Origin of the sequence: Vogesella mureinivorans (genome assembly GCF_007644035.1) — a bacterium.
Classification (GTDB): domain Bacteria; phylum Pseudomonadota; class Gammaproteobacteria; order Burkholderiales; family Chromobacteriaceae; genus Vogesella; species Vogesella mureinivorans.
On record NZ_VMTV02000512.1, the window covers coordinates 1 to 110,296 of the forward strand.

115 protein-coding genes and 1 tRNA gene are annotated in these 110,296 nt (G+C 61.7%); 61 read left to right on the forward strand and 55 right to left on the reverse strand.

From position 1 onward, the window contains the following. Positions 1-175: 175 nt before the first annotated feature. Both FLQ44_RS13655 and metE read right to left on the reverse strand, forming a co-directional pair. On the reverse strand, positions 176-1,030 hold the full coding sequence (locus tag FLQ44_RS13655) for a substrate-binding periplasmic protein (protein WP_147694822.1): 855 nt from the start codon (positions 1,028-1,030) through the stop codon (positions 176-178). Positions 1,031-1,470: 440 nt separating this feature from the next. After that, positions 1,471-3,750: a 5-methyltetrahydropteroyltriglutamate--homocysteine S-methyltransferase gene (metE, locus tag FLQ44_RS13660; protein WP_147694823.1), complete on the reverse strand. Its 2,280-nt coding sequence runs from the start codon at positions 3,748-3,750 to the stop codon at positions 1,471-1,473. A 98-nt stretch (positions 3,751-3,848) separates the two neighbouring features. Between metE and FLQ44_RS13665 the strand changes: the two genes are divergently transcribed. After that, positions 3,849-4,775 carry a LysR family transcriptional regulator gene (locus FLQ44_RS13665; protein ID WP_147694824.1) on the forward strand — a complete coding sequence of 309 codons (927 nt, stop codon included), beginning with the start codon at positions 3,849-3,851 and terminating at the stop codon, positions 4,773-4,775. Positions 4,776-4,878: 103 nt separating this feature from the next. Here the strand turns inward: FLQ44_RS13665 and FLQ44_RS13670 are convergent, their stop codons facing one another. From FLQ44_RS13670 to glnA, 5 genes are all read right to left on the reverse strand, one after another. Then, positions 4,879-5,391 (reverse strand): GNAT family N-acetyltransferase, encoded by a 513-nt coding sequence (locus FLQ44_RS13670; RefSeq protein ID WP_170252977.1) that lies wholly within the window; start codon positions 5,389-5,391, stop codon positions 4,879-4,881. Next, positions 5,391-6,857 (reverse strand): nitrogen regulation protein NR(I), encoded by a 1,467-nt coding sequence (ntrC, locus tag FLQ44_RS13675; protein WP_147694826.1) that lies wholly within the window; start codon positions 6,855-6,857, stop codon positions 5,391-5,393. The genes FLQ44_RS13670 and ntrC overlap by 1 nt, the downstream gene beginning before the upstream one ends. A gap of 19 nt (positions 6,858-6,876) precedes the next feature. Beyond that, positions 6,877-7,929: a nitrogen regulation protein NR(II) gene (gene glnL, locus FLQ44_RS13680; RefSeq protein ID WP_147694827.1), complete on the reverse strand. Its 1,053-nt coding sequence runs from the start codon at positions 7,927-7,929 to the stop codon at positions 6,877-6,879. A 186-nt stretch (positions 7,930-8,115) separates the two neighbouring features. Beyond that, positions 8,116-8,607, reverse strand: a complete 492-nt coding sequence (locus FLQ44_RS13685) for a DUF4124 domain-containing protein (RefSeq protein ID WP_240801289.1) — start codon at positions 8,605-8,607, stop codon at positions 8,116-8,118. A gap of 154 nt (positions 8,608-8,761) precedes the next feature. Then, positions 8,762-10,180 carry a type I glutamate--ammonia ligase gene (gene glnA, locus FLQ44_RS13690; protein WP_147694828.1) on the reverse strand — a complete coding sequence of 473 codons (1,419 nt, stop codon included), beginning with the start codon at positions 10,178-10,180 and terminating at the stop codon, positions 8,762-8,764. Positions 10,181-10,508: 328 nt separating this feature from the next. On the opposite strand from glnA, the gene FLQ44_RS13695 reads away from it, so the two are divergent. The 3 genes from FLQ44_RS13695 to mtgA all read left to right on the forward strand — a co-directional run bounded on the left by FLQ44_RS13695 (position 10,509) and on the right by mtgA (position 12,576). Beyond that, a complete protein-coding gene (locus FLQ44_RS13695) occupies positions 10,509-10,958 on the forward strand; it encodes a rhodanese-like domain-containing protein (RefSeq protein WP_147694829.1) in 450 nt (149 codons plus the stop codon). Positions 10,959-11,067: 109 nt separating this feature from the next. Then, positions 11,068-11,889, forward strand: coding sequence for a shikimate dehydrogenase (gene aroE, locus FLQ44_RS13700; RefSeq protein ID WP_147694830.1), 822 nt, complete (start codon positions 11,068-11,070; stop codon positions 11,887-11,889). Positions 11,890-11,892: 3 nt separating this feature from the next. After that, the gene (gene mtgA, locus FLQ44_RS13705; protein WP_147694959.1) at positions 11,893-12,576 is read left to right on the forward strand and encodes a monofunctional biosynthetic peptidoglycan transglycosylase; all 684 of its coding nucleotides are present in this window, start codon (positions 11,893-11,895) and stop codon (positions 12,574-12,576) included. Positions 12,577-12,588: 12 nt separating this feature from the next. Here the strand turns inward: mtgA and FLQ44_RS13710 are convergent, their stop codons facing one another. Both FLQ44_RS13710 and FLQ44_RS13715 read right to left on the reverse strand, forming a co-directional pair. Further along, positions 12,589-14,085: a chemotaxis protein CheW gene (locus tag FLQ44_RS13710; RefSeq protein ID WP_147694831.1), complete on the reverse strand. Its 1,497-nt coding sequence runs from the start codon at positions 14,083-14,085 to the stop codon at positions 12,589-12,591. Further along, the gene (locus tag FLQ44_RS13715; RefSeq protein ID WP_147694832.1) at positions 14,082-16,943 is read right to left on the reverse strand and encodes a methyl-accepting chemotaxis protein; all 2,862 of its coding nucleotides are present in this window, start codon (positions 16,941-16,943) and stop codon (positions 14,082-14,084) included. The genes FLQ44_RS13710 and FLQ44_RS13715 overlap by 4 nt, the downstream gene beginning before the upstream one ends. A 279-nt stretch (positions 16,944-17,222) precedes the next feature. On the opposite strand from FLQ44_RS13715, the gene mgtE reads away from it, so the two are divergent. From mgtE to FLQ44_RS13730, 3 genes are read left to right on the forward strand one after another with little or no spacing between them, the layout of a single operon-like run. Next, on the forward strand, positions 17,223-18,665 hold the full coding sequence (mgtE, locus tag FLQ44_RS13720) for a magnesium transporter (protein WP_147694833.1): 1,443 nt from the start codon (positions 17,223-17,225) through the stop codon (positions 18,663-18,665). 3 nt (positions 18,666-18,668) lie between these two features. Next, the gene (gene prmC / locus FLQ44_RS13725; protein WP_147694834.1) at positions 18,669-19,484 is read left to right on the forward strand and encodes a peptide chain release factor N(5)-glutamine methyltransferase; all 816 of its coding nucleotides are present in this window, start codon (positions 18,669-18,671) and stop codon (positions 19,482-19,484) included. Then, positions 19,481-20,209, forward strand: coding sequence for a phosphatase PAP2 family protein (locus FLQ44_RS13730; RefSeq protein ID WP_147694835.1), 729 nt, complete (start codon positions 19,481-19,483; stop codon positions 20,207-20,209). The genes prmC and FLQ44_RS13730 overlap by 4 nt, the downstream gene beginning before the upstream one ends. Before the next feature lie 60 nt (positions 20,210-20,269). On the opposite strand, the gene FLQ44_RS13735 is transcribed toward FLQ44_RS13730, so the two are convergent. Then, the gene (locus FLQ44_RS13735) at positions 20,270-20,749 is read right to left on the reverse strand and encodes an FKBP-type peptidyl-prolyl cis-trans isomerase (RefSeq protein ID WP_147694836.1); all 480 of its coding nucleotides are present in this window, start codon (positions 20,747-20,749) and stop codon (positions 20,270-20,272) included. A gap of 140 nt (positions 20,750-20,889) precedes the next feature. Here FLQ44_RS13735 and FLQ44_RS13740 point away from each other — a divergent pair, with 140 nt between their 5' ends. Further along, positions 20,890-22,011, forward strand: a complete 1,122-nt coding sequence (locus FLQ44_RS13740) for a ribosomal protein uL16 3-hydroxylase (RefSeq protein ID WP_147694837.1) — start codon at positions 20,890-20,892, stop codon at positions 22,009-22,011. A 232-nt stretch (positions 22,012-22,243) separates the two neighbouring features. Next, positions 22,244-22,489 carry a hypothetical protein gene (locus tag FLQ44_RS13745; RefSeq protein WP_227302640.1) on the forward strand — a complete coding sequence of 82 codons (246 nt, stop codon included), beginning with the start codon at positions 22,244-22,246 and terminating at the stop codon, positions 22,487-22,489. On the opposite strand, the gene FLQ44_RS13750 is transcribed toward FLQ44_RS13745, so the two are convergent. Next, positions 22,483-22,734 carry a hypothetical protein gene (locus FLQ44_RS13750; protein ID WP_147694838.1) on the reverse strand — a complete coding sequence of 84 codons (252 nt, stop codon included), beginning with the start codon at positions 22,732-22,734 and terminating at the stop codon, positions 22,483-22,485. The two genes, FLQ44_RS13745 and FLQ44_RS13750, sit on opposite strands and share 7 nt — an antisense overlap. Positions 22,735-22,837: 103 nt before the next feature. On the opposite strand from FLQ44_RS13750, the gene FLQ44_RS13755 reads away from it, so the two are divergent. Next, the gene (locus FLQ44_RS13755) at positions 22,838-23,458 is read left to right on the forward strand and encodes a DedA family protein (protein ID WP_147694839.1); all 621 of its coding nucleotides are present in this window, start codon (positions 22,838-22,840) and stop codon (positions 23,456-23,458) included. 66 nt (positions 23,459-23,524) lie between these two features. On the opposite strand, the gene FLQ44_RS13760 is transcribed toward FLQ44_RS13755, so the two are convergent. Further along, on the reverse strand, positions 23,525-23,851 hold the full coding sequence (locus tag FLQ44_RS13760; protein WP_147694840.1) for an FKBP-type peptidyl-prolyl cis-trans isomerase: 327 nt from the start codon (positions 23,849-23,851) through the stop codon (positions 23,525-23,527). Positions 23,852-23,997: 146 nt separating this feature from the next. On the opposite strand from FLQ44_RS13760, the gene FLQ44_RS13765 reads away from it, so the two are divergent. The 11 genes from FLQ44_RS13765 to FLQ44_RS13815 all read left to right on the forward strand — a co-directional run bounded on the left by FLQ44_RS13765 (position 23,998) and on the right by FLQ44_RS13815 (position 33,588). Beyond that, positions 23,998-24,777 (forward strand): DUF2189 domain-containing protein, encoded by a 780-nt coding sequence (locus FLQ44_RS13765; RefSeq protein WP_147694841.1) that lies wholly within the window; start codon positions 23,998-24,000, stop codon positions 24,775-24,777. A 7-nt stretch (positions 24,778-24,784) separates the two neighbouring features. Continuing rightward, positions 24,785-25,738, forward strand: coding sequence for a D-2-hydroxyacid dehydrogenase (locus tag FLQ44_RS13770; protein ID WP_147694842.1), 954 nt, complete (start codon positions 24,785-24,787; stop codon positions 25,736-25,738). A gap of 150 nt (positions 25,739-25,888) precedes the next feature. Then, positions 25,889-27,199 (forward strand): NAD(P)/FAD-dependent oxidoreductase, encoded by a 1,311-nt coding sequence (locus FLQ44_RS13775; RefSeq protein ID WP_147694843.1) that lies wholly within the window; start codon positions 25,889-25,891, stop codon positions 27,197-27,199. After that, positions 27,196-27,954: a DUF1365 domain-containing protein gene (locus FLQ44_RS13780; protein WP_147682956.1), complete on the forward strand. Its 759-nt coding sequence runs from the start codon at positions 27,196-27,198 to the stop codon at positions 27,952-27,954. Before FLQ44_RS13775 ends, FLQ44_RS13780 begins: the two co-directional genes overlap by 4 nt. Beyond that, complete coding sequence (locus FLQ44_RS13785; RefSeq protein WP_147694844.1) at positions 27,954-29,174, forward strand: SAM-dependent methyltransferase; 1,221 nt, start codon at positions 27,954-27,956, stop codon at positions 29,172-29,174. The genes FLQ44_RS13780 and FLQ44_RS13785 overlap by 1 nt, the downstream gene beginning before the upstream one ends. Further along, positions 29,167-29,679 carry a chalcone isomerase family protein gene (locus FLQ44_RS13790; RefSeq protein WP_147694845.1) on the forward strand — a complete coding sequence of 171 codons (513 nt, stop codon included), beginning with the start codon at positions 29,167-29,169 and terminating at the stop codon, positions 29,677-29,679. The genes FLQ44_RS13785 and FLQ44_RS13790 overlap by 8 nt, the downstream gene beginning before the upstream one ends. Next, positions 29,676-30,908 carry an MFS transporter gene (locus FLQ44_RS13795; RefSeq protein ID WP_147694846.1) on the forward strand — a complete coding sequence of 411 codons (1,233 nt, stop codon included), beginning with the start codon at positions 29,676-29,678 and terminating at the stop codon, positions 30,906-30,908. Before FLQ44_RS13790 ends, FLQ44_RS13795 begins: the two co-directional genes overlap by 4 nt. Beyond that, positions 30,905-31,450: a DUF3833 domain-containing protein gene (locus tag FLQ44_RS13800; protein ID WP_240801290.1), complete on the forward strand. Its 546-nt coding sequence runs from the start codon at positions 30,905-30,907 to the stop codon at positions 31,448-31,450. The genes FLQ44_RS13795 and FLQ44_RS13800 overlap by 4 nt, the downstream gene beginning before the upstream one ends. Further along, positions 31,447-32,220: an SDR family NAD(P)-dependent oxidoreductase gene (locus FLQ44_RS13805; protein WP_147694847.1), complete on the forward strand. Its 774-nt coding sequence runs from the start codon at positions 31,447-31,449 to the stop codon at positions 32,218-32,220. The genes FLQ44_RS13800 and FLQ44_RS13805 overlap by 4 nt, the downstream gene beginning before the upstream one ends. Next, the gene (locus FLQ44_RS13810; RefSeq protein ID WP_147694848.1) at positions 32,217-32,630 is read left to right on the forward strand and encodes a nuclear transport factor 2 family protein; all 414 of its coding nucleotides are present in this window, start codon (positions 32,217-32,219) and stop codon (positions 32,628-32,630) included. The genes FLQ44_RS13805 and FLQ44_RS13810 overlap by 4 nt, the downstream gene beginning before the upstream one ends. 46 nt (positions 32,631-32,676) lie before the next feature. Then, entirely contained in the window at positions 32,677-33,588 is a 912-nt protein-coding gene (locus FLQ44_RS13815) for a MerR family transcriptional regulator (protein ID WP_147694849.1), read from the forward strand. Positions 33,589-33,667: 79 nt separating this feature from the next. Here FLQ44_RS13815 and FLQ44_RS13820 read toward each other — a convergent pair whose 3' ends face one another. After that, entirely contained in the window at positions 33,668-34,144 is a 477-nt protein-coding gene (locus tag FLQ44_RS13820; protein WP_147694850.1) for a DUF1841 family protein, read from the reverse strand. Between the two features lie 53 nt (positions 34,145-34,197). Here FLQ44_RS13820 and FLQ44_RS13825 point away from each other — a divergent pair, with 53 nt between their 5' ends. Next, the gene (locus tag FLQ44_RS13825; RefSeq protein ID WP_147694851.1) at positions 34,198-34,677 is read left to right on the forward strand and encodes a glutathione peroxidase; all 480 of its coding nucleotides are present in this window, start codon (positions 34,198-34,200) and stop codon (positions 34,675-34,677) included. 321 nt (positions 34,678-34,998) lie between these two features. Here FLQ44_RS13825 and FLQ44_RS13830 read toward each other — a convergent pair whose 3' ends face one another. Both FLQ44_RS13830 and trmB read right to left on the reverse strand, forming a co-directional pair. Next, entirely contained in the window at positions 34,999-35,550 is a 552-nt protein-coding gene (locus FLQ44_RS13830; RefSeq protein ID WP_147694852.1) for a pyridoxamine 5'-phosphate oxidase family protein, read from the reverse strand. Positions 35,551-35,917: 367 nt separating this feature from the next. Beyond that, complete coding sequence (gene trmB / locus FLQ44_RS13835; protein WP_147694853.1) at positions 35,918-36,598, reverse strand: tRNA (guanosine(46)-N7)-methyltransferase TrmB; 681 nt, start codon at positions 36,596-36,598, stop codon at positions 35,918-35,920. A gap of 134 nt (positions 36,599-36,732) precedes the next feature. On the opposite strand from trmB, the gene FLQ44_RS13840 reads away from it, so the two are divergent. Beyond that, complete coding sequence (locus FLQ44_RS13840; RefSeq protein WP_147694854.1) at positions 36,733-37,356, forward strand: LysE family translocator; 624 nt, start codon at positions 36,733-36,735, stop codon at positions 37,354-37,356. Here the strand turns inward: FLQ44_RS13840 and FLQ44_RS13845 are convergent. Continuing rightward, the gene (locus FLQ44_RS13845; RefSeq protein ID WP_147694855.1) at positions 37,353-38,225 is read right to left on the reverse strand and encodes an SDR family oxidoreductase; all 873 of its coding nucleotides are present in this window, start codon (positions 38,223-38,225) and stop codon (positions 37,353-37,355) included. The two genes, FLQ44_RS13840 and FLQ44_RS13845, sit on opposite strands and share 4 nt — an antisense overlap. 33 nt (positions 38,226-38,258) lie before the next feature. Between FLQ44_RS13845 and FLQ44_RS13850 the strand changes: the two genes are divergently transcribed. Together FLQ44_RS13850 and FLQ44_RS13855 are read left to right on the forward strand one after the other, a co-directional pair. Then, positions 38,259-39,287 carry a CDP-6-deoxy-delta-3,4-glucoseen reductase gene (locus tag FLQ44_RS13850; RefSeq protein ID WP_147694856.1) on the forward strand — a complete coding sequence of 343 codons (1,029 nt, stop codon included), beginning with the start codon at positions 38,259-38,261 and terminating at the stop codon, positions 39,285-39,287. A gap of 158 nt (positions 39,288-39,445) precedes the next feature. Next, the gene (locus FLQ44_RS13855) at positions 39,446-40,714 is read left to right on the forward strand and encodes an HD-GYP domain-containing protein (protein ID WP_147694857.1); all 1,269 of its coding nucleotides are present in this window, start codon (positions 39,446-39,448) and stop codon (positions 40,712-40,714) included. On the opposite strand, the gene FLQ44_RS13860 is transcribed toward FLQ44_RS13855, so the two are convergent. Together FLQ44_RS13860 and FLQ44_RS13865 are read right to left on the reverse strand one after the other, a co-directional pair. After that, complete coding sequence (locus FLQ44_RS13860) at positions 40,709-40,927, reverse strand: TIGR02450 family Trp-rich protein (protein ID WP_147694858.1); 219 nt, start codon at positions 40,925-40,927, stop codon at positions 40,709-40,711. The genes FLQ44_RS13855 and FLQ44_RS13860 overlap by 6 nt on opposite strands. A gap of 113 nt (positions 40,928-41,040) precedes the next feature. Continuing rightward, the gene (locus FLQ44_RS13865; protein ID WP_147694859.1) at positions 41,041-41,835 is read right to left on the reverse strand and encodes an inositol monophosphatase family protein; all 795 of its coding nucleotides are present in this window, start codon (positions 41,833-41,835) and stop codon (positions 41,041-41,043) included. 144 nt (positions 41,836-41,979) lie between these two features. Between FLQ44_RS13865 and FLQ44_RS13870 the strand changes: the two genes are divergently transcribed. Genes FLQ44_RS13870 through FLQ44_RS13880 form a run of 3 tightly spaced genes read left to right on the forward strand, consistent with a single transcriptional unit; the run spans position 41,980 to position 44,111 of the window. Beyond that, positions 41,980-42,753, forward strand: a complete 774-nt coding sequence (locus FLQ44_RS13870; RefSeq protein ID WP_147694860.1) for an RNA methyltransferase — start codon at positions 41,980-41,982, stop codon at positions 42,751-42,753. A gap of 3 nt (positions 42,754-42,756) precedes the next feature. Then, entirely contained in the window at positions 42,757-43,659 is a 903-nt protein-coding gene (locus tag FLQ44_RS13875; RefSeq protein WP_147694861.1) for a DUF1853 family protein, read from the forward strand. Continuing rightward, positions 43,656-44,111 (forward strand): flavodoxin family protein, encoded by a 456-nt coding sequence (locus FLQ44_RS13880; protein ID WP_147694862.1) that lies wholly within the window; start codon positions 43,656-43,658, stop codon positions 44,109-44,111. Before FLQ44_RS13875 ends, FLQ44_RS13880 begins: the two co-directional genes overlap by 4 nt. Before the next feature lie 51 nt (positions 44,112-44,162). Here the strand turns inward: FLQ44_RS13880 and fnr are convergent, their stop codons facing one another. Continuing rightward, positions 44,163-44,903: a fumarate/nitrate reduction transcriptional regulator Fnr gene (gene fnr / locus FLQ44_RS13885; RefSeq protein WP_147694863.1), complete on the reverse strand. Its 741-nt coding sequence runs from the start codon at positions 44,901-44,903 to the stop codon at positions 44,163-44,165. 110 nt (positions 44,904-45,013) lie between these two features. Here fnr and hemN point away from each other — a divergent pair, with 110 nt between their 5' ends. Next, positions 45,014-46,420: an oxygen-independent coproporphyrinogen III oxidase gene (hemN, locus tag FLQ44_RS13890; RefSeq protein WP_147694864.1), complete on the forward strand. Its 1,407-nt coding sequence runs from the start codon at positions 45,014-45,016 to the stop codon at positions 46,418-46,420. 113 nt (positions 46,421-46,533) lie between these two features. Here the strand turns inward: hemN and bamC are convergent, their stop codons facing one another. Then, positions 46,534-47,643: an NlpB/DapX family lipoprotein gene (gene bamC, locus FLQ44_RS13895; RefSeq protein WP_147694865.1), complete on the reverse strand. Its 1,110-nt coding sequence runs from the start codon at positions 47,641-47,643 to the stop codon at positions 46,534-46,536. Positions 47,644-47,658: 15 nt separating this feature from the next. Then, on the reverse strand, positions 47,659-48,534 hold the full coding sequence (dapA, locus tag FLQ44_RS13900; protein ID WP_147694866.1) for a 4-hydroxy-tetrahydrodipicolinate synthase: 876 nt from the start codon (positions 48,532-48,534) through the stop codon (positions 47,659-47,661). A 170-nt stretch (positions 48,535-48,704) separates the two neighbouring features. Here dapA and FLQ44_RS13905 point away from each other — a divergent pair, with 170 nt between their 5' ends. Together FLQ44_RS13905 and fabG are read left to right on the forward strand one after the other, a co-directional pair. Then, positions 48,705-50,336: an ABC-F family ATPase gene (locus FLQ44_RS13905; RefSeq protein WP_147694867.1), complete on the forward strand. Its 1,632-nt coding sequence runs from the start codon at positions 48,705-48,707 to the stop codon at positions 50,334-50,336. 399 nt (positions 50,337-50,735) lie between these two features. Further along, positions 50,736-51,476 (forward strand): 3-oxoacyl-ACP reductase FabG, encoded by a 741-nt coding sequence (fabG, locus tag FLQ44_RS13910; protein ID WP_017510080.1) that lies wholly within the window; start codon positions 50,736-50,738, stop codon positions 51,474-51,476. A 93-nt stretch (positions 51,477-51,569) separates the two neighbouring features. Here the strand turns inward: fabG and cysB are convergent, their stop codons facing one another. Continuing rightward, entirely contained in the window at positions 51,570-52,508 is a 939-nt protein-coding gene (gene cysB, locus FLQ44_RS13915; RefSeq protein WP_147694868.1) for an HTH-type transcriptional regulator CysB, read from the reverse strand. A 111-nt stretch (positions 52,509-52,619) separates the two neighbouring features. Between cysB and FLQ44_RS13920 the strand changes: the two genes are divergently transcribed. From FLQ44_RS13920 to ispH, 8 genes are all read left to right on the forward strand, one after another. Further along, a complete protein-coding gene (locus tag FLQ44_RS13920; RefSeq protein ID WP_147694869.1) occupies positions 52,620-53,324 on the forward strand; it encodes a phosphoadenylyl-sulfate reductase in 705 nt (234 codons plus the stop codon). 52 nt (positions 53,325-53,376) lie between these two features. Then, positions 53,377-55,032: a nitrite/sulfite reductase gene (locus FLQ44_RS13925; protein ID WP_147694870.1), complete on the forward strand. Its 1,656-nt coding sequence runs from the start codon at positions 53,377-53,379 to the stop codon at positions 55,030-55,032. Beyond that, positions 55,016-55,519, forward strand: coding sequence for a DUF934 domain-containing protein (locus FLQ44_RS13930; protein WP_147694871.1), 504 nt, complete (start codon positions 55,016-55,018; stop codon positions 55,517-55,519). Before FLQ44_RS13925 ends, FLQ44_RS13930 begins: the two co-directional genes overlap by 17 nt. 234 nt (positions 55,520-55,753) lie before the next feature. Continuing rightward, a complete protein-coding gene (locus FLQ44_RS13935) occupies positions 55,754-56,419 on the forward strand; it encodes an OmpA family protein (RefSeq protein ID WP_147694872.1) in 666 nt (221 codons plus the stop codon). 120 nt (positions 56,420-56,539) lie between these two features. Further along, positions 56,540-57,475, forward strand: coding sequence for a bifunctional riboflavin kinase/FAD synthetase (locus FLQ44_RS13940; protein ID WP_147694873.1), 936 nt, complete (start codon positions 56,540-56,542; stop codon positions 57,473-57,475). After that, positions 57,472-60,252, forward strand: coding sequence for an isoleucine--tRNA ligase (gene ileS / locus FLQ44_RS13945; RefSeq protein ID WP_147694874.1), 2,781 nt, complete (start codon positions 57,472-57,474; stop codon positions 60,250-60,252). The genes FLQ44_RS13940 and ileS overlap by 4 nt, the downstream gene beginning before the upstream one ends. Continuing rightward, entirely contained in the window at positions 60,245-60,766 is a 522-nt protein-coding gene (gene lspA, locus FLQ44_RS13950) for a signal peptidase II (protein ID WP_206208888.1), read from the forward strand. The genes ileS and lspA overlap by 8 nt, the downstream gene beginning before the upstream one ends. 75 nt (positions 60,767-60,841) lie before the next feature. Beyond that, entirely contained in the window at positions 60,842-61,786 is a 945-nt protein-coding gene (gene ispH / locus FLQ44_RS13955) for a 4-hydroxy-3-methylbut-2-enyl diphosphate reductase (protein WP_147694875.1), read from the forward strand. An 82-nt stretch (positions 61,787-61,868) separates the two neighbouring features. Here ispH and FLQ44_RS13960 read toward each other — a convergent pair whose 3' ends face one another. From FLQ44_RS13960 to FLQ44_RS14030, 15 genes are all read right to left on the reverse strand, one after another. Further along, positions 61,869-62,768 (reverse strand): DMT family transporter, encoded by a 900-nt coding sequence (locus FLQ44_RS13960; RefSeq protein ID WP_147694876.1) that lies wholly within the window; start codon positions 62,766-62,768, stop codon positions 61,869-61,871. Further along, positions 62,765-64,243: an NAD(P)H-hydrate dehydratase gene (locus tag FLQ44_RS13965; RefSeq protein WP_147694877.1), complete on the reverse strand. Its 1,479-nt coding sequence runs from the start codon at positions 64,241-64,243 to the stop codon at positions 62,765-62,767. The genes FLQ44_RS13960 and FLQ44_RS13965 overlap by 4 nt, the downstream gene beginning before the upstream one ends. Then, positions 64,240-64,854: a flavin prenyltransferase UbiX gene (locus FLQ44_RS13970; protein ID WP_147694878.1), complete on the reverse strand. Its 615-nt coding sequence runs from the start codon at positions 64,852-64,854 to the stop codon at positions 64,240-64,242. Before FLQ44_RS13970 ends, FLQ44_RS13965 begins: the two co-directional genes overlap by 4 nt. Further along, positions 64,830-65,375, reverse strand: coding sequence for a Gx transporter family protein (locus FLQ44_RS13975; RefSeq protein ID WP_147694879.1), 546 nt, complete (start codon positions 65,373-65,375; stop codon positions 64,830-64,832). Before FLQ44_RS13975 ends, FLQ44_RS13970 begins: the two co-directional genes overlap by 25 nt. Continuing rightward, on the reverse strand, positions 65,356-65,727 hold the full coding sequence (locus FLQ44_RS13980; RefSeq protein WP_147694880.1) for a NusG domain II-containing protein: 372 nt from the start codon (positions 65,725-65,727) through the stop codon (positions 65,356-65,358). The genes FLQ44_RS13975 and FLQ44_RS13980 overlap by 20 nt, the downstream gene beginning before the upstream one ends. Before the next feature lie 2 nt (positions 65,728-65,729). After that, positions 65,730-66,581 (reverse strand): RNase adapter RapZ, encoded by an 852-nt coding sequence (rapZ, locus tag FLQ44_RS13985; protein WP_147694881.1) that lies wholly within the window; start codon positions 66,579-66,581, stop codon positions 65,730-65,732. Continuing rightward, complete coding sequence (gene hprK, locus FLQ44_RS13990) at positions 66,562-67,518, reverse strand: HPr(Ser) kinase/phosphatase (protein ID WP_147694882.1); 957 nt, start codon at positions 67,516-67,518, stop codon at positions 66,562-66,564. The genes rapZ and hprK overlap by 20 nt, the downstream gene beginning before the upstream one ends. Then, the gene (gene ptsN / locus FLQ44_RS13995; protein WP_147694883.1) at positions 67,511-67,969 is read right to left on the reverse strand and encodes a PTS IIA-like nitrogen regulatory protein PtsN; all 459 of its coding nucleotides are present in this window, start codon (positions 67,967-67,969) and stop codon (positions 67,511-67,513) included. The genes hprK and ptsN overlap by 8 nt, the downstream gene beginning before the upstream one ends. Before the next feature lie 338 nt (positions 67,970-68,307). Continuing rightward, positions 68,308-68,628: a ribosome hibernation-promoting factor, HPF/YfiA family gene (hpf, locus tag FLQ44_RS14000; RefSeq protein WP_017510098.1), complete on the reverse strand. Its 321-nt coding sequence runs from the start codon at positions 68,626-68,628 to the stop codon at positions 68,308-68,310. A 58-nt stretch (positions 68,629-68,686) separates the two neighbouring features. Next, the gene (locus FLQ44_RS14005; protein ID WP_147694885.1) at positions 68,687-70,090 is read right to left on the reverse strand and encodes an RNA polymerase factor sigma-54; all 1,404 of its coding nucleotides are present in this window, start codon (positions 70,088-70,090) and stop codon (positions 68,687-68,689) included. Positions 70,091-70,095: 5 nt separating this feature from the next. Further along, positions 70,096-70,824, reverse strand: coding sequence for an LPS export ABC transporter ATP-binding protein (gene lptB, locus FLQ44_RS14010; protein ID WP_147694887.1), 729 nt, complete (start codon positions 70,822-70,824; stop codon positions 70,096-70,098). After that, positions 70,821-71,321: a lipopolysaccharide transport periplasmic protein LptA gene (lptA, locus tag FLQ44_RS14015; RefSeq protein ID WP_147694889.1), complete on the reverse strand. Its 501-nt coding sequence runs from the start codon at positions 71,319-71,321 to the stop codon at positions 70,821-70,823. Before lptA ends, lptB begins: the two co-directional genes overlap by 4 nt. Continuing rightward, a complete protein-coding gene (gene lptC, locus FLQ44_RS14020; RefSeq protein WP_147694891.1) occupies positions 71,311-71,874 on the reverse strand; it encodes an LPS export ABC transporter periplasmic protein LptC in 564 nt (187 codons plus the stop codon). Before lptC ends, lptA begins: the two co-directional genes overlap by 11 nt. Then, a complete protein-coding gene (gene kdsC, locus FLQ44_RS14025) occupies positions 71,871-72,395 on the reverse strand; it encodes a 3-deoxy-manno-octulosonate-8-phosphatase KdsC (RefSeq protein WP_147683046.1) in 525 nt (174 codons plus the stop codon). The genes lptC and kdsC overlap by 4 nt, the downstream gene beginning before the upstream one ends. Positions 72,396-72,403: 8 nt before the next feature. Beyond that, entirely contained in the window at positions 72,404-73,378 is a 975-nt protein-coding gene (locus FLQ44_RS14030; protein ID WP_439144930.1) for a KpsF/GutQ family sugar-phosphate isomerase, read from the reverse strand. A 102-nt stretch (positions 73,379-73,480) separates the two neighbouring features. On the opposite strand from FLQ44_RS14030, the gene FLQ44_RS14035 reads away from it, so the two are divergent. Both FLQ44_RS14035 and FLQ44_RS24610 read left to right on the forward strand, forming a co-directional pair. Beyond that, complete coding sequence (locus FLQ44_RS14035; RefSeq protein WP_147694893.1) at positions 73,481-75,448, forward strand: cation:proton antiporter domain-containing protein; 1,968 nt, start codon at positions 73,481-73,483, stop codon at positions 75,446-75,448. 12 nt (positions 75,449-75,460) lie between these two features. Further along, a complete protein-coding gene (locus FLQ44_RS24610) occupies positions 75,461-75,586 on the forward strand; it encodes a hypothetical protein (protein WP_276607862.1) in 126 nt (41 codons plus the stop codon). Between the two features lie 119 nt (positions 75,587-75,705). Here FLQ44_RS24610 and FLQ44_RS14040 read toward each other — a convergent pair whose 3' ends face one another. Continuing rightward, a complete protein-coding gene (locus tag FLQ44_RS14040; protein WP_170252978.1) occupies positions 75,706-77,880 on the reverse strand; it encodes an AsmA family protein in 2,175 nt (724 codons plus the stop codon). A gap of 36 nt (positions 77,881-77,916) precedes the next feature. Next, positions 77,917-77,990: transfer RNA gene (locus FLQ44_RS14045), tRNA-Gly, on the reverse strand. 375 nt (positions 77,991-78,365) lie between these two features. Here FLQ44_RS14045 and FLQ44_RS14050 point away from each other — a divergent pair. The 9 genes from FLQ44_RS14050 to FLQ44_RS14090 all read left to right on the forward strand — a co-directional run bounded on the left by FLQ44_RS14050 (position 78,366) and on the right by FLQ44_RS14090 (position 85,818). Next, positions 78,366-79,688, forward strand: a complete 1,323-nt coding sequence (locus tag FLQ44_RS14050; RefSeq protein WP_147694896.1) for a sodium-dependent transporter — start codon at positions 78,366-78,368, stop codon at positions 79,686-79,688. Between the two features lie 60 nt (positions 79,689-79,748). Then, entirely contained in the window at positions 79,749-80,747 is a 999-nt protein-coding gene (locus FLQ44_RS14055; RefSeq protein WP_147694898.1) for an asparaginase, read from the forward strand. A 477-nt stretch (positions 80,748-81,224) separates the two neighbouring features. Next, on the forward strand, positions 81,225-81,785 hold the full coding sequence (locus FLQ44_RS14060; protein ID WP_147694900.1) for an AAA family ATPase: 561 nt from the start codon (positions 81,225-81,227) through the stop codon (positions 81,783-81,785). Between the two features lie 217 nt (positions 81,786-82,002). Continuing rightward, the gene (locus FLQ44_RS14065) at positions 82,003-82,221 is read left to right on the forward strand and encodes an RNA-binding S4 domain-containing protein (RefSeq protein ID WP_017510111.1); all 219 of its coding nucleotides are present in this window, start codon (positions 82,003-82,005) and stop codon (positions 82,219-82,221) included. Continuing rightward, positions 82,218-82,454, forward strand: coding sequence for an oxidoreductase-like domain-containing protein (locus FLQ44_RS14070; RefSeq protein ID WP_147694901.1), 237 nt, complete (start codon positions 82,218-82,220; stop codon positions 82,452-82,454). The genes FLQ44_RS14065 and FLQ44_RS14070 overlap by 4 nt, the downstream gene beginning before the upstream one ends. Further along, positions 82,441-83,313 (forward strand): 3',5'-nucleoside bisphosphate phosphatase, encoded by an 873-nt coding sequence (locus tag FLQ44_RS14075; protein WP_147694903.1) that lies wholly within the window; start codon positions 82,441-82,443, stop codon positions 83,311-83,313. The genes FLQ44_RS14070 and FLQ44_RS14075 overlap by 14 nt, the downstream gene beginning before the upstream one ends. Positions 83,314-83,317: 4 nt before the next feature. Then, positions 83,318-83,938, forward strand: a complete 621-nt coding sequence (locus tag FLQ44_RS14080) for an L-threonylcarbamoyladenylate synthase (RefSeq protein ID WP_147694905.1) — start codon at positions 83,318-83,320, stop codon at positions 83,936-83,938. 18 nt (positions 83,939-83,956) lie between these two features. After that, entirely contained in the window at positions 83,957-84,601 is a 645-nt protein-coding gene (locus tag FLQ44_RS14085; RefSeq protein WP_147694907.1) for a site-2 protease family protein, read from the forward strand. Between the two features lie 20 nt (positions 84,602-84,621). Continuing rightward, a complete protein-coding gene (locus tag FLQ44_RS14090; protein WP_147694909.1) occupies positions 84,622-85,818 on the forward strand; it encodes a tryptophan--tRNA ligase in 1,197 nt (398 codons plus the stop codon). Positions 85,819-85,941: 123 nt separating this feature from the next. Here the strand turns inward: FLQ44_RS14090 and FLQ44_RS14095 are convergent, their stop codons facing one another. Next, positions 85,942-86,790 carry a DUF4344 domain-containing metallopeptidase gene (locus FLQ44_RS14095; protein ID WP_147694911.1) on the reverse strand — a complete coding sequence of 283 codons (849 nt, stop codon included), beginning with the start codon at positions 86,788-86,790 and terminating at the stop codon, positions 85,942-85,944. 119 nt (positions 86,791-86,909) lie between these two features. Between FLQ44_RS14095 and FLQ44_RS14100 the strand changes: the two genes are divergently transcribed. Next, positions 86,910-87,728 carry a segregation and condensation protein A gene (locus tag FLQ44_RS14100; RefSeq protein ID WP_147694913.1) on the forward strand — a complete coding sequence of 273 codons (819 nt, stop codon included), beginning with the start codon at positions 86,910-86,912 and terminating at the stop codon, positions 87,726-87,728. A 93-nt stretch (positions 87,729-87,821) separates the two neighbouring features. Here the strand turns inward: FLQ44_RS14100 and FLQ44_RS14105 are convergent, their stop codons facing one another. The 3 genes from FLQ44_RS14105 to FLQ44_RS14115 form a co-directional block, all read right to left on the reverse strand. Further along, on the reverse strand, positions 87,822-88,526 hold the full coding sequence (locus FLQ44_RS14105) for an AraC family transcriptional regulator (RefSeq protein WP_147694915.1): 705 nt from the start codon (positions 88,524-88,526) through the stop codon (positions 87,822-87,824). Between the two features lie 52 nt (positions 88,527-88,578). Further along, positions 88,579-89,037, reverse strand: a complete 459-nt coding sequence (locus tag FLQ44_RS14110; protein WP_147694917.1) for a carboxymuconolactone decarboxylase family protein — start codon at positions 89,035-89,037, stop codon at positions 88,579-88,581. A gap of 247 nt (positions 89,038-89,284) precedes the next feature. Continuing rightward, a complete protein-coding gene (locus tag FLQ44_RS14115; RefSeq protein WP_147694919.1) occupies positions 89,285-89,794 on the reverse strand; it encodes a hypothetical protein in 510 nt (169 codons plus the stop codon). A 210-nt stretch (positions 89,795-90,004) separates the two neighbouring features. Here FLQ44_RS14115 and FLQ44_RS14120 point away from each other — a divergent pair, with 210 nt between their 5' ends. From FLQ44_RS14120 to greB, 5 genes are all read left to right on the forward strand, one after another. Further along, positions 90,005-90,331 (forward strand): YnfA family protein, encoded by a 327-nt coding sequence (locus FLQ44_RS14120; RefSeq protein ID WP_147694921.1) that lies wholly within the window; start codon positions 90,005-90,007, stop codon positions 90,329-90,331. Between the two features lie 59 nt (positions 90,332-90,390). After that, complete coding sequence (locus tag FLQ44_RS14125; protein ID WP_147694923.1) at positions 90,391-90,903, forward strand: GNAT family N-acetyltransferase; 513 nt, start codon at positions 90,391-90,393, stop codon at positions 90,901-90,903. A 75-nt stretch (positions 90,904-90,978) separates the two neighbouring features. Beyond that, complete coding sequence (scpB, locus tag FLQ44_RS14130) at positions 90,979-91,569, forward strand: SMC-Scp complex subunit ScpB (RefSeq protein ID WP_017510122.1); 591 nt, start codon at positions 90,979-90,981, stop codon at positions 91,567-91,569. A 101-nt stretch (positions 91,570-91,670) separates the two neighbouring features. After that, positions 91,671-92,939, forward strand: a complete 1,269-nt coding sequence (gene rluB, locus FLQ44_RS14135; RefSeq protein WP_147694925.1) for a 23S rRNA pseudouridine(2605) synthase RluB — start codon at positions 91,671-91,673, stop codon at positions 92,937-92,939. A gap of 61 nt (positions 92,940-93,000) precedes the next feature. Next, a complete protein-coding gene (greB, locus tag FLQ44_RS14140) occupies positions 93,001-93,561 on the forward strand; it encodes a transcription elongation factor GreB (RefSeq protein ID WP_147694927.1) in 561 nt (186 codons plus the stop codon). A gap of 71 nt (positions 93,562-93,632) precedes the next feature. Here greB and FLQ44_RS14145 read toward each other — a convergent pair whose 3' ends face one another. Further along, positions 93,633-94,070, reverse strand: a complete 438-nt coding sequence (locus tag FLQ44_RS14145) for a MarR family winged helix-turn-helix transcriptional regulator (protein WP_026108176.1) — start codon at positions 94,068-94,070, stop codon at positions 93,633-93,635. A gap of 80 nt (positions 94,071-94,150) precedes the next feature. Between FLQ44_RS14145 and FLQ44_RS14150 the strand changes: the two genes are divergently transcribed. Beyond that, positions 94,151-95,302, forward strand: coding sequence for an aminotransferase-like domain-containing protein (locus FLQ44_RS14150; RefSeq protein WP_147694929.1), 1,152 nt, complete (start codon positions 94,151-94,153; stop codon positions 95,300-95,302). 100 nt (positions 95,303-95,402) lie between these two features. Here the strand turns inward: FLQ44_RS14150 and FLQ44_RS14155 are convergent, their stop codons facing one another. The 4 genes from FLQ44_RS14155 to minC are packed head-to-tail and all read right to left on the reverse strand — an operon-like array spanning position 95,403 to position 98,177. Beyond that, complete coding sequence (locus tag FLQ44_RS14155) at positions 95,403-96,341, reverse strand: hydrogen peroxide-inducible genes activator (protein ID WP_147694930.1); 939 nt, start codon at positions 96,339-96,341, stop codon at positions 95,403-95,405. A 2-nt stretch (positions 96,342-96,343) separates the two neighbouring features. Then, positions 96,344-96,601, reverse strand: a complete 258-nt coding sequence (gene minE, locus FLQ44_RS14160) for a cell division topological specificity factor MinE (protein WP_017510129.1) — start codon at positions 96,599-96,601, stop codon at positions 96,344-96,346. A gap of 3 nt (positions 96,602-96,604) precedes the next feature. Then, positions 96,605-97,417 (reverse strand): septum site-determining protein MinD, encoded by an 813-nt coding sequence (gene minD, locus FLQ44_RS14165; protein WP_147694932.1) that lies wholly within the window; start codon positions 97,415-97,417, stop codon positions 96,605-96,607. 31 nt (positions 97,418-97,448) lie between these two features. Then, positions 97,449-98,177: a septum site-determining protein MinC gene (minC, locus tag FLQ44_RS14170; RefSeq protein ID WP_147683088.1), complete on the reverse strand. Its 729-nt coding sequence runs from the start codon at positions 98,175-98,177 to the stop codon at positions 97,449-97,451. Positions 98,178-98,541: 364 nt separating this feature from the next. On the opposite strand from minC, the gene FLQ44_RS14175 reads away from it, so the two are divergent. Then, the gene (locus FLQ44_RS14175) at positions 98,542-99,114 is read left to right on the forward strand and encodes a phasin family protein (RefSeq protein ID WP_147694934.1); all 573 of its coding nucleotides are present in this window, start codon (positions 98,542-98,544) and stop codon (positions 99,112-99,114) included. Between the two features lie 47 nt (positions 99,115-99,161). Here FLQ44_RS14175 and FLQ44_RS14180 read toward each other — a convergent pair whose 3' ends face one another. Beyond that, the gene (locus FLQ44_RS14180; protein WP_147694935.1) at positions 99,162-99,827 is read right to left on the reverse strand and encodes a hypothetical protein; all 666 of its coding nucleotides are present in this window, start codon (positions 99,825-99,827) and stop codon (positions 99,162-99,164) included. An 8-nt stretch (positions 99,828-99,835) separates the two neighbouring features. Next, positions 99,836-100,726, reverse strand: coding sequence for a LysR family transcriptional regulator (locus FLQ44_RS14185; RefSeq protein ID WP_170252980.1), 891 nt, complete (start codon positions 100,724-100,726; stop codon positions 99,836-99,838). 234 nt (positions 100,727-100,960) lie between these two features. On the opposite strand from FLQ44_RS14185, the gene FLQ44_RS14190 reads away from it, so the two are divergent. Continuing rightward, a complete protein-coding gene (locus FLQ44_RS14190) occupies positions 100,961-101,515 on the forward strand; it encodes a flavodoxin family protein (protein WP_147694936.1) in 555 nt (184 codons plus the stop codon). A gap of 69 nt (positions 101,516-101,584) precedes the next feature. On the opposite strand, the gene ppa is transcribed toward FLQ44_RS14190, so the two are convergent. Then, on the reverse strand, positions 101,585-102,115 hold the full coding sequence (gene ppa, locus FLQ44_RS14195; RefSeq protein ID WP_017510136.1) for an inorganic diphosphatase: 531 nt from the start codon (positions 102,113-102,115) through the stop codon (positions 101,585-101,587). 109 nt (positions 102,116-102,224) lie between these two features. On the opposite strand from ppa, the gene coq7 reads away from it, so the two are divergent. Beyond that, the gene (coq7, locus tag FLQ44_RS14200) at positions 102,225-102,845 is read left to right on the forward strand and encodes a 2-polyprenyl-3-methyl-6-methoxy-1,4-benzoquinone monooxygenase (protein ID WP_147694963.1); all 621 of its coding nucleotides are present in this window, start codon (positions 102,225-102,227) and stop codon (positions 102,843-102,845) included. A gap of 506 nt (positions 102,846-103,351) precedes the next feature. Here coq7 and FLQ44_RS14205 read toward each other — a convergent pair. The 4 genes from FLQ44_RS14205 to eat all read right to left on the reverse strand — a co-directional run bounded on the left by FLQ44_RS14205 (position 103,352) and on the right by eat (position 108,652). Further along, positions 103,352-104,761, reverse strand: a complete 1,410-nt coding sequence (locus FLQ44_RS14205; RefSeq protein ID WP_147694937.1) for a sodium:proton antiporter — start codon at positions 104,759-104,761, stop codon at positions 103,352-103,354. Positions 104,762-104,986: 225 nt separating this feature from the next. Then, entirely contained in the window at positions 104,987-105,811 is an 825-nt protein-coding gene (gene eutC / locus FLQ44_RS14210) for an ethanolamine ammonia-lyase subunit EutC (protein ID WP_147694938.1), read from the reverse strand. Beyond that, the gene (locus FLQ44_RS14215; RefSeq protein ID WP_147694939.1) at positions 105,808-107,187 is read right to left on the reverse strand and encodes an ethanolamine ammonia-lyase subunit EutB; all 1,380 of its coding nucleotides are present in this window, start codon (positions 107,185-107,187) and stop codon (positions 105,808-105,810) included. The genes eutC and FLQ44_RS14215 overlap by 4 nt, the downstream gene beginning before the upstream one ends. Positions 107,188-107,230: 43 nt before the next feature. Continuing rightward, positions 107,231-108,652 carry an ethanolamine permease gene (gene eat, locus FLQ44_RS14220; protein ID WP_147694940.1) on the reverse strand — a complete coding sequence of 474 codons (1,422 nt, stop codon included), beginning with the start codon at positions 108,650-108,652 and terminating at the stop codon, positions 107,231-107,233. Between the two features lie 358 nt (positions 108,653-109,010). Between eat and FLQ44_RS14225 the strand changes: the two genes are divergently transcribed. Beyond that, the gene (locus FLQ44_RS14225) at positions 109,011-109,988 is read left to right on the forward strand and encodes a helix-turn-helix domain-containing protein (RefSeq protein ID WP_147694941.1); all 978 of its coding nucleotides are present in this window, start codon (positions 109,011-109,013) and stop codon (positions 109,986-109,988) included. The last annotated feature ends 308 nt before the right edge of the window (positions 109,989-110,296 follow it).

Genomic DNA, 110,296 nt, shown 5'->3' on the forward strand with positions numbered 1-110,296 from the left:
CGGGCTTTGTTGTTGGTGCGTGCGGTGTCGCATCTCCCCGCCGGCCTGCGGCCGGCCCCCGGATGCGCCTGCGGCTTATACCGGGCTACGGTGATTGACTGTCGATGCGGCCAACGTTGGCCGCATCGACACCGATTATCGTAAAAAGCCCGTTTGCGCGGGCTTTGTGTTGGTATTAAAAACAGTCAGCGCCTTTGCTTTCTGCATAAATATTGACCCACTTTTTTAGCAATGCCGTTGAGGCGCCGCTATCGGCCATTTTTCTCAAGGCCTTGTCTATTTCTTTGATCACGCCATCGGGTACATGCTTGCCAAAGCCTAGGTGAATCTTGCTGACAGATACCGGTTGCGGCAGATCTACAATGATGTTGGCAAGTTGTCTTTTCTTGAGATAAGCGACACCGACATATCTGCCTGTGATGAAGTAGTCGATGCGGCCTAGTTCGAGCTTTCTGAAGTTGCTCGCCATATCTTGTGCGCTGTCTACCGTAAGGTTGGCCGCTAGATACTGGTCAAAGCCATCGCCAAAAATGTCTCCCAAGCTGATGCCGCCACGATAGGGCTTGAGGCTATGCCAGCCTTGGTAGGGTAGATTTTTACCTTTGCGGACAAAAATGGCGATAGGGTTTTCGAAAGCCGGGTTTTGACTGAAGCGTAGATAGCGGGCGCGGTCAGCATTGATGCGCAAGGGCAGGATAATGTCTATCTGGCCATTTCTGGCGCGTTGTAACACCCGCTTCCATGGGTAAACTTGTGGGAGTAGTTTTGCCTTGGCAGGCAAGATCAGTTGAAGCTGTTCCACGCTGGCACCAGTCAGACCCAGATGGTCACGGCACCAGTGATAAGGGGGGTAGTCGGGATTGCCGGAGTAGCTTAGTACGGTAGCGTCTGCCGCACTGGCTTCCCGGGCAGAGTACGCCAGGGCAAACAGTACCATGGCACGACTAACCAAGTTAACACGCATCAAGCCTCCTTCTGTTTCTCCTTGCGATAGCGGGTAGTGGCACACCAAGCCGAGCAAAGAGCTCATGTCATTTCATCATGTTTCGGCTGATTATAGTGAACCCTGGCCGATATTGGCTGTGGCGCTGCTTATTGGAAATGCTTTGAGGGCGTAACGGAAAGCGGGCGTATGCAGCGGAGAAACTGCCGCAGTGCCGGGGTACGCTATCCGTTTGTTGTCGTGTCGGGGGGGGGGGTAGCGAACGTTGGCTTAAGTCTGGAGTGTGTGACCATTTGCCTTGGTGTTGCATGAGGTGCCCGGCTAGCTAAGCGCTGGCAGACCCCATGCTTGTCAAAGCGAGCAGGCTGGCAGGGTATGTACCAAGCACAAGCATGGATCTGGGATGTGCTTGCCATTAATGACACCCCCCGTTTGCATTGCAAATGAGGGGTGCTGTGGACTGTAAAGGTTTTTGTTTCACGGCGTGTAGACTGCCTCTGCTGGCGCAGTCTACACGCCGTTAGCGTTTACACGGTCGTGGCCAGCTTGCTGCGCAGGCGCTTGGTGACGTTCACCATGGCTTGCAGTGCGGCTTCGGCTTCTGGCCAGCCGCGGGTTTTCAGCCCGCAGTCGGGGTTGACCCACAGGCGCTGTGCCGGAATCACATCCAGTGCTTTGGCTAGCAGTTTTTCCAGCTCGTGCTCGGCCGGGATGCGCGGGCTGTGGATGTCGTACACACCTGGGCCGATTTCGTTGGGGTACTGGAAGCTGCCAAAGTCGCGCAGCAGTTCCATGTCGGAACGCGATGTTTCGATGGTGATCACGTCTGCATCCAGCGCGGCGATGGCGGGCAGGATATCGCCGAATTCCGAATAGCACATGTGGGTGTGTATCTGCGTGCTGTCGTCTACGCGGGCGCACGACAGGCGGAAGGCTTCGCCGGCCCAGGCCAGGTAGGTATCCCAGTCGGCACGCTGTAGCGGCAGGCCTTCGCGCACGGCGGGTTCGTCGATCTGGATGACTTTGATGCCGGCGTTTTCCAGATCCAGCACCTCGTCGTTGATGGCCAGGGCAATCTGGCGGCACACCTGGCTGCGCGGCAGGTCATTGCGTACAAAGCTCCACTGCAGGATGGTAACCGGGCCGGTGAGCATGCCTTTTACCGGGCGTGGGGTAAGACTTTGCGCATATACCGACCACGCGACGGTCATGGCGTGCGGGCGGGCGACATCGCCATAGATGATGGGCGGTTTGACGCAGCGGCTGCCGTAGCTTTGTACCCAGCCGTATTCGGTGAAGGCAAAGCCGTCCAGCTGCTCGCCGAAGTATTCCACCATATCGTTGCGTTCGGCTTCGCCGTGCACCAGCACGTCGATATCCAGCGCTTCCTGTTTGCGGATTACTAACTCGATTTCAGCTTTCATCGCCTGTTCGTAGCCGGCAGCGTCCAGTTCGCCGCGTTTGAAGGCGGCACGGGCGGCGCGGATGTCGCCGGTTTGCGGGAAGGAGCCGATGGTGGTGGTGGGCAGCAGTGGCAGCTTCAGCCAGCTGGCCTGTGCCTGGGCACGCAGCGGGTAGGGGCTGTGGCGCTGGTCGCTGCCGGCAGGCAATGCGGCCAACCTTTGGGCCACGTCGGCGCGGTGAATGCGCGGGTGCTGCTGGCGTTGCTGGCGGGCAAAGTTGCTGGCGGCCAGTTCGTTCTCGATGCTGCTACGGCCGCTGTGCAGGCCGCGTTTGAGCAGCTTTAGCTCGTTGACTTTTTGTACGGCAAACGCCAGCCAGCTTTTCAGATCGACATCCAGCTTGCCTTCTTGTGCCAGGTCGAACGGGCTGTGCAGCAGGCTGCAGCTCGGTGCTAGCCATAGCTGGCTGCCCAGTGTGGCGTGCAGGGTTTCGGCTTGCGCCAGGGCGGCGTCCAGGTCTGTGCGCCAGATATTCCGGCCGTCGATCAAGCCGGCAGACAGGATTTTGTCCTGCGGCCAAGCTGGCAGGAAGGCGTCCAGCTGCTGCGGGGCGCGTACCAGATCCAGGTGCAGGCCGGCTACCGGCAGGGCTGTGAGCAAGGGGGCATGCTGCGCCACGCTGCCAAAATAGGTGGCCAGCAGCAGCTTGAGCGGGCTGGCAGCCAGCGCCTGGTAGGTGGGGGTGAACGCGGCCAGCCAGTCGGCCGGCAGGTCGAGTGCCAGAATCGGCTCGTCTATCTGAACCCAGTCTACTTTGGCCGTGTTCAGTGCGGCCAACAGTTGCTGGTAGGTGGCCAGCAGGGCGGGCAGCAGGCTCAGGCGGTCGAAGGTGCTGCCTTTGCATTTACCCTGCCACAGCAGGGTGAGCGGGCCGATCAATACCGGCTTGGCCTGGATGCCCAGCGCTTGCGCCTCGGCGATGTGCGCCAGCAGCGGTGCAGGGTTGGCCGCAAAGGTGGTATCGGCGTGCCATTCCGGCACCAGGTAGTGGTAGTTGGTATCAAACCATTTGGTCATTTCCAGCGCGTGTTGCGTGGCATTGCCGCGTGCCAGCTGGAAATACTGGCTGGTGCTGAGCGTGGCGGCATCAAAACCGAAGCGGCGCGGGATGGCACCGACTAGCACCTGGGCATCCAGCACCTGGTCGTAGAGCGAGGAGTCGCCCACCGGGCTGATGTCCAGGCCGGCGCCTTTTTGTAGCAGCCAGTGCTTTTGGCGCAGCTCGCGTGCGCCGCCCAGCAGGGTGGCTTCGTCGATGTCCTGGCGCCAGAATTGTTCCAGCAGGAATTTCAGTTCACGTTTGGCGCCGATGCGCGGGAAACCTAGCAGATGAATGTGGCTCATGTGGAATGCCTTTGCTGATGAATGTTGTGCATTCAGCATGCGGCATCTACAATCATGAGGCAATTTCATTATTTTACTGACAATCATTAAGGTGATTCATGTCGCAAAGCCAGTTAGAGCTTCGCCACCTCAAAACCCTGCTGGCGCTGGCCGAGTGCGGCAGCGTGTCGCAGGCGGCCAAGCGGGTGTTTTTGACGCAGTCGGCGCTGTCGCACCAATTAAAAGCGCTGGAAGACCATTACGGCCTGGCCTTGTTCGAGCGCAAAACCCAGCCGCTGCGCTTTACCCCGGCGGGGGAGCGCCTGCTGGCGCTGGCGCGCGAAGTATCAGGGCTGGTGGCCGGTGCCGAGCGCGATATGGCGCGCCTGCGCGAGGGCGAGGCGGGGGAGCTGCGCATTGCGGTGGAATGCCATACCTGCTTTGACTGGCTGATGCCGGCCATGGACGCCTTCCGCCAGCACTGGCCCGCGGTGGAGCTGGATATCGTGTCCGGCTTTCATGCCGACCCGGTAGGCCTGCTACTGACGCGCCGCGCCGATCTGGCTATTTGCTCGGAGGCAGAGCCGCAGGACGGCGTGGTGTACCAGCCGCTCTTTGCGTATGAAATGGTACTGATCATGGCCAAAGACCACCCGCTGGCGGCCAAGCCGGTGTGGCAGGCCGACGACCTGGCGAGCGAAACCCTGATTCACTACCCGGTGCCGGATGTGATGCTGGACCTGGTGCGCAAGGTGCTGAAGCCGGCCGGGGTGAACCCGGCGCGGCGCACGTCGGAGCTGACCGTGGCCATTATCCAGCTGGTGGCCAGCCGCCGTGGCGTGGCGGCCATGCCGTTCTGGGCGGTCAAGCCGTATCTGGACCGTGGCTATATTGCCAGCGCCCGCATCGGGGAGAGCGGCCTGCAGAGCGAGCTGTACGCGGCGCTGCGCCAGGACGACGCGCTGCTGGCGTATATGCGTGATTTTCTGCACACCGTGCGCGAGCAGAGCTTTGCTACCCTGCCAGGCCTGAGCGTGCTGACCTGAGAGGTTTGCGGCTGAGCGTCTCTTGCGGCTGGCTGCGGCCAACATGGCAAAACGGCACGCCCAAATAGGTCGTGCCGTTTTGCTTACGGGTGCGCTGAACCGGCTAGGCCGGCAGGAGCTTGTAGAAATAACGGGTGGCATGCAGCTTGCCGTCCGGGCTGGCGGCGTAGGCGGGGATGTCGCCAGCTTGTTGCCAGCCCAGCCTGGGGTAGAGCTGCGCGGCGGCCGAGCCGCTATCGGTATCCAGTACCAGCGTGCTGCAGCCGGCGGCGTGGGCAGCGTTTTCGGCGGCCTGCATCAGCTGGCGCGCCAGCCCGCGGCCACGCGCAGTGCTGTGTACCATCAGCTTCTGGATTTCGCCACGGTGGCGGCCGTTGGCCTTGCCGCACAGCGCCAGCTGCACGGTGCCGATCATCTGGCCGTGCTCTTCCGCTACCCAGCAGTACAGCAGCGGGCCCAGCGCCGTGGCAACGCCTTGCCAGTAGGCGTGTGCTTCGGCGTGTGGCAGCGGCGCCAGAAAGCCGACCGAGGCGCCGCCGTGCACGCTGTCTTGTAACAGCGCGGCCAGTGCGGCCAACTGCTGCGCATCGATGGTGTGCAGGCGGCTGATGGCCATCACTCGTGCTCCAGTCCTAGCTCCTGGATCTTGCGCGTCAGCGTGTTGCGGCCCCAGCCCAGCAGCTGCGCCGCTTCTACTTTGCGCCCGCCGGTATGCGCCAGGCCGCTCTTGATGCAGGTGCTTTCAAAGCGTGCGGTCAGGTCGTCGATAATACCGGTTTCCCCTGCGGCCAACCTTTGGCTGACCTCACGTGCCAGCAGCTGCAGCCAGTCGCCATCGCCCAGTGCTGCCGCCGTATGGGCGTGCGCGCTGGCGGGCTGGGTGCTGGCGTCTGTTTCGTGGCTGTGGCCCGTTGCGACGGTGTCGGGTGGCAGGCGGAACTCGGGCGGCAGGTCGGCGCTTTCCACGGTCTGGCCGGGGGCCATCACGGTAATCCACTGGCACAGGTTTTCCAGCTGGCGCACGTTGCCGGGGAAGGCGTACTGACGCACAAAGGCCATGGCGCTGTCGGACAGGCGCTTGGGCTCTACGCCCAGGTTGGCCGCACTGCGCGACAGAAAATGGCGTACCAGCAGCGGGATGTCTTCGCTGCGCTCGCGCAGCGGTGGCAGGCGCAGGCGGATCACGTTCAGGCGGTGGAACAAGTCCTCGCGGAACTGGCCTTGCTTGACGCGTTCTTCCAGGTGCTGGTGGGTGGCGGCGATCACGCGCACATTGGCCTTGATCGGCGTGTGGCCGCCCACGCGGTAAAAGTGGCCATCGGACAGCACGCGGAGCAGGCGGGTTTGCAGCTCGGTGGGCATGTCGCCGATTTCATCCAGAAACAGCGTGCCGCCTTCTGCCTCTTCAAAGCGGCCGCGGCGGCTGCCCACGGCGCCGGTGAAAGCGCCTTTTTCGTGGCCGAACAGCTCGGACTCCAGCAGGTCTTTCGGAATGGCGGCGGTGTTCAGCGCAATAAAGGGCTTGCTGGCGCGTACCGAGTGGCGGTGTAGCGCCTCGGCCACGCGCTCTTTGCCGGTGCCGGACTCGCCGGTAATCAGCACGGTCACGCTGGACTGCGACAGGCGGCCAATGGCGCGGAACACATCCTGCATGGCCGGGGCCTGGCCCAGCAGGGCTGGCATGGCCTCCGGGCTTTCGCCGATGGCGTCACCGCTGCGGCTTTCGGCCAGCGCGCGTTCTATCAGCGCGACGGCCTGGTCTACGTCGAACGGTTTGGGCAGGTACTCGAAGGCACCGCCCTGAAAGGCCGACACGGCCGAGTCCAGGTCGGAATGCGCCGTCATGATGATGACCGGCAGGGCAGGGTGCTCGGCTTTGACCTTGCCCAGGAATTTCAGGCCATCGGTACCCGGCATGCGCACATCGCTGATGATGACGCTGGGGATGGTGTCGTACAGGGCGTTCAGCGCATCGTCGGCGCTGGCAAAGCTCTGGTAGGCGATATTGCTGCGCGAGAGCGACTTTTCCAGCACCCAGCGGATGGCTTTGTCGTCGTCGATGATCCAGACCGTTTGCGTCATGTTGGCTCGCCTTGTGGGGTTATTGATCGGGGCCGAACGGCATCAGTACCGTAAAGCAGGTGTAGCCCGGCCGCGATTCGAATTCGATGGTACCGCCGTGCTGGTGCACAAAGGTTTGCGCCAGCGTGAGCCCCAGCCCGGTGCCCTCTGCCCGGCCGGTGACCAGCGGGTAGAACACATGGTTGCGGATTTCTTCCGGTATGCCGGGGCCGTTGTCGATGATCTGCAATTTTAGTGCCAGGTTGTGACGCTTTCGCGCCAGCGTGACCTGGCGTGCCACGCGGGTGCGGAAAACCAGCTCGCCGCTGCCTTGCATGGCTTGCACGGCGTTCTTGCCGATATTCAATACCACCTGGATCAGTTGCTCTTTGTCTGCGGCCAACATGGGTAGGCTGATGTCGTAGTCGCGCCGTACCTGCAGGCCGTGCGGGTACTCGGCCAGGATGATGCTGCGCACGCGCTCCAGCACTTCGTGAATGTTCACGTCGTTGGCAATATGGCGGCGGTGCGGTGCCAGCAGCCGGTCTACCAGCGACTGTAGCCGCAGCGCCTCCTCGCGGATGACTCCGGTGTATTCCAGCAGCTCGGGGCGGTCGGCAATTTCGTGCTCCAGCAGCTGGGCAGCGCCACGGATACCCCCCAGCGGGTTCTTGATTTCGTGCGCCAGGTTGCGGATGAGCTCGCGGTTGGCTTGCTGCTGCAATAGCAGGCGCTCTTCGTTGACGATGCGCAGCTGTTGCTCGATAGGGCGCATCTCTACCAGCGCCAGGCGCACCGGGCCGTCGATGGGGGTAACGGTGAGGCCGATATGCAGCGGGTGGTCGCCTTCCGGCGAGACCTCCAGGTCGTGCTCGATAAAGCTGCCAGCGTGATCCAGCGCCATCTGCACCGCGTTTTTCAAGGCGCGCGGGTGATGGAAGTGTTCGTACAGGGTGTGTTTCTTCAGCCCTTTGTGGCTGATGCCTAGCAGGTTTTCACTGGCCGGGTTGGCGTAGTGAAGCTGGCCGTTGCGCTCGACAATCATCACCGGGGTGTCGAGCAGGTCGAGTCCGGCGTACGGGTGTGGGGGCATGGTGTTAGGTCCGGTTTGCCTGTGTGGCTAGCTGCGCCAGGCTGGCGTGGCTATTAACGGTGTATTAGCAAAAGCCGCGCCCGCGCAGGGTTGGGCTGCTGGTAATGGCAGGCGGCTGATACGCTACAAAATGGCGCACAAACTAGGTCGTTTGGGTGGGGGCGTCGTTTTGGTGAGTGTACTGCACTACTTTGGTGCGGCGCTATGGCCTAGCTCTTTATTCAGCGCATCGATATTACGTTCGCGGTCGGTTACCGCGTCTTGCAGGCGCTGCAGCTGCGCCGTGGCGGTGCCTGGTTTGCGGCGGGCTTCGCTCAAAGCGGTGCGTGCCTCGCCCAAGGCTTTGCGTTCGTTATCCAGCTCGGTTTGCAGAATGCGGCGGCGGCCTTCGTCGCGGTTGCGCTGGGTGCCGGCGTCTACCGATGGCACGGCAACGTTGGCCGCAGGGGCGCGCTGGCGGGGGGCATTACTGCGCGGGGTAATGCTGCCGCGTGTGCCGCTATCCGGGTTGGCAGGGGTGATCGAGATGGCCTGCGCGCCAGGCTGCGGCATATTGGTAAACGTCACGTGCCCGTCTTTATCGACGTAGCGATAAATGGTGCTGGCCTGGGCCAGGGGCAGGCTACACAGTAGCAGGGCGAACAGAGTGTGATGCATGGGGGGCGGGGCGATAGTCATTGCAAACGCATGATAATTCAATCTCTTGCCGCTTGGCAGTGCTAATGCAAAAAAGCCGGGGGCTGGCTGCGCGCTGCCATTTGTCAGACCCTGGGCAAATGAAAACCCCGCACCGTTGCCGGTGCGGGGTTGCAGCGTACGCGGGTCGAATCGCTTACAGGCTGTAGTACATCGCAAATTCTACCGGGTGGGTAGTCATGCGGGTCAGGTTCACTTCCTTCATCTTCAGTTCGATGTAGGCGTCGATCCATTCGTTGGAGAACACACCGCCACGGGTCAGGAACTCGCGGTCTGCGTCCAGTGCGGCCAGGGCTTCATCCAGCGAGGCGCACACGGTCGGGATCAGTTTGTCTTCTTCTGGCGGCAGGTCGTACAGGTTCTTGTCTGCAGCATCGCCTGGGTGGATCTTGTTCTGGATACCATCCAGACCGGCCATCAGCAGGGCAGAGAAGCACAGGTACGGGTTAGCCAGCGGGTCCGGGAAGCGTGCCTCGATACGGCGGCCTTTCGGGTTCGCTACGTGCGGGATACGGATGGAAGCGGAGCGGTTCTTGGCGGAGTAAGCCAGTTTTACCGGTGCTTCGTAGTGTGGTACCAGACGCTTGTAGGAGTTGGTGCCCGGGTTGGTGATGGCGTTCAGTGCCTTGGCGTGCTTGATGATACCGCCGATGTAGTACAGGGCAATATCGGACAGGCCAGCGTAGCCGTCACCGGCAAACAGGTTTTTGCCGTCTTTCCAGATGGACTGGTGTACGTGCATGCCGGAGCCGTTGTCGCCAACGATCGGTTTTGGCATGAAGGTCGCGGTTTTGCCGTAGCTGTGGGCCACGTTGTGTACCACGTACTTCAGGATCTGGGTCCAGTCAGCGCGCTGGGTCAGGGTGCTGAACTTGGTGCCGATTTCGTTCTGGCCGGCAGTAGCCACTTCGTGGTGGTGTACTTCTACCGGTACGCCCAGCTCTTCCAGCAGCAGCACCATGGCCGAGCGGATGTCTTGCGAGGAGTCTACCGGTGGTACCGGGAAGTAGCCGCCTTTTACGCCAGGACGGTGGCCGGTGTTGCCGCCTTCGAACTCTTCAGCGGAAGCCCAGGCAGCTTCTTCTGCCTTGATCTTCACGAAGCAGCCGGACATGTCGGTGCCCCAGGTGATGCTGTCGAAGATGAAGAATTCTGGCTCCGGGCCGAAGAAGGCGGTATCGCCCACGCCGGAAGCTTTCAGGTAAGCCTCGGCGCGCTTGGCGACCGAGCGTGGGCAGCGGTCGTAACCCTTGCCGTCGGCCGGGTCGATCACGTCGCAGCTCATGAATACGGTCGGCTCGTCGAAGAACGGGTCGATTTTGGCGGTGGCTGGGTCGGCCATCAGCAGCATGTCGGAGGCCTGGATGCCTTTCCAGCCAGAGATGGAGGAGCCGTCAAACGCGTGGCCGCGTTCAAACCACTCGTCAGCGTCTTCCAGCAGAACGTGTGCCGGAATGGTTACGTGCTGCTCTTTACCCATTGTGTCGGTAAAGCGCAAATCGACAAATTTTACGTCGTTTTCGGTAATGAGCTTGACTACGTCTGCAACCGCCATGGATATCTCCTAGAGAAAAGCTAAGTGCATCAAACGAGATGGCACAAATACAGGTGTGCCGGACTAAAAGCATGAACCGTGCCAGCCATCTGGCGCGGTTTCGGGTGCTGCTTTGCCTAGGCTAGCGTACCTGCCTGGGCTATTTATGTACTGTTTTGGTGCGTGCTCCAATATGGTGCGCTTTATTGGTGCATGGCAGATCTTGCCTGTGTGCGCACCACACTGCATGATGGCCACCATTATTATGCAAATCGCGCCGTGATGTCGTGATGACAATCAACAAGCCGCGGCAGCCGGTTTCCCTTACCCCTATATGAAGGAGAGCAAGATGACTGTTGAAACCATTCTGTCCACCGCCCGCAACCGTGGTAGCGAGCTGGGCCTGTCGTATAGCGGTGCCGTGTCGCCTGCCGAGGCCTGGGCGCTGTGCCAGGGCCTGCCCGGTGTGGTGCTGGTAGACGTGCGTAGTGCTGCAGAGTGGCAGTTTGTCGGTGTGGTTCCCGATGCCGTACGTATCGAGCTGCGTAGCTACCCGGGCATGGTGCCCAATGCCGCCTTTGCCAGCCAGCTGCAGCAGCAGGTGGACAAGGCGGCGACGGTGCTGTTTATCTGCCGCAGCGGGGCCCGCTCGGACGAGGCCGCCAGGTTGGCCGCAGAGGCAGGTTATGCCCAGGTGTACAACGTACTGGAAGGTTTTGAAGGCGACCGCGACGCGCAGCAGCACCGTGGCACGCTAAATGGCTGGAAGGCGGCAGGCCTGCCGTGGATTCAGGGCTGATGGCATGGCAATAGGCGGTTGCAGTTTCCTGTCCGACAAGGCAAAGTGTGTCTTCGGCCAAGCGGCTGCCACCGGCTTGCCTGACTTACCCCATATAGAGAAGTGAATCATGACTGATCGTTACGCTGTAATTGGCAACCCTATCTCGCATAGCCAGTCGCCCTTCATCCATAGCGAATTCGCCAACGCCACCGGCCAGGCGCTGCAGTACGAAAAGCTGTTTGCCGATATCGGCAAGTTTGACGACGTGGTATCGGCCTTTGTGGCTGCCGGTGGCCGCGGCCTGAACGTGACGCTGCCGTTCAAGGGCGATGCTTTCCGCTTTGCCCAGGAAGTCAGCGAATGCGCCCGTTTGTCCGAAGCCGTGAACACGCTTAGCTTCCGTGACGGCAAGATTTACGGTGACAACACCGACGGTGTGGGCCTGGTGCGCGATATCGTCGAGAACCTGGATGTGGCCATTGCCGGCAAACGCGTGCTGCTGCTGGGTGCCGGTGGTGCCGTACGTGGCGTGCTGCCTACGCTGCTGGCCGAACAGACTGCGTCGCTGACCATTGCCAACCGTACCGTGGCCAAGGCCGAAGCGTTGGCCGCACAGTTTGCCAGCCTGGGCCAGATCGAAGCGACCGCTTATGAAGCGCTGGCCGGCCGCCAGTTCGACATCATCATCAATGGCACCTCCACCAGCCTGCAGGGCGAGCTGCCACCGATGCCTGCCGGCATTTTTGCGCCGGGTGCGCTGGCCTACGACATGGTGTACAGCCGTGGCCTGACGCCTTTCCTGCGCCGTGCGCAAAGCGAACAGGCCGGCATGCTGGCCGACGGGCTGGGTATGCTGGTAGAGCAGGCCGCCGAGTCGTTCCGTATCTGGCGCGGTGTGCAGCCGGAAACGCGCAAGGTCACCAATATGCTGCGCGAGGTGCTGGCCTAAGTGCTGCGCTGGTCCTTACGCATCGGGGCGGCCTTGCTGGCCGCCCTTTTTCTGTACAACCTGTGGATCTTCGGCCACATCGTGTACTGGCGTAGCTTCAACCCGTCGGCCAGTGCCTTCATGACCGAGCAGCTGGCGCGCCTGCAAGAAGACGACCCCGGCGCCGAGCTGCGCCACAAATGGGTGCCGTACGAGCGTATTTCCGGCAACCTCAAGCGCGCGCTGATTGCCTCGGAAGACGCCAAATTTGTCGACCACGAAGGCTTTGACTGGGATGGTATCGAAGCCGCGTTCGAGAAAAACATGAAGCAGGGGCGCATCGTGGCCGGTGGTTCCACCATTAGCCAGCAGCTGGCCAAAAACCTGTTTTTGTCGGGCCGCAAAACCCCCTGGCGCAAGCTGGAAGAGGCCATGATCACGGTGATGCTGGAGGCGGTGATGGACAAGCGCCGTATCTTCGAGATCTACCTGAACGTGATCGAATGGGGCAATGGCGTATTTGGTGCCGAAGCGGCGGCGCGGCATTACTACCGCAGCAGCGCCGCCAGGCTATCGGCCGGGCAGGCTGCCAAGTTGGCCGCCATGGTGCCCAACCCGCGTTATTACGACGAACACCGCAATGCGCCAGGCCTGGCGCGCAAGACGCGTATCATCCTGCGCCGCATGCCGATGGCCGATACGCCGTAGGCTTCATCCGATTTATTGTGTCTCTACTGGCTCCGCTTGCGGGGCCAGTTTGCTTTCTGCCAGCGCCACCAGGTCCAGCAGGCTTAACAGCCGCTCTTGCTTGCCTTGTCCTACCAGCACATGGCGCCAGCTCGCCGCCAGATTGCTGTGGCGGATGTGCGGCGGCGGTGCAGCCACCTCGGCGTTATCCAGCCGTTCTTGCCAGGCTTCATCAATGGTAATCAGGCCGGGCACGGCAAAGCCGACCACGCCGTAGCGTGTTTCCACCACCAGCACGCTGGCCGTATCACGTATCGGGGCGAGCGGAATGCCCAGTGTGCTGCTCAGGCAGTACAGCGGCAGGGTTCGCCCGCGGGCAATCAGCAGGCCGGCGTGTTCGCACTCCAGGCCAAACACGGCGCGCTCGGCTTGCCAGGGGACGATGTCGATAATCTGGCTCACCGGCGTGGCCACCTCAAACCCCAAATCGTAGGTAAGCAGCTGGCAGCGTTCACCCTGCTGGCGTGCGGTGCTGCCCGGCTGGGCAGGGCTACCGTTGCCGGTCTGCGCATCGTGCGGGGTATTCATGCCGGCCAGGCAGGCCAGATCTGGCCGGTTTGTCAGCATGTCGCCATCCAGTAGCAGGTAGTGGCCACTGGCCGAGGCATGGTGGCCTACCGAGTCTGCCGGGGTTTCGCTGGCCGGAATCGCCCCCAGAAAGTGGTCCGGCCGCAGCAGCGACTGGGCGGGCAGCGGCAGCAGGGTATGGCCGGTGCGTTGCACCACGTCGATGATGTGTTCCACCATGAACGCCACATAGCCCTGGGCGTAGCGGATAACAAATGCCTGTGTCAGGGCGGGCTTGGGGTTGAGCGGGATACTGCAGGCTGCCAGCAGGCTGACGGCAGCCACCTGCTGGCCCGCGTACTGGATCGTGCCCATGCAGTAGCCGCTGCTCATGGCGTTCTGGGTGATGTGCGGGTTCAGGATAATGGTGTGGATGTGGCTGCACTGCATGGCCAGCGGCACGCTGCCACACTGCATCAGCATCACGTGGTCGGGCTCGGTGTGCGTGTCATCACTGGTGCCGGGAGAGGTGTCGGTGGCTACGCGGGCGGATGGGATGCCCGGGTAGCCCAGCAGTGCCGCCGGGTTCAGCAAGGTGGCGCTGAGGCCACCTGCCACGGCGGGCAGGCTGCCGTCCAGAATGCCGCCGTTGTCGCCACTCATGCATTGCGGCTCGGCCTCTTGCACGCCTTCTACATCGTCGGCCAGTACACCCAGCAGCTTGTCCTGGTGCTGTACCACCACCACGCACGCGGGCAGCGGGCCACCGCCTGCCGCGCCAGACAGCAGGCGCAGGTCTGCCACCGGCAAACGTTGGCCGCGCAGGTCCATACTGCCCAGTACATAGGGCGGGCAGCCGGGCAGCAGGGCCAGGGCGGTGGTGGGCACCGCCTCGCGCAGCGCCTCGATGGGCAGCGCCAGGTGGTTGCCATCCAGGCGAAACAGGCCGAAGCGCGCGCTCATCGGGCGTCTTCTTCGCTATTGCGTGCCACATTGGTCAGCGCGGCCAGCAGCTGCTGTACTTCCCCGGTAACGCCGCTTTGTTGCTCGGTGCCTTGCACGATTTTCTCCACACTCTGCGCCGTGCGTTCCACGCAGCCCAGAATGCCTTCGAAGCTTTGTGCCGCTTGCTGGCTGATGTCGGCCCCGCTACTCACATGGCGTACCGATTCGTCGATCAGCTGGGTAATTTCCTTGGCGGCCTGGGCGCAGCGTTCGGCCAGCTTGCGCACCTCGGCCGCGACCACCGAGAAGCCCACGCCATGGTGCCCGGCGCGGGCTGCCTCGATGGCGGCGTTGAACGCCAGCAGGTTGGTCTGGCTGGCAATATCGCTGATCACGCGTACCACTTCGGCCACTTTTTGCGCGCTGTGTTGGCTTTGGCTGATGGCGGTAATGGCCTGGCGCAGGGCGCCAAAGCCCTGCTCGGCATTGCGGCTGGACTCGCGCGCCAGGTCGGACGCCACGCTGGCGTTGGCCGCAATGATGTCGATGTTGCCGATCAGGCTGTGCAGGTTGCCGCTCATTTGCGTGGACTTGCTCAGAATCTGCTGCTCCAGCTTCACCTCGTTGGTGACATCTTGTGCGTACTTGATGATCTTCACCACCGTGCCGTTCAGGTCGCGGATAGGGTTATAGCTGGCTTGTATCCACACGTCGCGGCCAAACTTGCCCACACGGTGGAAGCGCCCGCTGACAAACTGGCCTTCGCCCAGGCGCAGCCAGAAGTCACGATAGGTTTTGCTATGCGTGTACTCGGCGGTACAGAAAATACTGTGGTGCTGGCCCTGGATCTCGCGCTGGGTGTAGCCCATGGCAGCCAGAAAGTTACGGTTGGCACGCAGCACGTTGCCGGCCAGGTCAAATTCGATTACCGCTTGCCCCAGCTCGATGGCCGCTACCTTCGCTTCGTACTCGGCAGTGCGCAATTTAGCCTGCGTCACATCAGAGGCGAATTTCACCACTTTTACAGGTTGGCCGCGCGGGTCGAAAATGGGGTTGTAGGTGGCTTGTATCCAGACTTCCTTGCCGCCACAGCCGATACGTTTGTACTCGCCGGCAAAGTATTCGCCGCGAGACAGCCGCTCCCAGAAGCTGAGGTAGTCGGCGGTAGCTGCGTACTGCGGGTCGACAAAAATGCGGTGGTGTACGCCCTGTATCTGCTCCAGGCGGTAACCCATCAGGTTCAGGAAGTTGGCGTTGGCGTGCAGTACCTTGCCGCTGAGGTCGAACTCGATCACGGCTTGTGCACGGTCGATGGCGTCCAGCTTGCCGCCGGCGTCCAGCTGTGTCAGCTTGGCCGCGGTAATATCGCGGGCGATCATCACCACCTTGCTAAGCAAACCATCCAGCCCGATCACCGGGCTGAGCATGCTGCCCAGCCAGACCTCCCGCCCGTCCAGCGCACGGCGGCGCAGCTCGCAGGCTACCGGCTGGCCATTGCGCAGCTGCTGCCACTGCGCCTGGCTGGCGGGGCTGTCGATGTCTTCTTCGAACATCAGCCGGCTTTGCGGCAGGCCGCGCAGCTGTGCCAGGCTGTAGCCCAGCGCTTGCTCCATCAGCGCGTTGCCGTCCAATACATTGCCCAAGCGGTCCAGCTCCAGCAGACAGCTGCTATTGCTCACGGCGCTCATGCGTGCCGCGTTTTCTATGCTGGCCAGTTTGCTGGCGGTAATGTCGGTGCAGTACTTCACTACTTTTACCGGCTGGCCTTCCAGGTCCAGAATCGGGTTATAGCTGGCCTGTATCCATACGCGGCGGCCGTCTTTGCCAAAGCGCAGGTATTCGCCGCGGTCAAATTCGCCGCGCCCCAGCTTTTGCCAGAAGCTGCGGTAGGCGGCGCCACCGGCTTCGTCGCGCTCGACAAACATGCGGTGGTGCTCGCCGTGGATCTCGTCCAGCGTGTAGCCCATCAGCTGCAGAAAGTTGTCGTTGGCGTTGAGTACGTGGCCGCCCATGTCGAACTCGATGACACCTTGCGAGCGCGAAATGGCCGCCACCTTGCCATCGTCTTCCAGTGATTTGCGTTTTACTGCGGTAACGTCGCTGGCAAATTTCACGATTTTGCACAGGCGGCCATCTGGGGCGTACAGCGGGCTGTACACCGCGTGCAGCCATACTGCCTGGCCTTTGCTGGTCAGGCGCATGAACTCGCCATGGTGCTGCTCGCCGTTGCGCAGTTTTTCCCAGAAAGCCTGGTAGTCGGGGCTGCCGGTTTCGCTGGCCGGGCAGAAAATGCGGTGGTGTTGGCCGCGAATGCCATCCAGCGTATAGCCCATCAGCTGCAGGAAGTTGTCGTTGGCCGTGAGTACCGTGCCGTCCGGGGCGAATTCGATAATGGCCTGGGTGCGGTTCAGCGCCTGCAGCTTGCCAAAGTCTTCGTGCAGCCGCAGCTTGGTGTCGGAGATATCGGTGGCAAACTTCACCAGCTTGTAGGGTTGGCCGTTCTGGTCGCACAAGGGGTTGTAGTGCGCCTGGATATACACGCTGCTGCCGTCTTGGCGCCGGCGGCGGTATTCGCCGTCTACCGGCTCGCCCTGGCATAGCCGCTGCCATAGCGCATCGTATTTGCCGGCTTCTACGTCTTCGTCGCTCCAGATGCGGTGGTGGTGCTCGCCTATCAGCTGCTCCCGGCTGTAGCCGAACATGGCCAGAAACTTGGGGTTGGCGTCCAGAAAGGTGCCATCGGGCGAAAACTCGGCCATGGCCAGGTTGACATGCATGGCGGCCAGCAGCCCCACGATGTCCTGGATTTCCCGGTTGCTGTCCAGCCCGGTTTGGTGCAGGGCATCGCGTAGTATGGTGAGCGTGGAATCGTGCATGGTAACCCCTCCCTTTTGTTTAGGATGTATAGCAAATCAGGCTGGTTTTTTATAAGAAATCTCTTGCTAATCGCCAGGCTTTGCGCCCCGTCTGCGCTGGTTGCGTGCCGCTTCGCATGCTACAATTTCGCCTCTTTCGTGATAGCTGCGCAGGAGCGCGGTGTAACTCATGGACTTACCCAGTTATTACTCATCTGATTTAGCCATTACGGCTCACTACTAGCCCCGCCTTTTTGCCGGATGCAGCGTCATTCCCGCCAAAGGCGGAAGGAGACGTGCATGACGGTTGTCGACAAGAAACAACCCACCGATCGTCTGCAAGACAGCCTTACCCAGGTGCAGCGCCTTATCGAGCGCCATCGCCTGGTAGAGGACCTTGTGCACCGCCAGGACATGCCACGGCATGACCTGGTGGAATCGCTCGTTCACAAGCAAAACCTGGCCGAGCTGGAACACAAGCTCGAAGCCCTGCACCCGGCGGATATCGCCTACATTCTGGAAGCCCTGCCGCTGGAAGACCGCCTGCTGGTGTGGAACCTGGTGGATAGCGAAGACGAAGGCGACATCCTGCTGGAGGTGTCTGACGCGGTACGCGAATCGCTGATCGAATCGATGGAGCAGCACGAGCTGGTGGCCGCTGCCGAGCAGCTGGACGCCGACGAGCTGGCCGACCTGGCCGCCGACCTGCCGCGCCAGGTGGTGTACGAGGTGATGGGCGGCCTGGACGAAGAAGAACGCCAGCAGCTGCAGTCGGTGTTGTCGTACGAGGCGCACCAGGTCGGTGCCCTGATGGACTTCGAGCTGGTGAAGATTCGCGCCGACGTGAGCTGCGAGGTGGTGCTGCGCTACCTGCGCCGGTTCGACGAGCTACCCAGCCAGACCGACAAGATTTTTGTCACCGACGAAGACGGCGTGCTCAAGGGCGTGCTGCCGGTGCGCAAGCTGCTGGTGTCCGATACCGACGCGCTGGTCGAAGAGGTGATGGCCACCGAGGTGGTGAGCTTCCGCCCGGAAGAAGACGCCGCCGACGCCGCGCTGGCTTTCGAGCGCTATGACCTGGTCACCGCCCCGGTGCTGGACGAGCACGGCGTGCTGATTGGCCGCCTCACCGTGGACGAGATGGTGGATCTGATCCGCGAGGAATCGGAAACCGAGGCGCTGAATCTGGCCGGCCTGAAAGAAGAGGAAGACCTGTTTGCCCCGGTAATCGACTCGGTCAAAAACCGCTGGGCCTGGCTGGCCATCAACCTGTGCACCGCCTTTGTGGCCAGCCGGGTGATTGGCGCCTTTGAAGGCAGTATCGAAAAGCTGGTAGCGTTGGCCGCATTGATGCCGATTGTGGCCGGTATTGGCGGCAACTCCGGCAACCAGACCATTACCATGATCGTGCGCGCCCTGGCCATGGGCCAGCTGCAGCCGGGGCAGGCCAACCGCCTGTGGCGCAAAGAGCTGGGCGTGTCGGTGATTAACGGTGTGGTATGGGGCGGCGCACTGGGCGTACTGGCGTGGATGCTGTACGGCAACTTCGCGCTGGGCCTGGTGATGTTGGCCGCCACCACGCTGAACCTGATGCTGGCCGCGTCCATGGGGGTGCTGATTCCCACCATGATGGAGCGCTTCGGCAAAGACCCGGCGGTAGGCAGCAGCGTGCTGATTACCGCGTGTACCGACTCTGGCGGTTTCTTCATTTTCCTGGGCCTCGCCAGCCTGTTCTTGCTGTAAACCATGCCTACGCTAAACGAAGCATTACGCCATGTTGACTTGCCACGGCTGGAGGCCCGGCTACTGCTGGCGCACGTCAGCGGCCTGAGCCACAGCGCCATGGTCTCCGCCGGCCCCGATCTGCTGCCGGATGCCCAGTGGCAAGCCTTCTGCCAGCTGGCCCAGCGCCGCCTGGCCGGCGAGCCGGTGGCCTATCTGCTGGGCGAGCGCGAGTTTTACGGCCGCCGCTTTGCCGTGAGCCCGGCCGTGCTGATACCGCGCCCGGAAACCGAGCACCTGGTAGAGGCCGCGCTGGACAAGGTTGGCCGCAAGGCTGGCGCCCGCGTGGTAGACCTGGGCACCGGCAGCGGTGCCATCGCGGTGACGCTGGCGCTGGAAGCCCCCGCCTGGCAGGTGGCGGCAGTAGACCTGTCGCCGGATGCATTGGCCATGGCCGCGGCCAACGCTGCCGCGCTGGGCGCACCGGTGGCTTTTCATCACGGCAGCTGGTTCGACCCGCTACCGGCGGATGCGCAGTACGAGCTGGTTGTCAGCAACCCGCCGTATATCGATGCAGCAGATCATCACCTGGGGGAAGGCGACGTGCGCTTCGAGCCGCGCATGGCGCTGACCGATGGTAACGATGGCCTGGATTGCCTGCGTGCCATTGCCGCCGCTGCCCCGGCCAGGTTGGCCGCAGGGGGCTGGCTGATGGTGGAGCACGGTTACGACCAGGGCCTGGCTTGCCGGCTATTGTTCGAGCAGGCTGGTCTGCAGCAGGTGCACACCTTGCCGGATCTGGCGGGGCTGGACCGCGTGACGCTTGGGTGCCAGCCATGACACGCCTGATGGTGCTGTTGCTGTCCGCACTGGCGCTGCTGGTGTGGCTTGCCGGGGTGAATCAGCCATTGTTCATTACCCTGCATCACGCCTTGGCCGTGGTGCCGGGCGTAGTGTGGCGGCTGCTGAGCATGGCGGGCGAGTGGACGCTGGTGATCGGCGTGTTGCTGCTGTTGGCCGCACGACAGCCCGCCTTGTTGCCACGCATGGTGGCGCTGGGGCTGGCTGGTGTGCTGGCCAGTATCGGGCTGAAAGCCGGTTTTGATGTGCTGCGCCCGCCGCTGGTATTGCCTGCCGGCACGGTAAGCTTGCTGGATGTGCTGCCGGGTAACGCTTCGTTTCCCTCCGGCCATGCTATTGCCGTGGGTGTGCTGGCGGGTGTGCTGATGCCGCGCCGCTCGCTGCCTACCCAGCTTGGCCTGGCATTGTTGGCCGCACTGGTGTGCCTGTCGCGCCTGGCGATCGGGGTGCACTGGCCGCTGGACGTGCTGGCCGGTGCCGCTTGCGGGTTTGCCTTGGCCCATCTGGCCGGGCGGGTAGGCAAAAGTGCCGCGCCCACGGCCTTGCTGCTACAGGCGGTAAAAGCCCTGGCGCTGGTGCTGGTGGCGGTAACGGTGTGGAAACTGGGGCAGGGCAGGCCGAACGAGGCGTATGTGCTGTATAACCAGCTCACGCTGGGGTTGTGCATGGCGGTGCTGCTGGGTAAAACGGCGCCTGCCAAGTAGCGTGGGCGCAAAAAACGGGGCGTGCGCCCCGTTTTGTCATCAGCGTTCCTGGCGGAAGGCTTAGTGATGGTGGCCGTGCTCGCCGTGGGCGTGGCCGTGGGTGATTTCGTCCGGGGTAGCCGGGCGAACTTCTGCCACGGTTGCCTGGAAGCGGATGGTCAGGCCAGCCAGTGGGTGGTTGCCATCCAGTACGGCTTTGCCGTCGGCTACGTCGGTTACGCGGAACAGGATCACGTCGCCGGTTTCCGGGTCGTCTGCTTCGAACATCATGCCGACTTCCACTTCTTCCGGCAGTACGTCCAGCGGCTCTACGCGCACCAGCTCTTCTTCCGGCTCGCCAAAGGCGTCGTCCGGGGTCAGGGTTACAGTGATGGATTCACCCACAGCCTTGCCGTGCAGTGCTTCTTCCACCAGCGGGAAAATGCCGTCGTAGCCGCCATGCAGGTAAGCAATTGGCTCTTCAGTTTTGTCGAGCATGGTGTTGTCGGCGTCGTACATTTCGTAGTGAATGGTTACGACCGAGTTTTTAACGATTTGCATGAGGCGGTACCGTCGTAGAGAAAAGAAAGGGAATCTTGATGCATCGCAGGCCGGCAAGCCTTGGGCTGCAGCAAAATCCGGCGCAAAACAGATATCCCCGTATTGTAAACCATTGCCTGAATGCGTAACGAGAATCTGCCATGAAACCAATCGAACTTCTGGGCGGCATGACCGCCGAGACTTTTTTAAAAGAGTACTGGCATAAAAAGCCCTTGCTCATCCGTGGCGCCCTGCAAGATGTCGGCGAACACGTGGACTACGCCTGGCTGGCCAAGCTGGCCGCCGATGAAGACGTGGAATCCCGCTTGATCGAATACAAGCAGGGCAAATGGCACCTGGAGCGTGGCCCGTTCCGTGCCGGCCGCCTGCGCCGCCTGCCAGAAACCGACTGGACCATCCTGGTGCAGAACGTCAATCACCACCTGCCGCATATTGCCGATATTTTGTGGCGTTTCGATTTCATGCCGTATGCACGGCTGGATGACCTGATGATCAGCTACGCCCCGCCGGGGGGCACGGTCGGCCCGCATTTCGATTCATATGATGTTTTCTTGTTGCAGGTAGGTGGCCGCAAGCGCTGGCAGATTTCGTCGCAACAAGACGAATCGTTCATTGAAGATGCGCCAATCAAGGTACTGAAAGATTTTCAGGTCGAAGAAGAGTTCATCCTGGAGCACGGCGACATGCTGTATCTGCCGCCCAAATACGCGCACTACGGTGTGGCGCTGGAGCCTGGCATGACGTACTCCATCGGTTTCCGTGCGCCATCCGCGCAGGAAATAGCCACCGAGTTTCTGGTGTACCTGCAAGACCGCATTTGCGTACAAGGCCGCTATGCCGACCCGGATTTGCAACAACAGGCTGCGCCAGCACAGATTAGCGATGCCATGGTGGAGCAGGTGAGCCAGATGCTGCAGCAGATCAGCTGGGATAAAAAAGTGGTGGCCGACTTTCTGGGCCACTACCTGACCGAACCCAAGCCGCACGTGTTTTATGAAGGGGCGGAAGACGAGCTGGATGAGGAAACCTTTGCCGGGCTGGCAAAGGAGCATGGCATTGTTCTGGATTTGAAAAGCCAGATTCTTTATGTTAATGACATGCTGTACTGCAACGGACAGCTGTTGGAAAGCGAACCGGCGCAGTTGGCCGCCTGGCAACGGTTAGCCAATACGCGACAGCTGGAATCTGCCCGATTGTCCGACAGTATGATGCCTTTGTTGTTCGAGGGTTATCTGTCGGGTTGGTGGCATATCGCGGCCTAGCGTAATCCTGCTGTAGCATGAATGATGCAAGGTAAGTGATCGTAAACGAAGATTTTTTATCGAAAGAAGGCGGCTTGGCGTTAGAGATATGTTGCGATGCAGCATCGACAATGCAAATATCCGCAATAAATTAGCGTTTACCCCCTTCCCAACAATTTTATTCGTGCTAGAATTTGCGCACTGACAGTATCTACACTGCTTTCTCTGTCTGGAATTTTTTTGAGAGAGAGTAGTGAACCAGACGTCTTGTTCAACACTTACTTTCAAAGGTAATACACAAATGAAACAGTCGCTCATCGTTGCTGCCCTGCTGGCCGTTGCTCTGTCCGCTTGCGGTAAAAAAGAAGAAGCTCCAGTTGAAGCTTCCGCTCCTGCTGTTGAAGCTTCCGCTCCTGCTGTTGAAGCTTCCGCTCCTGCTGCTGACGCTTCCGCTCCGGCTGCTGACGCATCCGCTCCGGCTGCTTCCGCTGCTCAGTAATCACGTTTTCGTGATTGCATGAAAACCGGCCTTCGGGCCGGTTTTTTATTGCCTGTTGTTTCTGCGTTGCTTCTTTCTGCTTTTCCCGTCTTGTCTTTGGCGAGCACAACTTGTGCGGCCACTACACTGTCGTAAAATATTTTCATACAAAATGGATTTTGCCGGTCCGAGCCTGTTTGGGCTTTGCGTGGCGGTTGGCTGCTGCAGTTTCCTGCCGGGTTTGGATGTGCCGCGATGTTGGTCATAAGCCGCCTGCAGGGGCTGTGATATGATGGCTGCCGTTTTGAACCGCTGCGCCGGGTAACGGTCGAAGTGGCTCGCTTATCTTTCTCCGAACCTCGGGCAGACATGGACATCCTGCAACTCCTTCTCGACTTCTTTACCGGGTATGGCTACTTTGCCGTATTCATCGTCTTATTGGTCTGCGGTTTTGGCGTGCCGATTCCTGAAGACATTACCCTGGTGGCTGGTGGCATCATTTCTGGCCTGGGCTACACCAATGTGCACTGGATGTTTGCCGTGGGGATGGCCGGGGTGCTGGTGGGTGATGGCATCATGTTCGCCGCGGGCCGTCTGTACGGTGAGCGCGTGCTGCGCTTTCGCCCGGTAGCCAAGATCATGACCCCCGAGCGTTTTGCCGCCACCCAGGAAAAGTTTGCCCGCTACGGTAACTGGGTGTTGTTTGTGGCCCGCTTCTTGCCGGGTTTGCGTTCGCCCATCTTTCTGACGGCGGGGATGACGCGGCGTATTCCTTACTGGCGCTTCCTGATGATGGACGGTTTTGCAGCGCTCATCTCGGTACCGGTGTGGGTTTACCTGGGTTATTTCGGTGCGCGTAACCGTGAATGGCTGATGCACATGGTGCATCGTGGCCAGGCGGGTATCCTGATTGCCCTGGCCGTGGCAGGGCTGGTATTGGGTGTGTATTTCTGGCGTAAAAAGCGCAAGGCGGCGAATGCCGGTGCTTAAGGTTGGCCGCATGCATGAAAAACGCCCCGGGCACAGGCCGCGGGGCGTTTTTCATGGCGGGCAGGCTTAGCCTACCTGCAGTAGCTCTACTTCGAATACCAACGTGGCATTAGGCGGGATGACACCGCCGGCGCCGCGTGCGCCATAGCCCAGTTCGGCCGGGATGGTCAGCTTGCGTTTGCCGCCCACTTTCATGCCCAGTACGCCCTGATCCCAGCCCTTGATCACGTAGCCTTCGCCCAGCGGGAAGCTGAACGGCTGGAAACGGTCTTTGCTGGAGTCGAATTTGGTGCCGTCAGTCAGCCAGCCGGTGTAGTGCACGGTGACTTCTTCGCCTGCTACTGCGTCTTTACCTTCGCCTGTCACCAGATCTTCGATGATCAGTTCTGCCATTGTGATGTCCTTCGTTACCGCATTGATCAGGGCGCCATTCTATCAGCCATGCTAGAGCCTGTGGGCGACTGCTTTTATATATGCCAATCAGTATCTTATAAAAAAAGAGGCAATCAACTAATAGAAGTGCTGAAGGGAGTGGAACGATGACGCTACTTTGTCTGGCTACGCAGCAGCATATCGTGGTGCAGCGCCAGGGCTTGGCCGCCCCTTTGCGCTGGCTGAAACTGGGCTGGCGAGACCTGCAGCGTACGCCAGCAGATGCCCTGCTGTACGGGGCCGGCTATGTGCTGATGGCCTATGCTCTGGCGTATCTGCTGCAGTATTTTCCCGGGCTGGCACTGGCGCTGGCCGCGGCTTGCTGGATGCTGGGCCCGTTTCTGGCAGCGGGTCTGTACGATATCGCCCGGCAGCAGCAGGCATTTAACGGTGGCCGCGTGATGTTGCTGCACAGCGCGCTGGCCTGGCGCGCCAACCCTGGTGCGTTGGCACTGTATGGCTGTGTGATGGCACTGCTGTCTTGTGCCTGGGCGGGCAGCTCATTGCTGTTGTTTGCCCTGTTTGACCAAGGCCGCCTGCCACGGCTGGAAGCCCTGCTGCCAGGCTTGCTGCACGGCGATAACCTGGCTTTGCTGCTGAGCTGGGCGGCGGTGTCCTTACTGTTTGTACTGCTGCTGCTGCTGGCGCTGAGCATCTGCACCTGTGCCATGTTGCTGGATAAAGAGATCGATGCGGTCACCGCCATGCAGGCCAGCCTGCAGGTGGTCGCCCGCAACGGGGTGACGATGGCGGTGTGGGCGGCTATGATCGTGGCACTTGTTGCGATAGGCTTGGCCAGCCAGTTTGTCGGGCTGTTGCTGGTGGCCCCGCTATTGGGCTTGTCGAGCTGGCATGCCTACCGCGCCCTTATTTCCTACGAATGCTGAACCCGCCATGACCCCCTTGCGTATTGTGTTTCTGGACCGAGACAGCCTGCCGGTGCCGCTGCCGGCGTTTCCCTTTGCCCACGCGTATACCGAGTACGCCGCCTGTGGTCGCGACGATATCGTGGCCCGCTGCGCCGAGGCCGACGTGGTCATCACCAATAAAGTACCGTTCGACGCCGCTACCCTGGCCGCATTGCCACAGCTGAAAATGCTGGCGATCGCCGCCACCGGCTATAACCATATCGATATCGACGCCTGCCGCCGCCAGGGCGTGGCGGTGGCCAACATCCGCCACTACGGTGACGAGACCGTGGCCGAACACGCCTTTATGCTGATGATGGCGCTGATGCGCAATCTGCCGGCTTACCAGCGCGATGTGGCCGCCGGGGTATGGCAAAACGCGCCGCAGTTCTGCCATTTCGGTGCCCCTATCCGAGACCTGCAGGGCGCGACGCTGGGTATTTTCGGCAGTGGTGGTATCGGCCAGGCCATGGCCAGCCGCGCCCGGGCCTTTGGCATGCAGGTGCAGTTTGGCGAGCGCAAGGGCGCGGATGCGGTGCGTGATGGCTACGTAGCGTTTGATACCTTGCTGGCCACCTCCGACGTGATTTCCCTGCACTGCCCGCTGAACGACAGCACCCGCAACCTGATTGCCCAGCCAGAGCTGATGGCGATGAAGCCAGGTGCCATTCTGATAAATACCGCCCGCGGCGGGCTAGTGGACGAGGAAGCCCTGGTGGCGGCGCTGAAATACGGCCAGATTGGCGGCGCCGGCTTTGATGTGCTGTCGGTAGAGCCGCCGCGCGAAGGCAACCCGCTGCTGAAAGCGCGCTTGCCGCACCTGATCGTTACCCCACATGTTGGCTGGGCTAGTCGCGAGGCCATGGACAGGTTGGCCGCACAGCTGGTGGCGAACGTGACAGCATGGCAGCAAGGCCACCGGCAGAACCGGCTGGATTGAGCTGTACCGGCTAAGGTATCCGCTATTAACAAAAAACCCGCGAAAGCGGGTTTTTTGTTGAACTAATCCGTTTTGTACAGTACAAAGCATAGACAATATAATCATCATCCAGCGTTGGCGTGGTTTGATATTAGGCACAAGGAAGACAATATGCACATTGCAGTAGCGGGGGCAGGCATTGCCGGCCTGTCGGCAGCCTGGCTGCTGGCACGCAGCGGCCACCAGGTAACCCTGTTCGAAGCGGGTAGCTACGCCGGTGGCCATAGCAATACCGTAGACGTGACCCTGGAGGGGGTAACGGCACCAGTCGATACCGGCTTTCTGGTGCACAACGACCGCACCTATCCCAACCTGATCCGCCTGTTTGCCCTGCTCGGTGTGCCGGCGTACCACACCGACATGACGTTTTCGGTGGCGCTGGACCAGGAAAAGCTCGAATGGGCGGGTAGCGACCTGTTTACCCTGTTTGCCCAGAAGCGCAACCTGCTGCGCCCGGCGTTCTGGCACATGCTGCGCGATATCCTGCGCCTGCACCGCCAGGCCCCGGCGCTGCGCGACGAAGCCCGCGCTACCGGCGACACCCTGGGCCAGCTGCTGAACCGCCACGGTTATGGCCAACCGCTGCGCGACTGGTACTTGCTACCCATGGGCGCGGCCATCTGGTCTAGCTCCACCCGCGACATGGCGGCCTTTCCCGCCGCGACCTTCTTTGATTTCTGCCTGAACCACGGCCTGATGCAGGTGCTGGACCGCCCGCAGTGGAAAACCGTACAAGGCGGCTCGCGCGTGTACGTGCAGCGCATGCTGCAAGACCTGCCCGGCCTGCGGCTGGATAGCCCGGTGCAGCGTGTGCAGCGCGATGCCCACGGTGTCACCGTGCATAGCCGCCACGGCGAGGAGCGCTTCGACCACCTGGTACTGGCCTGCCACAGCGACCAGGCGCTGGCCCTGCTGGCCGATGCCAGCCCGGCGGAAACCGACGTGCTGTCGCGGCTGCGCTACCAGCCCAACCGCGCCGTGCTGCATACCGATGCCAGTTTCCTGCCCGAGCGCCAGCAAGCCTGGGCCGCGTGGAATTACCGCGTTGGCCGGGCAGGGGAGAGCGACACCCCGGTGATGGTGAGCTATCTGCTCAATACCCTGCAGCAGCTACCCTTCCAGCAGCCCGTGATCGTCACGCTCAACCCCTATCGCCAGCCGCAGGGCGTGTTGGCCGAGTTTGACTACGCCCACCCGGTATTCGACCGCGACGCCATTGCCGCCCAGCAGGCGCTGGCACAGATCCAGGGCCGCCAGCGCACCTGGTTTGCCGGTGCGTGGGCAGGCTATGGCTTTCATGAAGACGGCCTCAAGGCCGGTATGGCGGTGGCCCAGGGCCTGGGCGCCAGCGTGCCGTGGGACATCAGCCAGCCGGTGGCCGCGCACGCGCCGCTGCCGCAGCTGGCCGGGGCTACCCCATGAGCGTGCAGCTGTATGCCGGCCAGGTATGGCACGGCCGCCGCCAGCCGGCGCAGCACCAGTTTGCCTACCGCCATAGTTGGGTAGCGGTGAGCCTGCCCGATGGTGACGTGCCGGCACACCGCCTGGCACCCGGCGTGCGCTGGCTGCGCCGCCGCCACGGCCCGCGTGACGGTAGTGCCCTGTGGCCGTGGCTCACGCAAAGGTTGGCCGCAGCCGGCTTTCACGACGCCAGCCGTATCGAGCTGCACACCCTGCCCGGCGTGCTGGGCTATGCCTTTAACCCGGTGAGCTTTTATCTGGTATTCGACCGCGCCGCCGCGCTGCGGGCGGTATGGGTAGAAGTCAGCAATACCTTTGGCGAGCACCACGACTACTGCGTGCATCACCCGGACTGGCGCCCGATGCTGGCGCGCGAAAGCTTTACCGCGCCCAAAGCCCTGCACGTGTCGCCGTTTTTCCAGGTGGAAGGCAGCTACGGCTTTCGCTTTGCCCGCCAGGCAGATGGGCGCTTTAGCGTGCGCATTGCCTATAGCCGCGATGGCAACAGCACCGACTTTGTCGCCACCCAGCAGGGTTGGCCGCAGCCGGTGGGGGCGGCCAGGGTATGGCGGCTGGTGCTGGGCTGCGCCACGCTGACCTTTGCCGTGTGGGCGCGCATTCACTGGCAGGCGCTGCAGCTGTGGCGCAAACGAGTTCCCTTTTTTGGCAAACAAGGCGTGCCCGCCACGCCGCCAACCGATTCCCGGAGTGTGTGATGACTACCCTGAATCCTTCGCTAAACCCGCAGGCGCTACGTGCGCCATGGTACGCCCGCCCACTGCTGGCAGGCCTGAGCCGGCTACTGTACGGCCAACTATTACTGATAGGGCCGGACGGCAGCCAGCAGCGCTACAGCGGCCGCCACGCCGGGCTGGATGCTGCCCTGCATATTCACGACTGGCGCGCGCTGCGCCGCATTGCCCTGGCCGGTGACATTGGCCTGGCCGAAGCCTGGCGCGACGGCCAGGTCAGCTCGCCCGACTGGGTAGCGCTGATGCGCCTGGCGCTACAGAACGAGGCTGCAGTAGAGCAGGCCATCCACGGCAGCTGGCTGGGTAAGGTAGGCTACCTGCTGCGCCACCTGACCCGCGCCAATACGCGCAAGGGCAGCCGCCGCAATATCCACGCGCATTACGACCTGGGCAACGAGTTTTACAAGCTGTGGCTGGACCCCAGCATGAGCTACTCGTCGGCGGTGTTTGACGGTAACTACCGCCAGAGCCTGGAGTCGGCGCAGTGGGCCAAGTACGAGCGCATCCTGCAGCGGCTGGATGCCCAGCCCGGGCAGCGCATTCTGGAAATCGGCTGTGGCTGGGGCGGTTTTGCCGAATACGCCATCCGCACCCGTGGCGTACATGTTACCGGCGTGACGCTGTCTACCGAGCAGCTGGCCTGGGCGCAGCACAGGTTGGCCGCAGCAGGGCTGGCCGCGCAGGCCGACCTGCGCCTGCAGGACTACCGCGATATCGAGGGCGAGTTTGACCATATCGTGTCCATCGAGATGCTGGAGGCGGTGGGCGAGCGCTGGTGGCCGTCCTACTTCTCCACCCTGCACGCGCGGCTGAAGCCGGGCGGCAAGGCCGTGGTTCAGGTGATTACCATTGGCGACGAATACTTTGCGCGCTACCGCAGCAGTACCGACTTTATCCAGCAGTTCATCTTCCCCGGCGGCATGCTGCCTTCGCCCGGCCAGCTGGATCAGCACATTGCCAGTGCCGGCCTGCGCCTGAGCGACCGCTACACCTTTGGTGCCGATTACGCCGAAACGCTGCGCCGCTGGCTGGCAGACTTCGACGCCGTGCAGCTGCGCGTGCGCGCCCAGGGCTTTGATGAGGCTTTTGTGCGCCTGTGGCAGTTTTACTTCTTTTATTGCATTGCCGGTTTTGATGCCGGGCGTACCGATGTGTGCCAGCTGGAGATGACACGTCATGTCTAGGTGGCTGGCTACCGGCGCCTTGCTCGCCGGCTTGATGGTTACGGAGGTGGTGATGGCCCTGCCTGCAGAGCTCGCTAACCTGCGCCCGCTGGGGCAGGGCAATTTGCGCTGGTTCGGTTTCAAGCTGTACGACGCCACGCTGTATACCCAGCAAGGCCAGTCGTTTGACTGGGCGCGGCCGTTTGCGCTGTCGCTGCGCTACGCACGCGATATCCCGTCGGCCAAAATCGTCGATATCAGCCTGGAAGAAATGCAGCGCTACGGCCTGCCGGAAAACCGCCGTACCAGCTGGCGCGAGGCGCTGACAGCGGCCATTCCCGATGTGCGGCAGGGCGATGAAATCGTCGGCGCATTCGATGGCAACAGCCTGCGCTTCTGGCACAACGGCCGCCATACCCGCACGGTAGACGACCCGCTGCTGGCGCGGACTTTCTTTCGTATCTGGCTAGACCCGGCCTCGCGCGCGCCTGCGCTGCGCGAGCAGCTGCTGAACGGCCGCGGATGACGCCGCTGCAGCTGGCGCTGGCCGGCCTGGCCGCCATGCCGCTTGCCATGCTGGCCCTGCCGGTTTACCTGCATCTGCCGGCGTTGTACGCACGGGATTTTGGCATGGCGCTATCCAGCCTGGGCTTGCTGCTGTTTGTGACCCGGCTGCTGGACACCGTGCTGGACCCGCTGCTGGGGCAATGGCAAGACCGCCTGGCGCGTGGCGCGCTGCGTCTGGCGGCAGGGTTGGCCGCCATGGCTGCCGTTGCGGGCTTTGCCTGGATGTTGTGGCCCCAGCCGGGCTGGCCGCTGTGGCTGCAGCTATCTGGCGCGCTGCTGCTGGTGTACCTGGCGCATGGCTGGCTCACCATTGCCCTGCTTCGTTACGGCGCCGCGCTGTGGCCTACGCCTGCCGGGCGGGCACGTGTGGCGGCCTGGCGCGAGGGCTGGGGGCTGGCCGGTGTGCTGCTGGCGGCAGCGCTGCCGGCGTGGTGGGCCAGCAGCGTGGGCGAGCTGGCTGCCATGCAGCGCTTTGTCTGGGTGCTGTTGCCCCTGGCGGTGTTGGCCGGGTTGGCCGCAGTCTGGGCGCCACGGCCCCCCGCGCCTGCCGCGCAAGAGGCCGCCGCGGCAGCGGGGCCACCCTGGTGGCGTGATAGCGCCCTGCGTGCCGCCGGCGTGGTGCTGCTGCTGAATGCGGTGGCCATGGCCATACCGGCGACCTTGCTGAACTTTTACGTGGCCGACGTGCTGCAGGCCAGTGCACAGACGGGCGTGTTTTTGCTGGCGTACTTTGTGGCGGCGGGTGTATCGCTGCCTGGCTGGGTGTGGCTGGCCGACCGCATAGGCAAGGTGCGCGCCTGGCGCGTTGGCATGGCGCTGGCCCTGCTGGGTTTTATGCCGGTGCCGCTGTTGGCTGCTGGGGATATCGCCGGCTTTACCCTGGTGTGCGTGCTGACCGGCGTGGCGCTGGGCGCCGACCTGGCCTTTGCCAGCGCGCTGGTGGCAGACGCACTGGGGGCCCGCGTACAGCAGGCCGGCGGTGCGGTGTTCGGTGCCGTGTCCATGCTCAACAAGCTGGCGCTGGCCGTGGCTGCCGGTGTGGCGCTGCCGCTGGCGCAGTGGGCCGGCTACGCGCCCGGCCAGACAGCCGGTGGCCTGATGTGGGTGTACGCGGCATTGCCGGCATTCTTCAAATTGATGGCGTTGGGGTGGTTGCTGTACCGGCCACCAACACAAGGAGCAGCATGATGTGGAAACGATGGGCTTGGCTGGTGGCCGCGATGGCGGCACTGGCACTGGGTGGCTGCAGTACCGCCAGTATCGACGACTACCGCGGTACGCGGCCAACGTTTGACCTGAAAACCTACTTTGACGGCCCGGTCACGGCGCAAGGCACCTTCCAGGACCGCAGCGGCAAGGTGATACGCCGCTTTACCGTGCAGATGAACGCCAGCTGGCAGGGCGATACCGGCGTGCTGGACGAGCACTTTACCTACGACGACGGTGAAAAGCAGCGCCGCATCTGGACACTGAAAAAGCTGCCCGACGGCCGCTACACCGGTACCGCGGATGACGTGGTTGGCCAGGCCAGTGGCCGCACCGAAGGCTTTGCCCTGTTCTGGGATTACACCCTGCGCCTGCCGGTAGACGGCACCGTGTACGAAGTGCGCTTCGACGACTGGATGTACCAGCTGGACGAGCGCACGGTACTGAACCGCTCGGTGATGAGCAAATGGGGCATCAAGCTCGGCGAAGTCACGCTGTTCTTCCGCAAAGGGGCACAGCCGTGAGCCTGAACCCCAAGCTGCGTGATTGGCACGGCCAGCGCGTGTGGCTGGTAGGCGCCGGCCATGGCATAGGCGCGGCGCTGGCGCAGGCCTTGCAGCAGCAGGGCGCCCACGTGGCGCTGTCCGGCCGCACCGAGGCGGCGCTGCAGGCCGTGGCGGCCGGGCAAGAACGCATGCAGGTGCACGTGATGGACGCCACCGTGCCGGAAGACTGGCAGCGCGTGCGCGACGCCTTGCTGGCCAGCTGGGGGCGCATCGACCTGGTGGTGATGCTGGCGGGCGACTACACCCCGTTACGCGCCTGGGAGCTCACGCCGGAAGCCGCGCAGCGCCTGGTGAACGTGAACCTGCTGGCCAGCCTGTACGGTGTGGCGGCCAACGTGCCGCAGCTGATGGCGCAGCAGGGCGGCGGGCTGGTGCTGGTGGCCAGCGTGGCCGGCTGGGCCGGCATGAGCAATGGCCTGGTATACGGTGCCACCAAGGCGGCGGTAAACCACCTGGCACAAACGCTGTACCTGGACCTGCACCCGCACGGCATCGGCGTGTATGTGGTGAACCCCGGCTTTGTGACCACGCGGCTTACCGCGCAAAACGACTTTGCCATGCCCGCGTTGATCAGCCCGCAGCAAGCCGCCGACGAAATATTGCGCGGCCTGGCGCGCGGCGAGTTTGATATCCATTTCCCCAAGCGTTTCACGCGTGCGCTGAAGTTGGCCGCACACCTGCCCTACCGCCTGTATTTCTGGCTTGCACACAAGGTAACCGGACTATGAACCCCGCACTTGCCCGCCATCTGGACTGGTTTGCAACCCTTTCCCCCGCCACGCTGGACGAAATCGACGCGGTATACGCCGACGGCGCCAGCTTTCGCGACCCCTTTAACGCCATCAAGGGGCGCTCGCAGATCAAGGCGCTGTACGCGCGCATGTTCCGCAGCGTGGCCGAGCCGCGCTTTGTCATTGGCGAAGTCATCGGGCAGGGCGACAAGGCCTTTGTCACCTGGGACTTTACCTTTGCCATGCTGGGCAAGCCGCAGTGCATCCACGGCGGCACCCTGTTCGTGCTGGGCAGCGATGGCCGCATCGTAGACCACCGCGACTACTGGGACGCCGCCGAAGGCCTGTACGAAAAGCTGCCATTACTGGGCGGCCTGCTGCGCTGCCTGAAACGGCGCGTGGCATAATGCCCGCCTTTGTTAATGTATTGTCGCTTGCGGCCCTGTACAAATCATGAACGAACTGCCCGAAAACGACGCCACCGGCCTGCCGATTGCCGCCATTGAGCGCGAAACCGGCATCCCCAAAGACCTGCTGCGCATGTGGGAGCGCCGCTACGGCTTCCCGCAGCCTGCGCGTGACGCCGCCGGCGACCGCCTGTACTCGCAGGCCGATCTGGCGCGGCTGCGGCTGATCCGCCGCCTGCTGGACCTGGGTTTTCGCCCCGGCAAGCTGATGGTGATGAGCGATGCCCAGCTGCAGGCGCTTGCCACCGAGCACACGCCGCAGCGCCAGGTGTCCGACGTGTGCCAGGGCTTGTTGGCCGCGCTGCAAAGCCACGACGCGCAAGCCACGCGCGCCTACTTGCGCCACCGCATGCTGGAGCTGGGCCTGCGCCGCTTTGCCTGCGACTTTCTGCCCGAGGCCAACCAGCTGGTAGGCGAGTCGTGGATGCGCGGCGAGCTGCAGATTGCCGAAGAACACTTGTATTCCGAGGCGGTAAGCCGCGTGATGCGCGAAACCCTGGCGGCCATTCCGGCCGGGGCCATGTCGCCACGCGTGATGCTGACCACGCCGCCAGGCGAGCTGCACGTACTGGGCCTGCTGATGGTAGAGGCCCTGCTACGGCTGGACGGCTGCGAGGCCATCGCTTTTGGCGCGCAGATGCCGCTGCAGGACATCGCTTTTGCCGCGATGAAGCATAAGGTCGACGTGATCGTCCTGTCGTTCTCTGGCGCGTACGAAGGCAACCCGGCCAGTGCCATCGAGCTGCTGGCCAGCCAGCTGCCGGGGGGCGTTACGCTGTGGGTAGGGGGCGGCGGCTGCCGTAGCCTGCGCCAGCTACCCGCCAATGTGCGCCACTTGGCCGAGCTATCGCAGTTGGACGGGCTGGTAGCGCAGTGGCGCGCCCGGCCTGCCGGCTAGGGTTTGCAAAACCGTGACGACTTGACCATAACAAAGGGGCCAGCAATGTGGCCCCTTTTCGTTAAACCGGCCGGATGGCCTAGTCGTCCATGTCTTTCAGGTTCAGGCGGCGTTCGTTCTCCGGGTCCAGGCCCAGTTTGCCGCGAATACAGGACAGGTACACGTTCACATCCGGCCCGCCGCCGTAGCGCTGCGCCTGCCAGATCATTTCGCCCAGGCAGTCGATCACCTCGTGCTGCGTGTCGTGTTCGCTGCCGGTTTTGGCCAGCAGCTGCTGGTACAGGGTACGAATGCCGAAAGGCTGGTCGATGGACAGCTGTTCTTCCACCGCCAGGTGCATGCTCATGTGCATGAAGGGGTTGGTTTCGCCTTGCTCCGGCAGCCATTCGCGCTCGCCGTACTGCTCGGGGCGGCTGAGGATGGCGTGGTACTCGGGGTGGGCGGCGATCACGCTAGCCAGCAGCTTTTCCAGGTCGCTGAGCGGGTGGCCGGCTTGCTGTTTTTGCCAGGTATCAAAAAAGAAACGACGGGCATCCTGCCGGCTGGGTGCAAACATGATTGTTGACTGATTTGTTCGGGAAATCAGCATTATACGGAGACACACGCACCATGACCACGCTTGCCAGCTTTACGGCCAACCTGGCCGATGGCCGCCCGCAGCCCCTGGCCGATTACCTGGGCCAGGTGGTGCTGGTGGTGAATACCGCCAGTGAATGCGGCTATACCCGCCAGTACCAGGGCCTGCAGGAACTACAGGCCGCCCTGGCCGCGCGCGGCTTTACCGTACTGGCTTTCCCGTGCAACCAGTTTGGTGGGCAGGAGCCAGGCAGCGCAGACGACATCGCCGCGTTTTGCCAGACACGCTTTGGCGTGAGCTTCCCGCTGTTTGCCAAAGGCGACGTCAACGGCCCCGCCGCCAGCCTGCTGTGGCAATGGCTTACCGGCGTGGAAAGCGGCCACCCGCACCCGGTGAAATGGAACTTCACCAAGTTCCTGATCGACCGCAAAGGCCGGCTGGTCAAACGCTACGAGCCGGCGGCCGAGCCGCACGAGCTGCTGCCGGATATCGAGGCGCTGCTGGGTGGCTAGTTGCCGGTGCTGGCGTTGATAAACACCGCTAGCCTGCAGTGCTTAATGTTGGCCGAAGGGGGAGGGGGGCGGCGCTAGTGGCGTAGAAATAATTCAACCTGTCGTAAGGTCGGAAACGCTTCCGATGACCCCAGTCCAATCTAGTGCGCCCTTCGGTTTGCGGGCTTAACGCCCCTGGTTCACCAGCGCTGTAGCGCGAAACGCGGCGGATACCAATGCAGGCCATGGAAATACCGAAGGCATGGCCTGTGTTGGCCCCCGCGTTGAACGCCGAGTTAGGCGGTTGATGGATGCTTTAAGTGGTGATATGGCACGAACCTTCTAGCTGTTTTTTTCAACAATGCCAGTTTTGATTCCGTCGATGCTCAGCTGATTCTTGTCGTGCCAGTACTTCGAAATGCCTGCCTCTCCTTGCTTTGTGGCCCAATTCCGTAGCAGATCTCTATCGCCCTCGTAGGAGTACAAGGGCACAGCCATGCCACACGATGTCTGAACCATGTCCACGTGCATGTCGAAAATTTGACGCGTTCCTGGCAGCGTTTCAAATCGACCGAGGAGGTCGATCCACTCGGGGTCGATTCGGTGGATGGCTTTTGCCGTTCCATAAAGCCGAAGAATCTGTGGGGGACCTTCAAACGAGCAAAACATGATTGTCATTCTGGGGGCTAACTGAACATGCGCCGCAGTTTCGTTGCCACTCCCGGTAACGTTGAGCCAAGCTACCCGATTGCTATCAAGCACCCTGAATGAGTTCATGCCCTTTGGCGAAACATTCACACGGCCTTCAGCAGTGGCTGTTGCAACAAAGAACATTCTTTGCGCACCAATGAATGCGATGTGTTTCTCTGAGAGACGGTCATACTGTTGTGCCATGAGAAGCTCCCCAAAAGGCCTAACGTGAAATATACACATATGCATATGTATATATATTTGGTCTGCTAGTGCGCATAAAGAATGATGGTATGTGTATCGTTAATTATTTTCCAAGCATGCAAAGTAGTAGAAGCTTGAAAGCACGCAGCCAGATGGCACTGCCGCGCCACATTTACTGGAGTAGTGATGAACGGGGCTCTTAATGCGCTCGACAGCCCATAAAAAAATGCCCCGGCCGAGGCCGGGGCATTTCTATTACGGTTAACCAACCATGCGGGCTGATGAGGGGAAGCCCATCACACTATCTGTGCGCTTTTACCCCCTATAGCGGTGCAGGTTGGCCGTCTTTTTGACGCTTACCCGCGTCTTACTTGCGGGTAAAGATGATGTCCCACACGCCGTGGCCCAGGCGGATGCCGCGGGCTTCGAACTTGGTCAGCGGGCGGTAGTCCGGGCGCGGCGCGTAGGCCTCGGCGGTGTTCTGCAGGTCTGTGTTGCCGTTGAAGACTTCCAGAATCTGGATGGCGTAGTCTTCCCAGTCGGTGGCAGCGTGCAGGTAGCCACCCGGTTTCAGCTTTTTCACCAGCTTTTCTACCAGCGGGGCCTGGATCAGGCGGCGCTTGTTATGGCGCTTTTTGTGCCACGGGTCGGGGAAGAAAATATGCACGCCGTCCAGGCTGCCGTCGGCCAGCATATTGTCCAGCACTTCTACCGCGTCGTGGCGCAGCAGGCGCAGGTTGGTGAGCTGCTTTTCTTCGATCAGCTTGAACAGGTTGCCCACGCCCGGGCTGTGGACTTCTACGCCCAGGTAGTCGTGCTGCGGCATGTTGGCCGCAATCTCGGCGGTGGCGCCGCCCATGCCAAAGCCGATTTCCAGAATCTTGGGCGCGTCGCGGCCAAAGGCCTGGGCCAGGTCCAGCTGCTCGGGGCGGTATTCGATACCCCAGCGCGGCATGCCTTCGTCGATGGCGCGTTGCTGGGAAGCGGAGAGGTGGCCCTGACGCAGTACAAAGCTGCGAATGGCGCGCTTGAAGCCTGGATTTTCCATGGTGCGAACTCAAAAACTGCAAAAAGATCGCGATGTTACCGAATCTTGCGCCTGCGGGATAGCGCGGCGCGGCGTTGACTTGCCGGTGGCGGGTACTTAGGCTGCGGTCTTGCCTTGTTCAATAGGAATACGCCATGCCGAGCATGGAAAATATCACGCTGTTTACCCTGGCTGCGTTGGTGCTGGCGCTAACACCAGGGCCGGATATGTTGCTGATCGCTTCACGCAGCGCCAGTCAGGGCGTGCGTGCCGGCTTTGCCACGCTGGCCGGCATACAGGCCGGGGTGTATTGCCATGCCCTGGCTGCTGCCTTGGGCTTGTCGCAGCTGCTGCAGCGTGTGCCGCTGGCTTACGATCTGATTCGCTACCTTGGCGCGGGGTATTTGCTGTACCTGGCCTGGGGCTGCGTGCGCGGTGGCCAGCCTGCGGCGGCGATGGCGGCCAGTACAGGCTTGTCGGCGGGCACGGCTTTTCGCCAAGGGCTGTGGACCAATTTGCTCAACCCTAAAATGGCCTTGTTCGTGCTGGCACTGTTCCCGCAGTTTGTCCCGCCCACGCATGGGTCGCTGGTGATGTGGTTCCTGTTGCTGGCCACGGTGCTGAATGGGGTAGGGCTATTGGTGAATGGGGTGGTGATTGTGGCGGCCAGCCGGCTGGCGCGAGGTTTGCTGGCCGCCCCAGCCCGACGTTGGCCGCAGTATGTGCTGGGCGGCGTGTTTGCCTTGCTGGCGGGCCGGCTGTTGTGGCAATCGCGCTAGCGCTCCAGTGTGCGCAGCAGGTGGCCGACGGTAGGGTAATGCAGGCAGCCGGGTAGCTCGCGCAGCAGGCGGGCATTGCTCAGGCGGCGCGACTCGGCCATGAAGGACCACAGCCCGGGCGATACCTGCTGCTGCACCTGGGCGCGGGGCAGGCGCGGCGCGCGCGGCAGGCCCAGGGTGTCGGCCAGCTGGTCGTACCATTCGCCTACCGGCAGGGGCTGGCTGTCGCAGGCGTTGTACACGCGAATGCCGCTGCGGCGGCGCTGCAGGGCGGCGGCGCACAGGCGCGCCAGGTCGCTGGCGTGAATATGGTTGCTGATGCTGTCTTCGCTGGCGTTGATCAGCGGGGTGCCGTTTTGCAGGCGGGTCAGCGGCAGGCGCTCGGCGGCGTAGATGCCGGGTGCGCGCAGGATGGTGAGCGCGGTGCCGTGGGCGACGGCAAAGGCGCGCAGGCAGCGTTCTGCATCGACACGGCGCTGGGCGCGGGGGGAGGTTGGCCGCAGCGGGGCGGTCTCGTCCAGCCACTTGCCATCGGCATTGCCGTACACGCCGCTGGTGCTGATATAGACGATTTGCTGTGGTAGACTCCCCGTTTTTGCCAGCTGCGACAAGACCTTGCGCATTCTGGGGTCTATACGGCCTTGTTCCGGCGGCGGTGCGGTGTACAGCACGGCGTCGGCCAGGCCCGCGATACGCGACAGGCTGTTTTTGTCGTCCAGGTTGGCCAAGAGCGGCAGCGCGCCATGTGCGCGCCAGGTGGCGGCGGCTTCCGGGCGGCGTAGCAGTGCAATGACCCGCCAGTGTGGCGTAAGCAGGGGAAGGGCGCGCAAGGCGACATCGCCGCTGCCCAGTATCAACAAGGTTCGCATGCCGGCCATTTTAGCGAAGTTTAAGGGAAGAAGATGACGTGTCAGGTAAAGGTGCTTCCGAGCGGCCATTCTTTTGGCGTAGAAGCGCATGAAACCATTCTGGAAGCGGCATTGCGCCAGTCTGTCGGCCTGCCGTACGGCTGCCGCGATGGTGCCTGTGGCGCTTGCAAGGGCAAGGTTGTAGAAGGTGAAGTCGAGCACGGTGGCGCGCAGGACAAAGCGCTGTCGGCAGCCGACCGTGCCCAGGGCATGGCGCTGTTCTGCTGTGCCAAGCCCAAGGGCGACATCACCATCGAAGCGCGCGAGGTGGCGGGTGTCGGTGATATCCAGATCAAGACCTTGCCGTGCCGCGTGGAAAAGATCGAAAAAATCCACGATGTAGCCGTGCTGAAGCTGAAGCTGCCGGTGTCCGAGCGCCTGCAGTTCATGGCTGGCCAGTACATCGATATCCTGATGAAGGATGGCAAGAAGCGCAGCTTCTCCATTGCCAATGCGCCGCACGACGACGCCTTCATCGAGCTGCATATTCGCCACCAGCCTGGCGGCTCGTTCTCCGACTATGTGTTCAACACCATGAAAGAGAAAGAGATCATGCGCTTCAAGGGCCCGCTGGGCTCGTTCTTCCTGCGCGAAGATTCCGACAAACCCATCATCATGGTGGCCAGCGGTACCGGTTTTGCCCCGATCAAGGGCATTATCGAGCACGCCATCCATCAGGGCATTACCCGCCCCATCGTGTTCTACTGGGGCGCCCGCACCCCGGCCGACCTGTATATGGCCGAGATGGCCGGCCAGTGGCAGGCGCAGAACAGCCATATCACCTTTATTCCGGTGGTGTCCGACGCGCTGCCCGAGCACAACTGGCAAGGCCGTACCGGCTTTGTACACCAGGCGGTGCTGGACGATTTCGACAGCCTGGCCGGCTACCAGGTGTACGCCTGCGGCGCGCCGGTGATGGTGGAAGCCGCGCATACAGCTTTTATCGGTGAGCGCAGCTTGCCGGCGGACGAGTTCTTCTCGGATGCCTTCTTTTTGTCCAAGGATATGAGCGGTAGTAAGTAAGTTTTATTGCTATGCGCTGAATGCAACGCCCCAGCCTGCTGTAAGTAGGCTGGGGCGTTGTTTTTCGACAAATGCTTGGAGCTTGAGCCGAATATTTGCTTTATTTAATTATCAATCGGCTCATTAGCGGGTTTCATGCAAAAGCATTTGGAGACTTCATGGCACTGGACAGCGTGAACACCCACTTTCTGGCCAATCTGCAAACAGCCGGCAATACGCTGGCTGTTTGTGCCAGCCAGGATATCTATGCGGCCAACGGTATGAAGCTGGTGGCACGTGGCGCCAGTATCGATGCCCGCACCAGCGAGCAGCTCCGCATCCATCGCTTGCGCCAGCCGCTGGAAACCCAGATCCAGCTGGATACCAGCCAGCTGGTGGCCCAGCTGCGCGATGGCATGCAGCAGCTGTTGGCCGAGGACGCGCTATTGGCCGGCTGGCTGGGCAACCAGGCCAAGGCGCTGCAGCGCGAGCTGGCGGTACTGTCGCTACCGCCGCTGGCCGCCCAGGCCCTGCAGCTGATCGCCAGCCGCTTTCCCGATGTGTTCTGCCACAGCTTGCGTGTAGCCGCCCTGGCGTGGAGCCTGGCGCCGTCCCCGCGTGATGCGCAGCTGCTGCTGTGTAGTGGTTTGCTGCACGACGTGGGCTATTTGTACCTGCAACCGGCAGTCTGGCAGCAAACAGGCCCGCTGAGCGCAGACGAGTGGCGCCAGTTTGACGCCCACCCCTTGGTAGGCTTTGTCTGGGCCAGCGAGCTCAAGGCGGTGCCCGCCGATGTGGCCCAGATGATTTTGCAGCACCACGAGCGGGTAGATGGCAGTGGCTACCCGCGCCAGCTACGCGGTGATGGCGTGGGGCAGGCAGCAGAAGTGCTGGCACTGGCAGAAATGGCGGCAGGTATTTTCGAGCACGCCCGCCAGCCGGTGGGCCAGCTGCAAACCGCGCTCAAGCTGCTGCCGGGGCAATTTTCTGCTGCGGTGCGCTTGCCGGCACTGTCGCGGGCTGGCAGCCTGCCGCGCGAAGCAGGGTTGTTGCAGCCGGTGGATGCCCTGCAGTCGTCCCTGCACCAGCTGCTGATGCGCTTTGCCCGGGTGCATGAGGTGATGCAGCAGATCGAAGGCCAAACGCTAAGCGAACCGGGCTGGCAGCTGTTTGGCCACCTGGCGCTGCGGCTTAACAGCATTCAGCGTGCGTTTAACAGTGTGGGTCTGGACATGCTGAGCAAGCATGCCATGGAAGGGGAAGATACCCAGGCGATGTGGCAGGAGCTGGCCTGGGTCATGCATGAAACCAACTGGCTATCGCGCCATCTGGCGCGTGACCTGACGCGGCAGCGTTTGCACCTGCCGCTGCAAGAGGCAGAGCTGTTCGAGCCGCTGGCCGTGCTGTTTCTCGGGCTAACCAGCAAAACCGCCGCAGTGGGCTTATAGCCAGCCGGCTTGCCACAGGCTGCTGTCACCCAGCTCGCGCCACGGCAGGGTGAAGTGGCGGCGCGACAGTACCGCCTCCAGCGTCACGCGCAGCACTTTTTGCGGGTCCTCCGCGTCGTGTTCTACCTGCACCACCAGAAAATGCTTCTCGCGGTTATGCGGGGTGGTGGCGGTCCATTTGCTGCCCTGCAGCTTCTTGCTGTTTACCGGCATGGTGTGTTCCAGGTGGGTGATGGCGTAGCAGGTGGGGCCGGCGCCGCCAAAAACAACGCCCCCGGCTGCAGGCAGCGCGGGGGCGGGGTGGGTGGCCAGGGTTGGCCGCAGCGTTAAGCTGTTTTTACGTGCGGGGCGATCAGCGGCAGCAGCTGGCCCAGTACTTTCGGTGCCGCAGCCACGATATCGCCGCTTTCGAACCAGCCGTCTTCGCCGTGCATATTGGTCACGATACCGCCAGCTTCCTGCACGATCAGGCTACCTGCCGCGATGTCCCAAGGCTTCAGGTTGAATTCGAAGAAACCATCCACGCGGCCGCAGGCTACGTTGCACAGATCCAGTGCGGCAGAGCCTTCGCGGCGTGCACCGGCGGTTTTGCCGATCACGTCTTTCAGGATGGCCAGATGGGTGTCCAGCATGCTCTGGTCTACTACCGGGAAACCGGTGGCAATCAGGCATTCGTTCATGTTGATGCGTTTGGAAACGCGGATACGGCGGTCGTTCAGGAACGAGCCCACGCCACGGCTGGCGGTGAACATGTCGTTACGGTTCGGGTCGTAAACCACCGCCTGCTGGATCTGGCCGCGGTGTGCCAGCGCGATGGAAATGCAGTATTGCGGGTGGCCGTGAATGAAGTTGGTGGTGCCATCGATCGGGTCGATGATCCACTCGTACTCGGAAGTGCCCAGACCGCGGCCGCCGGACTCTTCTGCTAGAATCGCATGCTTCGGATACGCATCCAGAATGACATCAATGATGGCTTGTTCGGCAGCTTGATCAACTTCGGACACGAAGTCGTTGTGTTTTTTCTTTTCAACACGCACGGTATCCAGGTTCAGCGATGCACGCTGGATAACGTTGGCTGCACGGCGAGCGGCTTTTACCGCGACATTGAGCATTGGATGCATTGACGGCCTCTAAAATCATACAAAACAAGCGCAGCCCCTTCGTGGGGTGCGCGCTTGTCGTAAACTGTCTGGGTTAAGGAACGATAAACACCGCTTTTGCAGCGGTGTTTTTGAATAGCCCGCGATTCTACTCAAAATTACCCGATGAATAAACCCCAAGTACCTGATTTTTTAAAGAACATTCGCGTCGTACTGGCGCGCCCCAGCCACCCGGGCAATATCGGCTCGGCAGCGCGGGCCATGAAAACCATGGGCCTGACGCGCTTGTATCTGGTTGAGCCGAAAGTGTTTCCCAGCGAAGAGGCCAACGTACTGGCCTCGGGCGCGGTAGACGTTCTGGCGCACGCCACCGTAGTCAGCAGCCTGACCGAGGCGCTGTCGGACGTGACCGTGGCCTGCGCGCTGACCAGCCGCCGCCGCGAGCTCACCACCCCGCTATCCACCCCGCGCGAAACCGCGCCCGAGCTGATAGCCCGTGCGCGCGAGGGCGAGCAGGTAGCGCTGGTGTTCGGCAACGAAACCTTCGGCCTGTCGATAGAAGAAGTGGAAATGTGCAACCGCCTGGTGACCGTGCCGGGCAACCCGGACTACTTCTCGCTGAACCTGGCCATGGCGGTGCAGGTGATGACCTACGAGCTGTTCAGCCACACCGGCGTGGATGTGAACTACCTGAAAGCCGAAGGCGAGGCCGCCAGCATGGCCGAGGTAGAAAGCATGTGCGGCCACCTGGACAACACGCTGGAAACCATCGGCTACTACGAGCGCCGCAACAGCGAGCGCCTGATGCGCCGCATGCGTGCATTGTTCAACCGCGCTGGCGTACTGCGCGAAGAAATCGACATCCTGCGCGGTTTCTTCAAGCAGGTGCAGCGCGTCGCCGACGGCAGCCTGCCGCCGCGCGACAAGCAGGGCGAGTAAGCCATGCTGCCCGGCCTGGCGCAGTGCGCGCAGCTGCGCAGCCAGCCGGTGCGTGACCTTGCCTACCTGCTGACGGCGCCGCCACCCTGGCATAGCGGTGTGGAAATCAGCTGCCAGCGCCTGCTGGGGCCGCAAGGTTGGCCGCAGCTGCTGGCGCTGGACGCCGACCCCGGCCCGCTGCTGGCGTGGCTGGCAGCACGCCCTACGCGCCGCCTGGGGCTATACGCCGAAGCCCTGCTGGCGTACTGGTTCAGCCACGCGCCGCATATCGCGCTGGTGGCGGCCAACCTGCCGGTACGCGATGCCACCCACACGGTGGGCGAGTTTGATTTTTTGCTGCGTATAGACGGCGAGCCGTATCACCTGGAAGCCGCCAGCAAGTTCTACCTGCAGCTGGATAGCGCCCCGCATGCGCTGGTCGGCCCCGGCCTGCGCGACGCCTGGTGGCTAAAATACCGCAAGCTGGCCAGCCAGCTAGCCTTGGCACAGCACCCCGCCGCCGCGCTACCCGCCGGTTTCGAGCAGGCAAGCGCCTGCAGCCGCCTGACTGGCTGGCTGTTTTTCCCTGCCGGTGCAGCCGACACCCACCCTGCCATCCATACCGCAGCCTGCCGCGGCTGGTGGTGCCGCCTGCAGGATAGTTGGCCGCAGCAGCACCCGCACAGCCGCTGGCTGGCCTTGCCGCGCTTGCAATGGCTCGGCCCGGCGCAAGCTGAGGAAGCGGCCACGCAGAGCCTGGCTGCCATGCGCGCGCAGCTGGCGCAGGCCGATGGTCCCTGGCTACTGGCCGAGCTGCTGCCGGATGCGCAAGGGGTATGGCAGGAGGTGGCGCGTGGTTTTGTGGTGCCTGACAGCTGGCCAGATCCCGATTTACTGGCCACCTTGCTACCCAGGTTGGCCGCATGAAGACGCTACTGGTGCTGTGGAGCAGCCAGACCGGCCATACCTTGCAGCTGGCCCAGGCGGCAGCCGCCGCTGCGGTGGAAGACGGCAGTGTGGCGGTACGCATCCTGCCCGCCCTGCAGGCGGGTATTGACGAGCTACTGGCCTGCGATGCCCTGCTGCTGGCCACGCCAGAAAACTTTGGCTATATGGCCGGTGCGCTAAAAGATTTTTTCGACCGTACCTACTACCCGGCGCAGGGCAAAGTAGCCGGCTTGCCATACGCGGTGCTGATTAGCGCCGGCAATGATGGCCTGGGGGCGCAGCACGCCATCGAGCGCATCGCACGCGGCTACGGCTGGCGGCAGGCCTACCCGCCGCTGCTGGTGCGGGGTGTGCCGCAGCCGGCAGACCTTGCTGCCGCTGCCGAGCTGGGCGCCACCCTGGCGGCGGCGCTGTCCATCGGCATGCTGTAGGCCATTAAACAAAACGCCCCGTGAGGGGCGTTTGGCATCCGTAGCGGGCGATCAGTGCTGCGCTTGCGAGCAGCCGGCCACCAGCTCTTTCAGCGCTTCCGGCTTCACCAGCTGAATGTGCTTGTGGTCTACCACCAGCCAGCCTTGCTGCTGGAATTTCGACAGGGTACGGCTGACGGTTTCCAGCTTTAGCCCCAGGAAGCTGCCGATTTCTTCGCGGCTCATGCGCAGGATGAAATCGTTGGCCGCAAAGCCGCGAGCTGATAGGCGCTGTGACAAATTCAGCAAAAAAGCCGCCAGGCGTTCTTCGGCCTTCATGTTGCCTAGCAGCAACATCACCGACTGGTCGCGCACGATCTCGCGGCTCATCAGGCGGAAAAAGTGGTGCTGTAGGCTGGGAATGTCGCGGCCTAGTGTTTCCATGCGGTTGAACGGCAGCTCGCAGACCTCGCTGTCTTCCAGCGCAATGGCGTCGCAGCCGTGCAGGTTGGACGAAATGCCGTCCAGACCCATCAGCTCGCCCGACATGTGAAAGCCGGTAACCTGTTCGCGGCCGTCCTGGCTGGACACGCAGGTTTTGAAGTAGCCGGTACGCACCGCATACAGCGAGCGGAAGCCCTCGCCAGAGCGGAACAGGTATTCGCCACGTTTCAGGCGTCGGCTTTGACGGATCACGGCGTCCAGTTGCGCCATTTCATCGCGGTTCAAGCCTACCGGGAGGCACAGTTCTCGCAGGCTGCAGTTGGAACACGACACTTTGAGTGCGTGCATTGGGTGTGTGTGGTCAGTCATATAGTGTGTTTTCGCCAAGCAAGCGGGCTTGCTTGATACGCGTCAAAGCAAGAAAAGTGGTAATTGCGCAAATTTACCAGCCCACCACCGGTTTTCCAACCAGATTCAATATGACACCCACCATAAATTTCACGCCGACACAGTGTATTTTCGATAGAGAACTTATCGAAAGGCTGGAAGGTTCCGGGCCGCGTTACACGTCCTACCCCACGGCAGACCGCTTTCACAACGGTTTCGGGGTGAGTGATTACGAGCAATGGCTGGCCCACCGCGCGATTGGCGCCAACCATCGGCCGATCTCGCTGTACGTGCATGTGCCGTTCTGCAACACCATTTGCTACTACTGCGGCTGTAACAAAATCATTACCAAAGACAAAAGCCGCGCCGATGCCTATCTGGATTACCTGGAAAAAGAAATCCGCCTGGTGGCGGAAAAACTGGGCAGCCGTGAGAAGGTGATCCAGCTGCATTTTGGCGGCGGTACGCCTACCTTTTTGTCGGACGAGCAGCTGGACCGCGTGATGGGCATCATCAGCCAGCATTTCGAGCTGTTGCCGGAGGGCGAGTTCTCTATCGAGATCGACCCGCGCAAGGTTGGCCGCGACACGGTGCTGCACCTGGCGCGGCTGGGTTTCAACCGCATGAGCATTGGTATCCAGGATTTCGACCCGGTGGTGCAGGAGGCGGTGAACCGCATCCAGAGCGAGGAAGAGACCCGTGTGGTGATGGATGCAGCGCGCGAAGCCGGTTTCAAGTCCATCAGTGTGGACTTGATTTACGGCCTGCCCAAGCAAACGGCGCATTCGCTGGAAAACACGGTAAGCCGCGTGATTGCCATGTCGCCAGACCGCATTGCGCTGTACAACTACGCGCACTTGCCTACCGTGTTCATGCCACAGCGCCGTATCAACGAGGCGGATTTGCCCACATCGGCTACCAAGCTGGATATCCTGCAAAACTCTGTGCGCCAGCTGGCAGACGCAGGCTATGTGTTTATCGGCATGGACCACTTTGCCAAGCCGGACGACGAGCTGACGCGTGCCTTGCAGCAGGGCCGCCTGCAGCGCAATTTCCAGGGCTACTCTACGCATGCCGACTGCGACATGATCGGCCTGGGCGTGTCGTCCATCGGCAAGGTAGGGCCGTGCTACACGCAGAACGAGAAGGAGCTGGACGCCTACTACGCCGCGCTGGATGCAGGCCACCTGCCGGTGCTACGCGGCATGACGCTGACGCAGGATGATATTTTGCGCCGTAGCGTGATCCAGGCGCTGATGTGCCGCTTCTCGCTGTCGGTAGAGGCGATCGAGCAGACCTTTGCCATTAATTTTGCCGACTATTTTGCCGTAGAGCTGCCGCAGATTCGTGCCTTCCAGAGCGAGGGCCTACTGACCTTTGATGGTGATTTTCTGATGGTGGCACCCAAGGGGCGCTTCCTGATTCGCAACATCGCCATGATTTTCGACCGCCACCTGCGCGAGCGCGAAACCAAGGCGCGTTATTCGCAGACGATCTGACGCAGCGTTGCACAAGATAAAAGCCGGCAGCCCCTTGGCAGGGCTACCGGCTTTTTTGCGCAGGCAGTAAAAAGCCCGCCTGGCTGGGCGGGCTGGTGTGGCAAAGACGCTGCTTATTTCAGCTCGTTCACCATCTGTTGCAGCAGGGCTTCCAGGCCTTTGTCCGTGACTACGGCATTATCGGCGGTGCGCAGCTCTACACGTACTTGCTTGTCACCCTGGCGGGTCAGCTGTACACGCAGGTTTGGCACGCTGGCGTTATCACCCGGTTTGCTGTCTTTCCAGAAAGCCAGTTTGGAGAACAGGCCGCCACTGCTTTGTGCGTTGGCTTTTTGCACGTCATCGTTGCCTGGCTTCACGAAGTAGGCACCCAGTGTGCGGTCACGGTCGGTAATGGCCAGGCCGTTATGCTCCAGTACCAGGCCGACACGGCGCCATGCGCGGTCGTAGCTGTCATCCAGCTCGATACCGCCTTTTACCAGGCGTGCACGGGCGGTGCTGGCGGTTTGCTCCTGGCGAACGGTCTTCGCTGCCGTGGCTTCATCCATGCCCAGGCGTACCAGGAAGCGGCTCAGGAACACCGCTTCGATTTCCGGGTCGGTAGGGCGAGGCTGCCAACGGGTGTCTTCTTTGGCTTCGTTGATGTAGATCTCGTACATGCCGCGGTGGCTAAAGAACACATCTGTGCCGTTGGCCGTTTTTTCGATGCGGATGCGGAACTTGTCGCGCTCCGGCGTAGAGAACACGCTACCCAGACCCACGGTTTCCAGCAGGCCGCGTACGGTGCTGGCACCCAGTTTGGCGCGGTTTTCTGCCCAGTCGGTTTCCATGTAGCCGATGTCGGCTTCTTCGTTCTGGATGACAAAACCGTTATCCAGCCAGAACGCTTTCAGCAGCGGCCACACTTCTGCCGGGCTTTTGCCCGGAATGCTGACCCAGCGCTGGGTACCCGCGCGTTCTACTGCTGCGCTGGCCGGTTCGGCTTGCGCTGCCGGGGTAGCTGCAGTAGGCGCAGCGGTGGCTTGGCTTGCACTGCCGGTGTTGACCTGTGGAATAGGGTAGCGGTCTTGCTGTACTGGTGCGCTGAGATCAGGCGGCACTTCCAGCGAAGACTTCGGTTTCGGGCTGTCCGACTTGAACTCGTATTTCAGGTCGGGGTTGCTGCTGGCGCAGGCGCTCAGCAAGCCTGCACACAGCAGGCCGGAGATCAGGGTCTTGTTCATTGCGTGCTTCATGGTTTACAGGGTGTTGGCCTGTTTCATGGCGGCTTCGATGATGGCGACCGAACCCTGGCTTAGCGGGGTCAGTGGCAGGCGCAGGCCGGCGGGCATCAGGCCCATGCGGTGCAGTGCCCATTTGGCCGGAATCGGGTTTGGCTCGCAGAACAGCTGCTTGTGCAGGCCCTGCAGCTGGTCGTTGATGGCGCGGGCGGCTGTGGTATCACCACCGCGGGCGGCCTTGCACAGCTGGCTCATCAGGGCCGGAGCGACGTTGGCCGTCACCGAGATGACACCGTGACCACCGCACAGCATGAAGGCCATGCCGGTAGCGTCGTCGCCGGAGTACAGGGCAAAGTCGGCAGGGGCGCGCAGCACCAGGTCGCAGGCGCGGCCGATATCACCGGTAGCGTCTTTCAGGCCTACGATATTGTCGATCTGGGCCAGACGCAGCGCGGTATCGTTGCTCATGTCGGCCACGGTACGGCCGGGCACGTTGTACATGATCAGCGGGATGTCCACTGCCTCGGCAATGGTACGGTAGTGCTGATAGATACCTTCTTGCGTGGGCTTGTTGTAGTACGGCACTACGGACAGGCTGTGGCTGGCGCCGGCCTGTTTGGCCAGCTGGGCCAGTTCGATGGCTTCGGCGGTAGAGTTGGCGCCGGTGCCGGCCACCACGGTAACGCGGCCGGCAGCGTGCCGTGCCACGGCTTCTACGACCTTGATGTGTTCTTCCACGCCCAGAGTGGCGGATTCGCCGGTGGTGCCTACGGCAACAATGCCGTCGGTACCGTTATCGATGTGGAAGTCAACGAGACGTTTGAGCGATTCGAAATCGACCTGGCCGTCCTCGAACATCGGGGTGACCAGAGCAACAAGGCTGCCGGTAAGCATAGCTTCTGCCTATATGAAATGGATTAAGTAAGGTGTTTGATTGTAGCGGAATTCCGCTATTGCGGCGCGTGCAATCCACGTTGGCCGCAACACGCTGATTGCAAGGGTTTTTGTGCTAAAATACACGGTTTTCCGGTACACATTCAGAGACTGGCAGAGGAATTATCCGCGTGATTACGACAAGCAACATTACCATGCAGTTCGGCGCCAAGCCGCTTTTCGACAAAGTTTCGGTCAAGTTTGGCGAGGGTAACCGCTATGGCCTGATCGGTGCCAACGGCTCCGGTAAATCGACCTTCATGAAAATTCTGGGTGGTGACCTGGAGCAGACCAGTGGCGAAGTGGCCATCGAAAACGGTCTGCGTCTGGGTAAGCTGCGCCAGGACCAGTTTGCTTACGAAGATCAGCGTGTAATCGATGTTGTGCTGCAAGGCCATACCGAAATGTGGGCCGCCATGAGCGAGCGTGATGCCATTTACGCCAACCTGGAAGCCACCGAAGACGACTACATGCACGCGGCCGAACTGGAAGCCAAGTTTGCCGAATACGACGGCTACACCGCCGAAGCCCGCGCTGGCGAGCTGCTGATGGGCGTGGGCATTCCGGTAGAGCAGCACTTTGGCCCGATGAGCGAAGTGGCACCAGGCTGGAAGCTGCGCGTGCTGCTGGCGCAGGCACTGTTCTCCAACCCGGACATCCTGCTGCTGGACGAACCAACCAACAACCTGGACATCAACACCATTCGCTGGCTGGAGCACGTGCTGAACGAGCGCAACGCCACCATGATCATCATTTCGCACGACCGACACTTCCTGAACTCGGTCTGCACCCATATGGCCGATCTGGACTACAACACCATCCGCATCTACCCGGGTAACTACGACGACTACATGATCGCGTCCACCCAGGCCCGCGAGCGCCAGCTGGCGTCCAACAGCAAAGCCAAAGAGCGCATCCAGGAACTGCATGAGTTTGCGGCGCGTTTCTCGGCCAACAAGTCCAAAGCCCGTCAGGCCACCAGCCGCCTGAAGCAGGCGGACAAACTGAAGGCCGACATGGTGGAAGTGAAGCCATCCAGCCGCCAGAGCCCGTTCATCCGCTTTGAGATGGACGACAAATTCAAGCTGCACCGCCAGGCAGTAGAAGTCGATAGCCTGAACAAAGCCTACGACAAGAAGGTGCTGCTGAAAGACCTGAGCTTTATCCTGGAAGCCGGTGCTCGCCTGGCTATCATCGGCCCGAACGGTGCCGGTAAATCTACACTGGTGAAGCTGCTGGTGGGGGCTTTCGAGGCGCCATTGGCCGAAGGCATTACTGCGGATTACGGCCAGATCAAGTGGGCCGAAAAAGCGCAGGTGGGTTACTTTGCCCAGGACCACGAAGCCGAATTCGCCAGCGACAGCACGCTCACCGACTGGATGCGCGAGTGGGGCCAGGAAGGTGACGACGAGCAGATCATCCGTGGCACGCTGGGCCGCCTGCTGTTTGGCAGCAACGACGTGGACAAGCCGGTGCGTGTGCTGTCCGGTGGTGAAAAAGGCCGCATGCTGTACGGCAAGCTGATCCTGCAAAAGCCGAACGTGATGATCATGGATGAACCGACCAACCATATGGATATGGAGTCGATCGAAGCCCTGAACATGGCGCTGGAAAAATACAAAGGCACCCTGATCTTTGTATCGCACGACCGTCAGTTTGTGAGCTCGCTGGCCGACCACATTCTGGAGCTGGATGGCAACGGTGGTTTCGACTACTACACCGGCAACTACGAAGACTACCTGGCCAGCAAAGGTCTGGAATAAACCGGCCCTGCAGGGGGTAAGCATCAAGGCAGCTACGGCTGCCTTTTTTCATGCGGTACGGGTTTGGGTGCGGGCTGGCCCGGCGGGCTTCTATGGTGTGGTTTTCATGGCCACAGCGCGCAAATGCCTGTTTTTCTGCATATTTTTTTTGCACTGCGATAATCCCGCCACAGCCTTGCCAGCCTTGATGCCAGCCGATAGAGCGTTTGCTTTACCGCTAGCGAGCGCTTGCGTTATATTGCAGCGCAAGATGGTTGTGCGCTGCAAAATGCGACAGTGGCAACCGGCATAACAAGACAAGACAGACAATAAAAACAGGGACTCGGCCTTGAGGGTCGGTGGTGGAGCAATATCCGGTCGACAATCGGGTCGCCTGCAACTGAATGCAAAGGAAGAATTATGCGCTTGAAAGGGAAAGTCTCCATTATTACTGGTGGTGCTAGCGGTATTGGTAAAGCTACTGCCGAAAAATTCATCAAAGAAGGCGCGATCGTTGCGGTATGTGACATCAACCTGGATGCCGTTAATGCCGTAGTGGAAGAGCTGAAGGCAGCCGGTGGCGAAGCGGTAGGTTACAAAGTGGACGTGACCGACAGAGCCCAGATCGCCGACATGGTTGGCGCGCTGAAGACCCAGTTTGGCCGTATTGACGTGCTGGTGAACAACGCCGGTATCGTGATGGATGCCCAGCTGATCAAAATGACCGAAGACCAGTTCGACAAGGTCATCGACATCAACCTGAAGGGTGTTTACAACTGCACCAAGGCCGTGGTGGATACCATGATCGAACAGGGTGCCGGTGTGATCCTGAACGCCTCGTCCGTGGTGGGTGTGTATGGCAACTTCGGCCAGACCAACTACGCTGCTTCCAAGTTTGGCGTGATCGGTTTCGTGAAAACCTGGGCCAAAGAGCTGGGCAAAAAAGGCATTCGTGCCAACGCCGTCTGCCCTGGCTTTGTGGCAACGCCTATCCTGAAATCCATGCCGGAAAAAGTGATCCAGGCCATGGAAGACAAGGTGCCGATGAAGCGCATGGCGCAGCCGGAAGAAATCGCCAACGTGTACGCCTGGCTCGCTTCCGACGAAGCCAGCTACATCAACGGTGCTGCCATCGAAGTGACCGGTGGTCTGACACTGTAAGGTTGGCCGCAAGCGCCCATGAAAAAACCCGCCAATTGGCGGGTTTTTTCATGGGCGCTTGCCCGTTGCAGGCTAGCAGCAGGCGAGGGTGGCTTATTCTTCGTCGTCACCGTGATGGAGCGCGCTGTCTACTTCTTTGCGGTGAAGGTGTGGCGCAAACAGCTCGACGAAGGTGTAGGCATAGCCGCGCAGGTAGGCGTCTTTGCGGATGCCGATCTTGGTCGTAGACGGCTCGAACAGATGGCTGGCGTCCAGTGCCTGCAGGCCGCTATCCCGCTCGGGCTCGAACGCCATGCTGGCGATAATGCCCACGCCCAGGCCCAGCTTGACGTAGGTTTTGATCACGTCGGTATCGATGGCGGTCAGCACCACGTTCGGGGTTTTGCCGGCATCGGTAAACGCCTGGTTGATGCGCGAGCGCCCGGCAAAGGCAAAGTCATAGGTAATGATGGGGAAGCTGGCGATGTCATCCAGCGTCAGCGGCCGGCCCAGGGCCAGCAGCGGGTGGCCATCCGGCGCCACAATGCTGCGGTTCCATTCGTAGCAGGGCAGCATGGCCAGCTCTTTGTAGAGCGAAATGCCCTCGGTCGCAATGGCCAGGTCTGCTTCGCCCGATACCACCATGTCGCAAATCTGGGTCGGGCTGCCTTGCTTGATCGACAAGCGCACCTTGGGGTAGCGGCGCACAAATTCGGCAATCACGCCAGGCAGGGCATAGCGGGCCTGGGTGTGGGTGGTGGCGATGGTTAGTGCGCCTTCCGCCTCTTTGGAGAACTCGTCGCCGACGCGTTTGAGGTTTTGCGCCTCGCGCAGAATGCGCTCGGAAATGCGCAGGACCTCTTTGCCCGGCTCGGATACCGCCACGACACGCTTGCCGTTACGGATAAAGACCTGAATGCCCAGCTCGTCTTCCAGCAGGCGAATCTGTTTGGAAATACCCGGCTGCGAGGTATGCAGCTTTTCTGCCGCCTCGGAAACGTTCAGCCCCTGTTTGGCCACTTCCACCAGATAGCGCAATTGCTGGAGTTTCATGTCTTGGTCTCTTAAAACTGAAAGTAATTAAATACTAACACAATATTCTTTTCCGATTTAAAGCCTTTAGCTACCATGGCATCCTCTGTCCGTATGCCCTGGAGGCACCCGATGAGCCTTGCCGACAAGCTAGCCCAGACCGAAGCCCTGCTGCAGGAAATCGCCCGCACGCATGGCAAGGTGGCCCTGGCCAACAGTTTTGGCGCCGAAGACATGGTGCTGACCCACCTGATCGCCAAGCTGGCGCTACCGATTACCATTTTCAGCCTGGATACCGGCCGCCTGCCGCTGGAAACCTACGACCTGATGCAGAAAGTGGGCGAGGCCTATCCGGCTTACCCCATCCGTGTGTACTACCCGGATGCCGCCGCGCTGGAAGCTTACGTCAACGAAAACGGTATCAATGCCTTCTACAACAGCGTAGAGCAGCGCAAATCCTGTTGCCACATCCGCAAGATTGCCCCGCTCAAGCGCGCGTTGTCTGGCCTGGACGCCTGGATTACCGGCCTGCGCCGCCAGCAGTCGCCCACCCGACAGGATCTGGGTGACCGCGAGCACGACGCAGACAACGGCCTGATGAAGTACAACCCGCTGATCGAGTGGACAGAAAAAGACATCTGGGCGTATATCCATGAACACGGCGTGCCGTATAACGCCCTGCACGACAAGCACGTACCGTCCATCGGCTGTGCCCCCTGTACGCGCCCCATCGCCATGGGCGAGGATATCCGCGCCGGCCGCTGGTGGTGGGAAAACCCCGAATCCAAAGAGTGCGGCTTGCACGTGAAAGCCAGCCCGCTGAAACGCCCCGACTAATACGGAGACGTTGGCCGCAGCATGCGGCCAACCTTGATCAAGAGAGCACGGCATGTACAAGTACGATGAAGTCGATTTCCGTCTGGTGCGCGAGCGGGTAGAGCAGTTCCGCAGCCAGACCCAGCGCTACCTGGCCGGCGAGCTATCGGAAGAAGAATTCCGCCCGCTGCGCCTGATGAACGGCCTGTATATCCAGCGCCACGCCCCCATGCTGCGTGTGGCCATCCCTTACGGCCACCTGTCCAGCCTGCAAATGCGCAAGCTGGCGCACATCGCCCGCACCTACGACCGCGACTACGCCCACTTCACCACGCGCCAGAACATCCAGTTCAACTGGCCAGAGCTGGCGCGCGTGCCGGATATCCTGGCCGAGCTGGCCGACGTGGAAATGCACGCCATCCAGACCTCGGGCAACTGCGTGCGCAATACCACCACCGACGCTTTTGCCGGCGTGGCCGCCGACGAGCTGATCGATGGCCGCGCCTACTGCGAGATCATTCGCCAGTGGAGCACGCTGCACCCCGAGTTTGCCTACCTGCCGCGCAAGTTCAAGATTGCCGTGTCTGGCAGTGCAGATGACCGCGCGGCCACCCAGGTGCACGACATCGGTCTGCACGTGGTGCGTAACGAGGCGGGCGAAGTCGGCTTCCGCGTGCTGGTAGGCGGTGGCCTGGGGCGTACCCCCATCGTGGGCAAGGTAGTGCGCGAGTTCCTGCCGCCGCAGCACCTGCTGACCTATCTGGACGCCGTGCTGCGCGTGTACAACCGCTACGGCCGCCGCGATAACAAGTACAAGGCCCGCATCAAGATTCTGGTGCAGGCCATGACGGTAGAAGCGTTTGCGGCCAAGGTGGAAGACGAATGGCTGAATCTGAAAGATGGCCCGTCCACCCTGACCGAGGCTGACGTGGCCTACTACGCCGGCTTCTTTACCGACCCGGCGTATGAAAGCCTGGCGGCCAACCCTGCCGCGTTTACTGACAAGCTGGCTGAACCTGCCTTTGCCCGCTGGGTAGAGCGCAACACCCGCGCCCACAAGCGTGCCGGCTACCGCTCGGTGGTGTTGTCGCTGAAAAAAACCGGCGTGCCGCCGGGTGATATTAGCGCCGACCAGATGGACGCCGTGGCCGATATGGCCGACCGTTTTGGCTTTGGCGAGATCCGCTCCGCGCACGAGCAAAACCTGATCCTGCCGGACGTCCAAGAAAGCGATTTGTACGAAGTATGGCAGCTGGCACGTCAACATGGCTTTGCCACGCCGAACATCGGCCTGCTGACCGATATCATCTGCTGCCCCGGCGGCGATTTCTGCGACCTGGCCAACGCCCGCTCCATCCCGGTGGCCGAAGCGATCCAGCGCAAGTTTGACGACCTGGATTACCTGTTTGATCTGGGCGACATCGACTGCAACTTCTCCGGCTGTATGAACGCCTGTGGCCACCATCATATTGGCAACATCGGCATTCTGGGTGTGGATAAGAATGGCCAGGAGTGGTACCAGATTACCCTTGGCGGCAGCCAGGGCAACTACACCGCCATTGGCAAGGTCATCGGGCCATCGTTTGCCCAGGCAGATGTGCCTGCTGCATTCGAAAAAATCATGACCCTGTTCGTGGAGCAGCGCCAGGAAGGCGAACGCTTTATCGAAACTGTACGCCGTATTGGCCTGGACCCGTTCAAGGAGCGCGTTTATGCAAAATCTCATTAAAAATGGCGCGCTGGCGAGTGATGACAGCTGGCGCCTGATTCGCAGCGTGGATGATGCTTTTTCGATAGAGGAAGATGTTATCTTGCCGCTGGAAGTCTATCTTGAACGCAAAGATGGCCAGCACACCGGCAAGCTGGCGGTATGGCTGGCTCCCGAGCAAGATGCTGCTGTCTTGCAGGTGCATCTGGCTGATCTGCCGCTGATTGCCATTGATTTCCCGGCATTTACCGATGGGCGTGGGTACAGCCATGCGCGCTTGTTGCGTGAGCGCTACGGGTACCAAGGTGAGTTGCGTGCCATTGGCGATGTGCTGCGAGACCAGCTGTCCTATATGGCGCAGGTGGGGTTTGATGCTTTCGTGATTCGTGCCGACCGCGATGCAGCCAGTGCCTTGGCTGGCCTGGCTGATTTTAGCGAGCAGTATCAAGCAACGGTTTTGCAACCGGTACCACTGTTGAGACGTCGTGTGTCGTTAATTGTTGCTTGATTGCAACTCGGCTAGATTTGTTTCGATAAGATTCACCTGAAAGGTGTTGTGTTTTTGTGTGAACTTTAGGTACTTGGCGTTGACATAGGCTAAGCTGCTTACCTATAGTCACAGAAAATGTCTTAACCGAATTATGCCGTTTTTTCGACATTCGTTCTGTGGTGCCACGTTTAAGCAGGTTGTCACGGTCTGTTTAAACAATGGCGGAACGCGTTTCAACAAAGAGGAAGTAAAATGAAAAAATCGATCAAGCTGAGCGCTCTGCTGGCTACCCTGCTGCTGACCAGCACTGCTTTTGCCGCTAACCAGGGCTACGCCCAAGCCGACGGCTCCCCAGTGGTGAAAAACGCTTATGGCGAATGCTGGAAACTGCCAACCACTTACGACAAGGCTCGTGATGGTCTGGTAGAGTGTGGCGATCGTGAAGCAGCCAAGCCGGCTCCGGCTCCTGCTCCAAAACCAGCTCCGGCCCCAGTTGTCGTAGCACCTAAGCCACAGACTGTGATCAAAACCGTTAGCCTGTCCGCTGAAGGCCTGTTTGGCTTTAACAGCGCACAGATCATTGCTGGCAATCAGCAACTGGAAGCACTGGTTTCCAGCCTGAAAGCTGACAAGATGCTGAAAACCGTTGCCGTTGAAGGCCACACCGACTACCTGGGTTCCGATAAATACAACCAGGCCCTGTCCGAAAAACGTGCCAATGCCGTTAAGGACTACTTCGTTGCTGCTGGCGTACCGGCAGACAAGGTAACTGCAGTAGGCAAAGGCGAAACCGAAGCCAAACTGACTGCAGAATGCACTGCCAAGAAATTCAAGAAGCGTGCTGACCTGATCGCTTGCCTGGCTGGTGACCGTCGCTTTGACGTGACCGTAGAAACCGCCAAGGAAGTTCAGCAGTAATCTGCTGATCTTGCTGCAAAAGCCCCGGCTAGCCCGGGGCTTTTTTGTTTTTCGCTATGGCTGGCAATGTTGGGGTTGGCTGGTTAAAATCAGACGTTTTGATCCGTTATCGAGCCGCCCATGCGTGCGTTTCTGGGGAACCCCCGCCGTTTTGCGTTACCCCCTTGTGCCCTGACTATCGGCAACTTTGACGGTGTCCACCTGGGGCACCAGCGTATGCTGGCCCGTTTGCGAGAAGAAGCTGCGGCGCGCGGCTTGCCTTCTGCATTGCTGACATTCGAGCCGCACCCGCGCGAATTTTTTGCGCGCCAGCAGCCGCCGGCCCGTTTGGCCGTACTGCGCGACAAGCTCCAGTTTCTGGCGCAGCAGGCGCAGCTTGATTATGTGTTTATCTACCGCTTTAACCATGCGTTCTCCCGCATGCCTGCAGGGCAGTTTATCCAGCAGGTGTTGCTGGACGAGTTGCAAACACGCTATTTGTTGATTGGCGACGATTTCCAGTTTGGCGCCGACCGCAAAGGGGATTTTGCCTTGCTGCAGCAGCACCCCGGCTTTGTCACCGAGGCGATGCCATCGGTGCTGGTCGCCGGTGAGCGTGCCTCCAGTACACTGGTGCGTGACAGGTTGGCCGCAGGCGACCTTGATAGCGCTGGCCGGCTATTGGGCCGCCCTTACCAGATCAGCGGCAAAGTCATGCATGGGCAAAAGCTGGGACGTACCATTGGCTTTCCTACGGCAAACGTACACTTGCCGCACCGCAGGCCTGCCCTGGAGGGCATTTTCGTGGTGCAAGTGGATACGCCGCATGGCCGTATCGGCGGGGTGGCGAGCCTGGGCAAGAACCCGACGGTCACCACCACCCAGAATTACAAGCTGGAAGTGCACTTGTTCGATTTTCATGGCGACCTCTATGGCCAGCGAATTTCGGTGCATTTCCTGAAAAAATTGCGCGATGAAGCGCGCTACGATGATTTTAACGAGCTGGTGGCACAAATCGAACGCGATGCCGCTAGCGCCAAAACCTATTTGACCAGTTTGCAACGAGATCAGGCATGAGCATCGACTACCGTAAAACCGTCAACCTGCTGGATACACCGTTCCCTATGCGCGGTGATCTGGCCAAACGTGAACCCGCCTGGCTGAAGCGCTGGACCGAGCAGCAGCGTTACCAGAAGCTGCGCAAGCTGGCCGCAGGCCGCCCCAAGTTCATCCTGCACGATGGCCCGCCGTACGCTAACGGTGACATTCACATTGGCCACGCGGTCAACAAGATCCTGAAGGACATCATTGTCCGCTCCAAGACCCTGTCCGGTTTCGATGCGCCTTATGTGCCCGGCTGGGACTGCCATGGCCTGCCGATCGAGCTGATGGTAGAAAAACTGCACGGCAAGGATATCCCGGCCGCCAAGTTTCGTGAGCTGTGCCGCGAATACGCGCACGAGCAGATTGCTCGCCAGAAGAAAGACTTTATCCGTCTGGGCGTGCTGGGCGACTGGGACAACCCTTACCTGACGATGGACTTCAAGACCGAAGCCGACATCGTGCGTACGCTGGGCAAGACTTTTGAAAACGGCTACCTGATGAAGGGTGAAAAGCCGGTGCACTGGTGTATCGAGTGCGGCTCTGCCCTAGCCGAAGCCGAGGTGGAGTACGAAGACAAGACCTCGCCCGCCATCGACGTAGGCTTCCGCGTGGTGGATACCGACAAGCTGGCCGCGGCCTTTGCTGCGGCCAACGTGGACGGTGCCATGGCGGTCATCTGGACCACCACCCCCTGGACCCTGCCTGCCAACCAGGCGGTATCGGTTAGCGCCAAGCTGGTTTACCAGCTGGTAGAGTGCGCCAAAGGCAAGCTGATCCTGGCGAAAGACCTGGTGGAAGCCACCATGAAGCGCTACGGCGTGGAAAGCCACACCGTGCTGGGTGAAACCACCGGCGACCAGCTGGAGCTGCTGCGCCTGGCGCACCCGTTCTACGCCCGCGAAGTACCGGTGATCTGCGGCGACCACGTGACCACCGACGCCGGTACCGGCCTGGTGCACACCGCCCCGGCGCACGGTCTGGAAGACTTCCAGGTTGGCCAGGTGTACGGCATCCCGGTGGACAACCCGGTAGCCGACAACGGCCGCTACAAGTCCACCACCGAGCTGTTTGCCGGCCTGTCGGTATGGGAAGCCAACCCGAAAGTGATCGAAGTACTGCAAGAGCGCGGCGCGCTGGTGCATCAGGACAAGCTGTTCCACAGCTACCCGCACTGCTGGCGCCACAAAACCCCGATCATTTTCCGCGCTACCCCGCAGTGGTTCATCGGCATGGACAAGGCGGGTAACGATGGCCAGGTACTGCGTCAGCGTGCCAAACAGGCCGTGGACAGTACCGAGTTCTTCCCGGCCTGGGGCCGTGCCCGCCTGGAAGCCATGATCGGCAACCGCCCGGACTGGTGCGTATCGCGCCAGCGTAACTGGGGCGTGCCGATGACGTTCTTTATCCACAAGGAAAGCGGCGAGCTGCACCCGCGCTCGGCCGAGCTGCTGGAGCAGGTTGCCCTGCGCATCGAAAAGCAGGGTATCGAAGCCTGGTTCAGCCTGGACGCAGCCGAGCTGCTGGGTGACGATGCGGCCAACTACCGCAAGCTCACCGACACGCTGGACGTGTGGTTCGATTCCGGCTCCACCCACTTTGCCGTGCTCAAGCAGCGCGCCGAGCTGGCGTGGCCGGCCGACCTGTACCTGGAAGGCTCCGACCAGCACCGCGGCTGGTTCCAGTCCTCGCTGCTTACCGGCTGCGCCACCATTGGCCGCGCGCCGTACCAACAGCTGCTGACCCACGGTTTCGTGGTGGACGGCAAGGGCCTGAAGATGTCCAAGTCCAAGGGCAACGTGGTGGCACCGCAAAAGGTCAACGACAGCCTGGGCGCCGATATCCTGCGCTTGTGGGTGGCCTCGACCGACTACTCCGGCGAGCTGGCGATCTCGGACGAGATCCTCAAGCGCGTGACCGAAAGCTACCGCCGCCTGCGTAACACCCTGCGTTTCCTGCTGGCCAACCTGTCGGACTTCAACCCGATGGAACACGCCGTGCCGTACGAGCGCCTGAGCGAGATCGACCGCTACGCGCTGATGATGGCCAAGGAAATGCAGGAAAAAATCACCGGCGAGCTGTACCCGCGTTATGCCTTCCACCACTCGGTGCAAGACATCGTGAACTACTGCTCGGAAGACCTGGGTGCGTTCTATCTGGACATCCTGAAAGACCGCCTGTACACCACTGCTGCCGACAGCCACCCGCGCCGCAGCGCCCAGACCGCGCTGTACCACATCACGCGCAGCCTGCTGCTGCTGCTGTCGCCTATCCTGTGCTTCACCGCCGACGAGGCGTGGGAAGTGCTGCTGGGTAGCGACGAAGAAACCCCGCTGTTCCACGTATGGCACGAGTTCCCGAACCCGGCCGTGGGCGCCGAAGAAGCGCTGGTGGCCAAATGGCAAGCCATCCGCGCCTTCCGCGCGCAGGTGAACAAGCAAATCGAAGCGCTGCGCAGCGCCGACCAGCTGGGCTCTTCGCTGCAGGCAGAGCTCGTTGTTACCGCCGATGGCGAGCTGTACCAGCACCTGGCCAGCCTGGGCGACGAGCTGAAGTTCGTGCTGATGGTGTCTCAAGTCAGCGTGACCGAAGCCGCCGATACCACCATCAGCGTGACGCCATCCAGCCACGAGAAGTGCGACCGCTGCTGGCACTACCGCGCTGATGTGGGCACCCACGCCGGCCACGGCCACGTGTGCGGCCGCTGCGTAGACAATATCGATGGCAAGGGCGAGGCGCGTCTGCATGCTTGAGCAAGGTAAAACAGCCGGGGCCGCCCCGGCTGTGGATAAAGCCGCCAGCGTGGCCAAATGGTTTGTGCTGGCCGCGCTCATCATCGTGCTGGATCAGCTGACCAAGGTGTATTTCAACGGCAGCTACCAGTACGGCGAGCAGCGCGAGGTGATTCCGGCGCTATTGAACTTTACCCTGCTGTACAACCCCGGGGCCGCATTCAGCTTTCTGGCCGATGCCGGCGGCTGGCAGAAGTTCTTCTTCAGCGGCCTGGCCTTTGCGGTATCGGGCTGGCTGGGCTGGCAGATCGTACAGCGCCAGTTCAGCAGCCTGATGAACCTGGCTGCCGCCTTTATCATGGGCGGTGCATTGGGTAATGTGATCGACCGCCTGATTCACGGCCACGTCATTGATTTTATCCAGGTGCACTGGCAGCAAAGCTGGTACTACCCGGCGTTCAATATTGCCGATAGCTTTATCTGCGTGGGTGCCGTGCTGATGGTGCTGGATAGCTTCAAACAGCCCAAGACCTGAGCCAGGTTGGCCGCATGCGGCCAACCCTGGTTGACGGGCCGCCTCAGGCGGCCCCTTTCATGAAAAGGATTACCGATGACGAAGACCATCATGCTGGCCAACCCGCGCGGCTTCTGTGCCGGGGTGGACCGTGCCATCGCCATCGTTGAGCGGGCGCTGGAAAAATACGGCGCGCCCATCTATGTGCGGCACGAAGTGGTGCATAACCGTTTTGTGGTGGATAACCTGCGCGCCAAAGGCGCCATCTTTATCGAAGAGCTGAAAGATGTGCCGGCTGGCAGCACGCTGATCTACTCGGCGCACGGGGTGCCGCTATCGGTACGCCAGCAGGCCGAAGCGCTGGGCCTGACCGTATACGACGCTACCTGCCCGCTGGTGACCAAGGTGCATGTAGAGGTAAAACGCATGCACCAGGCGGAGATGGAAATCATCATGATCGGCCACAAGGGCCACCCCGAGGTGGAAGGCACCATGGGGCAGGTGAATAGCGGCATGTACCTGGTGGAGTCGGTGGACGATGTGGCGACGCTGCAGGTGGCCAACCCGACGGCGCTGTCTTACGTGAGCCAGACCACGCTGTCGGTAGACGAAACACGCGACATCATCACCGCGCTGAAAGCCCGCTTCCCGGCCATTCACAGCCCGAAGAAAGACGACATCTGCTACGCCACGCAAAACCGCCAGGACGCGGTAAAAGTGCTGGCAGACGAGTGCGATATCGTGGTGGTGGTGGGCTCGCCCAACAGCTCCAACTCCAACCGCCTGCGCGAAGTGGCGGCACTGAAAGGTGTAGACGCCTATATGGTAGATAACGCCAGCCTGCTGCAGGCGGCGTGGTTTGACGGCAAGCAGCGCGTAGGCGTGACCGCCGGCGCCAGTGCGCCCGAGGTGCTGGTACAGGCGGTGATCGAGCAGATTAAAGCGTTTGGTGCCGAGCAAGTCAGCGAGCTGAACGGCGTAGAAGAGCACATTACCTTTGCGCTGCCACCCGGCCTGCGTGATAGCAAGCCGGCAGCCTGATATAGCGCTAGCAGTATGAAAAAGCGGCCAACCTGATCAAGGTTGGCCGCTTTTCTTATGGTGCCGTGGCGCAGGCTAGGGCTCAGGCGCGTGCCGGGCGCAAGCCGGGGATAGGCAGCTTTTGTAGCAGCAGCCCGCCCAGAATCAAGCCCAGGCCGGTGAGGGTACTGGGCAGGATGGGCTCGCCCAGCAGGGTGCTGATCAGCACCAGCGACAGCATGGGCGACAGGAAAATCAGGTTGGCAATGCGCGCGGTGCTGCTGGTGAGCTTCATGGCCGATAGCCACAGCACAAAGGTAAAGCCCATTTCCAGCGCGCCGACATAGGCGGCGCCGGCGATACCTTGCCACGCTACCGGGGTCAGCTCGCCGGTGGCGGCGCACCATATCAGCGTTAGCGGCAGAGAGAGCAGGAAGTTCAGCGTCAGCCCCATCACCGGCTCGCGCTCATCTTTGGCATTAAACAGCCAGTAGCCGGCCCACAGCACGGTAGACAGCAGCGCAAAGCCGACGCCGGCCAGGTTGCTGAAATTCAGCGCCAGCGGCGCGCCGCGGGTGGCAATGGTCAGCACACCGCTATAGCACACCAGTGCCGCCAGGCTGTCTTGCAGCTTCAGCTTTTGCCCTAGTACCGGCACGGCCAGCAGCGTCATGGTCAGCGCCCAGGTGTAGTTGATGGCCTGGGCTTCCTGCGCGGGGAGTAGGTCGTAGGCCTGGAACAGGATCAGGTAATAGGCAAACGGGTTCACCGCCCCCAGGATGGCCGAACGGCGCCAGTGCTGGCGCAGCGCCGCGGGCAGCGTGGCCAGCCGGCCCTGCCAGCCCAGGATGGTCAGCAGCGACAGCAGCGAAAACACGCTGGCGTACAGCACCAGCTGCGCCGGGCTCAGGTGGGCCAGGCTCAGTTTGAAAGCGCTGGCCACGGTGGACCAGGCCAGTACGGCGGATAAACCAAATGCGTAAGCTTTGTGTTGCGAAGTCAAAATGCGGGGGCTCCTGCCTGTTTCAGGCGCTGGTTCAGTTCATGGGTCATCAGCTGCAGGGTGGTGGTGGCATTCAGGCCGATAGGGCCGCCTTGTGCCGCTTCGTATTGTTCGCCGGCGCAGGCATGCAGGTCGGCCGCCAGATGGGCGGCATCCAGCAGCGGCATGCCCTGCGCCAGCAGCGCGCAGATGGCGCCCCCCAGCAGGTCCCCCTGGCCCGCTACGGCCAGCGCCGGGCTGCCGTGTGCCAGCAGGCGGAAAGGTTGGCCGCTGGTGGCCAGCAGCGTGCCGCTGCCTTTTAGCAAGACGGTGCAGGCAAACTGCCGTGCCAGCTGCTGGGCGGCGGCGATACGGTCGGCCTGCACTTGCTCGGTGCTGCAGTCCAGTAGGCGGGCGGCTTCACTGGGGTGGGGCGTCAACAATACCGGGTGGCTACGCTGGCGCAAACGTGCCTGTAGCTGGCTGTCTGCCGCCAGCAGGTTCAGGGCATCGGCGTCCAGCACCAGGGTGTTGTCGTGCAGTAGCAGGGCATCCAGTGCCTGGTGGGCCGGGTCGCTCAGGCCCAGGCCAGGGCCGATCAGCATGATGTTGGCTGCAGGGACATTCATGCCGTCTTGCCAGGGGCGCAGCATCAGCTCCGGGGTGGCCGGGTCCAGCAACAGGGCGTCTTGCGTGTGCACAAACACCTTGCCGGCACCCAGTGCCAGTGCGGCGCGGCCTGCCAGAATGGCGGCGCCGCTCATGCCGCGAGCGCCGCCAATGACGCTGACGTTGCCGTAGCTGCCTTTGTGGCTGCTGTGCCGGCGCCGTAGTGGCTGGGCCGAGGGCACTGCGATACTGCCGCTGGCGGCCGGATAGTAGGCTGGCGGGCAATCCAGCAGGGCTACGCTGGTTTGGCCGCAGTAGTCGCGCCCTTGGCCGGTATACAGGCCGGGCTTGGGCCCCAGCAGGCTTAGCGTGTGGCTGGCTCGCAGGGCACCGCCGCGTGGCTGGCCGGTCCAGGCGTCCAGGCCGCTGGGGATATCGATAGCCAGCTTGGGGCAGGGCAGGGCATTCAGGCGGCGAATCAGGTGTAGCCATGCCCCGCCCAGTGGGCGGCTCAGGCCCACGCCAAACAGGCCGTCCAGCAGCCAGGCGGGCTGGGCATCGCCCAGGGTTGGCCGCACGCTGCCGCCTAGCGCCTGCCAGCGCTGCAATGCCGCCGCTACTGCGCTATTTACCCGTGGCTCGGGCAGCAATACGTCTACCCGGTAGCCGGCTTCTTGCAGCAGGCAGGCCGCCAGGATGGCGTCGCCGCCATTATTGCCGGGGCCTGCCGCCACCAGAATGGCGGCGCCGGGCGGGACATGCGCCTGGCACCACCGGGCTATGGCTTGCGCGGCGCGCTGCATCAGCTGCAGGCCGGCGGCTTCTGCTTGTTGCTCCAGCTGGCGTAGGGCTGGCAGGGCTAGCAGGCTGTGTTCGGGGCTGTTCATGCGCGGTCTTCTCCCCAGCGTGGCAGCAGGGTATGCGCTACGCCGACTTGGTCCATGATGCGTGCCACGACAAAGTCCACCATGTCTTGCACGCTTTGCGGGTGGGTATAAAAGCCGGGGCTGGGCGGCAGGATGCATACGCCCAGGCGCGCCAGTTTCAGCATGTTTTCCAGATGGATGGCGGATAGCGGTGCCTCGCGCGGTACCAGTACCAGCTTGCGCTGCTCCTTGATGCTGACGTCGGCGGCACGCTCGATCAGGTTGTCGCTGCTGCCGGCGGCAATAGCGGCCAAGGTGCCCATCGAGCAGGGGCACACCACCATGGCGTCGGCCGGGTTGGAGCCGGAGGCCGGCGGGGCAAACCATTCTTCGCGCCCGTACACGCGCAGCAGGCCGTCGGCCGGCTGGTATTGTTCCTCCAGCCAGGCCTGGAAGGCCGCCGGGCGCGACGGCAGGGTCAGGTTCATTTCCTGCTGGGCGACTACCTGGGCCGCCTGCGAATACAGCACCCACACGCGCACACCGGCTGCAAGCAGGCACTCGATCAGGCGCAGGCCATAGGGCAGGCCAGAGGCGCCGGTAAGGGCTACGGTAATGGTTTGACTTGGCATGGCGGGTGTTGCTCCAGCAGTTTCAGGGTAAGCAGGCCGGTGGCCATACTGGCCAGCAGGCTGCTAAGCATTAAAGGGGGCAGCAGCTGCCAGACCCCATCGTGGGGGATGAGCCATAGCCGCGCCAGTAGCAATTGTCCTGCAAGATGGGCCATGCCGGCCAGCATACTGTGGCTGAGCAGGCTGAAATAGCGTGCCTGCAGCCCGCTAGCCAGCCCCAGCATCAGCAAGCTGCCGGTGCCGCCTGCCAGGCTGAGCCAAAAGCCGGGGGTGAACAGGCTGCCCAGCAGCACGCCGGCCCCCACGATACGCAGCAGGCTTACCCACGCGGCGGCACGCCAGCCTAGCTGGTGCAGGGCAATCAGGGTAACGATATTGGCCAGGCCGGGCTTGATGCCGGGTAGCGGCGAGGGGATGGCGCTTTCCAGCAGCGACAGCGCTATGCCGATCGCTGCCAGCCGGGCAAGCTGCAGGTCGTGGGTGGTGGCAGGTGGTGGCGGGTCAGAATGCCAGCGAGTCATGGCCGCTATCGCCTTCCAGGGTAATGGCTGTGCGGTTGGGCAGGCACAGGGCGGTACTGCCGGGGCGGCTTAGCCAGCCCTGCTGTACGCAGTACTGGCGGGGGCTGGGGTCGGCCGCGATGCGCGCGCGCCCTTGGCGTATTTCTACTAGCGTGGCCCCTAGCGGGCCGTGCAGGGCAAACTGGCTATCCAGCCGCAGCGGCCAGCGCTTTACCAGCTGGCCATGCTGGTAGAGCAGCACATGGCTGGCCTGGCCGCGCTGGTACCACAGAAAATAAAAGCTGCCGAAGCAGCTTGCGGCCAACAGGGTGGCGATCAGCAGGTCGCCGGCCTTGAACAGGGCCAGGCGCATGGCTAGTGGTCGCTGCTGCGGCCACCCAGCTGGCGGTGACGGATCAGCACCTGCTCGTCGGCAAAGCTGGCCGCTAGCCGTTCGGTCAGGTACACCGAGCGGTGTTGCCCGCCGGTACAGCCGATGGCGATGGTGACGTAGCTGCGGTTGTCCTGCTTGAAGCGCGGCAGCCAGGTGGCAATAAACTGCCGGATATCGCCTTCCATTTGCTGCACTTCGGGCTCGCCGGCAAAAAAGTCGCAGATGGCTTGGTCGCGGCCGGTGAGCGGGCGCAAGGCTTCTTCGTAGTAGGGGTTGGGCAGGCAACGCACGTCAAAGACAAAGTCGGCGTCCAGTGGAATGCCGTGCTTGAAGCCGAACGACTCGAATACAACTGTCATGCGGCTGCTGTCCGCACCAGCCAGCAGCTTGACGTAGCCACGCAGCGCGTTGGCCGACAGATGGCTGGTGTCGATACGGTGGCCCAGCTCGCCCACGTGCTCCAGCATCTCGTGCTCCAGGCGGATGCACTCTTCTACCGTGAGGCTGCCATTGGATAAAGGGTGGCGGCGGCGGGTTTCGGAAAAGCGCTTGACCAGGATGTCGGTACTGGCTTCCAGGTAGAGCAGCCGCACATCGATATCCAGTGCGCGCAGCGCCTTGATGGCATCGGGCAGGGCAGCCAGGGTCGGTGCCGAGCGGGTATCCACGCTGATGGCGATCTGGCTGTGCCCGTGTTCGTGGTACAGCGCAATGGCGTCGGCCAGCATGCTGGGTGGCAGGTTGTCTACGCAGTAGTAGCCGCTGTCTTCCAGCACGCGTAGTGCCACGGACTTACCAGAGCCGGAGAGGCCACTAATCAGAATCAGCTGCATGTTCCTGGTCCCGTAGCAGGTTGGTATGGCGGTCGATGAACTCGCGGGTGCTATCTATGCCGCGCAGCTGCAGGATGTAGTTACGCACGGCCGCTTCTACCAGTACCGCCAGGTTGCGGCCGGCGGCCACAGGCAGTACCACCTTGCGCACGGTGACACCCAGAATGTCTTGTGTCTCGGACTGGATATTCAGCCGGTCCAGCGCCTGCATGGCCTGATCATTGGCTTTCATCAAATGGATGATCAGCTTCAGTACTTTTTTGGGGCGTACAGCTGTTTCGCCAAAGATGGTGCGGATGTTCAGGATGCCCAGGCCGCGTACTTCCAGAAAGTCGCGCAGCAGGGGCGGGCAGCGCCCTTCCAGTGTCTCAGGGCCAATACGGTATAGCTCTACCGCATCATCGGCTACCAGGCCATGGCCACGCGAGATCAGCTCCAGCGCCAGCTCGCTTTTACCCATGGCCGAGTCGCCCATGATCAGTACGCCGATTTCCAGCACATCCAGAAACACGCCGTGCATGACCGTGGAGACGGCCAGGGCGCGCGCCAGGTAAATGCGCAGCACGTCCATCAGGTAGGGGCTTTCCAGCGGCGTGCTCATCAGCGGCACATTGTGCGTCTGGCAGTAGTCGTGCAGCAGCTTGGGTACGGGCTGGCCATTGGCCACGATCACCACGGCCATGGTTTTGTGGAACAGCTGGTCCAGCGCGGTACGTGCGGCGGCTTGCTCCAGCTTGTTCAGGTATTCCACCTCGGCCAGGCCCAATACCTGCACCCGGTTGGGGTGGATAAAGTTCAGATGGCCCACCAGCGCCTGGGTTGGCCGTTGCTCATCATTGGAAATCAGGTTGTCAGAGCCGGCACGGCTGGCTACCCAGCTCAGGCTCAGCTTGTGCTGGTTGTCCTGATACAGGCGGCGCACACTGATATTAGGCATGGGGGGCGTTTCCGGTAAGTAACTCGTACAGGGTTACCGCGTCGCAACTGGCCATTTTGTCGCGCAGGCTACGGCTGGAAAACAGCTGGGCCAGCTCTGACAGCACCTGCAGGTGCAGGTCGGTAGCCTGCTCGGGCACCAGCAGGACAAACAGCAGGTTGACCGGCTTGCCATCGGGCGAGTCGAACGGTATCGGGCTGGCCAGGCGGATAAGCACGCCGGTGGCCTCTTTCAGGCCTTTTACCCGGCCATGCGGTATGGCTACACCTTGGCCCAGCCCGGTAGAGCCCAGCTTTTCGCGGGCAAACAGGCTGTCAAAGATGTCACTACGGGCAATGCCATGGCTGTTTTCAACCATCAGGCCTACCTGTTCGAACAGGCGCTTCTTGCTGGATACGTCTACATCCGCCAGCACGTTTTGCTGCGGAAGAATCTTGCCAATCAAGCTCATGATTTACATTTGCCGGAAAAAACCGTCGGCCATTCTACGCCGAGTCGGCTGTTTGCAATAGGGCAGGATAAGACCCGCCTGGGCCGGATAAGTGCCGCAGGCCAAACACCCGGTTTGATCTTGCGTTGGGGGCTGCGGGTACTGCTTGAAACATCAGGCTGGCTGCGCTGGTGCGTGGCACCGTTTGGTTCATGGTGGCACACGGGGCATGCGCATTTTGCCCTGTTTGGCACACGACGCAGCATTGAAATCGTTGTGACAGGTAAAAAAATGGTCTTGCTGCGGCAGGAAAACAAAAACGGGAGCCTGGTGGCTCCCGTGTTGTGCATCATCGTGCCTTACAGGGTGGCGTTAACCTGTTGGGCGTTAACCCGGTGTTCACCCTGTTTTTCCTTGAACTTCAATACCTGACGGTCCAGTTTATCCATCAGTGTGTCGATGGCGGCGTACATATCGGCTTCTTCCGATTCGACATGAATGTCTTTGCCTGCCAGATGAACATTGACCTCCGCTTTCTGTACCAGTTTATCAACCGACAGCGTCACGTTAACGCCAATGACATTATCTACGTGGCGGGTGATGCGTTCTAGTTTGCTCTCGATGTACTCGCGAATCGATGGGGTAACTTCGAGGTGTAGACCGGTAATTTTGAGGTTCATACCCTGACTCCTTCTGTTAACAGTGCGGTCGGGCTGGCCGCACCGGTGTTTGGCACTTCTATAAGGCCTTGCGAAGGCTAACTGGCGGAATCTGCATAGCTTCACGATACTTGGCTACCGTACGTCTGGCAACCTGAATACCTTGTGCCGTGAGCTTGTCGGCGATGGCGCTGTCCGATAGCGGTTTTTTGCCATCTTCGCTATCGATGATCTGGCGTATCAGCGCCTTGATGGCCGTGGCAGAACATTCGCCGCCACTATCCGTTTCCAGAGCATTACCAAAGAAGTATTTCAGCTCGAACAAGCCCCTGCTGCACAGCAGGTACTTCTGGGTTGTGACCCTGGAAATGGTGGATTCATGCAAACCCAGTTCGTCTGCGATGTCTCGCAATATCAGCGGGCGCATGGCCACTTCACCGTGTTCAAAGAACGCTTGCTGCCTTTCAACGATAGATTCCGACACTTTCAGGATGGTGTCAAACCGTTGCTGAATGTTTTTTACCAGCCATCTGGCCTCTTGCAGCTGGCCGGAAAGGTTGTGGCTGTTGTCGCGTTGCTGCAGCATGTTTGCATACAGCTGATTTACTTGAAGTTTTGGCAGCGAGCCGCGATTGAGCTGGGCGACCCAGCGCCCGCCACGACGCACTACATGGATATCCGGTGCGACATAATGTGTCTCACCCTGGTCAAAACCGCTGGTGGGCCTGGGTCGCAGCGTGGCAATAAGACTATGCGCGGCGCGTAATTCGGCTTCGCTAACCCCCAGTATTTTCTTGAGCCTGGTGTAGTCACGGCTGCCCAGCAGCGCCAGGTGTTCGCCTGCCAGCTTGCGAGCCAGGGGCAGAGATGGCGTAGATGCCGGCAGGTTGCCCAGCTGCAGCGCCAGGAATTCCGCCAGATCGCGGCTGCCTATGCCCATGGGCTCAAATTGCATCATGAGCTTGCGCAGGGTTTCCAGCTCTTCGGCTTCGACATCCAGCTCTAGCGGTAGTTCGGCGGCCACGTCTTCCAGCGGGGTTTGCAGGTAGCCGTCGTCGTCCAGCTCGTCTATCAGCAGGGCTAGCAGGGCGCTATCGCGGCGGCCTAGCTGGGTTTCCCGCATTTGTGCCGTCAGGTGTTCGCGCAGGGTGGGGCGGCAGGGGGCGTTGAGGATGGGGTCGAATTCGTCGTCGCCATCGTGGTGGCCGCCACCGCCACCGCTGCCCCAGTCCGTGAGCTCCATGCTGTCTTGCTGGCGGTCTTCGGCGGTGTCGTTGCTGCTTTCCTGGGTGACGGGTGCATCACCTTCTGCCGGGGGGCTGTCGCTACCGTCGCTGCGCTCCAGTAGCGGGTTTTCCAGCAGGTAGCGCTCCAGTTCGCTGGACAGGTCCAGCGTGGACATTTGCAGCAGTTTGATGGACTGCTGCAGTTGCGGCGTCAGGGTAAGCTGCTGGCTGACTTTGAGCTGGAGGGTTTGTTTCATTTCGCTTACAGGTGGAAATGCTCGCCCAGGTAAACCTGGCGAACCTGTTCGTTATTGACCAGTTCGTCTGGCAAGCCGGAGGCCAGCACGCGGCCTTCGGAAATAATGTAGGCGCGGTCGCAGATGCGCAGTGTTTCGCGCACATTGTGGTCGGTAATCAGCACGCCTATGCCGCGCTGTTTCAGGAAAGAGATGATTTTCTGAATGTCGATCACGGCAATGGGGTCCACACCGGCAAAGGGTTCATCCAGCAGGATGAAGCGCGGTTTGGTCGCCAGTACGCGGGCAATTTCCACACGGCGGCGCTCGCCACCGGACAGGGCCATGGCGTTGGTTTCGCGCAGGTGGCCGATGTTCAGGTCGTCCAGCAGCAGCTGCAGCTCATTATCCAGCGCCTCACCAGACAGGCCGGCCACTTCCAGCACCGCCTGGATGTTTTCCTCGACCGTCATTTTGCGGAAGATGGATGCTTCTTGCGGCAGATAACCCAGGCCCAGCCGGGCACGTTTGTGGATGGGCATGTGGGTGATGACTTCGCCATTGAGCGTGATTTCACCGGCTTCGGCGGCCACCAGCCCTACCACCATGTAAAAGCTGGTGGTCTTGCCGGCACCGTTGGGGCCCAGCAGGCCGATCACCTCGCCGCTGGCAATGTCCATGGAAACGTCCCGCACCACGGTCCGTTTCTTGAAGGTTTTTTTCAGGTGCTGGATGCTCAGCCGGCTTTGGCTCATGGTTTTTCCTGCGGCTGGAGGATGATGGTGACGCGGCCGGTCGTGTTGCTACCGCCCTGGCCTTTCACCTGGTAAATCTCGGTGGCGGTGTTGTAGGTAATCTGTTCGCCATTCACGATGTCCTTGCCACGCTTGACCTGCGCTTTACCTGTCAGCACAACGGTATTGTTGGCCGAGTCGTAGTCCACGCGGCTGGCCTGGCCGTCTACGTATTCCGCCTGGCCATCCAGCTTTTGGCGGAAGTACACCGGGCTGCCGGTGGCTTGCAGCTTCTGGCGGCGGTTGGCGTCTTGTGTGGCAACGGTTTTGTGTGCGCGCAGGCTCAGGGTACCCTGGGTGATGATGACATTGCCCTCAAACACGTTGATGCCCTGTTTTTGGTCTAGCGATGCGCTGTCGGCATTTACTTCGATAGGTTTGCTGCTGTCGGCTTTTTCGGCGAATGCAGGGGCGCATAGGGTGCCGAGTGCCAGCGCAAGCATCAGGCTATGGCGCATAGGAAATCCTTACTTGAGATAGCAGTTTCAGCTGCCCGGCCGGGTGGTTGTAGTAGAAGCCGATAGCGTTGATACGCGACTGGCCATCGTCAATGGTAACGGGGGCCTGGTTGCTGAGAATGCCACTTTGGCTGTTTACCCGTAGCGAGGGCGTTTGCAGATGGATGGCGGCTTGCTGGCCCATGGGCTGGCGCAGCATGTCTACATGGCCTTCAAACAGCCCGATACCGGTACTGCGGGCGTAGCGGCCCTGGTCGGCGCGCAGGCTGTAGTCCAGCTGGCCGTTGCGGTACTGCTTTACATCAGGTTGTTGCATGTACACCTGTTCGGTTTGCGGCAGCTTCCACATTTTGCTGGCGTTCAGGCGCTGCAGTGGCTGGCCTTGTTCGTCGAAACGGGTAGCCTGCAGCTTATCGATAGTGTACTCGGGCTGTGTGGGGTCCAGCTGGCGCTGCGCTGGCGTGCGCCATTCGGTGAGTACGTTCAGCCAGAACGATAGCAGGCCCATGGCCAGCATCAGCCCGATGGGAAACAGTTTCGCGGCGCGGTTCATTCTAGGTAGCTGGCCATGACACGATCAAAGTTGCCCTGGGCTTGCATGATGAGCTCGCACAGCTCGCGTACGGCACCGCGCCCGCCACGGTTACCTGTCACAAAGTGGGCATGCTGGCGCACAAAGCTGGGCGCGTCCGGTACCGCTACGGCCAACCCTACGCGGCTCATGACTGGCAGGTCGATCACGTCGTCGCCAATATAGGCGCAGTCTTCGGCGGCAATGCCGGTTTTGGCCAGCAGGTCGGCAAAGGCGGTGCGTTTGTCGTGCACGCCTTCGTAGTAGTGGTCTATGCCCAGGCCGCGTACGCGGTGTGCCACGCTAGGCGCGGCGCGGCCGGTGATGATGGCCAGCTGTACGCCGGTGGCTTGCAGCATTTTCAGGCCGTGGCCGTCCAGGGTGTTGAAGGCTTTGAACTCTTCGCCGCTGGCGGTAATGAAGATGCGGCCATCGGTCAGCACGCCGTCTACGTCCAGGATCAGCAGGCGGGTTCGTTTGGCCAGGTCGGTCATTTTTTGCATGGGGGTCCTTACACCACGCCTGCCTTGAGCAGGTCGTGCATATTGAGCGCGCCAATCAGGGCGCCGTTGCCGTCTACCACCAGCAGGCCGTTGATCTTGCGCAGTTCCATTTCTTTGGCGGCTTCGGCTGCCAACAGGTTGGCCGCAATGGTGCGCGGCTGGCGGCCCATGACGTCGTCGATCGTGAGGCCAGCCAGATCCAGCGAGCGGTCCAGCGTACGCCGCAAGTCGCCATCGGTAAAGATACCTGCCAGGCTGCCATCCGCAGCCAGCACGGCGGTCATGCCCAGGCCTTTGCGGGTCATTTCCAGCAGGGCGTCTTTCAGTGACGCGCCGCTGCGTACCACCGGCAGGGCATCGCCACTGTGCATGACGTCGCTGATGTGTACCAGCAGGCGGCGGCCCAGGCTGCCGCCGGGGTGCGACAGGGCAAAGTCTTCCGGTTTGAAATCGCGGGCATCCAGCAGGGTTACCGCCAGGGCATCGCCCATGGCCAGCGCTGCGGTGGTGCTGGTGGTAGGGGCCAGCCCCAGGGTGCAGGCCTCTTTTTCTACCGACACATCCAGGTGCACATTGGCTTCTTGTGCCAGGGTGGACTGCGGGCGGCCGGTCATGGCGATAATGGCAATGCCCTTGCGCTTGAGCGCGGGCAGCAGGGCGATGATTTCGTCGCTTTCGCCCGAGTTGGACAGCGCCAGAATCACGTCACGCGTGGTGACCATGCCCAGGTCGCCGTGGGCGGCCTCTGCCGGGTGCATGAAAAACGACGGCGTGCCGGTACTGGCCAGGGTAGCGGCAATCTTGCGGCCGACATGGCCCGATTTACCGATACCGGTGACAATGACGCGGCCCTGGCAAGCCAGCACCAGGCTGACTGCGTCCAGAAAGGCGTCGTCCAGCCGCTGTGCCATGCTGTGGATGGCATCCGCTTCGATGTGTAGCACCTCGCGCGCCAGCGCCAGCTGCTGTTGTTTTTGCTCAATATCCATAGTCACCAATTATATCAGCTTATAATCGTTCGACCTTACCTGGCGGGTGCAAGTTTTGCTTGGCCTGTTTTTTGTCGCGAGGAGCACTCCCCCACGATGCATTCCCTGTTTCCCATAGTAGTGGTGTTGCTGGTGGCCGTTCTGGCTGTTACCGCCTGCCGTAGCCTGCGTGTACCGCCCATGCTGGGCTATCTGGTAGTGGGCTTCCTGGCGGGCCCCGGTGTGATGCACCTGATACCGGAAGGCCCCGAGACCGAGTTTCTGGGCGAAATCGGCATTGTCTTCATGATGTTCTCCATCGGGCTGGAGTTTTCGCTGGCCAAGCTCAAAGCCATGAAGCACCTGGTGTTCGGGGTGGGGCTGGCGCAGGTGGTGGTCACGCTGCTGCTGATTACCGGTGCCGTAGGCTGGCTTACCGGCAGCATGCTGGCTGGCTTTGCCATTGGCGCCGCCCTGACCATGTCGTCTACCGCCATTGTCAGCAAGCTGCTGGCCGAGCGCCTGGAGCTGGCGCAGCCGCATGGCCAGCTGGCCATGGGTACGCTGCTGTTCCAGGATATTGCCGTGGTGCCGCTGCTGATCCTGCTGCCGGCCTTTGCGGCCAACTCTAGCCACCTGGCGGCCGACCTGGGTATGGCCGCAGTGAAAGTGGTGCTGGTGCTGAGCCTGCTGTTGGTGTTTGGCCAGCGCCTGATGCGGCCCTGGTTTCATCTGGTGGCGCGCCAGCGCTCCAGCGAACTGTTCATGATCAATGTGCTGCTCATCACCCTGGGCGTGGCGTTTATCACCCAGCAAGCTGGCTTGTCGCTGGCACTGGGGGCGTTTGTGGCGGGTATGCTGATTTCGGAAACCGAATACCGTTTCCAGGTAGAGGAAGACATCAAGCCGTTCCGCGATATTTTGCTGGGCTTCTTCTTTATTACGGTGGGCATGCGGCTGGATGTGGGCGTGCTGTTCGAGCAGTCTGGTGCCGTGTTGTTGATGCTGGTGTTGCTGCTGCCAGTCAAGCTGCTGGTGGTATTTGGTGTGGCGCGGGCCTTGGGGCACCGTGCCAACGATGCGTTCAAGGCTGGCCTGGCGCTGGCGCAGGGCGGCGAGTTTGGTTTTGTGTTGCTGTCGCTGTCCGGTAGCCTGAAGCTGTTGGATCCGGCTATCGAGCAGGCGGCGATTGCCGGTATTTTGCTGTCCATGCTGGTGGCACCGTTCCTGATCCAGTACGCCGACCGTATCAGCAAACGCCTGATCAAGCAGGACTGGGCGCTGATGTCGGTAGACCTGCACCAGATCCTGGTGCAGACCATGAGCAAGAACGAGCACGTGATCATTTGCGGCTACGGCCGTAGCGGCCAGTACCTGGCCCGTCTGCTGGAAAGCGAAGATATCTCCTTTTTTGCGCTGGATCTGGACCCGGAGCGCGTGCGCGAAGCCGGCGAGGCGGGCGACCCGGTGGTGTTTGGCGATGCCGCCAAACGCGAGGTGCTGACGGCGGCTGGCGCGCTGCGCGCCAAGGCGGTGGTGATTACCTTTGCCGACACCCATGCTTCCGAGCGCATTATCGACGTGGTGCGCCAGCTGCGCAGCGACCTGCCGGTGATTGTGCGCACCATCGACGACACCGATATTGAGCAGCTGCGCCAGGCGGGGGCCGACGAGGTGGTGTCCGAAGTGATGGAAGGCAGCCTGATGCTGGCCTCGCACGCGCTGGTGGTGCTGGGCGTCCCGCTGGGCCGTGTGCTGCGCCGTATCCGCACCGTGCGTGAAGAGCGCTACAACCTGTTCAAGGGTTTCTTCCGTGGAGCCAGTGACGAAGTGGACGGTATCGACGATAGCCAGATGTCGCGCCTGCATAGCGTGCAGCTGGTCAGTGGTGCGCACGCCATCGGCTTGCCACTGGGTGCCATCAAGCTGCCCGATAGCCAGGTAGAAGTAAAAGCGATACGCCGTGGCCATACGCGCTATACCGAGCTGACGCCGGATTTCGAGCTATGCGAGGGCGATGTACTGGTGCTGCTGGCACGGCCGGAGCAGCTGCTCTTGGCGGAGACCTTGCTGCTGCAGGGCTGAGCGGCGGCCTGTGTGGCCGCATTGAAACGAAAAAGGTTGGCCGCAGTCGTGTGCGGCCAACCTTTTTTGCTGGCGGGCAAGATTGTGTTCGTGCTGGCTGAGTGTCTGGCCAAGCCGGGCAGCGCTACCGGGCTGTGAGCTAACCGTTGGGTTGTTTGCAAAACAAGGCCTGTTTGCGTGGCAAACAGGCCTTGTCATGACTTGCCAGGGTTGGCCGCAGCGATAGGCGGCCAGGCTTTTTGTGGCGGGCTACGTGCTTACTTCTTGCTGCCCGGCAGGATGGTGGTGATCTGTTTGGTCAGCTCTTTTTTCAGCGCCTGCTGTTTTTCGCTTTCGGTCTTCTTGCCTTTTACCATGGCGTTGAAATCCAGCGAGTAGGTGGGCTTGTTGATCTGGCCGGTAATCTTTAGCGGCACATTGATGCCGTTCAGCTGCTTGAAGGCCTGCGGGTTGGCGCGCACATTCAGCGTGTAGTCCACAATGCTCTGTGTCAGGTCGAACTTGCCCCCGCCTTTCACATTCACCAGCGACGATTCCAGGTTCAGGTCCTGGTTGCGGGCAATGCCGTTGTCCAGCTCAAACCCGGCCGACAGGGCCGAGAAGGTGGTTTTCTGGTCTGCCTGCGCCACCATGGTGTTGTTGTTCCAGTCTTTCAGCTCGCCCGGCAGGTCGCGCAGCGCCGATACCAGGTCGATGCCGGTGAGCGCGCCTTTTTCCAGCCGCACCGCCACTTTGCCGCTCAGCGTATTGCGCAGCGCGGCCAGCGAGTTGCCGTGCGCGTTCAGCTGTACCCAGCCGTTGCTGGCACCTTCCACACGGTTAAAGTCGAACAGGTCCAGCATCAGCGGTTTGATCTGCATGCCGATCAGCTGCTGTGACAGCTCCACGCGCGGCTCTTTGTCACGCAGCAGCTTCACGCTGCCTTTGAGCTTGCCGTCGTAGATCTCCGCGCCCAGCTGGTCCAGCGAAATGCTTTCCGGCCGCGCCTTGATATCAGCGGTAATGCCTTTGATGCGGAAGCGGCCCATGGCCAGCTCGCCCACCGACAGTTTGCCGTCTACGTTCAGGAAATCCATCCAGTCCAGGCGGAAGGGCGTGCCGTTCTGGAACAGCGCTACCGCTTTTTCGGCCTGGTTGTCCGGCAGATAGCGGTTCAGGTCCAGCTTGCCTACCGTGAGCGTGGCTTCGTGGCGTGGCTGCAAGAAACCGTACTGCGTGGCGGTAGCCGCCAGCGCGGCACCGTCCAGCTGGCCGGCGACGCGCAGGTTCAGCCGGCTTTCAGCCAGGTCGCCATCCAGCGCACCTTGCAGCGAGGCTTGTAGTTGGCCGCGTGGCAGCACCGGAGTTTTCAGATGGGCGGTCAGTACCAGCGGCTCCAGGCGCAGCTGGTGGTAGGCCGCCAGGCTGAGCGGTGCGCGCAGGTTCATGTTGATGGCGTGGCCGCCTACCGACCAGGCAAAGTTGCCCAGCATCTGGTCGGCAAATGCGCCTTCGCGGTTCAGCTTGATTTCGGCCAGCTGGCTGGAAAAGCGGTATTGCGTACGAGCGTAATTGACCGAGCCGGTAATGGCGGCGGCCGGGGTGGACAGCTCGCTAAGGCTGGCGCTCACTTGCGGCAGGCGCGCTTCGGCGTGGCCTTTGGGCAGCGAGGTGTCCAGCGTCAGCTTGATGTCTTCGCCGCTGGCCAGCAGGGTGCCAAAGTTCAGCTTCAGGCGGCCTTCCGCCCCTAGCCGCACTTCGCCTAGCTTGTCGGTGCTGCTGATGGCCAGCGCGTCCAGCTGGTCGATGCTGACCTGGTCATCCTGGCGGGTAAACGGTGCTTTGACGGCGACGCTCACCACGTGGTTGTCGCTAACGATACGGCCACCGAACGACAGTCGCGCGTCAGACTTCAGGCCTTCTATATCCAGGCTGCCTTCTTCCAGGCGGCTCAGGCGGCCATTCACGCGGTCGGACAGCGAAAGGCTGGTGCCGCGCAGCGTCATGGTGTCCAGGTCCAGTTTGAATTTGCTGGTTTTGCGGCGGCGTAGCAGGTCGGCAAAGTTCATGTTGCCATCGCTGTTGCGCACCAGGTCCATGCGGGTGTCGTGCAGCGACAGGTGGGTGATTTCCAGCTCGCCAAACAGCAGGGGTAGCCAGGCCAGGCGGGCTTCTACTTCGCCGATACGCGCAAAAGACGCTTTACTGCCGGGCTCGCTGACTTCCAGGCCACCAATGGCCAGGCCCGGCGAGGGAAACAGCATGGGGGAAATTTTGCCGTTGATGGTAACGGTGCGTTGGGTGTCTGCCAGCGAGTTCTGCAGGTTGTTGCGTACGCTTTGGCTATCGAAACGCAAAAAAAACAGGATCAGCCCGATGGCCAGCAGCGAAACCAGGGCAACGAGACTATAGACAGCGGTTTTGAGCCATAGCCGGCCAGAGTTCCATTTCATGGGCATTGGGTCTGCGGCGTGATTGATAAGGCAGGATGGAGCGGGTGAAGGGAATCGAACCCTCGTCGTAAGCTTGGGAAGCTTCTGCTCTACCATTGAGCTACACCCGCACTCAGGTGAAGCGCGAGTATACGCATAGCGGCCAGGCTAGGCAAGGCTACGGCTGACGCAAAAGCCCTGTTATGGTATTTTAAGTACTGTATTTCGTATACAAAACCGCCAGACAGGCTGTGCCGCTGGCGGTTCTGGCTTTTTAGGGCCAGTACGTTCCGCCCGCCTGCGCGGCACCCGCGGCCAACCTGGCCCCCGGTTGCCCGTACCCAGGGCCAGCCTACCCGGCTGCTGCAGGGCCTTGCACGCGCTACCCGCCGTGGCAAGACCGGCAACGAGCGTGTGAATCGCCATGGTGCTTACCGGCAGCATGGCGCTTGCGTGGGGTGCTTACCGGCAGCCCTGTTTCGTTACCGTTTGGAAGTGAAGTCTGTATGTCTCGATCTCAATGGGGCTCTCGCCTCGGTTTTATCCTTGCTGCGGCGGGTTCCGCCATCGGCCTGGGGGCCATCTGGAAGTTTCCGTATGTGGCGGCCACCAATGGTGGTGGTGCGTTCCTGTTTATCTATTTGCTGATCTGCATGACCGTGGGCCTGGCGTTGATGCTGGGCGAAATGGCACTGGGCCGTGCGGCCAACAGCAATGCCGTGGGTAGCTTTCGCCAGCTGGGCGGCCGCGCCTGGCCATGGGTGGGCTTTACCGGCGTGCTGGTGTGCTTCCTGATTTACTCTTTCTATAGTGTGGTCGGTGGCTGGACCATCGCCTATATCGGCAAGTCGCTTGGCGGCAGCATCCTGACCAGCGATGCCAAGGTGCTGGGCGATACCTTTAACGGCTTTATTACCGACCCGGTACAACCGCTGATCTACCACGGCCTGTTTGCCGGCCTGACGCTGGCAGTGGTGCTGGGCGGCGTGCAGAAGGGCATCGAGAACCTGTCCAAGTTTCTGATGCCGGCGCTGTTTGTGCTGATGCTGGTGCTGATCGTGCGTGGCCTGACGCTGCCTGGCGCCATGGATGGCCTGCTGTATTTCCTGACCCCCGATTTTGGCAAAGTCACCGGCACCATGCTGGTAGACGCCATGGGTTTGGCCTTTTTCTCGCTGTCGCTGGGTATGGGCGTGATGATTACCTACGGCTCTTACGTTGGCCGCGATACCCCGCTGCTGGGTTCCTCGCTGTGGGTGATTGCGCTTACCGTGATGACCTGCTTCCTGGCCGGCCTGATGGTGCTGCCTGCAGTGTTCGCCTTTGGCTTTGACCCGGCAGCCGGCCCGGGCCTGACCTTTATCACCATGCCGGCGGTGTTTGCCCAGATGGCCGGTGGCCAGCTGTTTGCCGTGCTGTTCTTCTGCCTGCTGCTGGTAGCGGCGCTGACTTCGTCGGTATCGCTGCTAGAGGTAGTGGTCAGCGCGGTGATGGACGAGTTCAAGCTGCCACGCCGCCGTGCCGCGCTGCTGGTATCGGCGGGTGTGTTCTTGCTGGGTATTCCGGCGTCGCTGTCGCTGGGTATCTGGAGCGAATACACCGTGTTCGGCAAAGGTATTTTCGACCTGCTGGACTACATCACATCCAATCTGCTGATGCCGCTGGGCGAGGTACTGCTGGCCGTGTTTGTGGGCTGGCGAGTGTGGCCGGTGGTGCAGGCCGAGCTGGCGCCGGGCGGGCGTAACCCGCTGTGGCTACGTGCCATGCGCGGTTTCTGCCGCTACGTGGCACCGGTGTTGATTCTGGGCATTCTGGTACACAATCTGTAATGCACACCTAAACGGCGTTACCCTTCCGGGGACGCCGTTTTTTTATAAGGAGCATGGCGCATGAGCAAACTGTTGATTCTTTACACCGGTGGCACCATCGGCATGGCGCCCACCCCCGCTGGCCTGGCCCCCGTGCCGGGCTACCTGCCAGCCCAGCTGCAGCGCCTGGCGCGCGACGGCGTAAGCTGGGACGTGGTGGAGTACCCGCAGCTGATCGACTCGTCCGCCATTACCGTGGCCGACTGGCAAAAGCTGGTGGCCGACCTGGCCGCCGCCTACGAGTGCTACGACGGCTTTGTGGTGATTCACGGCACCGACACCATGGCCTACACCGCCAGCGTGCTGGCCTTTGCGCTGGAAAACCTGGCCAAGCCAGTGATCGTGACCGGCTCGCAGCTACCGCTGGGCCACCCGCGCAGCGATGGCTGGGGCAACCTGGCCGATGCCATCGAGGCCGCTTGCCAGCCAGCGCTGCACGAGGTTGCCATCGCCTTTAACCGCCTGCTGCTGCGCGGCTGCCGTGCGCGCAAGGTAGACGCCGCCAGCTTTGCCGGCTTTGATAGCCCCAACGCCGCGCCGCTGGCCCGCTTTGGCATTCACGCCGGCTGGGACACCGCACAGTGGCGCCGTGGCAGTGGCAGCTTCCGTGCCGTGCTGCCGCAGCCGGCCAGCATCCGCAGCGGCTTCTTGCTGCCAGGCAGCATGGCGGCCGACTTTGGCCGCTGGTTGGCCGCAGACACCCCGCAGGCGGCCATCCTGCACAGCTACGGCAACGGCAACACGCCAGACGACGCCGCGCTGCTGGACGGCGTGCGTGTGGCCAGTGCGCGCGGCTGCCTGGTGGTGAACCTGACACAATGCGGCAAAGGCGCGGTAGAAGTAGGCGCCTACGCGGCTAGCCAGCCGTTGGCGCAGGCCGGCGCGCTAGCCGGCGGCGACATGACGCCGGAAGCGGCCAACGCCAAGCTGCTTTATCTGCTGTCGCAGGGCCTCAGCACACCCGCTTTACGCCAGTCCTGGGCCGCTAATCTGCGCGGTGAGGTCTCGCTGGCTGATTAAAAAATGTGCAGTGCCGGAAAAACATTGTGCGTCATGGGTTTAGGGCATCTGTCCACAACCACCCCACAGCACTTTCCCGTACCGGCGTGCATAAAGCGCGGCAGGTGATTAAAAAATAGTCAGCCGCGCTTTATGCCTGCCGTATCAAGCACTTGCCCGTCTTTTCCACAGCCCGCCCACACCCTTGCTCCCACTGGGTGTGGGCGTTTTGTCTTAATGCATGCTTGGGCCGTGTCTGGCAGGGTGTGAACAGCCAAGGCAGGGCCTGCCGCGCAGGGATTGCTTAAAAAATAGGCTAATAGTGCTTTATTTCGATAAATCATCAGCTTGTGGCACTTTTCCACAGCCCGCCCACACCCTTGCTCCCACAGGATGTGGGCGTTTTTACGCATACTATGGATAGCCGGGCCCGCTGTGCCGCCCTGTGCTGCAGGCGGGTAACAGGGCAGGGCGGTTGCCGCGTATAATGGGCGGCATATGTCTGACGCTTGCCCCCCTGTACGCATTGCCATTGTCGGCCCCGAATCCTGCGGTAAAAGCACCTTGGCCGCACAGCTGGCCAGCCGGCTGCAGCAGCACGGCGTGGTGGCGGTAGCGGTGGCAGAGTACGCCCGTGCCTACTATGCCCACCGGCCTTACCAGCCCAGTGCCGCCGATATCCTGGCCATTGCCCGCGGGCAGCTGGCCGCCGAGCAGGCCGCTTGCGACGCCGGTGCCAGCGTACTGCTGTGCGATACCACGGTGCTGACCTGCCGTATCTGGGCCGAGGTCGCCTTTGGCCAGGCCGAGCCGGCACTGCTGGCCATCAACCAGCCGCATCGCTACACGCAGACGCTGCTTACCGCGCCCGACCTGCCATGGCAGCCGGACCCGCTACGCAGCCACCCCGATAGCCGCGACTGGCTGTTTGGCCTGTACCGCGATGCCTTGCAGGCGGCCGGTGTGCCGTATCAGCTGGTAGCAGGGCAGGGGGCGCAGCGCCAGGCGGCTGCGTGGGCGGCACTGCGGCGGGTACTGCCGCAGCTGCCTGTTTTTTAGGCAGGCATGGCTTTCGCCTTACGGCTCAGCCAGTTAGGCTGTTTGTCCACAGCCGGTGCACAAGGCTGTCCCGCAGCGGTGTGGAAAGTAAAACCGGGCTGATGAAAAAACAGTCAGCCAGAAAATGGCAAGAACAAACAAAGGCTTGTGGCGCTTGTCCACAGCCGGCACACAGCCCTGTCAAAAGGCAGTGTGCACAACCCCTGTGAACAGAACCATGAACGAAATCTACGAACTGAGCGGCGACTACATCCCGCTGTGCGACCTGCTGAAAACCTGCGGTGTGTGCGACACCGGCGGCATGGCCAAGCACTTTATTGCCGAGGGCAATGTGCTGGTAGACGGCCAGGTAGAGCTGCGCAAGACCAACAAGATCCGTGTAGGCCAGCTGGTGTCCGGCGAGGGCTTTACCATCAAGGTAGTAGCCGCAGCGTGAGTACCTTGCAAGCCATCGGCCCAGAAGCGTTCGACGACGACTTCGACCCGCAGCCAGAGCCCCCCGAAGCGCCGGACGACTACGCCTGCTGCCACAGCGGCTGCCAGCCCTGTGTCTGGGATATTTACGATTCTGCGGTAAGTGAACACCGCCAGAAGCTGGCCGCCTGGCAGCTGCGCGAAACCGCACGCCAGGCCCGCGCAGCAAACAAAGGCCCTGATGAACAGCATTGATCTGCACTTTCACTCCACGGCGTCCGACGGCGGGCTCGCCCCGGCCGAGGTGATACGCCGTGCCGCCGAGCGCGGCGCCACCCTGCTGGCGCTAACCGACCACGACTGCACCGCCGGCCTGGCCGAGGCTGCCGCTACTGCCGCCGCCTGCGGTGTGCCCTTTCTGAACGGGGTCGAGGTGTCGGTGAGCTGGCAGCAGCGCCATACCGTGCACATTGTCGGCCTGGGCATTGATGCGGCCAACCCGGTGCTGCAAGCCGGGCTGAAATCCATCCGCGATGGCCGCGTAGAGCGTGCGCGCCAGATGTCGGCCTCGCTGGAAAAAGCCGGCATCCACGGCGCCTTCGACGGTGCCATGCGCTTTGCCGGCAACCCGGAAATGGTTGGCCGCACCCACTTTGCCCGCTATCTGGTGCAAAGCGGCGAGGTAAAAGACGTCAAAACCGTGTTCCGCAAATACCTGACCAACGGCAAACCGGGCTATGTGCCGCACGAGTGGGCCAGCCTGGAAGACGCCGTGGCGTGGATACGCGCCGCCGGCGGCATGGCGGTGATCGCCCACCCCGGGCGCTACGATATGGGGCGCACGCTGATCGAGCGGCTGATACTGGATTTCAAGGCCGCTGGCGGCGAAGCCATTGAAATCGCCAGCGGTAGCCACAGCCTGGACGACATGATCAAGTTTGCCCTGCACGCCCAGCGCCACGAGCTGTACGCCAGCGCCGGCAGCGACTTTCACGCGCCGGGCGAGGGCGGGCGCGATGTAGGCAGCACCCAGCCGCTGCCCCCCATCTGCCAGCCGGTCTGGCTACCGTTGGCCGCGCGCATCCAGCAGCCTGCGGCCAACCTAGCGAGCTAATGCCATGTCCCAGTTCTTTGTGATTCACCCGGAAAACCCGCAGGCACGGCTGATACGCGAAGCCGCCAAGATCATCCGCGACGGCGGCGTGGTGGCGTACCCCACCGACTCCTGTTACGCGCTGGGCTGCCACCTGGGCGACAAGAAAGCCATGGAGCGCCTGCTGGCCATCCGCCAGATCGACCTCAAGCACCACCTGACGCTGGTGTGCGCTGATTTGTCGTCGCTGGCGGCGTATGCCCGTGTGGATAACGGCCAGTTTCGCCTGCTGAAGGCCGCCACGCCGGGCAGCTTCACCTTTATTCTGGAAGCCAGCCGCGACGTGCCCAAGCGCACGCTGCACCCCAAGCGCGCCACCATCGGCCTGCGTGTGCCGGAAAACACCGTGGCGCTGGCGCTGCTGGCAGAGCTGGGCGAGCCCATTTTGTCCTGTACCCTGCAGCTGCCGGGTGACGACGCGCCGCTCACCGACCCTTACGAAATCCGCGAGCGGCTGGAACATCTGGTAGAACTGGTGATCGATGGAGGCTGGTGTGGCACCGAGCCCACCACCGTCATCGACATGACCGACGGCGTGGCGCTGATTCGCCAGGGCAAGGGCGACCCCGCGCGCCTGGGCCTGTAACCCTGCAAGGACCGCATCTTGGAAGAACTCAACCTGATCCAGAAGATTTCCGTATACGCACTGCCGGTATTGTTTGCCATTACCCTGCACGAAGCCGCGCACGCCTACGTGGCCAAGTACTGGGGCGACAGCACCGCCTACAACCTGGGCCGTGTGTCGCTGAACCCGCTGCGCCATATCGATCTGGTGGGTACCATCCTGCTGCCGCTGATGTGCCTGGCCGTGGGCGGTTTCCTGTTTGGCTGGGCCAAGCCGGTGCCGGTACGCTTTGGCAACCTGCGCAATGTACGTACCGGCATGCGCTGGGTTGCCGCCGCCGGCCCGCTGGCCAACTTTGCCATGGCAGTACTGTGGGTGCTGCTCTTCAAGCTGGCCGTGGTGATGAACAACGCCTATAGCGAGCCGCTGGCGCTGATGAGCCAGGCCGGTATCGGCATCAACGTGGTACTGATGGTGCTGAACCTGATGCCACTGCTGCCGCTGGACGGTGGCCGTATCGTGGAAAGCCTGCTGCCGCCGGGCCTGGCGTACCAGTATTCCCGGCTGGAGCCGTACGGCATGTGGATACTGCTGGCGCTGGTGTTTACCCGCACGCTGTCGCCCATCCTGAGTCCGTTTATCGAAATCGTACTGAACCTGCTCTACCTGCTGGTAAGAGCCTGACCTTTTTCTGAAAGCCATACATGTTTGCCAACCGTATTCTTTCCGGCATGCGCCCCACCGGCAGCCTGCACCTGGGCCACTATCACGGCGTAATCAAGAACTGGGTAGAGCTGCAGCACAGCCACGAATGCTTCTTCATGGTGGCCGACTGGCACGCGCTGACCACCAACTTTGACGACGTTTCCATCATCGGCAAATCCATCAACGAGATGGTGATCGACTGGCTGGCCTCCGGCGTGGACCCGGAAAAATCCACCATCTTCGTGCAGTCCAAAGTGCCACAGCACGCCGAGCTGCACCTGGCGCTGTCCATGGTGACGCCGCTGGGCTGGCTGGAACGCGTGCCTACCTACAAAGACCAGATGGACAAGCTGAGCCATAAAGACCTCACCACTTACGGCTTTCTGGGCTACCCGCTGCTGCAGGCCGCCGACATCCTGGTGTACAAAGCCGGCCTGGTGCCGGTAGGCGAAGACCAGGTGCCGCATATTGAGCTCACCCGCGAAGTGGCGCGCCGCTTCAACCACATGTTTGGCCGCGAGCCGAACTTTGAAGAGCTGGCCAAGGCCGCGGTGAAGAAAATCGGCAAAGCCGGCAAGCAGTTCGAGCAGCTGCGCACCGCCTACCTGCAAGACGGCAATACCGAGTCGCTGGAAAAAGCGCGCGAGATCCTGGCGCAAAGCCAGAACCTGGGCGGCGCCGACCGCGAGCGCCTGCTGGGCTGGCTGGAAAACAAGGGCAAGATCATCCTGCCGGAGTGCGAGGCCAAGCTGACCGCCGCCTCCAAAATGCCGGGCCTGGACGGGCAGAAGATGTCCAAGTCCTACGGCAACACCATCACCATGCGCGAAGCACCCGAAGCGGTCACCAAAAAGATTCGCGGCATGCCCACCGACCCGGCACGTGTGCGCCGCACCGACGCCGGCAACCCGGCCAAGTGCCCGGTATGGCAGCTGCACGAGGTGTACAGCGACGGCGCCACCAAAGAGTGGGTGAAAGCGGGCTGTACCAGCGCCGGCATCGGCTGCCTGGACTGCAAACAGCCGGTGATCGACGCCGTGGTGCGCGAGCAGCAGCCCATGTTCGAGCGTGCCGAGAAATACCTGAGCAACCCCAAACTGGTGCAAGAGATTCTGGCCGCAGGCAACGCCCGCGCCGAGCAGGTGGCCCGCGCCACCATGAACGACGTACGCCAGGCCATGGGGCTGGGCTACTGATACCGTAAACGGTATGGCCCGTAAAAAAGGTTGGCCGCAGTGCATGCGGCCAACCTTTTTTTGTGCCCTGTCGGTATCACCGCCATCCAGCGCCAGCTGCACGGGCCATGGCGTCAACCGCGCCTAGTGTGTCTGCGTCAGCATATGCGGTGCCAGCAAGGTATCCCAGCTATGCCGTATCCGCCGGTACTCGTCGGCACAGCCCTCGGCACGCTCGGCCGGTAGCTGGCCGCTGACAATCATGTCGTCAAAAGCGTCTGGCTGTGCCCCGTATAGCCAGCACATCACATTGTAGAAACGCTGTTCGTTTAGCGCGTGGCTGTCGGCCAGCGCTTCCATTTCGTACTCGCCGCTGGCGTTCAGCTGAAACCAGGTCGCCACATGGCCGATCTGTGCCACGCTGTTGGCAAACACCTGCTCGCTGTCACTATCCGGCTCGCCCAGCAGCGACACCACGGCCAGCTGGTCGGCCACATCCTCTTCGCGCCCGGTGGCCGGTAGCGCCAGCTCGTGTACCAGGGCGTGGCCCAGCTCATGCATAAACACAAAGCTCAGCACCCCTTGCAGATACGCCTCTTGCTCGGCCGCTGGCAGCTTTTGCGCCAGTGCCTGCTCCTGCAGCTCCACAATCAGCTCGTAGCACAGCGTAATGCTGTGTGCCTCCGGGTCGAAAAAGGCATTGCTGACACCACACTCCGCCGTGGCGACGTCGATATCACGCGGCAAACGAAACTGCGCATTCAGGCTATGCACCACCTCATCCAGCCAGCGCTCCTGTTTGGCCTGCTTGTACAAGCTGCGCAGCGCGCCGGTTTGGGGGGCCAGGTACACGGCCACAAAGCGCCCGTACGCCGGTAGCTGGGTACGCGGGGAAGACGCCTGCGTGGCGGCGGCATTGGCATCAGGCTGGCTGCAGCCGGGCAGGGTAGCCAGCAGGGCAGCAGTAAGCAGAAGCGTGGCTAGGCGAGTCATGGTGAACCTGGCGTACAATGATGGTCTGGCCAGTATAGGGGCGCCCCGCAACGCCCCGGATTGTTCAATAAATGCATATTGCCTGCCGGCCAGAGCGCCTGCGGCAGGTAAGAGACACCATGACCGACACCGCCTTCCAGCTTACCCCGCCAGCCCTGCCCGCCAGCGTGCCCATTGCCCATGTTTTCGGCCAGCCGGTGCTGGAAGTACCGCAAGACCTGTTCATCCCCCCCGATGCCCTGCAGCTGATCCTGGAAAGCTTCGAAGGCCCGCTGGACCTGCTGCTCTACCTGATCCGCAAGCAGAACCTGGACGTGCTCAACATCCCCATGGCCGAGGTCACCGCGCAGTACATGGGCTATATCGACGCCATGCGCGACGGCCGGCTGGAGCTGGCTGCCGAATACCTGCTGATGGCCGCGCTGCTGATCGAAATCAAATCGCGCCTGCTGCTGCCGCGCCCGCCGGTAGAAGGCGACGACGACCCGGACGACCCGCGCGCCGAGCTGGTGCGCCGCCTGCTGGAATACGAGCAAATGAAGCTGGCCGCGCTGGCGCTGGACAAGCTGCCGCAAGCCGACCGCGACTTTGCCTGGCTGGCCGTGCTGGTAGAGCAGTCCGCCGAGCAGCGCTTGCCCGACGTCAGCCCGCTAGACCTGCGCCAGGCCTGGCTGGCCATCCTGTCGCGCGCCAAGCACAACCGCCACCACAAGGTAGAAAAAGACGAGCTGTCGGTGCGCGAACAGATGAGCTGGATCCTGCGCTACCTGGACGGCCGCGACTACGTGTCGTTTGAAGAGCTGTTCGACATCCAGAAAGGCGTGGCCCACCTGGTAGTGAACTTCATCGCCGTACTGGAGCTGGTGAAAGAGGGCATGGTGAAAGTCAGCCAGGACGAGCCGTACCAGCCCATCTACGTGCGGCTGGCGCTGGTGTAGCCCGCTAATCATCGTGGGGTGGATTAATCATGGCGATGACAGGGCTCGTCAGTGCGGGGTGATCGGTCCGTTTTGGCCGTGAAGCAAAGCGGCTCAGACTCGCCCTGGCGTGGTGTTGGCCAGTGAGCGAAACTCTCTGCACATGTGTGCCTGATCGCTAAAACCGAATTGTAGTGCCACCTCTGCCAGCCTGGCGTCGGGGTGTAACAACAGGAAACTGGCGGCATTTCTTACCCGCAAGATACGTTGATACTGTTTGGGCGTCATATCCAGCCATTGCCGGAACAGCCGCTCTATCTGGCGTTGGCCGCGTGGCAGTGATGTGTCGGGCAAGGCGGGTGAATCAGCGATTGCCAGTGCCTGTAATGCACTCTGCAACGCAGATGGAACCAGCTGCCGTAAAACAAGATGCACCTCTGCCCAGTTGCTGAGTAGCTCAAGGTGGCGGTGCGTATCGTCACAATCCGACAATCGCTGGTAGAGAGGATAAAGCGCATGGCGGTGATCGTCGGTGGGGGCAAGCCGCGTCATGCCTTCATAGTGCTGGCCAAGAACACCATATGCTGTTGCCGGATGAAAGCGTATGCCAGCAAGGCGAGAACCGGGGTATAGCGTCACCTCGCCTGATGATTTAGCTACCGGGCACAGAATCACCCCGTGCGGTAGGCCGATATCATCAATTTCGATCTTGCCGGCCTGTGCAAACAGAATGCCGCTGCTGGCATCAGAGTAAAGGCGTCTGATAACCGGCACGGGGTGATCGGCGCATACAGTAGCAGACCATACGGCCTGCACCACGGCTTCAAGCTGCTTGTCAGGCTTGCGCAGCTTGAAGTCGAACGCACTGGATTTAACGTGGTTTGTTATGGCTGGCTACCTCGGGTTTGAATGCCTTCACCAGACGATTCCAGCTATTAATGGCATTGACCGCAATGGTCAGATCCACCACGGCCTGCTCGCCTAGCGTTGCTTTTGCATCGTGAAAGTGCTGATCCTCAATACGTTGACCGGACGTCACTAACTCGGCCCAGCCCAGTGCTGCACGTTCCGTGGAACTGTATATCGGCATATCGCGCCAAGCGCTCAAGCCTATCATGCGCGTGTAACTTTCTCCGCCCTCGTGTGCCTCATTGCTGTGGAGGTCAAGACAAAACGCACACTGGTTAATCTGTGAAACCCGCAGCTTGACCAGCTCCCAGACCGCAAGCGTCAGCGTGTCTGACCGTGCAAACTGTTCATGCAGGTAGCTTTCTTGCGCCATCAGGATCTTCATGGCCGGTGTGGCGAAGGCAAAGTAGTCGATACGCATGGTGGTGGTTCCCTGTGAGTAGAGACGCCAGCTTACTTAGGCGTGCCGACCCGCTCTTGAATAAAACCGACATGGCGTGCCGGTTTTCAGGGCCGTAGGTTGGGCTGAATGAAATGAAGCCCAACGTTTACCGCGATTCGCAATAAATTCCGCGCAGGATGAGACAATGTTCGGCTCGGTAAACGCTGGGCTTCGCTGCGCTCAACCCAAGCTGCCATGCCGGTGGCCACGCCACGCTTTGCCCACCCTACTTGCTATCGGCGTCTTCTTCAAAAATCAGAAAGCCTTCTCCATCATAAGCACCCACGATCATCATGGTGTTGCCTTGGCGTAAGTGCGCCAGTGCAAAGAAAAGCCAGGGGACGCAGTTTTCGGCTACGGCTGTGATCAGCGTTTGCTTCAGAAGTCGCACACCCGAATAAAGGTAGTAGATATCACCGTCTATCAGATGGGCGGGTAAGTCGGCTTCGCCAATGTCCAGATAAGGTTCCCGAACCAGTAGCTCGGTGACGTGCCGTGCCTGCAGGTAATCGGCGAGCATGGCGGTGCCGTCATCTGCTGAAGAGCCGCTGCCGTTAGTAAAACTGCCATCCGGTAGTGGCTGTCCGTTTATGCTGGTGATCCGCAGTGAAGCGTAAGAACAAGGGCTTACCGGTAGGCTGAAGTCTGCCGCAAGCGCCTCAAGGTATGCGATGGCGGCGGTTCTTGCCTGGCCATGCATCAGGGGGATGACGCGATGTTGAGAGCTGGGTGCCATTCGGTTTCCTTCATACAAGACGGTATCTACGTCTAGTTATCCGTTTGATGATAAGGCAAATGCCATACGGGCAAAACGCTTTGCGGCCAACCTTGCTTTACACCCCATCTCGCGCCCATCACACCGGCCGTGGCATCATAAAACCCGCCGCACCCGCACATCCCTGAACCACTGCCCACTCCCACGCGGCCTACCCAAACGAAAGCCCCCATGCGTACCTTTGCCCTGTTTGTTGTGACCGCGCTGGCCGAGATCATTGGCTGCTATTTGCCGTGGCTGTGGCTGAAGCAGGGGGCGTCGGCCTGGCTGCTGCTGCCGGCGGCCGCCAGCCTGGCGCTGTTTGCCTGGCTGCTGACACTGCACCCGGACGCGTCTGGCCGCATCTACGCGGCGTATGGCGGGGTGTACGTGAGCGTGGCGCTGTTGTGGCTATGGGCGGTGGATGGCGTGCGGCCAACCCTGTGGGATGCTGGCGGTGTAGCGCTATGTCTGGCAGGTATGCTGGTGATCATGCTGGCACCGCGTACTGCAGGGTAGGGCTGTTCTTTCCGCGCGGGAGCGGCTAGTATTTCTATAAATATTCCGCTCGTCTTGCCATGCGTATCGAAGCCGCCAGCGTGCTGCACAGCCACGCTTACCCCGCGTATTTCCAGCAGTGCCGTGCCGATGGCTGCGAGCACTACCGCCATAGCCAGGCCACGCCTGCGGTGTTTTACCAGCAGGTGCTGGACCATGCCGCCGGCCGCCACCTGCCGCCGGGCTACGTGCCTACGCAGACCTGGTTTGCGCTGGACGAGGGCGGTGACATTCTGGGCGCCATCCGCCTGCGCCTGGGCAGCACGCCGTTTATCCTGGACCAATGCGGCCATATCGGTTACGAGGTGCGCCCGGCGGCGCGTGGCCTGGGGGTGGCGGGCTGCCTGCTGGCGTACGTGCAGCAGCACGGGTCGCCGCAGTTGGATGGTGGCTGGCTGATTACTTGTGCCGATGACAATAGCGCGTCGCAGCGGGTGATCAGCCGCGCCGGCGGCGTACTACTGACCGCCACGGCGCAGGGGCAGGGCGAGGCGTGGCTGCGCTACTATCATCTGCCGTCGCGCCGGTATTGAAACAGCCGTACCGGTGGGCAAAAAATCGTGTAAAATCCGCGCCTTCCGTTCTGTTTTGCCCGTCTTGCGGCTGTCATGTCCACCATTACCGACCTCAATTACCTGAAGATCGTGCTGGAAACCGCCCTGCTTACCGCGCAGGAACCGTTAACCGTGGGCCAGCTGAAAAAGCTGTTCACCGAAGACGTGAAAGCGGCCTTGATCAATGACATCCTGGACGAGGTGCAGCAAAACTGGAAAGGCCGCGGGGTAGAGCTGGTCAAGCTGGCTTCTGGCTGGCGCTTTCGCGCGCGCGCCGAATTTACCCCGTACCTGGCCCGGCTTACGCCGGAAAAGCCGCCGCGTTATTCGCGTGCGGTCATGGAAACACTGGCCATCATCGCCTATAAACAGCCGGTTACCCGTGGCGATATCGAAGCCATACGCGGTGTATCGGTGTCTACCAGTGTGATGCAGACCCTGCTGGAGCGGGGCTGGATCGAAGTCATCGGGCACAAAGACGTGCCCGGACGCCCGGGGCTATACGCCAGCACGCACAAGTTTCTCGACGACCTCGGGTTTCATACCCTGCGTGATTTGCCGCCATTGGCCGAGCTGTCCACCTTGGTGGTCAGCGAGCCGGCGCCACCGGACGAAGAGCCCCTCGCTGATGAGGCGCCCCAATAAGCGCATCGCCCACACCGGCCCCGCCGGGCAAGGCCATGCCGGGAAGGCAGTACTCAGCCTGCGCATGCAGCTGCCTTCCGCACAGCTAAACAGGAAACACCATGTCTAAAGGACAACGCAATACCTCCCGCCAACCCGTGGCCCGCGTACGTGGCCAGGAAAGCGGCCAACCCCGCCAGCCCGATATGGGCCGCAGCGGTGGCGGCAGCAAGCCGTCCGGCCGTGGCAAACCCACCGGCAATTTTCTGACCCCGCGCAACGCCCCGGCCGCGCCGCAGGGCAAACCGGCCCCGGCTGCGCGCCGCGATGCCGCGCCGATCAACCCGGAAGGCCGCCGCGCCCCGGTAAACTACGATACCCGCCGCGCTGCGCCAGTACGTGGCGAGGCCGCGCTGCAGCACGAGCGCCGCTTTGGCAATAAAAACGCCGCCATGCCGGCCTCCGACGCCCCGCAGCCAGAATTCGGCAAGGCCCGCCGCGAAGGCCCGGCCCCGAAAGTACAGCGCGCCAAAAAGCTGGCACTGCGTGCGCCGAAGCAGGAAATCGTGGACCGCTCCGCCCGCCTGCGCGAAACCCGCGTGGATTACAGCAAGATCGAGCCGATCCGCCTGCAAAAAGCGTTGGCCGCGTCCGGTGTGGGCTCGCGCCGTGAAATGGAAGAGTGGATCGAAGCCGGCTTTATCACGGTAAACGGCAAAAAAGCCGCGCTGGGTGACAAGGTTGGCCCGCAAGACCGCGTGACGGCCAAAGGCAACCCGATCAAGCTGAAGTGGGCCGACCGCCTGCCACGCGTGATCATGTACCACAAGCAGGAAGGCGAAATCGTTACCCGTGACGACCCGGAAGGCCGCGTGACCGTGTTCGACCGCCTGCCGCAAGCCAAATCCAGCCGCTGGGTTGCCATCGGCCGCCTGGACGTGAACACCTCTGGCCTGCTGCTGATTACCACCAGCGGCGAGCTGGCCAACCGCATGATGCATCCTAGCTTCGAGTTTGACCGCGAGTACTCGGTACGCGTGCTGGGCGAGCTGACCCGCGAGCAGATGCAGGAAATGACCAAGGGCGTCGAGCTGGAAGACGGCCCGGCGGTGTTCCAGCGCGTGAGCGAAAAGGGTGGCGCGGAAGAGGGTGCCAACCGCTGGTACAACGTGGTGATCCGCGAAGGCCGCAACCGCGAAGTGCGCCGCATGTTCGAACACTTCGGCCTCACCGTAAGCCGCCTGATCCGCGTGCGTTTTGGTAACATCGGCCTGCCCCCGCGCCTGAAGCGTGGCCAGTACTATGAGCTGAACGAGGCGGAAGTAGCAGCGGTCATGAAATGGGCGGGCCTGACGGCAACCGGCCAGGCTAAAACCGGCAAGCGCGACTAGACATCACGCTGATAACGCCTCCGCTGTTGCGGGGGCGTTTTGTTTTTGTAACGAGGTAACCATGAGCAAGGCCTTTACCCGAGAGCAGGACGAAGACGCCGACGACGATCTGCCGGCAGAGCAGCGCCTGCCTGCGTCTACCAAGAACTACATTACCCCCGCTGGCTGGGAGCGCCTGCGCCAGGAGCTGAACCAGCTGGTAAAGCACGAGCGCCCGCACATGACCCAGGTGGTGAACTGGGCGGCCAGCAACGGCGACCGCTCGGAAAACGGCGACTACCTGTACGGCAAACGCCGCCTGCGCGAGATCGACCGCCGCATCCGCTTTCTGACCAAGCGGCTGGAGATCGCCGAAGTGGTGGACCCGGAACGGCGCGAAGCCACCGACCAGGTGTTTTTCTCGGCCACGGTGGATATCCTGCGCGGCAATGGCAGCGAGCAGACGCTCAGCATTGTGGGGGTAGACGAGATCGACCTGGCGCGCGGCCATATCAGCTGGATTTCACCCATCGCCCGCGTACTGCTGAAAGCGCGGGAGGGCGATAGCGTGTATTTTCGCGGGCCGGATGGCGAGGAGGAGATCGAGATTCTGGCGGTGCGCTACCAGCGCATCGGGGAGTAGGGCGCTGTCTATTGTATGCAGTGGTGGGGGGCGTGCAGGGTGGCTGGCGCAGTAGCCAGCGTGTTGGCCGCTCAGCTCTGCGGGCGGGCCATGACCTGGTTCACCTTTAGCCAGCCTTCGGTGGCCTGCTGGCCGGCTTCGCCAAAGGCTTGCAGCAGCAGGCGCGCCTGCTCGCGGTGCAGCGCTTCTTCCAGCTTGCGGCCTTCTTCGGTCAGGCGCAGCTCTTTCACGCGCTTGTCGTGCTCGGCGGTACCTGCCTCGACCAGGTCCATTTCCATCAGCTGGCGCAGCGGAATATTGATGGCCTGTTTGGTCACGCCCAGACAGGCCAGCAGGTCTTTTACCGATAGCCCGGGGTGCAGGGCCACAAAGAACAGAATGCGGTGGTGTACGCGCGCCAGGCCACGTTTGGCCAGCATTTCGTCCGGCTTGTCGGTAAAGGCCTGATAGGCATGAAAAAACGCCTTCATCGCATCGCGTAACAATGTGTTTGTGGGGGTGGAATTCATGTTGACGTGCTCGTCACAAAGCGTTAATTTGGTCAAACAATTTGACGTAAAAACAATACGTGTCTGCCAAGGAGAGTAACATGTTTTCAGAACGCATCGAACGCCTGTCCGGCTCGCTGATCCGCGAGATTCTCGCCGCTGCACAGCGCCCGGAGGTGATTTCGTTTGCCGGTGGCCTGCCTGCGGCAGACTGTTTGCCCAAGCTGGATTTCAGTGGCGTACCGCCACACTTGGCGCAGTACGGCACCAGCGAAGGCGAGCCGGAATTCCGCGCTGCCATCGTGCAGGAGCTGGCGCGTATCGGCTTGGATATCGATGCCTCGCAGGTCTTGGTGCTGTCCGGCAGCCAGCAGGCGCTGGACCTGGCCGCCAAGCTGTTTATCGACCCGCACACCCCGGTGATTACCGAAGGCCCGACCTACCTGGCCGCCCTGCAGGTATTCAAGCTGTTTGGTGCCGACATCACCACCGTACAGCAAGAGCAGGGCCAGCTGCCGCCGGCCAAGCTGGCCGAGGCCATTGCCGCCAGCCAGGCCAAGCTGGCCTACCTGATTCCGTCGTTCCAGAACCCGTCTGGTGCGTGCTATAGCGAAGAAACCCGCCGCGGCCTGGCCGAGGTGATCGATGCGGCCAACATGCCGGTGATCGAGGACGACCCGTACCGTGCGCTGTCTTACGATGGCGAAGCCCCGCGCCCGCTGGTAACGCACCTGAAAAAAGCGCCGTGGATCTACTGTGGCTCCTTCTCCAAGACGCTGGCCCCGGGCCTGCGCATTGGCTACATGGTGGCCTCGCCCGAGCTGATGCCTTACCTGCTGAAGCTGAAACAGGCCGCCGATCTGCACACCAACCGCCTGGGCCAGTGGTTCAACACCCAGTGGCTGAACAGCGGTGACTACGTGGGCCACCTGAAAGAGCTGCAGCAAAGCTACAAGGTTGGCCGCGATGCCATGCAAACCGCGCTGGAAACCCACTTTGCCGACCTGGCCGACTGGCTGATACCGCAAGGCGGCCTGTTCTTCTGGCTGAAGCTGAAGCAGCCACGCGACACCCGCCCGCTGCTGAAAGTGGCGCTGGAAGAAAACAACGTAGCCTTCATGCCGGGCGAGGCGTTTTATGCCCAGCCGGAAGAGGGCATCGGCCACCTGCGCCTGAACTTCAGCCATGCCTCGCCAGAGCGCATCGAAGAAGGCATCAAGCGCCTGGCCGGCGTGATTCGCGCCGCGCAGTAAGTGCTTGGCAGGGTAAGGTTGGCCGCGGCCAACTAGCCATGCAACAAGGCCGCCAGGCATGCCTGGCGGCCTTGTGTCATCTGGACCTGCGTAGTAGCAATCAGGCGCTGATGGCGTTGTCTTCCAGCATGGTGACGCCTGGCAGACCGGAGCGGAAGACCGCTTGCTGCAGTGTCTCGATGGCTTTTTTGCGGAAGAACTGGCGGCGGGTGACCAGCAGTACCCGGCGTTGCGGGGCCGGTGCCTGGAACGGGATCACCGACAGCAAGCCCTCGTCCGCAGGGCTGACCGACGTAGCGGGTAGTACCGTCACACCCATGCCGCTGGCCACCATGTGACGGATGGTGTTCAGCGAGCTGCCTTGCACGGTGGAGGCCAGGCTGTTGGCCTGATATTGCTTGCTGGCCACTTCGCTGCAGGCTTGCAGTACCTGGTCGCGGAAGCAGTTGCCTTGCGATAGCAGCAGCACACTTTCCTCGCGCAGGTCGTCGGCCTGGATGCGCTCGCGCTTTTCCCACGGGTGGCCCTTGGGTGTGGCCACCATGAAGGGCTCGTCGTACAGCGCGTAGGCTTCGGTACCGGGCTCGTCAAACGGGTCGGCCACGATGATGGCGTCCACCTCGCCGCGCTTGAGCATTTCAGCCAGCCGCGCGGTGTAGTGTTCTTCCAGGATCAGTGGCATGTCCGGCGCCAGAATGCGCAGTGCCGGGATAAGGCGCGGCAGCAGGTAGGGGCTGATGGTAAAAATCACCCCCAGCTTCAGCGGGCCGGCCAGCTCGTTCTGGTGCTCGCCGGCCAGGCGTTTTACCGTGTCGGCTTCTTCCAGTACGCGCTGCGACTGTTCGATGATGCGCTCGCCGATTTCGGTGACAGATACCTCTTGCCCGCCGCGCTCAAACAGCGTCACGCCCAGCTCGTCTTCCAGCTTCTTGATGGCAATGGACAGCGTGGGCTGGCTGACAAAGCAGCTTTGCGCCGCGCGGCCAAAGTGGCGCTCGCGCGCCACTGCCACGATATAACGCAGTTCGGTGAGGGTCATGATTAGCGCTGGTGTTCCGGCAGCACGATATTGACTTCCAGTACCTCGAAGTCGTCCTGGCGTTCTACTTGTACCTTGATATCGTCCAGGTTGACCGAGACATACTTGGAGATCACCTCCATCAGCTCGCGTTGCAGCGCGGGCAGGTAGTCGGGTGCGCTACGGCCATTGCGCTCGTGCGCCAGGATGATTTGCAGGCGCTCGCGGGCAATGGAAGCGGTTTTCTGGCGTTTGCCAAAAATCATATCGATCAGGGACATGGCTTAGCCTCCAAACAGACGCTTGAGGAAGCCGATTTTTTCGGCTTCAAGGAAGCGCATAGGGCGGTCTTCACCCAGGAAACGGGCAACTACGTCGGCGTAAGCTTCGGCCGCATCGCTACCCTTCAGGTGGATGGCCGGCGTACCGGAGTTCGATGCCTGCAGAATGGCCTGCGATTCCGGAATCACACCGATCAGGTTCACGCGCAGGATTTCTTTTACATCGTCTACCGACAGCATTTCGCCCTTGTCCACACGACTAGGGGAGTAGCGGGTAATCAGCAGATGCTCTTTTACCGGCTCGCGGCCTTCGATGGCACGGCGGGATTTGGACGACAGAATGCCCAGGATGCGGTCGGAGTCGCGCACGGACGAGACTTCCGGGTTGGTGACCACCACGGCTTCGTCGGCAAACAGCAGCGCCAGCAGCGCGCCTTTTTCGATACCGGCAGGCGAGTCGCACACAATGTACTCAAAGCCCATGTCGGCCATGTCTTTCAGTACTTTTTCCACGCCTTCTTCGGTGAGCGAGTCCTTGTCGCGGGTTTGCGAGGCCGGCATCACGTACAGGTTGTCGCAGTGCTTGTCCTTGATCAGGGTCTGGTTCAGCGTGGCTTCGCCGTTGAGCACATTGATCAGGTCGTATACCACGCGGCGTTCGCAGCCCATGATCAGGTCCAGGTTACGCAGGCCGACGTCGAAGTCGATCACCGCAGTCTTGTGGCCGCGCAGTGCCAGGCCGGATGCAAAACTGGCGCTGGTAGTGGTCTTGCCCACACCACCCTTGCCGGAGGTAACAACAATGATTTTTGCCACGATGGTCTTCCTTGCGTCGTCGTGATTCGTGTTATTCGCCAAGCGCCGTCATGACGAGGCGCTCGTTTTCTAGATAAATCTGGGTCGGTTTGCCCTGAATGCTGTCAGGCAGTGCTTGCTCGATGGTGCGATAGACACCGGCAATGGATACCAGCTCGGCTTCCATTCCTTGTACAAAGATGCGGGCCTGGGTGTTGCCACGCGCACCGGCCAGTGCACGGCCACGCATGGGGGCGTACACGTGGATGCTGCCATCGGCGATCAGCTCGGCCCCCACGTTCACGGTGGCCAGCACTACCAGGTCGCCGCCTTTGGCGTAGATCTGCTGGCCGGCGCGTACCGGGCGGTCCACGATCAGGGTATTCGCGGCCACGGGTGCAGCGGCAGGCGCAGCGACCGGGGCTGGCTGGCTGGCGGGTGGCGCTGCCAGCTCGCTGCGAGGGCTGGCGCTGGCATTGACATAAGCCAGACCGTACAGGCGGGCCAGCTCGGCTACGGCCATATCACGGTGGCGCAGGGCGATGATGCGAATGCCCTTGGCCAGAAACAGTGCGCGGATCTGGTCCAGATCCAGGCTGGCAGGGTTGTCGATGGCGTCCAGGTCTAGCAGGAACGCTTCGCTTTGCGAGGCATCGATCTGGTTGCCAAAGCGGGCTTCCAGCGCCGCTTCCAGCTGTGCGCAATCACCACTGCGCAGCAGCACCGCCAGCAGGTCCAGGCTGGCAGACTTGATATCAAAAGGGTTGGCCGCAGGGCTCATTGTGTGGCTTCGCTACCGGATAGATTTAATTTATCACCGGAGTGTAAAGCTTTGGCGACGGCCTTTCAACGCATGCATGACATATTCGTTCGCCTCGATGGTAAAAGGCAAAACTGCCTGTGGTGTTTTCTGCCTTGCTGCTGCGGCAAGGCGTTTTGTGCTTGATATGCTTAACGTGCTTGTCATTTTTGGTGGCCATGATGTGGCAAAAGCTGTTGTAAAAAGAGAGCCTTAGTTGTTGTGCAGATGTAAATTTGCTTGACATTGCTGCACTGCAATATAGAATCCGTATTGCTGCAATGCAGCAACGAGACTAAACGACGGTTTTGCTGCTGAGTTCTCACATTCGAAAAGGATCATGTCCATGTTTACCAACGCACAAGAATTTTCCGCTTTCGGTCAGGCACAGTTTGATAAAGCCGTTCGCCTGTCTACCATTTTCCTGTCCAGCGCCGAGCGCCTGACCAACCTGCAGCTGGAAATCTCCCGCAAGCTGCTGGCTGCCAACGCTGAAACCCTGAAGCAGCTGTCTGCCATCAAGGACCCGAAAGCGTTCGCCGAATTCCAGGCCGGTCTGGCCCAGCCTAGCCTGGACAAGGCACTGACCACCGCCCGCGAAGTGTACGACGCTACCCTGGTAACCCAGACCGAGCTGACTTCCTTTGTGGAAGAGCAAGTGGCTGAAACCAACAAGCAAGTACTGGACGTGCTGGACCGCTTTGCCAAAAACGCACCGGCCGGTTCCGAGCCTGCTGTACAGGCACTGAAAAACCTGGTGACCTCCAGCAGCGCTGCTTTTGAAAATGCTTCCAAAACCGCTAAAAAAGTCGGCTCCGAGTTCGCCGAAGCCAGCGTGGAAGCTGCCGAAACATCGGCCAAAGCAGCAAGCGCAGCAGTTAGCCGCGCCCGCAAGACCCCGGCTACGCCAGCTGCCTGATCGCTAGCTAGTACATGAAAAGCCCGCTTCGGCGGGCTTTTTCTATTTCAGGTATGTGCTGTTGGCCGCAGGCTATCAAACAGCTTTCTGGCGGGCTGCCCCAGCTCCAGCGCGAGCGCCAGTAGCGTGGCCAGGGTGAGAGCATAGTGAACTTGCTGCTGCGGTGGCTGGCGAAAACTCTCCAGCACGCTGTCGGCATCCTGTGGCAGTTGATATACGCCATGCTGCGTCAGGTAATGCCGGCACAGGGCGGCCAGCTTGTCGGCCAACTGTTGCTGCTGGCGGACCAGGCTCAGCCAGTCTATCTGCACCGCAGCGCCCTGCATCTGGCTGGCATGCTGTGCCAGCGCCGGGCCGGCCAGGTAAAACAGGCTGTCAAAGACGCGTTTGCACAAGCCTGCCGCGCCCGCTGGCCCGCAGTACAGCCAAGGCTGCCCGGTACCGGCCAGGCTTTGCAGTAAGGCTTGGCACTGCTGGTGCTTGATAGGGTCACCCGAGACCAGCAGTGCGGTAGGGGATGTGGGCAAAGGCTGCCATAGCAGGCACAGCTCCATGTCGTCGGCTGGCTTATCGGCGTCTAGCGGCAATGGGCGGCAATGCAGTGTGATGCCTTGCCAGATGATTATGTCATGGCCTTGGGGCGCGCACAGGGCTGCTTGCTCGGCTGGCAAGCGGTGCAGCAGGATATCGCGGTCATGACTGGGTGCAAGCATGGTAGCGGCTAGCTAAGTTTCCATTCGAATGTTTGCAGCCGCTTGATGAACCATCCCAGAGCCTGGCCGGGCTGGCTTTCTTTCCAGGCATAGTGCAGCTGTACCGGCGCGCGCTTTTCTTCTACTTCCTTGATCACCAGCCGGCCGGCAGCTACATCGTCATGGATGCGGCAAAGTGGTAAGAAACCTACCCCAAGGCCTGCACGTTGAACAGCGATTTTGTCTTCTACTGTGGCAACGGTCAGACGGCTTTGACCTTCTTGTATCGAAACGCTGCGTGGAGGCAAACTGCGTGACGTATCTGCCGCCACGGCGACGCGGTAGCGGCGTATCAAATGCTGTGGAATGGGCTCGTCTGCCGTGGCCAAGGGGTGGTCGGGTGCCACGCAGAACACAAACTTGGTCTTGCCCATGCTGCGGGTCTGGAACACACCGCCCTGGCTGTTTTCGGTGGCGCCAATGGCCAGATCTGCCCGGCCGTCTACCAGCGCATCCCAGGTACCGCCAAACACCTCACGCGTGATACGCAGCTCGGTATCTGCCCCTAGCTGATTGAACTCTTCCAGCAATAGCAGCACATCGTCAAAGAACAGCAGGTCGGACATGGCAATGCGCAGCTCGCCTTCCCAACCGGTGGCGTGGGTCTTGACGCGGCTTTCTATCATGGCTGCCGAATCCAGCAACGATCGGCCTTCTTTCAGCAGTAGCTCGCCGGTAGACGTCAGCCTGGCTTTGTGGCCGCTGCGGTCAAACAGCTGCACGTTCAGGTCTTGCTCCAGCTTTTGCACACTGTAGGTGATGGCAGAAGGGACGCGGTACAGCTCTTCTGCGGCGGCGGCAAAGCTGCCGCGCCGGTCGATGGCATCCAGCACCATCAGGGCATCAAGGGATAGTTTCATCTTCAGAATATCTGAAAAAAAGTGTCAGAAAGTTACGCTATATCCATCACTGGCACAGCAATATACTGCCATTGACAGTTTGCTGCAGTGCAAAGGGTTGGTTTGTCAGCCATTTTTGATATTGGCACGGCCACTTTGCTATTGCCAGATTTTTTGAATTAGCGTGCTGTTCGCCAGCTAGCCTGATGGCACAGCCATGCTATGACTTCGGTCTATTTATATAGGTGAAATGCGATGACTACCAAACTTGCCGTTGTTTATCACAGTGGTTATGGCCACACCGCCAAGGTCGCAGAGCACGTGGCCGAGGGTGCCCGTGCCCATGCCGAGGTGGTACTGTTCAATGCCGACGAAGCGACTGCACGTATGGAAGAGCTGGCCGCATTCGACGCCATCGTGTTTGGTGCGCCTACCTATATGGGCAGTGTATCTGCACCGTTCAAAGCCTTCATGGATGCCAGCGCCAAGGTGTGGTACAGCCAGGGCTGGAAAGACAAGATCGCCGGTGGTTTTACCGTGTCCAACAGCCCTAGCGGCGACAAGCTGAACACCCTGCAGCAGCTGTCGGTGTTTGCGGCACAGCACAGCATGATCTGGGTCGGCACCGGCCTGATGCCTGGTGGCACCATTGGCAGCGATATCAACCGCTACGGTAGCTCGCTGGGCCTGATGACCCGTACCGACAACGCGCCTGCCGAGGTAACGCCGGATGCGGCCGACCTGGAAACCGCGCGCCTGTTTGGTGCCCGCCTGGCCGAAAAAGCCGCGCAGTTCAAACGCGGCGCCTGATGCGGCCAACCGTATTGCAGGCAATAAAAAAGCCGGGGTAACCCGGCTTTTTTGCGTGCGGCGGCAGGCTTAGCCTTGCTTGGCGCGCTCGATACCTTCGTTCAGCTCGCGGGTCGCGTCTTCCAGCGTGCCCCAGCCATTGATCTTGACCCATTTGCCTTTTTCCAGGTCTTTGTAGTGCTCGAAGAAGTGCACCATCTGGTCGCGCAGCAGCTGCGGCAGGTCTTCCAGCTTCTGGATGTCCTTGTACATCGGGCACAGTTTTTCTACCGGCACGGCGATCAGCTTGGCATCTACGCCGCCGTCGTCTTCCATCTTGATCAGGCCCAGGGCGCGTACGCGGATCAGCACACCAGGTGGCAGCGGGAACGGGGTCACCACCAGCACGTCTACCGGGTCGCCGTCACCGGCGATGGTTTGCGGTACAAAACCGTAGTTGGCCGGGTAGAACATGGAAGTGCCCATGAAGCGGTCTACACACAGGGCGCCGGTTTCTTTGTCGAATTCGTATTTGATCGGGGCGCTGTTGGCGGAGATCTCGATCACAACGTTGATGTCGTTAGGCATGTCCTTGCCTGGGCTGATCAGGTCGATATTCATACGCGGTGTCCTTGTTAGGGTAGGGTAGAGTGAAACAAACCACGGGATTATAACAGCAGCACCGGCAAGGTATAATCGCCACTATTGATGACTGCCATAAGCCAGCATGATGCTAGACAAACTGATTACAGAATTCGACCGCGGCCTGCGCACCCTGTTTGCGCCGGCAGTCAGCAGCCGCCCCCGCCCGGACCACGCGCTAGCCGAGGCCGAGCTGACGGCTGCGGAAAAACAACACACCATCGGCCTGATGCGGGTGAACCACTGCGGCGAGGTATGTGCGCAGGCGCTGTACCAGGGCCAGGCGCTTACCGCGCGCAACCCTGCCGCGCGCGAGGCGCTGCGCCATGCCGCTTTTGAAGAGGTAGAGCACCTGGCCTGGACCGAGCAGCGCATCCGCGAGCTGGGTGGCCGCCCCAGCCTGCTGGGCCCGGTGTGGTACACCGGCTCGCTGGCCATTGGCGTCACGGCCGGCCTGCTGGGCGACAAGTGGAACCTGGGCTTTCTGGAAGAAACCGAAAAGCAGGTCGGTGCCCACCTGGATAGCCACCTGCAGCAGCTGCCGGAGCAGGACGCCAGAAGCCGCGCCATTGTGGCGCAAATGCGCGACGATGAGCTGAAGCACGCCGACATGGCGCATGATTTTGGCGCTGCGCCACTGCCACTGCCGGTAAAAGGGCTGATGAAGCTCACTGCCAAGGTGATGACGGCCACCAGCTACCGCGTGTAAGCCACCCTGTAGCACCCAATAAAAAAGCCCGCCAGAGTGGTAATGCCGTTCACTTAAGCAAGTGAACGGCATTTTTGTCTGGACGGTTTTTGAGAATAAAGAGGCGAGGTATTGAATCCGCTTCGCGGATGATGTTTGACATCCCCGGTTCCGCCCGGCGGACGGGAAAGGGGGCGGGTCGCCGCCCCCTTTTCTATCGCTGAGCGAATCAAAGATTCGCACGCAGACCCCGCGCCCCGGGGCTGCTCGAAACCCCGTGCAAAATGGCCCGCCCCAGGCGCCGCCGAACTCGCCGCGTGCTAACGTCACGCGGCTCAAACAAATCGGCGTCTTAAAACCTGGGGCGCCCCCTTTTGCCCGGCTCGCGCCAACGGGAAGGGGCGCTTCACTCACGCCCTCCCACTTGATGGCCAAGCACATTCGCCTAACTGACTGGCATTGCCGCGAAAGCGGGCTTTTTGCTGACGCTAGGCTCTGCGGCCAACCCCAAGGTTGGCCGCAGCCGCTTAGAAGAACACGAAAGTCAGCAGCACAAAGGTCGGAATCAGGAACAGGCAGGCCCAGCCGATGTAGGCAAAGAAGCTGGGCATGGCTACGCCGCGTTCTTCCACAATGGCTTTCACCATGAAGTTCGGCGCGTTACCGATATAGCTGTTGGCACCCATGAACACCGCCCCCATCGAAATGGCCAGCAGGGTGTTGGCGCCGGGGCCCATCAGCTGCTGGGCATCGCCACCGGCCAGGTTGAAGAACACCAGGTAGGTGGGGGCGTTATCCAGGAAGCTGGACAGCGCGCCGGTTAGCCAGAAGTAGGCACCGTTTACCGGGGCACCATCCGGCGTGCTCACCATGCTTACCAGCCCGGCAAAAGCACCGGCCTTGCCGGCTTTCAGCATGGCCAGTACCGGAATCATGGTGATGAAAATGGCGGCAAACAGCTTGGCTACCTCCAGCATCGGGCCCCAGTTAAAGGCGTTGGCCTGGCGGCAGCGGCCCGGGGTGAGCTTGAGCGACAGCAGGGTTACGCCCAGCAGCAGGATGTCGCGCACCACGTTTTGCAGCTCGATATCCAGGCCACCAATATGCCAGCTGATGCCTGGCTTCCAGATGCCGGACAGCAAAACGGCCACCACAATGCCGCCCAGCAGGGCAAAGTTCACCTTGCCTTCAATGCTCACGCGCGAATCCGGCGTCGGGTCTGGCAGCGGCGGCAGGTCTTCTTCCTTGTGGTAGTAATGGCGGTCCAGCAGGTAGAACACCACCAGCAGGATGGCGCTAGCCAGCGCCATCGGCGCCAGCATGTGCACCATGGTCCAGCCAAAGCCCACACCCTTCAGAAAGCCCAGAAATAGTGGCGGGTCGCCCAGCGGTGTCAGCGAGCCGCCGATATTGGCTACCAGAAAGATGAAGAACACAAACACGTGTGTTTTGTAGCGGCGGTTGTCGTTGGCGCGCAGCAGCGGGCGAATCAGCAACATGGCCGCACCGGTGGTGCCGGTAAAGCTGGCCAGCACGGTACCTACGCCCAGAAAGCCGGTATTCAGCAGCGGCGAGCCGTGCAGGTTACCGCGCAGGTAGATACCGCCAGCCACGGTAAACAGCGATATCAGCAGAATGATGAACGGCACGTATTCCAGTACCAGTGTGTGCGCCATTTCGTAGGCGGTAGCGCCCAGGCCGTGGCTGGCGGCAAATGGCACGATGAACAGCAGCGACCACATGGCAGCGATCTTGCCGAAATGGTGGTGCCAGACGTTGGCCGCTAATAGCGGCAGCAGGGCAATGGACAGCAGCATGCCGGCAAACGGCAGTGCCCAGGCAATGGCCAGTTCGCCGCCGTTGATGCTGGCCTGCGCAAACGCAGGTAACAGCAGCAGGGCGCCGGCCAGCAGGTGCGGCAGACGGGAGAGGTTCATGGTGAATCCTGTGTTGTCGGTAACGCAGCCCGTTCCGGCGCCGGATGCGTCGTCCTTTATGGTTTGCTCTGTCAGGGGTAACCGGAAGCGCGGCAGTTTACCAGCATCTGCCAGTGGTGGGGCTATCGGGGCTTTCCCCTTGCTGTTGCAGAATGTAAACAGCTGATATGCCAAGCAAAACGGCACCGCGCGTGAAGGCGGTGCCGTGTGCCGGTGGTGGGGGATTCAGGCGAGTAGTGCGCTTTGACTGCGCGCCAGTAGCGCGGCCCAGCCTGGCTCGGCGGCGCTGCCGTCTTTCAGCGCTACGCCGCTACCCTGCTGCAGCGCGGCGCGTATCAGCCACGCCAGCTTGAACGCCGCTAGCGGGTAGGGCAGGCCGGCTGGGCGCACATTCGAAATACAGTTGCGCTCCGAGTCCATGCGGCCAACCTTGGGTGCGCTGGTCAGGTAGACGCCCAGGCTGTCTGGCGAGCTCAGGCCGGGGCGCTCGCCCAGCAGCATGACCACCAGCCGCGCCTGCAGGCACTCGCCGGCTTCGTCAGCCAGCGCCACGCGGGCCTGGCTGGCGATGACCACCGGGCCGACGTGTAAGCCCGCCTCGGCCAGATACGGCAGGGTGGCGGCCAGCAGCGGTGCGGCGTGGCTGGCGGTGGCCAGCGACGACAGCCCGTCGCCCACCACAAACAGCACATCGCAGCCGCCGGCCTGCTGTGCCAGCAGCTGCGCGCGGCTATCGGGGTGCAGCCTGCGACCCAGGTCGGGGCGCTGCAGGTACTGCGCACGGTTGGCCGCAGCGGACTGCACCTGCAGCACGCTATGGCCAGCCTGCGTGAGCGTGGCGGCCAGCGCGGTGCTGTCCAGCGGCGTGTGTACTGCATCGCGTGCCTGGGCGTGCGCCAGCGCAAAGCGCAGCGTTTCGCGGGTGGGCAGGCTGGCACCGGCACGGCCCAGCGCAATGCGCGCTACCGTGTGCTGGCCCAGCGCCTGCCAGCTGTCTTCGGTAATGGTGTCGGGGTTGGCCGCGGCGCCGGGGAAGGGAATCACGCTCATGCTACGGTCTCCATCAGGCCCAATAGCGGTGGCTGCTGGCCGTGTGCCTGCAGGCGGCCCGCGCGGGTAATGGCCATGGTTTCCAGCCAGTCTTCAAATTCCGGCGCCCGTTTCAGGCCCAGCAGCTCGCGCAGGTACAGCGCGTCGTGAAAGGACGTGCTCTGGTAGCCCAGCATGATGTCGTCGGCGCCGGGCACGCCGATGATGAAGTGGATACCGGCGGTACCCAGCAGGGTGAGTAGGGTGTCCATATCGTCCTGGTCGGCCTCGGCATGGTTGGTGTAGCAGATGTCGCAGCCCATGGGCAGGCCCAGCAGCTTGCCGCAGAAGTGGTCTTCCAGGCCGGCGCGGATGATCTGCTTGCCGTCGTACAGGTATTCCGGGCCGATAAAGCCCACCACGGTATTCACCAGCAGCGGGCTGAAGTGCCGCGCCACGGCGTAGGCGCGGGCCTCGCAGGTTTGCTGGTCAGCCCCCCAGTGCGCGCCGGCGGAGAGCGCGCTGCCCTGGCCGGTTTCGAAATACATCACGTTGTTGCCCACCGTGCCGCGCTGCAGGCTGCGTGCTGCGTCGTGCGCCTCTTGCAGCACGGCCAGGTTGATGCCGAAGCCGCTGTTGGCCCGCTCGGTACCCGCTACCGACTGGAACACCAGGTCCACCGGCGCACCGCGGTTGATCAGCTCCAGCGTGGTGGTCACGTGCGTGAGCACACAGCTTTGCGTGGGGATGGCGTAACGCAGGCGCACCTCGTCCATCATCGCCAGCATGGTGTGGATGGCCTCCGGGCTGTCGGTGGCCGGGTTGATGCCGATCACCGCGTCGCCGGCGCCGTACAGCAGGCCGTCCAGCATGGCGGCGGCAATGCCGCGCGCGTCGTCGGTGGGGTGGTTGGGCTGCAGGCGCACGCCCATGTGGCCGGGCAGGCCCTGGGTATTGCGAAAGGCGGTGACCACGCGGCATTTGCGCGCTACCAGAATCAGGTCCTGGTTGCGCATCAGCTTGCTGACGGCGGCGGCCATTTCCGGCGTGATGCCGGGGGCCAGTGCGGCCAACGTGGCAGGGTTGGCCGCATCGGACAGCAGCCAGTCGCGAAAGCCGCCCACGGTCAGGTGCGCCACGGCAGCAAAGGTGGCGGCATCGTGGCTATCGATAATCAGCCGCGTGATCTCGTCGTCTTCGTACGGGATGATGGGGTGCTGCAGAAAGTCGCGCAGCGGCACGTCGGCCAGGCAGTAGCGTGCTGCTACGCGCTCTTCGGCGCTGGCGGCGGCCACGCCAGCCAGCAGGTCGCCGGAGCGCAGCGGCGAGGCGCGGGCCAGCAGGGTTTTGAGGTCGGCAAAGTGGTAACGGCGCGGGCCAATGGTGATGTGGTACATGGTGCTTCAGGGCCGGCGCAGCCGGCCCTGCCTCGACGGAGTATCAGGATGCTTCGGTGGCCAGTGTCGGCTTCACGGAGGGCTCGCTGGCCTCGCCGTGCAGCAGCGCGTCGTGCGCGGCAGCGGCACGCTGGCGGTGGGTCGCCAGGTAGTAGGCAAAGCCGGCCGCCATAATGGCCAGGAACAGGCCGGTCAACATGGTGTTGTAGTACACCATGGCTACTAGGCAAACCAGCGCGCAGCCCAGGGAGATGGCGGGCAGCAGCGGGAACAGCGGCGCGGCGTAGGGGCGCGCCAGGGCGGGCTCGCTGCGGCGCAGCTTGAACAGCGACAGCATGGACACGATATACATCACGATGGCGCCGAATACCGACAGCGTGACGATGTTGGCGGTGAGTGGCAGGCCGCCAATCTGGATAAAGCTATCGCTGAAGATGGCGGCGATACCGATCACACCGCCAGCCAGAATGGCACGATGCGGGGTCTTGAAGCGCGGGTGTACCACCGCCAGCGCAGGTGGCAGGTAGCCGGCACGGGCCAGCGCAAAGATCTGGCGCGAGTAACCCATGATGATGCCGTGGAAGCTGGCGATCAGGCCGAACACACCCAGCCATACCAGCATGTGCAGCCAGCCGCTGTCACCGCCCACAATCACTTTCATGGCCTGCGGCAGCGGGTCGTTGATATTGGACAGCGTGCGCCAGTCGCCCACGCCACCGGCCATCACCATCACGCCCAGCGCCAGCGCTACCAGTGTCAGGATGCCGGCGATATAGGCGCGCGGAATGGTCCGCACCGGGTCGCGCGCTTCTTCGGCGGCCATGGCGGCGCCTTCGATCGCCAGAAAGAACCAGATGGCAAACGGAATCGCCGCAAAAATGCCGCCAATGGCCGCCAGGCTGAACGCGTCGTTGCCGGCCCAGCCGTGGGCGGTGAAGTTGGCCCAGCTAAAGCCCGGCGCCACCACGCCCATGAACACCAGTAGCTCGAAAATGGCCAGCAGCGTGACACACAGCTCGAAGGTGGCAGCAATGCTCACCCCCACGATATTCAGTGCCATGAACACGATATACGCGCCACAGGCAATCCACTTGGCGTCCAGCGCCGGGAACTGCACGTTCAGGTAAGCGCCGATAGCCAGGGCGATAGCCGGTGGGGCAAACACGAATTCGCACAGTGTTGCAAAACCTGCCACAAAGCCCCCCACCGGGCCAAAGGCGCGACGGGCGTAGGCAAACGGGCCGCCCGCGTGGGGGATGGCGGTGGTGAGTTCGGTAAAACTGAAAATGAAGGCGGTGTACATCAGCGCCACAAATAGCGTGGTGGCCAGAAAACCCAGGGTACCTGCCTGCGCCCAGCCGTAACTCCAGCCAAAGTATTCGCCCGAGATCACCAGCCCGACGGCGATGCCCCAGAGCTGCCAGCCGCCCAGCTTGCGTGCCAGGCCATGGTTGCTTGTGCTCATTGTTGTTGCTCCATGCTTGTTTGCTCCCTGCCTGCAGCACCCGCTGTCAGGCCTTCAACGCCATGGTAGGAAGCGCCCGCAGGCGGCCGGTATCGCAAAACGGAAATTACCGTTACCCCCCAATGCACATGTGCCGTGGTTTACGGCAATATTGCAATCTTCGTGCCGGCGCTACGCACCGGAATAGTGCGTAACAAGGCGGGGAAGGTTGGCCGCACGCACTCGCCTTGCGCACCCGGCCGGGCTGTTGTGCACGATGCTGGCGAATTTGCCGCTTTTGGATAGCCAATGTCATGAGCGGTAGCTGGTGCAGCTTTTGCTAGGTTTTCGATGTGGTTTTTAGCAAACGGAGGACGTTGTGCACGCACTCACCGGCATGGCCAGCATGCAGCTGACCACTCGCATGGCCGTCGACGCGGCCGATCACGCGGCCTTCATCACCGGCTGGCAGCAGGACTACGCCCAGCTATCCTGCGGGCGCTATCAGGGGCGGCTGGACGAGCTGTGCCTGCCGCGGCTGCAGCTGTTTCGCGAATACGCCTCGTGCGAAACCTTCCAGCATTGCCAGCCCTGGCAGGGGGCCATGTGGTTTGGCATACCGCACCCGGCAGCAGGCGACCGCCTGCGCTTTGGCGGGCGCAGCGTGGCGCCGCACAGTGTGCTGGTGTCACCGGGCGGGCGCGACTTTACCCTGCGTACACCGGCCAACTTCCTGATTTACGGCATGGTGCTGCCGCTGGCGCTGCTGGATCTGCACACCCAGCTGCATACCGGCGCGCATGCCCCGGCCAGCTGGCAGCAGCCGGGTGTACTGACCCTGCCGCCCGATGTCTACCAGCAGCTATGCCAGGCTTTCGACAGCGTGCTGGATAGCCCGCCAGCGCACGCGGTACCTGCTGTGCTGGCCCAGGTGAGCGTGGCTGCGCTGGTGCAGGCCTTGCGCCAGGGGCAGGGCCTGGTACAGCAGGGGCCCAGCCCGATACAGCGCCGGCATCTGGACTGGGTCGCGGCGGCCTGTGCCCTGGCTGCCAGCCCGGCCGACACGCTGCCTACCGTAGATATGCTGTGCGAGCAGCTGCACGTTACCCGCCGTACCCTGCAAAACGGCTTTCAGGAGGTGGCCGCCACTAGCCCGCTGCAGTTCTTGCGCGCGCTGCGGCTGAACCGGGTGCGCCAGGTATTGCGAGCGCCCGCCGTGGATAACCTCTGTATCAATGATCTGGCTGCAGAATGGGGCTTTGCCAGCCCCAGCCACTTCAGCTACGACTACCGCCGCCTGTTTGGCGAAACCCCCAGCCAGACACGTTTGCACGCTGCCGGCCTGGCCTCCGCCTAGCCACGCGCTGCGCCTGGCAAACCGGCCTGCCGGTTTCTTGCCTGTTACCGCCTAAACGCTACCCCCACCACCCGCATCCTGGCCGCGCGCTGCCCGACGGGCAGGGTTGGCCGCACCCCCTATCGCTGGCGCGATAAACCACAGGCATCGGTTTGATGCCGCGTGTTCTGCTGCTTTCCATTTGAAAATATGTATGACATGGGGCTTGATTAATACATAATATTGGTTTTGATATTCGACAGTTAATGCTAAAAACCAAGGCCGTTTTTCCGGCTAGCTTTTATTGCTTATTTTATTGATTGCAAGCG

Coding starts and splice junctions, on each gene's coding strand:
- FLQ44_RS13715 (WP_147694832.1), bottom strand. CDS start 16,943: ATGCACGATTCCACGCTCACCATACTACGCGATGCCCTGCACCAAACC.
- FLQ44_RS13925 (WP_147694870.1), top strand. CDS start 53,377: ATGTACAAGTACGATGAAGTCGATTTCCGTCTGGTGCGCGAGCGGGTA.
- FLQ44_RS13845 (WP_147694855.1), bottom strand. CDS start 38,225: ATGCGAACCTTGTTGATACTGGGCAGCGGCGATGTCGCCTTGCGCGCC.
- glnL (WP_147694827.1), bottom strand. CDS start 7,929: ATGCCCCCACACCCGTACGCCGGACTCGACCTGCTCGACACCCCGGTG.
- FLQ44_RS14150 (WP_147694929.1), top strand. CDS start 94,151: ATGTTTTCAGAACGCATCGAACGCCTGTCCGGCTCGCTGATCCGCGAG.
- FLQ44_RS13750 (WP_147694838.1), bottom strand. CDS start 22,734: ATGACCAACATCGCGGCACATCCAAACCCGGCAGGAAACTGCAGCAGC.
- ptsN (WP_147694883.1), bottom strand. CDS start 67,969: ATGAGCTTGATTGGCAAGATTCTTCCGCAGCAAAACGTGCTGGCGGAT.
- FLQ44_RS13865 (WP_147694859.1), bottom strand. CDS start 41,835: ATGCATCCAATGCTCAATGTCGCGGTAAAAGCCGCTCGCCGTGCAGCC.
- FLQ44_RS13685 (WP_240801289.1), bottom strand. CDS start 8,607: ATGACTATCGCCCCGCCCCCCATGCATCACACTCTGTTCGCCCTGCTA.
- eutC (WP_147694938.1), bottom strand. CDS start 105,811: ATGAGCGTGATTCCCTTCCCCGGCGCCGCGGCCAACCCCGACACCATT.
- lptB (WP_147694887.1), bottom strand. CDS start 70,824: ATGAGCCAAAGCCGGCTGAGCATCCAGCACCTGAAAAAAACCTTCAAG.
- fabG (WP_017510080.1), top strand. CDS start 50,736: ATGCGCTTGAAAGGGAAAGTCTCCATTATTACTGGTGGTGCTAGCGGT.
- FLQ44_RS13770 (WP_147694842.1), top strand. CDS start 24,785: ATGACCCCCTTGCGTATTGTGTTTCTGGACCGAGACAGCCTGCCGGTG.
- FLQ44_RS14155 (WP_147694930.1), bottom strand. CDS start 96,341: ATGACCCTCACCGAACTGCGTTATATCGTGGCAGTGGCGCGCGAGCGC.
- FLQ44_RS14125 (WP_147694923.1), top strand. CDS start 90,391: ATGCGTATCGAAGCCGCCAGCGTGCTGCACAGCCACGCTTACCCCGCG.
- FLQ44_RS13860 (WP_147694858.1), bottom strand. CDS start 40,927: ATGCCGGTAAACAGCAAGAAGCTGCAGGGCAGCAAATGGACCGCCACC.
- mgtE (WP_147694833.1), top strand. CDS start 17,223: ATGACGGTTGTCGACAAGAAACAACCCACCGATCGTCTGCAAGACAGC.
- prmC (WP_147694834.1), top strand. CDS start 18,669: ATGCCTACGCTAAACGAAGCATTACGCCATGTTGACTTGCCACGGCTG.
- FLQ44_RS14115 (WP_147694919.1), bottom strand. CDS start 89,794: ATGGCACCCAGCTCTCAACATCGCGTCATCCCCCTGATGCATGGCCAG.
- FLQ44_RS13920 (WP_147694869.1), top strand. CDS start 52,620: ATGAGCCTTGCCGACAAGCTAGCCCAGACCGAAGCCCTGCTGCAGGAA.
- FLQ44_RS13970 (WP_147694878.1), bottom strand. CDS start 64,854: ATGCCAAGTCAAACCATTACCGTAGCCCTTACCGGCGCCTCTGGCCTG.
- FLQ44_RS14215 (WP_147694939.1), bottom strand. CDS start 107,187: ATGTACCACATCACCATTGGCCCGCGCCGTTACCACTTTGCCGACCTC.
- FLQ44_RS13775 (WP_147694843.1), top strand. CDS start 25,889: ATGCACATTGCAGTAGCGGGGGCAGGCATTGCCGGCCTGTCGGCAGCC.
- FLQ44_RS13780 (WP_147682956.1), top strand. CDS start 27,196: ATGAGCGTGCAGCTGTATGCCGGCCAGGTATGGCACGGCCGCCGCCAG.
- FLQ44_RS13735 (WP_147694836.1), bottom strand. CDS start 20,749: ATGCAAATCGTTAAAAACTCGGTCGTAACCATTCACTACGAAATGTAC.
- FLQ44_RS13855 (WP_147694857.1), top strand. CDS start 39,446: ATGGCACTGGACAGCGTGAACACCCACTTTCTGGCCAATCTGCAAACA.
- FLQ44_RS13760 (WP_147694840.1), bottom strand. CDS start 23,851: ATGGCAGAACTGATCATCGAAGATCTGGTGACAGGCGAAGGTAAAGAC.
- FLQ44_RS14110 (WP_147694917.1), bottom strand. CDS start 89,037: ATGCGTATCGACTACTTTGCCTTCGCCACACCGGCCATGAAGATCCTG.
- FLQ44_RS13875 (WP_147694861.1), top strand. CDS start 42,757: ATGCTGCCCGGCCTGGCGCAGTGCGCGCAGCTGCGCAGCCAGCCGGTG.
- FLQ44_RS13975 (WP_147694879.1), bottom strand. CDS start 65,375: ATGACTCGCTGGCATTCTGACCCGCCACCACCTGCCACCACCCACGAC.
- FLQ44_RS14180 (WP_147694935.1), bottom strand. CDS start 99,827: ATGCTTGCACCCAGTCATGACCGCGATATCCTGCTGCACCGCTTGCCA.
- FLQ44_RS14095 (WP_147694911.1), bottom strand. CDS start 86,790: ATGACTCGCCTAGCCACGCTTCTGCTTACTGCTGCCCTGCTGGCTACC.
- FLQ44_RS13800 (WP_240801290.1), top strand. CDS start 30,905: ATGATGTGGAAACGATGGGCTTGGCTGGTGGCCGCGATGGCGGCACTG.
- FLQ44_RS14190 (WP_147694936.1), top strand. CDS start 100,961: ATGACTACCAAACTTGCCGTTGTTTATCACAGTGGTTATGGCCACACC.
- FLQ44_RS14175 (WP_147694934.1), top strand. CDS start 98,542: ATGTTTACCAACGCACAAGAATTTTCCGCTTTCGGTCAGGCACAGTTT.
- FLQ44_RS14060 (WP_147694900.1), top strand. CDS start 81,225: ATGTCTGACGCTTGCCCCCCTGTACGCATTGCCATTGTCGGCCCCGAA.
- FLQ44_RS13870 (WP_147694860.1), top strand. CDS start 41,980: ATGAATAAACCCCAAGTACCTGATTTTTTAAAGAACATTCGCGTCGTA.
- FLQ44_RS13820 (WP_147694850.1), bottom strand. CDS start 34,144: ATGTTTGCACCCAGCCGGCAGGATGCCCGTCGTTTCTTTTTTGATACC.
- FLQ44_RS13755 (WP_147694839.1), top strand. CDS start 22,838: ATGGACATCCTGCAACTCCTTCTCGACTTCTTTACCGGGTATGGCTAC.
- FLQ44_RS13880 (WP_147694862.1), top strand. CDS start 43,656: ATGAAGACGCTACTGGTGCTGTGGAGCAGCCAGACCGGCCATACCTTG.
- ntrC (WP_147694826.1), bottom strand. CDS start 6,857: ATGACGCAAACGGTCTGGATCATCGACGACGACAAAGCCATCCGCTGG.
- cysB (WP_147694868.1), bottom strand. CDS start 52,508: ATGAAACTCCAGCAATTGCGCTATCTGGTGGAAGTGGCCAAACAGGGG.
- dapA (WP_147694866.1), bottom strand. CDS start 48,534: ATGCTTACCGGCAGCCTTGTTGCTCTGGTCACCCCGATGTTCGAGGAC.
- FLQ44_RS13980 (WP_147694880.1), bottom strand. CDS start 65,727: ATGCGCCTGGCCCTGTTCAAGGCCGGCGACCTGCTGATCGCCACCCTG.
- FLQ44_RS14035 (WP_147694893.1), top strand. CDS start 73,481: ATGCATTCCCTGTTTCCCATAGTAGTGGTGTTGCTGGTGGCCGTTCTG.
- FLQ44_RS14185 (WP_170252980.1), bottom strand. CDS start 100,726: ATGAAACTATCCCTTGATGCCCTGATGGTGCTGGATGCCATCGACCGG.
- FLQ44_RS14080 (WP_147694905.1), top strand. CDS start 83,318: ATGTCCCAGTTCTTTGTGATTCACCCGGAAAACCCGCAGGCACGGCTG.
- FLQ44_RS13940 (WP_147694873.1), top strand. CDS start 56,540: ATGCGTGCGTTTCTGGGGAACCCCCGCCGTTTTGCGTTACCCCCTTGT.
- FLQ44_RS14075 (WP_147694903.1), top strand. CDS start 82,441: ATGAACAGCATTGATCTGCACTTTCACTCCACGGCGTCCGACGGCGGG.
- FLQ44_RS13830 (WP_147694852.1), bottom strand. CDS start 35,550: ATGGCACAACAGTATGACCGTCTCTCAGAGAAACACATCGCATTCATT.
- FLQ44_RS14055 (WP_147694898.1), top strand. CDS start 79,749: ATGAGCAAACTGTTGATTCTTTACACCGGTGGCACCATCGGCATGGCG.
- scpB (WP_017510122.1), top strand. CDS start 90,979: ATGTCCACCATTACCGACCTCAATTACCTGAAGATCGTGCTGGAAACC.
- FLQ44_RS14205 (WP_147694937.1), bottom strand. CDS start 104,761: ATGAACCTCTCCCGTCTGCCGCACCTGCTGGCCGGCGCCCTGCTGCTG.
- FLQ44_RS13930 (WP_147694871.1), top strand. CDS start 55,016: ATGCAAAATCTCATTAAAAATGGCGCGCTGGCGAGTGATGACAGCTGG.
- ileS (WP_147694874.1), top strand. CDS start 57,472: ATGAGCATCGACTACCGTAAAACCGTCAACCTGCTGGATACACCGTTC.
- ispH (WP_147694875.1), top strand. CDS start 60,842: ATGACGAAGACCATCATGCTGGCCAACCCGCGCGGCTTCTGTGCCGGG.
- lptC (WP_147694891.1), bottom strand. CDS start 71,874: ATGAACCGCGCCGCGAAACTGTTTCCCATCGGGCTGATGCTGGCCATG.
- rluB (WP_147694925.1), top strand. CDS start 91,671: ATGTCTAAAGGACAACGCAATACCTCCCGCCAACCCGTGGCCCGCGTA.
- FLQ44_RS13935 (WP_147694872.1), top strand. CDS start 55,754: ATGAAAAAATCGATCAAGCTGAGCGCTCTGCTGGCTACCCTGCTGCTG.
- fnr (WP_147694863.1), bottom strand. CDS start 44,903: ATGACTGACCACACACACCCAATGCACGCACTCAAAGTGTCGTGTTCC.
- FLQ44_RS14050 (WP_147694896.1), top strand. CDS start 78,366: ATGTCTCGATCTCAATGGGGCTCTCGCCTCGGTTTTATCCTTGCTGCG.
- FLQ44_RS13850 (WP_147694856.1), top strand. CDS start 38,259: ATGACGTGTCAGGTAAAGGTGCTTCCGAGCGGCCATTCTTTTGGCGTA.
- lspA (WP_206208888.1), top strand. CDS start 60,245: ATGCTTGAGCAAGGTAAAACAGCCGGGGCCGCCCCGGCTGTGGATAAA.
- FLQ44_RS13665 (WP_147694824.1), top strand. CDS start 3,849: ATGTCGCAAAGCCAGTTAGAGCTTCGCCACCTCAAAACCCTGCTGGCG.
- FLQ44_RS14040 (WP_170252978.1), bottom strand. CDS start 77,880: ATGAAATGGAACTCTGGCCGGCTATGGCTCAAAACCGCTGTCTATAGT.
- FLQ44_RS13810 (WP_147694848.1), top strand. CDS start 32,217: ATGAACCCCGCACTTGCCCGCCATCTGGACTGGTTTGCAACCCTTTCC.
- coq7 (WP_147694963.1), top strand. CDS start 102,225: ATGCTAGACAAACTGATTACAGAATTCGACCGCGGCCTGCGCACCCTG.
- FLQ44_RS14145 (WP_026108176.1), bottom strand. CDS start 94,070: ATGAATTCCACCCCCACAAACACATTGTTACGCGATGCGATGAAGGCG.
- FLQ44_RS14065 (WP_017510111.1), top strand. CDS start 82,003: ATGAACGAAATCTACGAACTGAGCGGCGACTACATCCCGCTGTGCGAC.
- FLQ44_RS14090 (WP_147694909.1), top strand. CDS start 84,622: ATGTTTGCCAACCGTATTCTTTCCGGCATGCGCCCCACCGGCAGCCTG.
- FLQ44_RS13765 (WP_147694841.1), top strand. CDS start 23,998: ATGACGCTACTTTGTCTGGCTACGCAGCAGCATATCGTGGTGCAGCGC.
- FLQ44_RS13795 (WP_147694846.1), top strand. CDS start 29,676: ATGACGCCGCTGCAGCTGGCGCTGGCCGGCCTGGCCGCCATGCCGCTT.
- FLQ44_RS13785 (WP_147694844.1), top strand. CDS start 27,954: ATGACTACCCTGAATCCTTCGCTAAACCCGCAGGCGCTACGTGCGCCA.
- minE (WP_017510129.1), bottom strand. CDS start 96,601: ATGTCCCTGATCGATATGATTTTTGGCAAACGCCAGAAAACCGCTTCC.
- FLQ44_RS13965 (WP_147694877.1), bottom strand. CDS start 64,243: ATGAACAGCCCCGAACACAGCCTGCTAGCCCTGCCAGCCCTACGCCAG.
- FLQ44_RS14005 (WP_147694885.1), bottom strand. CDS start 70,090: ATGAAACAAACCCTCCAGCTCAAAGTCAGCCAGCAGCTTACCCTGACG.
- FLQ44_RS13815 (WP_147694849.1), top strand. CDS start 32,677: ATGAACGAACTGCCCGAAAACGACGCCACCGGCCTGCCGATTGCCGCC.
- rapZ (WP_147694881.1), bottom strand. CDS start 66,581: ATGCAGCTGATTCTGATTAGTGGCCTCTCCGGCTCTGGTAAGTCCGTG.
- hpf (WP_017510098.1), bottom strand. CDS start 68,628: ATGAACCTCAAAATTACCGGTCTACACCTCGAAGTTACCCCATCGATT.
- bamC (WP_147694865.1), bottom strand. CDS start 47,643: ATGAACAAGACCCTGATCTCCGGCCTGCTGTGTGCAGGCTTGCTGAGC.
- lptA (WP_147694889.1), bottom strand. CDS start 71,321: ATGCGCCATAGCCTGATGCTTGCGCTGGCACTCGGCACCCTATGCGCC.
- hprK (WP_147694882.1), bottom strand. CDS start 67,518: ATGCCTAATATCAGTGTGCGCCGCCTGTATCAGGACAACCAGCACAAG.
- FLQ44_RS13710 (WP_147694831.1), bottom strand. CDS start 14,085: ATGAGCGCGCGCTTCGGCCTGTTTCGCCTGGATGGCAACCACCTGGCG.
- metE (WP_147694823.1), bottom strand. CDS start 3,750: ATGAGCCACATTCATCTGCTAGGTTTCCCGCGCATCGGCGCCAAACGT.
- eat (WP_147694940.1), bottom strand. CDS start 108,652: ATGAGCACAAGCAACCATGGCCTGGCACGCAAGCTGGGCGGCTGGCAG.
- FLQ44_RS13740 (WP_147694837.1), top strand. CDS start 20,890: ATGAAACCAATCGAACTTCTGGGCGGCATGACCGCCGAGACTTTTTTA.
- FLQ44_RS14100 (WP_147694913.1), top strand. CDS start 86,910: ATGACCGACACCGCCTTCCAGCTTACCCCGCCAGCCCTGCCCGCCAGC.
- kdsC (WP_147683046.1), bottom strand. CDS start 72,395: ATGCAAAAAATGACCGACCTGGCCAAACGAACCCGCCTGCTGATCCTG.
- greB (WP_147694927.1), top strand. CDS start 93,001: ATGAGCAAGGCCTTTACCCGAGAGCAGGACGAAGACGCCGACGACGAT.
- FLQ44_RS13840 (WP_147694854.1), top strand. CDS start 36,733: ATGCCGAGCATGGAAAATATCACGCTGTTTACCCTGGCTGCGTTGGTG.
- aroE (WP_147694830.1), top strand. CDS start 11,068: ATGACTGATCGTTACGCTGTAATTGGCAACCCTATCTCGCATAGCCAG.
- FLQ44_RS14120 (WP_147694921.1), top strand. CDS start 90,005: ATGCGTACCTTTGCCCTGTTTGTTGTGACCGCGCTGGCCGAGATCATT.
- FLQ44_RS13790 (WP_147694845.1), top strand. CDS start 29,167: ATGTCTAGGTGGCTGGCTACCGGCGCCTTGCTCGCCGGCTTGATGGTT.
- ppa (WP_017510136.1), bottom strand. CDS start 102,115: ATGAATATCGACCTGATCAGCCCAGGCAAGGACATGCCTAACGACATC.
- trmB (WP_147694853.1), bottom strand. CDS start 36,598: ATGGAAAATCCAGGCTTCAAGCGCGCCATTCGCAGCTTTGTACTGCGT.
- hemN (WP_147694864.1), top strand. CDS start 45,014: ATGACACCCACCATAAATTTCACGCCGACACAGTGTATTTTCGATAGA.
- glnA (WP_147694828.1), bottom strand. CDS start 10,180: ATGGCGGTTGCAGACGTAGTCAAGCTCATTACCGAAAACGACGTAAAA.
- FLQ44_RS13655 (WP_147694822.1), bottom strand. CDS start 1,030: ATGAGCTCTTTGCTCGGCTTGGTGTGCCACTACCCGCTATCGCAAGGA.
- FLQ44_RS13695 (WP_147694829.1), top strand. CDS start 10,509: ATGACTGTTGAAACCATTCTGTCCACCGCCCGCAACCGTGGTAGCGAG.
- FLQ44_RS13825 (WP_147694851.1), top strand. CDS start 34,198: ATGACCACGCTTGCCAGCTTTACGGCCAACCTGGCCGATGGCCGCCCG.
- FLQ44_RS13730 (WP_147694835.1), top strand. CDS start 19,481: ATGACACGCCTGATGGTGCTGTTGCTGTCCGCACTGGCGCTGCTGGTG.
- FLQ44_RS13670 (WP_170252977.1), bottom strand. CDS start 5,391: ATGGCCATCAGCCGCCTGCACACCATCGATGCGCAGCAGTTGGCCGCA.
- minC (WP_147683088.1), bottom strand. CDS start 98,177: ATGAGCCCTGCGGCCAACCCTTTTGATATCAAGTCTGCCAGCCTGGAC.